Origin of the sequence: Alkalilimnicola ehrlichii MLHE-1 (assembly GCF_000014785.1) — a bacterium.
GTDB lineage: Bacteria > Pseudomonadota > Gammaproteobacteria > Nitrococcales > Halorhodospiraceae > Alkalilimnicola > Alkalilimnicola ehrlichii.
This window is the reverse complement of record NC_008340.1, coordinates 1,651,658-1,765,276: the sequence shown is the minus strand read 5'-3', so window position 1 is coordinate 1,765,276 and position 113,619 is coordinate 1,651,658. Positions and strand designations below refer to the sequence as shown.

97 protein-coding genes, 2 tRNA genes and 1 other RNA gene (2 of these 100 only partly in view) are annotated in these 113,619 nt (G+C 66.0%); 48 read left to right on the top strand and 52 right to left on the bottom strand.

All coding sequences use genetic code 11. The annotated features are described in order from the left end of the window. From MLG_RS07875 to istA, 14 genes are all read right to left on the bottom strand, one after another. On the bottom strand, nucleotides 1–2,779 hold the 5' portion of the coding sequence (locus MLG_RS07875) for a DEAD/DEAH box helicase family protein (RefSeq protein WP_011629285.1). It extends 536 nt beyond the left edge of the window; the window shows 2,779 of its 3,315 coding nt (coding positions 1–2,779); its start codon is at nucleotides 2,777–2,779; its stop codon lies beyond the left edge, outside the window. 2 nt (nucleotides 2,780–2,781) lie between these two features. Continuing rightward, entirely contained in the window at nucleotides 2,782–4,053 is a 1,272-nt protein-coding gene (locus MLG_RS07870; RefSeq protein ID WP_011629284.1) for an ATP-binding protein, read from the bottom strand. A 3-nt stretch (nucleotides 4,054–4,056) separates the two neighbouring features. After that, the gene (locus tag MLG_RS07865) at nucleotides 4,057–6,888 is read right to left on the bottom strand and encodes a TrlF family AAA-like ATPase (protein WP_011629283.1); all 2,832 of its coding nucleotides are present in this window, start codon (nucleotides 6,886–6,888) and stop codon (nucleotides 4,057–4,059) included. Next, nucleotides 6,885–10,118, bottom strand: a complete 3,234-nt coding sequence (locus tag MLG_RS07860) for a site-specific DNA-methyltransferase (protein WP_011629282.1) — start codon at nucleotides 10,116–10,118, stop codon at nucleotides 6,885–6,887. Before MLG_RS07860 ends, MLG_RS07865 begins: the two co-directional genes overlap by 4 nt. A gap of 61 nt (nucleotides 10,119–10,179) precedes the next feature. Continuing rightward, nucleotides 10,180–13,071: an SNF2-related protein gene (locus MLG_RS07855; RefSeq protein ID WP_011629281.1), complete on the bottom strand. Its 2,892-nt coding sequence runs from the start codon at nucleotides 13,069–13,071 to the stop codon at nucleotides 10,180–10,182. Beyond that, nucleotides 13,068–13,262, bottom strand: a complete 195-nt coding sequence (locus MLG_RS07850) for a ribbon-helix-helix protein, CopG family (protein WP_011629280.1) — start codon at nucleotides 13,260–13,262, stop codon at nucleotides 13,068–13,070. Before MLG_RS07850 ends, MLG_RS07855 begins: the two co-directional genes overlap by 4 nt. A gap of 181 nt (nucleotides 13,263–13,443) precedes the next feature. Next, nucleotides 13,444–15,036 carry an IS66-like element ISAeh1 family transposase gene (locus MLG_RS07845; protein WP_011629279.1) on the bottom strand — a complete coding sequence of 531 codons (1,593 nt, stop codon included), beginning with the start codon at nucleotides 15,034–15,036 and terminating at the stop codon, nucleotides 13,444–13,446. 44 nt (nucleotides 15,037–15,080) lie between these two features. Then, nucleotides 15,081–15,437: an IS66 family insertion sequence element accessory protein TnpB gene (gene tnpB / locus MLG_RS07840; RefSeq protein WP_011629278.1), complete on the bottom strand. Its 357-nt coding sequence runs from the start codon at nucleotides 15,435–15,437 to the stop codon at nucleotides 15,081–15,083. Then, entirely contained in the window at nucleotides 15,434–15,640 is a 207-nt protein-coding gene (locus MLG_RS07835; RefSeq protein ID WP_041717971.1) for a hypothetical protein, read from the bottom strand. The genes tnpB and MLG_RS07835 overlap by 4 nt, the downstream gene beginning before the upstream one ends. A gap of 45 nt (nucleotides 15,641–15,685) precedes the next feature. Then, the gene (locus MLG_RS07830) at nucleotides 15,686–16,174 is read right to left on the bottom strand and encodes a transposase (RefSeq protein WP_011629277.1); all 489 of its coding nucleotides are present in this window, start codon (nucleotides 16,172–16,174) and stop codon (nucleotides 15,686–15,688) included. Between the two features lie 127 nt (nucleotides 16,175–16,301). Then, nucleotides 16,302–17,216: a tyrosine-type recombinase/integrase gene (locus tag MLG_RS15125; protein ID WP_011629276.1), complete on the bottom strand. Its 915-nt coding sequence runs from the start codon at nucleotides 17,214–17,216 to the stop codon at nucleotides 16,302–16,304. A gap of 40 nt (nucleotides 17,217–17,256) precedes the next feature. Next, the gene (locus MLG_RS07820; RefSeq protein ID WP_011629273.1) at nucleotides 17,257–18,774 is read right to left on the bottom strand and encodes an IS3 family transposase; all 1,518 of its coding nucleotides are present in this window, start codon (nucleotides 18,772–18,774) and stop codon (nucleotides 17,257–17,259) included. 76 nt (nucleotides 18,775–18,850) lie between these two features. Next, nucleotides 18,851–19,591, bottom strand: coding sequence for an IS21-like element helper ATPase IstB (gene istB / locus MLG_RS07815; RefSeq protein WP_011629275.1), 741 nt, complete (start codon nucleotides 19,589–19,591; stop codon nucleotides 18,851–18,853). Continuing rightward, nucleotides 19,578–21,104: an IS21 family transposase gene (istA, locus tag MLG_RS07810; protein ID WP_083761848.1), complete on the bottom strand. Its 1,527-nt coding sequence runs from the start codon at nucleotides 21,102–21,104 to the stop codon at nucleotides 19,578–19,580. Before istA ends, istB begins: the two co-directional genes overlap by 14 nt. Before the next feature lie 151 nt (nucleotides 21,105–21,255). Here istA and MLG_RS07805 point away from each other — a divergent pair, with 151 nt between their 5' ends. Then, nucleotides 21,256–22,773, top strand: coding sequence for an IS3 family transposase (locus MLG_RS07805; RefSeq protein WP_011629273.1), 1,518 nt, complete (start codon nucleotides 21,256–21,258; stop codon nucleotides 22,771–22,773). 378 nt (nucleotides 22,774–23,151) lie between these two features. Beyond that, nucleotides 23,152–24,039 carry an alpha/beta hydrolase gene (locus MLG_RS07800; RefSeq protein ID WP_011629272.1) on the top strand — a complete coding sequence of 296 codons (888 nt, stop codon included), beginning with the start codon at nucleotides 23,152–23,154 and terminating at the stop codon, nucleotides 24,037–24,039. A 53-nt stretch (nucleotides 24,040–24,092) separates the two neighbouring features. Here MLG_RS07800 and MLG_RS07795 read toward each other — a convergent pair whose 3' ends face one another. The 3 genes from MLG_RS07795 to MLG_RS07785 all read right to left on the bottom strand — a co-directional run bounded on the left by MLG_RS07795 (nucleotide 24,093) and on the right by MLG_RS07785 (nucleotide 25,949). Beyond that, nucleotides 24,093–24,392 (bottom strand): hypothetical protein, encoded by a 300-nt coding sequence (locus MLG_RS07795; protein ID WP_011629271.1) that lies wholly within the window; start codon nucleotides 24,390–24,392, stop codon nucleotides 24,093–24,095. 139 nt (nucleotides 24,393–24,531) lie between these two features. Continuing rightward, nucleotides 24,532–25,137, bottom strand: a complete 606-nt coding sequence (mog, locus tag MLG_RS07790; RefSeq protein WP_011629270.1) for a molybdopterin adenylyltransferase — start codon at nucleotides 25,135–25,137, stop codon at nucleotides 24,532–24,534. Nucleotides 25,138–25,226: 89 nt separating this feature from the next. Next, nucleotides 25,227–25,949: a glycosyltransferase gene (locus MLG_RS07785; RefSeq protein ID WP_011629269.1), complete on the bottom strand. Its 723-nt coding sequence runs from the start codon at nucleotides 25,947–25,949 to the stop codon at nucleotides 25,227–25,229. A gap of 485 nt (nucleotides 25,950–26,434) precedes the next feature. Here MLG_RS07785 and MLG_RS07780 point away from each other — a divergent pair, with 485 nt between their 5' ends. Continuing rightward, entirely contained in the window at nucleotides 26,435–27,247 is an 813-nt protein-coding gene (locus MLG_RS07780) for a hypothetical protein (RefSeq protein ID WP_011629268.1), read from the top strand. A gap of 154 nt (nucleotides 27,248–27,401) precedes the next feature. Further along, nucleotides 27,402–27,791, top strand: coding sequence for a hypothetical protein (locus MLG_RS07775; RefSeq protein WP_011629267.1), 390 nt, complete (start codon nucleotides 27,402–27,404; stop codon nucleotides 27,789–27,791). A gap of 130 nt (nucleotides 27,792–27,921) precedes the next feature. On the opposite strand, the gene katG is transcribed toward MLG_RS07775, so the two are convergent. Next, nucleotides 27,922–30,093, bottom strand: coding sequence for a catalase/peroxidase HPI (gene katG, locus MLG_RS07770; RefSeq protein ID WP_011629266.1), 2,172 nt, complete (start codon nucleotides 30,091–30,093; stop codon nucleotides 27,922–27,924). A 199-nt stretch (nucleotides 30,094–30,292) separates the two neighbouring features. Further along, nucleotides 30,293–31,006, bottom strand: a complete 714-nt coding sequence (locus MLG_RS07765; protein ID WP_011629265.1) for a GGDEF domain-containing protein — start codon at nucleotides 31,004–31,006, stop codon at nucleotides 30,293–30,295. Between the two features lie 59 nt (nucleotides 31,007–31,065). Between MLG_RS07765 and MLG_RS07760 the strand changes: the two genes are divergently transcribed. From MLG_RS07760 to MLG_RS07735, 5 genes are all read left to right on the top strand, one after another. Further along, nucleotides 31,066–31,542, top strand: coding sequence for a cupin domain-containing protein (locus tag MLG_RS07760; RefSeq protein WP_011629264.1), 477 nt, complete (start codon nucleotides 31,066–31,068; stop codon nucleotides 31,540–31,542). Nucleotides 31,543–31,793: 251 nt separating this feature from the next. Then, nucleotides 31,794–32,729 carry a hypothetical protein gene (locus tag MLG_RS07750; RefSeq protein ID WP_011629263.1) on the top strand — a complete coding sequence of 312 codons (936 nt, stop codon included), beginning with the start codon at nucleotides 31,794–31,796 and terminating at the stop codon, nucleotides 32,727–32,729. Nucleotides 32,730–32,745: 16 nt separating this feature from the next. Beyond that, a complete protein-coding gene (locus tag MLG_RS07745; RefSeq protein WP_011629262.1) occupies nucleotides 32,746–33,984 on the top strand; it encodes a toxic anion resistance protein in 1,239 nt (412 codons plus the stop codon). A gap of 143 nt (nucleotides 33,985–34,127) precedes the next feature. Further along, nucleotides 34,128–36,569 (top strand): ATP-binding protein, encoded by a 2,442-nt coding sequence (locus tag MLG_RS07740; RefSeq protein WP_011629261.1) that lies wholly within the window; start codon nucleotides 34,128–34,130, stop codon nucleotides 36,567–36,569. Then, the gene (locus tag MLG_RS07735; protein WP_011629260.1) at nucleotides 36,562–37,458 is read left to right on the top strand and encodes a universal stress protein; all 897 of its coding nucleotides are present in this window, start codon (nucleotides 36,562–36,564) and stop codon (nucleotides 37,456–37,458) included. The genes MLG_RS07740 and MLG_RS07735 overlap by 8 nt, the downstream gene beginning before the upstream one ends. 34 nt (nucleotides 37,459–37,492) lie before the next feature. Here the strand turns inward: MLG_RS07735 and MLG_RS07730 are convergent, their stop codons facing one another. Together MLG_RS07730 and MLG_RS07725 are read right to left on the bottom strand one after the other, a co-directional pair. Continuing rightward, nucleotides 37,493–38,077: a tRNA (mnm(5)s(2)U34)-methyltransferase gene (locus tag MLG_RS07730; protein ID WP_011629259.1), complete on the bottom strand. Its 585-nt coding sequence runs from the start codon at nucleotides 38,075–38,077 to the stop codon at nucleotides 37,493–37,495. Between the two features lie 17 nt (nucleotides 38,078–38,094). Further along, nucleotides 38,095–39,582 (bottom strand): glyceraldehyde-3-phosphate dehydrogenase, encoded by a 1,488-nt coding sequence (locus tag MLG_RS07725; RefSeq protein ID WP_011629258.1) that lies wholly within the window; start codon nucleotides 39,580–39,582, stop codon nucleotides 38,095–38,097. A gap of 274 nt (nucleotides 39,583–39,856) precedes the next feature. Here MLG_RS07725 and MLG_RS07720 point away from each other — a divergent pair, with 274 nt between their 5' ends. After that, the gene (locus MLG_RS07720) at nucleotides 39,857–40,504 is read left to right on the top strand and encodes a PilZ domain-containing protein (protein ID WP_041717966.1); all 648 of its coding nucleotides are present in this window, start codon (nucleotides 39,857–39,859) and stop codon (nucleotides 40,502–40,504) included. Next, nucleotides 40,491–40,826 (top strand): rhodanese-like domain-containing protein, encoded by a 336-nt coding sequence (locus tag MLG_RS07715; protein WP_011629256.1) that lies wholly within the window; start codon nucleotides 40,491–40,493, stop codon nucleotides 40,824–40,826. Before MLG_RS07720 ends, MLG_RS07715 begins: the two co-directional genes overlap by 14 nt. Here the strand turns inward: MLG_RS07715 and yidD are convergent. Then, a complete protein-coding gene (yidD, locus tag MLG_RS07710) occupies nucleotides 40,817–41,188 on the bottom strand; it encodes a membrane protein insertion efficiency factor YidD (RefSeq protein WP_011629255.1) in 372 nt (123 codons plus the stop codon). The genes MLG_RS07715 and yidD overlap by 10 nt on opposite strands. Before the next feature lie 67 nt (nucleotides 41,189–41,255). On the opposite strand from yidD, the gene ffs reads away from it, so the two are divergent. From ffs to MLG_RS07690, 5 genes are all read left to right on the top strand, one after another. Next, an RNA gene (gene ffs, locus MLG_RS14975) (signal recognition particle sRNA small type) lies at nucleotides 41,256–41,352 on the top strand. Nucleotides 41,353–41,455: 103 nt separating this feature from the next. After that, a complete protein-coding gene (gene dnaX / locus MLG_RS07705) occupies nucleotides 41,456–43,402 on the top strand; it encodes a DNA polymerase III subunit gamma/tau (RefSeq protein ID WP_011629254.1) in 1,947 nt (648 codons plus the stop codon). A 30-nt stretch (nucleotides 43,403–43,432) separates the two neighbouring features. Beyond that, nucleotides 43,433–43,756 (top strand): YbaB/EbfC family nucleoid-associated protein, encoded by a 324-nt coding sequence (locus MLG_RS07700; RefSeq protein WP_011629253.1) that lies wholly within the window; start codon nucleotides 43,433–43,435, stop codon nucleotides 43,754–43,756. A 7-nt stretch (nucleotides 43,757–43,763) separates the two neighbouring features. Beyond that, nucleotides 43,764–44,363, top strand: a complete 600-nt coding sequence (recR, locus tag MLG_RS07695) for a recombination mediator RecR (RefSeq protein ID WP_011629252.1) — start codon at nucleotides 43,764–43,766, stop codon at nucleotides 44,361–44,363. Nucleotides 44,364–44,379: 16 nt separating this feature from the next. Further along, nucleotides 44,380–44,724 (top strand): histidine triad nucleotide-binding protein, encoded by a 345-nt coding sequence (locus MLG_RS07690; RefSeq protein ID WP_011629251.1) that lies wholly within the window; start codon nucleotides 44,380–44,382, stop codon nucleotides 44,722–44,724. Nucleotides 44,725–44,729: 5 nt separating this feature from the next. Here MLG_RS07690 and MLG_RS07685 read toward each other — a convergent pair whose 3' ends face one another. After that, nucleotides 44,730–46,175: an HDOD domain-containing protein gene (locus tag MLG_RS07685; RefSeq protein WP_011629250.1), complete on the bottom strand. Its 1,446-nt coding sequence runs from the start codon at nucleotides 46,173–46,175 to the stop codon at nucleotides 44,730–44,732. A gap of 120 nt (nucleotides 46,176–46,295) precedes the next feature. On the opposite strand from MLG_RS07685, the gene motA reads away from it, so the two are divergent. Together motA and motB are read left to right on the top strand one after the other, a co-directional pair. Beyond that, the gene (gene motA / locus MLG_RS07680) at nucleotides 46,296–47,153 is read left to right on the top strand and encodes a flagellar motor stator protein MotA (protein ID WP_011629249.1); all 858 of its coding nucleotides are present in this window, start codon (nucleotides 46,296–46,298) and stop codon (nucleotides 47,151–47,153) included. Nucleotides 47,154–47,157: 4 nt separating this feature from the next. Continuing rightward, nucleotides 47,158–48,015 (top strand): flagellar motor protein MotB, encoded by an 858-nt coding sequence (motB, locus tag MLG_RS07675; RefSeq protein WP_011629248.1) that lies wholly within the window; start codon nucleotides 47,158–47,160, stop codon nucleotides 48,013–48,015. 15 nt (nucleotides 48,016–48,030) lie between these two features. Here motB and rsgA read toward each other — a convergent pair whose 3' ends face one another. Next, entirely contained in the window at nucleotides 48,031–48,924 is an 894-nt protein-coding gene (gene rsgA / locus MLG_RS07670) for a ribosome small subunit-dependent GTPase A (RefSeq protein ID WP_041717964.1), read from the bottom strand. A gap of 149 nt (nucleotides 48,925–49,073) precedes the next feature. Between rsgA and orn the strand changes: the two genes are divergently transcribed. Next, nucleotides 49,074–49,655 (top strand): oligoribonuclease, encoded by a 582-nt coding sequence (gene orn / locus MLG_RS07665; RefSeq protein ID WP_011629246.1) that lies wholly within the window; start codon nucleotides 49,074–49,076, stop codon nucleotides 49,653–49,655. A 23-nt stretch (nucleotides 49,656–49,678) separates the two neighbouring features. On the opposite strand, the gene MLG_RS07660 is transcribed toward orn, so the two are convergent. Next, entirely contained in the window at nucleotides 49,679–50,767 is a 1,089-nt protein-coding gene (locus MLG_RS07660) for an NAD(P)/FAD-dependent oxidoreductase (RefSeq protein WP_011629245.1), read from the bottom strand. A 128-nt stretch (nucleotides 50,768–50,895) separates the two neighbouring features. Between MLG_RS07660 and MLG_RS07655 the strand changes: the two genes are divergently transcribed. Further along, on the top strand, nucleotides 50,896–51,552 hold the full coding sequence (locus MLG_RS07655) for an outer membrane protein (RefSeq protein ID WP_011629244.1): 657 nt from the start codon (nucleotides 50,896–50,898) through the stop codon (nucleotides 51,550–51,552). A gap of 148 nt (nucleotides 51,553–51,700) precedes the next feature. Then, nucleotides 51,701–53,032: a 30S ribosomal protein S12 methylthiotransferase RimO gene (rimO, locus tag MLG_RS07650; protein ID WP_011629243.1), complete on the top strand. Its 1,332-nt coding sequence runs from the start codon at nucleotides 51,701–51,703 to the stop codon at nucleotides 53,030–53,032. Here rimO and MLG_RS07645 read toward each other — a convergent pair. From MLG_RS07645 to rlmM, 9 genes are all read right to left on the bottom strand, one after another. Beyond that, complete coding sequence (locus MLG_RS07645) at nucleotides 53,014–53,988, bottom strand: alpha/beta fold hydrolase (RefSeq protein ID WP_011629242.1); 975 nt, start codon at nucleotides 53,986–53,988, stop codon at nucleotides 53,014–53,016. The two genes, rimO and MLG_RS07645, sit on opposite strands and share 19 nt — an antisense overlap. 104 nt (nucleotides 53,989–54,092) lie before the next feature. After that, nucleotides 54,093–56,162: a sensor domain-containing diguanylate cyclase gene (locus MLG_RS07640; protein ID WP_011629241.1), complete on the bottom strand. Its 2,070-nt coding sequence runs from the start codon at nucleotides 56,160–56,162 to the stop codon at nucleotides 54,093–54,095. After that, a complete protein-coding gene (locus tag MLG_RS15425; RefSeq protein WP_011629240.1) occupies nucleotides 56,140–56,808 on the bottom strand; it encodes a biliverdin-producing heme oxygenase in 669 nt (222 codons plus the stop codon). Before MLG_RS15425 ends, MLG_RS07640 begins: the two co-directional genes overlap by 23 nt. A gap of 170 nt (nucleotides 56,809–56,978) precedes the next feature. Continuing rightward, nucleotides 56,979–57,368, bottom strand: coding sequence for a hypothetical protein (locus tag MLG_RS07630; protein ID WP_011629239.1), 390 nt, complete (start codon nucleotides 57,366–57,368; stop codon nucleotides 56,979–56,981). A gap of 42 nt (nucleotides 57,369–57,410) precedes the next feature. Then, nucleotides 57,411–58,781, bottom strand: a complete 1,371-nt coding sequence (locus tag MLG_RS07625) for an NAD(P)/FAD-dependent oxidoreductase (RefSeq protein ID WP_011629238.1) — start codon at nucleotides 58,779–58,781, stop codon at nucleotides 57,411–57,413. A 269-nt stretch (nucleotides 58,782–59,050) separates the two neighbouring features. Beyond that, nucleotides 59,051–60,055: an alpha/beta fold hydrolase gene (locus MLG_RS07620; RefSeq protein WP_011629237.1), complete on the bottom strand. Its 1,005-nt coding sequence runs from the start codon at nucleotides 60,053–60,055 to the stop codon at nucleotides 59,051–59,053. 35 nt (nucleotides 60,056–60,090) lie between these two features. Beyond that, nucleotides 60,091–60,258, bottom strand: coding sequence for a hypothetical protein (locus tag MLG_RS15565; RefSeq protein ID WP_011629236.1), 168 nt, complete (start codon nucleotides 60,256–60,258; stop codon nucleotides 60,091–60,093). A 30-nt stretch (nucleotides 60,259–60,288) separates the two neighbouring features. Further along, complete coding sequence (locus MLG_RS07615; RefSeq protein ID WP_011629235.1) at nucleotides 60,289–60,708, bottom strand: SufE family protein; 420 nt, start codon at nucleotides 60,706–60,708, stop codon at nucleotides 60,289–60,291. Between the two features lie 81 nt (nucleotides 60,709–60,789). Further along, nucleotides 60,790–61,872: a 23S rRNA (cytidine(2498)-2'-O)-methyltransferase RlmM gene (gene rlmM, locus MLG_RS07610; RefSeq protein ID WP_011629234.1), complete on the bottom strand. Its 1,083-nt coding sequence runs from the start codon at nucleotides 61,870–61,872 to the stop codon at nucleotides 60,790–60,792. Between the two features lie 141 nt (nucleotides 61,873–62,013). On the opposite strand from rlmM, the gene MLG_RS07605 reads away from it, so the two are divergent. From MLG_RS07605 to MLG_RS07595, 3 genes are all read left to right on the top strand, one after another. Then, entirely contained in the window at nucleotides 62,014–62,811 is a 798-nt protein-coding gene (locus MLG_RS07605) for a slipin family protein (protein WP_011629233.1), read from the top strand. Continuing rightward, nucleotides 62,786–63,700 carry a site-specific tyrosine recombinase XerD gene (gene xerD / locus MLG_RS07600; protein WP_011629232.1) on the top strand — a complete coding sequence of 305 codons (915 nt, stop codon included), beginning with the start codon at nucleotides 62,786–62,788 and terminating at the stop codon, nucleotides 63,698–63,700. The genes MLG_RS07605 and xerD overlap by 26 nt, the downstream gene beginning before the upstream one ends. Before the next feature lie 96 nt (nucleotides 63,701–63,796). Beyond that, the gene (locus tag MLG_RS07595; protein ID WP_011629231.1) at nucleotides 63,797–64,534 is read left to right on the top strand and encodes a DsbC family protein; all 738 of its coding nucleotides are present in this window, start codon (nucleotides 63,797–63,799) and stop codon (nucleotides 64,532–64,534) included. 826 nt (nucleotides 64,535–65,360) lie between these two features. Here the strand turns inward: MLG_RS07595 and fdxA are convergent. Together fdxA and mutS are read right to left on the bottom strand one after the other, a co-directional pair. Next, nucleotides 65,361–65,684: a ferredoxin FdxA gene (gene fdxA, locus MLG_RS07590; RefSeq protein ID WP_011629230.1), complete on the bottom strand. Its 324-nt coding sequence runs from the start codon at nucleotides 65,682–65,684 to the stop codon at nucleotides 65,361–65,363. Between the two features lie 107 nt (nucleotides 65,685–65,791). Next, on the bottom strand, nucleotides 65,792–68,428 hold the full coding sequence (mutS, locus tag MLG_RS07585; protein WP_011629229.1) for a DNA mismatch repair protein MutS: 2,637 nt from the start codon (nucleotides 68,426–68,428) through the stop codon (nucleotides 65,792–65,794). A gap of 46 nt (nucleotides 68,429–68,474) precedes the next feature. Between mutS and MLG_RS07580 the strand changes: the two genes are divergently transcribed. The 8 genes from MLG_RS07580 (at nucleotide 68,475) to MLG_RS07545 (ending at nucleotide 75,263) form a co-directional block, all read left to right on the top strand. After that, nucleotides 68,475–68,981, top strand: coding sequence for a CinA family protein (locus MLG_RS07580; protein ID WP_011629228.1), 507 nt, complete (start codon nucleotides 68,475–68,477; stop codon nucleotides 68,979–68,981). Between the two features lie 133 nt (nucleotides 68,982–69,114). Continuing rightward, nucleotides 69,115–70,158 carry a recombinase RecA gene (gene recA, locus MLG_RS07575; RefSeq protein WP_011629227.1) on the top strand — a complete coding sequence of 348 codons (1,044 nt, stop codon included), beginning with the start codon at nucleotides 69,115–69,117 and terminating at the stop codon, nucleotides 70,156–70,158. Between the two features lie 7 nt (nucleotides 70,159–70,165). Further along, a complete protein-coding gene (recX, locus tag MLG_RS07570) occupies nucleotides 70,166–70,624 on the top strand; it encodes a recombination regulator RecX (protein ID WP_011629226.1) in 459 nt (152 codons plus the stop codon). 48 nt (nucleotides 70,625–70,672) lie between these two features. Then, a complete protein-coding gene (alaS, locus tag MLG_RS07565) occupies nucleotides 70,673–73,282 on the top strand; it encodes an alanine--tRNA ligase (RefSeq protein WP_011629225.1) in 2,610 nt (869 codons plus the stop codon). Nucleotides 73,283–73,350: 68 nt separating this feature from the next. Beyond that, nucleotides 73,351–74,601, top strand: a complete 1,251-nt coding sequence (locus MLG_RS07560; protein ID WP_011629224.1) for an aspartate kinase — start codon at nucleotides 73,351–73,353, stop codon at nucleotides 74,599–74,601. 157 nt (nucleotides 74,602–74,758) lie between these two features. Then, entirely contained in the window at nucleotides 74,759–74,959 is a 201-nt protein-coding gene (gene csrA, locus MLG_RS07555; RefSeq protein ID WP_011629223.1) for a carbon storage regulator CsrA, read from the top strand. 89 nt (nucleotides 74,960–75,048) lie between these two features. Next, nucleotides 75,049–75,140 (top strand) — tRNA-Ser (locus MLG_RS07550). A 46-nt stretch (nucleotides 75,141–75,186) separates the two neighbouring features. Beyond that, a tRNA-Arg gene (locus tag MLG_RS07545) sits at nucleotides 75,187–75,263 on the top strand. 105 nt (nucleotides 75,264–75,368) lie between these two features. Here MLG_RS07545 and MLG_RS07540 read toward each other — a convergent pair. Next, complete coding sequence (locus MLG_RS07540) at nucleotides 75,369–75,656, bottom strand: sll1863 family stress response protein (RefSeq protein WP_011629222.1); 288 nt, start codon at nucleotides 75,654–75,656, stop codon at nucleotides 75,369–75,371. Nucleotides 75,657–75,855: 199 nt separating this feature from the next. Here MLG_RS07540 and MLG_RS07535 point away from each other — a divergent pair, with 199 nt between their 5' ends. Next, nucleotides 75,856–76,215, top strand: a complete 360-nt coding sequence (locus MLG_RS07535) for a hypothetical protein (RefSeq protein WP_011629221.1) — start codon at nucleotides 75,856–75,858, stop codon at nucleotides 76,213–76,215. Here the strand turns inward: MLG_RS07535 and MLG_RS07530 are convergent, their stop codons facing one another. Both MLG_RS07530 and MLG_RS07525 read right to left on the bottom strand, forming a co-directional pair. Then, the gene (locus MLG_RS07530; RefSeq protein WP_011629220.1) at nucleotides 76,216–78,240 is read right to left on the bottom strand and encodes a hypothetical protein; all 2,025 of its coding nucleotides are present in this window, start codon (nucleotides 78,238–78,240) and stop codon (nucleotides 76,216–76,218) included. A gap of 41 nt (nucleotides 78,241–78,281) precedes the next feature. Continuing rightward, nucleotides 78,282–79,505, bottom strand: coding sequence for an ATP-grasp domain-containing protein (locus tag MLG_RS07525; RefSeq protein ID WP_011629219.1), 1,224 nt, complete (start codon nucleotides 79,503–79,505; stop codon nucleotides 78,282–78,284). Between the two features lie 274 nt (nucleotides 79,506–79,779). On the opposite strand from MLG_RS07525, the gene MLG_RS07520 reads away from it, so the two are divergent. Then, nucleotides 79,780–80,775: a helix-turn-helix transcriptional regulator gene (locus MLG_RS07520; RefSeq protein WP_011629218.1), complete on the top strand. Its 996-nt coding sequence runs from the start codon at nucleotides 79,780–79,782 to the stop codon at nucleotides 80,773–80,775. Nucleotides 80,776–80,815: 40 nt separating this feature from the next. Here MLG_RS07520 and MLG_RS07515 read toward each other — a convergent pair whose 3' ends face one another. Both MLG_RS07515 and MLG_RS07510 read right to left on the bottom strand, forming a co-directional pair. After that, the gene (locus MLG_RS07515) at nucleotides 80,816–83,170 is read right to left on the bottom strand and encodes a helicase-related protein (RefSeq protein WP_011629217.1); all 2,355 of its coding nucleotides are present in this window, start codon (nucleotides 83,168–83,170) and stop codon (nucleotides 80,816–80,818) included. Next, complete coding sequence (locus MLG_RS07510; protein WP_011629216.1) at nucleotides 83,167–85,515, bottom strand: Tex family protein; 2,349 nt, start codon at nucleotides 85,513–85,515, stop codon at nucleotides 83,167–83,169. Before MLG_RS07510 ends, MLG_RS07515 begins: the two co-directional genes overlap by 4 nt. Before the next feature lie 444 nt (nucleotides 85,516–85,959). On the opposite strand from MLG_RS07510, the gene MLG_RS07505 reads away from it, so the two are divergent. From MLG_RS07505 to MLG_RS14820, 6 genes are read left to right on the top strand one after another with little or no spacing between them, the layout of a single operon-like run. Then, entirely contained in the window at nucleotides 85,960–89,247 is a 3,288-nt protein-coding gene (locus MLG_RS07505; protein ID WP_011629215.1) for an intein-containing adenosylcobalamin-dependent ribonucleoside-diphosphate reductase, read from the top strand. Nucleotides 89,248–89,294: 47 nt separating this feature from the next. Further along, complete coding sequence (locus MLG_RS07500; RefSeq protein ID WP_011629214.1) at nucleotides 89,295–89,984, top strand: TSCPD domain-containing protein; 690 nt, start codon at nucleotides 89,295–89,297, stop codon at nucleotides 89,982–89,984. A gap of 6 nt (nucleotides 89,985–89,990) precedes the next feature. Next, the gene (locus MLG_RS07495; protein ID WP_011629213.1) at nucleotides 89,991–90,962 is read left to right on the top strand and encodes a patatin-like phospholipase family protein; all 972 of its coding nucleotides are present in this window, start codon (nucleotides 89,991–89,993) and stop codon (nucleotides 90,960–90,962) included. A 3-nt stretch (nucleotides 90,963–90,965) separates the two neighbouring features. Then, complete coding sequence (locus MLG_RS07490; RefSeq protein WP_011629212.1) at nucleotides 90,966–91,553, top strand: LemA family protein; 588 nt, start codon at nucleotides 90,966–90,968, stop codon at nucleotides 91,551–91,553. A gap of 37 nt (nucleotides 91,554–91,590) precedes the next feature. Further along, on the top strand, nucleotides 91,591–92,181 hold the full coding sequence (locus MLG_RS07485) for a YajG family lipoprotein (protein WP_011629211.1): 591 nt from the start codon (nucleotides 91,591–91,593) through the stop codon (nucleotides 92,179–92,181). Nucleotides 92,182–92,195: 14 nt separating this feature from the next. After that, entirely contained in the window at nucleotides 92,196–92,690 is a 495-nt protein-coding gene (locus tag MLG_RS14820; RefSeq protein WP_156774650.1) for a hypothetical protein, read from the top strand. Here MLG_RS14820 and MLG_RS07475 read toward each other — a convergent pair. Together MLG_RS07475 and MLG_RS07470 are read right to left on the bottom strand one after the other, a co-directional pair. Continuing rightward, on the bottom strand, nucleotides 92,687–93,889 hold the full coding sequence (locus MLG_RS07475) for a lytic murein transglycosylase (protein WP_011629209.1): 1,203 nt from the start codon (nucleotides 93,887–93,889) through the stop codon (nucleotides 92,687–92,689). The two genes, MLG_RS14820 and MLG_RS07475, sit on opposite strands and share 4 nt — an antisense overlap. A gap of 33 nt (nucleotides 93,890–93,922) precedes the next feature. Then, the gene (locus MLG_RS07470) at nucleotides 93,923–94,696 is read right to left on the bottom strand and encodes a ParA family protein (protein ID WP_011629208.1); all 774 of its coding nucleotides are present in this window, start codon (nucleotides 94,694–94,696) and stop codon (nucleotides 93,923–93,925) included. A 180-nt stretch (nucleotides 94,697–94,876) separates the two neighbouring features. Between MLG_RS07470 and MLG_RS07465 the strand changes: the two genes are divergently transcribed. Both MLG_RS07465 and MLG_RS07460 read left to right on the top strand, forming a co-directional pair. Beyond that, nucleotides 94,877–95,899 carry a quinone-dependent dihydroorotate dehydrogenase gene (locus tag MLG_RS07465; RefSeq protein WP_011629207.1) on the top strand — a complete coding sequence of 341 codons (1,023 nt, stop codon included), beginning with the start codon at nucleotides 94,877–94,879 and terminating at the stop codon, nucleotides 95,897–95,899. A 101-nt stretch (nucleotides 95,900–96,000) separates the two neighbouring features. Next, nucleotides 96,001–96,447 (top strand): hypothetical protein, encoded by a 447-nt coding sequence (locus MLG_RS07460; RefSeq protein ID WP_011629206.1) that lies wholly within the window; start codon nucleotides 96,001–96,003, stop codon nucleotides 96,445–96,447. A gap of 113 nt (nucleotides 96,448–96,560) precedes the next feature. Here the strand turns inward: MLG_RS07460 and ispG are convergent, their stop codons facing one another. Further along, a complete protein-coding gene (ispG, locus tag MLG_RS07455) occupies nucleotides 96,561–97,808 on the bottom strand; it encodes a flavodoxin-dependent (E)-4-hydroxy-3-methylbut-2-enyl-diphosphate synthase (RefSeq protein WP_011629205.1) in 1,248 nt (415 codons plus the stop codon). Between the two features lie 40 nt (nucleotides 97,809–97,848). On the opposite strand from ispG, the gene MLG_RS07450 reads away from it, so the two are divergent. Together MLG_RS07450 and MLG_RS07445 are read left to right on the top strand one after the other, a co-directional pair. Next, entirely contained in the window at nucleotides 97,849–98,256 is a 408-nt protein-coding gene (locus MLG_RS07450) for a TPR repeat-containing protein (protein WP_011629204.1), read from the top strand. 45 nt (nucleotides 98,257–98,301) lie between these two features. Next, on the top strand, nucleotides 98,302–98,988 hold the full coding sequence (locus MLG_RS07445) for a glutathione S-transferase N-terminal domain-containing protein (protein ID WP_011629203.1): 687 nt from the start codon (nucleotides 98,302–98,304) through the stop codon (nucleotides 98,986–98,988). A gap of 35 nt (nucleotides 98,989–99,023) precedes the next feature. On the opposite strand, the gene MLG_RS07440 is transcribed toward MLG_RS07445, so the two are convergent. Further along, nucleotides 99,024–99,653 (bottom strand): TetR/AcrR family transcriptional regulator, encoded by a 630-nt coding sequence (locus tag MLG_RS07440; protein WP_011629202.1) that lies wholly within the window; start codon nucleotides 99,651–99,653, stop codon nucleotides 99,024–99,026. A gap of 88 nt (nucleotides 99,654–99,741) precedes the next feature. Between MLG_RS07440 and mazG the strand changes: the two genes are divergently transcribed. Next, a complete protein-coding gene (gene mazG / locus MLG_RS07435; RefSeq protein ID WP_011629201.1) occupies nucleotides 99,742–100,620 on the top strand; it encodes a nucleoside triphosphate pyrophosphohydrolase in 879 nt (292 codons plus the stop codon). A 21-nt stretch (nucleotides 100,621–100,641) separates the two neighbouring features. Here mazG and MLG_RS07430 read toward each other — a convergent pair whose 3' ends face one another. From MLG_RS07430 to acnA, 3 genes are all read right to left on the bottom strand, one after another. Beyond that, complete coding sequence (locus MLG_RS07430) at nucleotides 100,642–101,067, bottom strand: acyl-CoA thioesterase (RefSeq protein WP_011629200.1); 426 nt, start codon at nucleotides 101,065–101,067, stop codon at nucleotides 100,642–100,644. A 17-nt stretch (nucleotides 101,068–101,084) separates the two neighbouring features. Continuing rightward, the gene (locus MLG_RS15560) at nucleotides 101,085–102,059 is read right to left on the bottom strand and encodes a MotY family protein (RefSeq protein WP_011629199.1); all 975 of its coding nucleotides are present in this window, start codon (nucleotides 102,057–102,059) and stop codon (nucleotides 101,085–101,087) included. 136 nt (nucleotides 102,060–102,195) lie between these two features. Continuing rightward, nucleotides 102,196–104,940 carry an aconitate hydratase AcnA gene (acnA, locus tag MLG_RS07420; protein ID WP_011629198.1) on the bottom strand — a complete coding sequence of 915 codons (2,745 nt, stop codon included), beginning with the start codon at nucleotides 104,938–104,940 and terminating at the stop codon, nucleotides 102,196–102,198. 239 nt (nucleotides 104,941–105,179) lie between these two features. On the opposite strand from acnA, the gene acnB reads away from it, so the two are divergent. Further along, nucleotides 105,180–107,759, top strand: coding sequence for a bifunctional aconitate hydratase 2/2-methylisocitrate dehydratase (gene acnB / locus MLG_RS07415; RefSeq protein ID WP_011629197.1), 2,580 nt, complete (start codon nucleotides 105,180–105,182; stop codon nucleotides 107,757–107,759). 118 nt (nucleotides 107,760–107,877) lie between these two features. Here acnB and hflD read toward each other — a convergent pair whose 3' ends face one another. Genes hflD through MLG_RS07395 form a run of 4 tightly spaced genes read right to left on the bottom strand, consistent with a single transcriptional unit; the run spans nucleotide 107,878 to nucleotide 111,126 of the window. After that, complete coding sequence (hflD, locus tag MLG_RS07410; protein WP_011629196.1) at nucleotides 107,878–108,495, bottom strand: high frequency lysogenization protein HflD; 618 nt, start codon at nucleotides 108,493–108,495, stop codon at nucleotides 107,878–107,880. Between the two features lie 14 nt (nucleotides 108,496–108,509). Beyond that, on the bottom strand, nucleotides 108,510–109,610 hold the full coding sequence (gene mnmA, locus MLG_RS07405; protein WP_011629195.1) for a tRNA 2-thiouridine(34) synthase MnmA: 1,101 nt from the start codon (nucleotides 109,608–109,610) through the stop codon (nucleotides 108,510–108,512). Between the two features lie 35 nt (nucleotides 109,611–109,645). Continuing rightward, nucleotides 109,646–110,116, bottom strand: coding sequence for an NUDIX hydrolase (locus MLG_RS07400; protein WP_011629194.1), 471 nt, complete (start codon nucleotides 110,114–110,116; stop codon nucleotides 109,646–109,648). Then, complete coding sequence (locus MLG_RS07395) at nucleotides 110,116–111,126, bottom strand: LysR family transcriptional regulator (RefSeq protein ID WP_011629193.1); 1,011 nt, start codon at nucleotides 111,124–111,126, stop codon at nucleotides 110,116–110,118. The genes MLG_RS07400 and MLG_RS07395 overlap by 1 nt, the downstream gene beginning before the upstream one ends. A 297-nt stretch (nucleotides 111,127–111,423) precedes the next feature. Between MLG_RS07395 and clpS the strand changes: the two genes are divergently transcribed. Continuing rightward, nucleotides 111,424–111,744 (top strand): ATP-dependent Clp protease adapter ClpS, encoded by a 321-nt coding sequence (gene clpS / locus MLG_RS07390; protein WP_011629192.1) that lies wholly within the window; start codon nucleotides 111,424–111,426, stop codon nucleotides 111,742–111,744. A gap of 150 nt (nucleotides 111,745–111,894) precedes the next feature. Next, nucleotides 111,895–113,619: the 5' portion of an ATP-dependent Clp protease ATP-binding subunit ClpA gene (gene clpA, locus MLG_RS07385; protein ID WP_011629191.1), read on the top strand. It continues 546 nt past the right edge of the window; only the first 1,725 of its 2,271 coding nucleotides appear in the window; its start codon is at nucleotides 111,895–111,897; the stop codon falls past the right edge of the window.

Genomic DNA, 113,619 nt, shown 5'->3' with positions numbered 1-113,619 from the left:
GTGGCTCGTACAGGTGGCGACCAAATGGAATAGCTTGCAGGCCGCCAAACTGCCAGGGTTTCAGCGTGCCCGCATCAATCTGTGCTTTGAGCTCCTTGAGCTTGGCGACAATCTCGGTCTGAGACTCTTCCACCAGGATGCGGTGGTATCCCTCCGGGAAATCCTCATTGACCTGAGGAAAGTTCGGATCGTTGGCATCCAGATAGCGATACTCCAGGTGTGGCAGCTCCCATTCCTTTTTGCGGAACGAGTAGTAGCGCTCACAGTACTTCTTGAGCAGCGCCTCGGCGAGTTCCTGCCACAGGTGAATCTTCTCGAAGGAATCGAAGGCCAGCTCGGACTCCGGGATTAGCAACCGATACCAGCTCTGGTCGGCCAGCAGTTCGGGCAACACATCCCGTGGCAGGTTCAGGTTGTGCCAGGCCCGCTCAGCCTTGAAGCGTTGTAGCTCGAAATACAGCGCGTCCAGGTCGAGAAAGGCGATGTGTCTCTTGCTCAGGGCACCCTGATCCGGCTGACGATCCTCCTCCACGGCACCGACGCCACTGGAGCGCATCGCCTGGATCTTGGGATACCAATTCAGCACAACCGGATTGGTTTGCAGATACCGGGTGGCCGCCTCCTGCGCGGGATCGGGCCGGGCCAGTGTCGGCACTGGCCCGAGCTTTTTGAAGGCGTCACCGAACTGGGTACTTACCCCGTTGATGGTCTTCTTCAAGCGAATGGTCTTGAGCTGCTTCTGACCCAGGTTGCGAATCACGGGCAGCAGGAACTCGATACGCTCCTCGTTAGACGGCAGCCCCTCTTCTTCGAGAAACTCGCGGAACTGGGCCATGTAGTCGGCCTTGATGCCGAAGATATTCAGGGTTTCGAGTGTCGGCAGGTGTCCTGGCCGCGCGACATCCTCCGGGAGGTTCACCCTGGCACTGCGCTTCAGGCTGCCGTCATAACCCTTCAGGCGCACCCCGCGGCCAAAAAGCTGGATGATCTGCGAACCCTCCGTGCTGCCCACATTCATCAGCCCCATGGTACTGACGCGCCAACTGTTCCAGCCTTCGGTGAACTTCTTGGAGCCGATCAGTACATTGACAGACGAATCGGGAGCATTGATGGACTGGAACAGGGAGCCCTTGAAATCCCGATCACCGACCAGCAGCCCGTCTTCGTTCTCACAGAGCGAGCACAGTCTGCTGTCATTGCCGACATTGATCACGCCGAACGGCTCATTGTCGCCAACGCGCAAAGCGATTTCCCCCGGGACACCCTTCAGGTTCTCCACGTGCAGCGCGCCGCCCCCTGCGGCATTGAAGAGGCTGGCCTGTACTTCCTCGAACAGTTGCTCGGCCGAAAGCCCCAATCCGTTCAGGTAGGCAAAACGCCGGGCAAATAGATTGCGCCCATCGGCAGCAATCAAGCCTTCCTCCAGCACCCGCCGGATGCGCGCCGTACTCCCGGCACGATCACCGAGAAAGCGCGCCAAAAAGCGCAGAATCTCAACAATGTCGGAGGCATCCTTGGTCGAAAGAGACGCGGTGACCCGGCCGCCGACGAAGATCCACAACGGCTTCTCAATATTGAACGGCCGGCAAGCCACAGCCTGTTCGCGATACAAGCGCAGCTGCTGGAAGAAAGACAGCAAGCAGGCCACCAGGTAAACCTCCATAGTGTTTTCCTGGGTCTGCGGGTCCAGGTTCAGGATCTGGTAGTCCTTGCCATAGCCGTCGCCATAGAAATACTTGTAGGAATAGTCGAAAAGCACGCAACGCTCGTACTGGGCCGCCAGTTGGGAGCTGCGCTTTACCGCCTGGCCGAAAGTGGCGGAGTATTCGAAGGAAAAACCCTGCTCGCACAATGCATTGCGAAAGCGCATCCAGGTGCCGGTCTCACCGGAACTGGCACCCCGATGCCCTTCATCGATCAGCACGAGGTTGTTGTTCTCGAAGGCATCGACGGCAACCGTCTTATCGCCCATCTCGTCGCGCAGTTTATTGATGTCGATGATCTCGACAGCCTGCCCGGCGAACAGCCCGCGACCGTTCTTGTCGAACAACTCCGCCTCGATCCCGGCAGCCTGGAAATCTCGCAGGTGTTGCTGGCTCAACCCTTCGTTGGGCGTCAACAGGATGATCCGGTTGAGCTCGCGGCGGCGGCGGTGCTTGGTCAGGTAGTGCTGATATTGCAGGATATTGGCGTGCATGATCAGCGTCTTACCGGAGCCGGTGGCGCTCCAGAAGGCCAGCTTGTTCAACTGCCCGGTGACATCGCCTTCCGGATCCAGATTTGGGACCTGGTCCGGTTCCGGCTTGTCCGCGTTGTAGCGCTCAATCTGTTCGTTGATCGAGGCCAGCAAGGCATCCGCATCGGAGAAATAACGGTCCAGATAGATTTCGGTGAACAGCAGCGACAGGTACTGGAAGTACTTCCAGGCGATAGCCTCTTCGCCGCGCGCCAGCCGGCGCTCGTTCAAACGCTGGGTATGACGGACGATATTCTGGTCATACTCGAGCAATAGATCGGCCGGCAGTTCGGGCAGCGGGTCGGTCTGGTTGGTCAGGGCCGTGTGGAAGCGGTGGATGTTGTTCTCGTCCAACCCGCCGGCGCTGTCTTCGCTCAACTGAAACTTCTGCTTGAAGGCTTCCAGTAACGGCAGGCGCTTTCCGTTCCAGGTAAAGAAGCCGTCAGTGGACGCCAGCCCAAACAGGCTGAACAGCCACTGGTTCAGCACCAGCTTGTAGGCGAACGGCACCTGCGGCCGGTTGTTGCGTCTACGAGGCGGCATGCTCAGTCTTCCCCTCCATCCGTTTCCGCTGGTGCGTAAATCACCAGGCGGAGCTCACTATCATCAACCAGGCTGTATTCCGGGACACGACCGGACAGCATTTCACTATTTTGAAGGATGATGGACACGCCTTCGCCCCGCTTATCCATCATGGTGGATCGGCCTGTTCCCAGCCCGCCTTCATCCGGCACCCGACATTTCGCCAGCAAACTGGTAATCGTTTCATTCCGTGCAGCCTGGCGGTACGGTAGGCTATCCACCGTCATGGTGTTAGGGATGGCTCCGGGGGAGTACAGTTCCATGCGGTCTGCGAATACGCGCAACCGGATCTTGGCGTCCTGCATAGCGTAGTCACGATGCGCGACCGCGTTGACGATGGCCTCGAATACGGCTGTCATATCAAACTGAGGAACATCCTCTCGGCCCACGCTTTTGGACGCGGCGACTCGCATATTTTTGCTGACAAAATGGCAGGCAGAAAGCACCTGTTGATCCAAAGGCCCGGTGAGATCTGCTGCATCAAGCTGGTACGCTTGGTCGCCTACCGGTCGAATTTCAGTACCCCGGTAGGCGACCGCCTGAATAAACGCATTGGGCAGCCAATGGCGAGGATCATCGGAAGCCAGAAGGATACCCGCCACCGACGGGCGCAAGACATCGTCATCCATGCGGGCCATGCCGAGCTTTCGCAGCAGGTCATCGCGGTTATCCCGGGTACGTGCGGTTGCGAATCGTTGCCAAAGCGCCTCATTCAAGTCATCCAGGGTGGCATTCGGCACTGGCTGCTCGTCAAAGCGAATGATTCGGGCCTGACTGCGCTGCTGAAACAGTCGGGCGAGGAAGTCCGGCGCCATTTCACGCTTTTCATCACCCACCCGATGCATATAGCCGCCGGGGCTGCGATGCACCCACAAGCTGCGACCGATTTCCACCTTCAATACGGCCACCTCGTCACCGGTGGTCGTAGGCAGAAGTAGCCGCTCAATAACTGGGGTCAACGGTGGTGTCACTGAGTCCAGGCAGGTCTGCCGGACATAGTCAGTCACAAGGTCCAGCTTGTCTCGCGGAATCCCGAGAATTTCTCGCGTTGCATCATCCACACCGAGCACACAGACACCGCCCTTGGCATTCGCAAACGCTGCCAATTCGTCCACCAGTGAGTTGCGATGTGGTGCGGTCACTCGCTTCCCGGCGATCCGAACCTCCTTCAGCTCAAGGAAGGAATCTTCCCCAAGCTGTATCTTCTCCAAGAGCGCAGCCGCGGTATCAAACATGCCCTATACCTCCTTGCCCAAACGACGATAACGCCGCTCGAATGCATCGCGGCCGCCCTCCATGACATGGCAAACCTCATCGCGCATGGCTTCTTCCTGTAGCGAGCCTTTTTCGATCACCCGACACTGGCCGCCGCGAAAATCCAGTGCGTGGAGCATTTCGGCATCCCCATTGACCACAATGTTGGGATTATGCGTTACGGAAATAATCTGCCGCCGCCGCTTGTTTTCACGCAATTGGCGAACCACCAGGTTGTAAATCAGGTGATTATCGAGATCATCTTCTGGCTGATCCAGCACAATCGGTTCAGAGCCGTAGGCCAGCAGAAATGCCAGCATCGCAGCCGCGCGTTGACCTGCCGATGCCTGTTCAATGGATTTGAAATCCCGCCCATCGCCTTTTTGACTGTACCTCACATCCAAGCCATCGTCCGGATACCACATCATTATGTGATCGACATACTCAGGGCGATTACTCGCCTGCTTGGAAAGGAAGTTGTTGAAGTGACCACCGAAAATGCCGTTGCCCCGGCAGGATTCATTCAGGCGCCGTTTGATTTGGCCGACCCTTCGTTCAAGTTCCCCTTTTGCCTGAGTAAGATCATCAGGTAACTGTTTAATCAGTTCAGCGACAATCCCCTTGGCAGGCTGGCTATCTTCTTCAATCAGTATATCCGCTTCGAATTTTGAGCCTTCCGCGCCCAACAATTCTCGCAAGCTTCGTTCCATGGCACGGACATCTTGGCCGTAAGGCTTCAGGTTGATCTGCACATATTCGTTATCGGCCAGACTCTCCTCAAGAAAGGCTTCCCGCCGCTCGCTGAGCGCCCGCCGAGCCGCTACAACCGACTCGAGCTGGGTTTCGGCCTGATCCAGGACTCGGCTGCGCTGCGCGGCTAACGACTCCAATTCCTTCCACTGGTTTTCCAGCCGCTGCCGCTCCTGTACCAACTGGCCATACTCGCTAGGATCCGCGACACCCTGTTCCTTTAGATCCCTGACAAGTTTCTCGTAATCGGTCCGCGCCTTGCTCACTGCCTGCTGCCAGTCAGTATCCGGGAGTTTTTCCCGCTCTTTCCGGACCGTGGCCGCCAAGTCATTGGCCGTGCCCTTCAACGCCTTCGTGGCGGATTCAATCGCCTGATGGAGACCCGACACGAGGGCCAGCGCCTCCTTGTCCTGTTCGTTCTGCTCATCGAACAGTTGCTCCGGGACATCCTCCGCCGCCAATTCTTCTGCGAGTTCACGAACACGGCCCACAATTTCAGCAACCGATTCAAACTGGCGGTTAACTTCCCGTTCCTGTCGGGATCGACGCTGATACGCCTTTAGCACATGGGCGTGATGGGCTTCCTCGAACTTCTTCAATTTCCGCTGCACGTCTTCCAAGCGGACCTTCAGTGCATCACGCCCTTGAAGCCGGCCTTCCAGTTCACGCGCTTTGGCGCGTAGAGACAAATAGGTCTGCCGTGCCTCACGCAGCGCGGTTTGTTCGGCATCCACTCCCGCCGCTTCATCGATCAAATCGAGCAGCGCCTGATGGCTTCCGCCGGCTAGTGCCGCGATCTGGCCCTGGCTGAACAGCCGGATGGGGAAACGCTCGGGAATCACCGCCTGATTATCCGATTCACGCCACTCACCATCTTTTCGTTCTTCGACGATCGAACCCGAGCCATCTTGACGCCAGTACACGCGATAACGTGTGCCGTCCCTAATAAAGGTCAGTGCCACATGGGTATCCAGCGTAAGCGCACCATCGTCGTCTCGCCCACGTGCTACGCGACTGAATTTTTCGAAAGTACGGCGCGGCTCGCTGCCTTGCTCCAGGGCTTGCAACTCATTCTCGCGCCTCAACACCAGCCGCAGTGCGTGCACGATGGTCGATTTTCCTGTCCCCCGCCCGCCTACCAGCGCGTTGAACCACGGGCTGAAGGAAAGGGTTTCCGGCTGACCACGCCCCATATAGCGGGCATCGTCAATTTCTACTGACTCGATAAAATTCTCAGGCAGCGCGTTTGGGTCGAACGGTTCCGGATCATCACTGCGGCGAATGGAGAACCCTTCACCATCAAGCAAGGCAAGGCGCAAGCCTTCCAGCGATGGTTGCGCCATTTTTACCCAGGTCCAATGCGAACCCGGATAGCGCGCACCGTCGGGGCCGGAAGGGTGATGCGCGTCAGACCCCAGCACTTCTGCCCAGCGCAGGTGCTTCTGACCGTATAGTGCAGGCTTTTCCGAGCATTGGTTAACCACCTCCATTGCAAATAGGCCTTCACACTCAAGCAAGGGCGTTAATGTATTGCCGCCTAGCTCCCAGGCGCCGGAAGGGCCGTCTACGTGGGCCAGCACGGGCAACGCACTGGCTTCTACGACTCTCTGAATCACTTCGATTGGGGAAGCGTTCACGGCACGGTTGCTCTCCCCCCGGTTGCCGTGATTGCCGACCGCCCCCAGCAGCGCACTGACATCCGCACCATCCTTGGCTGGATCAAAGATGGCCAGAATATGGATATTTCCATTGGCTGTAATTTCGACACCTGGAAAGAGCCAGAGGGGCCGATAATCCGCGTGCTGCTGCTCGCGGAGATGGTCTAGCGCAGCCTTTAGCCGATCAATCCAATCGCCTGAGTTGTGGTCAGTGACCGCGACGCAGTCAATCTCTGCCCGCATAAACTTGAGCAACCATTCTTCCGGCGTTATCTCTCTCAATTCCGCCTGATCTGGTCCTTTCCCATAGTCACTGGACGCGGGCGTATGCGTGTGAAAGTCGAAGCTCCACCAGCGGGCACCGGGAAAACGCCATTCGTTGTTCACGGGTGTAAGGTTCTGGCTCATGATTCGGCCTCCTCGAACATCAGCCGGTGGAAGTCTTCCTCGATGAGGCGGACTTTCCAGGTGTCGTCGGGCTGGCGCAGGTTCTCCAGGTTGTTGTCGCCGTTGACGTAGATCAGGTCGAACTCGCTGTCCTTGCTGGAATAGCCCTGCTTCTTGAACCATTCGTCCAGTACCAGATTGTCCTGCTCGGGGTCGCCCGTGAGCTTGCGCCAGATCACCAGGGTTTTACGTCCGTCCGGCGTGGTGCCGGTGACGGTGCGGAACCACCAGGGGCCTTCTTCGGCTTCGCGGATGCGGCCGTCGAGCAGCAGGCGGCGCGGGTTTTCCTTGGGCAGATCCGGATCGTCATCGCGCTTGAACTGGGCCGCCACCCTCTGGGGCGCGGCGATGGTTTCCACGGTCAGGCCGATCAGCCAGTTGAAGGTCTCCAGCAGGTCCACATTGACCTCGCGGGTTTCCTCGCTGCCGGGGCGCTTGACCTTGAGCCGGTAAGCGGTGGGGTCGGTAAAGGCGTCGATATTGAGCAGTGATTGTTGGCCCCTAGTCTCCACATCCAGCCAGTAGCGCAGCAGGTACTGCTCGCGCAGGCCGTCGGCACCTTGAGCCTGCTGGCTAGCTAACAGGTCGCTTTGTGTTTCACTGCGGCGCGGCTCCAGGTTGTTAAGGGCGTCCTCGTAGGATTCGAGCCGGATGACCTTTATGATTCGGGGGCTGCATTCCGCCTCTTCTTCTGTTGCGAGGCGTTCAGGCTTCCCGTCTGCCCAATCGGGCGCAAACGTGACTTTCTTCAAGCGTGGAAGAAGCACCGCATCGAAATAATCACCCATCTCCATCAATAAAAATTTACGCCTACTACCATCGGCTCGGTTAAGGTTGACAATTGCATGCCCCGTAGTGCCTGACCCGGCAAAATAATCCGCCACGACGCAATTTGAATTCAAGTGAGAGATTCTAATAAGGTCGCGCATAAGCCCCACAGGCTTTGGGTACGAAAACACTTTGTTGCCGAATAAACTCATTACTTGGCGAGTACCGCCTTGAGTTGTCTCAGCGTCTGGCCAGATAGAAACTGGCGTATTTACATCGCCTTTCTCGGTCCTTTCCTTCAAAAAAAGCTTGCGCTTCGGCGCTCCCGTCCCCCTAATTCCAAATGTAATACGGTTGTCCGAAAGCAACTCGTCATAGCGCGACCGGTTAAACGCCCAACTCCGACCGTTCGGCGGATAATGTTCGTCCCCGGTGTTGGGATTTTCAATAGGGTACTTTGTTTCGCCCCCAGGCTTATTGGCGTCGATCGGCACCGGCTTCCACGGACCACGAGGGTCATTGTCCGGATTGCTATAGTCACCTGGATTCAGAGGAAAACCTCCGAATTTATTAGCCACCAAGTCTTTAGCGTATGCAACATGATAATTGTGGTTCAGTGAAATTTTGTGATCGCTTGATACAGAATCTCGTGACTTCCAAGCTATCGTCCCGATGAAGTTGTCGCCTCCATAAACTGAGTTTAGGATTTCACGAAGTGTCGGATATTCGTTGTCGTCAATACTGCAGATGAAAGTCCCATCTTCTCTAAGAAAGGACGCGCCAGATTGAAGTCGATCCGCCATTAGAGAGGCCCAGGTGGAGCGGGCATAGTTATCCTTGTAGATGAATTTTCCCGATTGCCTATCCAGCTCAGTATTGTATGGAGGGTCAATATACGACACGTGCACTGAACCCCAGTATTTCATGTTGGCAACAGCTAACGCCTGAAAGTTTTCGCTATTGAAAAGAACGCCGTCAGTCTGATCGTCTATATCACCCACCGCCTCCAGCAACCGCTGACTGAAAGCGTCATCAAAGTGCCGCGTATCCACCATCAATGTCGGATGCGCCCTCAAAAACTCCGCAGTCAGCGGCTCACTGTAGGCCACCGTGGTCAAATCCGCTGCAAGCTCATCAATGGCATGTAGCTCAACCCATTCCTGACGCTGGGCCTCGTTGGCGGCAATCTCCGGATGGAACGCCTCTGGAATGCAGCCGATGCGGATGCAATACGAGGTCTCGGTGACAAACTTCTTCTTCAGCCAGAGCTTCTTCTGAAAATTCTCCAGTTGCGCCAGAAGATCAATGATCTTGCCGGCAATCTGACGGATCACTTTAATCTTGGACAGGTACTGCTCCACGCGCGGCGCCGTTTCGCTTTCGATGTCGTCCAGGTGCATGACTTCGTTCTTGATGTAGAAGTCCAGCTCCCGGCGCAGGAAGCCGCCCAGGTCCTTGTGGATGAAGTAGTCAAACGTGTTGCGGGCGGTGTAGCGGTTCAGGTGGGCGGCCAGGCGGCTGTAGTCGGCCTGCTCGCCATCGGCTTTGATATGGTTCTTGGCCAGCTCCGCCAGCCAGGGCTTGAGGCTGTCGTCCTGCATCGCCAGCACCCGACGTACAGCATCCTCGCGCAGGTCTTTCTGGTTGGGCGGTTTCTCCTTCGCTGCGGCGGTGGCGTTGGCCTTGGCATCCTCGCTCCAGTCCTCCATCGTTGCCGGCCGGTACTCGAAGCGGATGATCAGCTCACGGCCAGCTTCGCCATTCTCCTCGGCGATAAAGTCTTCGCCGGCGAGGATAAACACCCGGTTCTTGCCCTCGGCTTCCTTGACGTTGCCGTGCTCGCCCTCGGCGGCGTCGACCAGACGGAAGTGCACGCGCATGGGATCGTCGGCGCCGGGCTTCAGGATAAAGGCGTAGTCGCGCAGGTATTCGCTGGTCTTGATGTAGTACTGGTCCTTGTTGGCCCAGTGCAGTTTGACTTCCTCGCCTTCGTAGGGAATGGCGTAGACGCCGGGCTTGTAGACGCGCTTGGCGAGGAAGTCGCCTTCGTGGTAATGGCGGCGGAAGAATTTGTAGAGGTGGTCGTAGACTTCCTGCTCCAGACCTGTGACATCCACGCCCTGCTCGGCGATCTTCTGGCGTAGCTCCTTCACCTTGGCGGTGGTCTCTGGGTCCACGCCAAGGCCGTTGGCCTGCTCGATGGCTTGTTGCAGCTCTTTCTCCAGCCCGGCCTTGTCGGCCGTCTTGTAGTGGCTGAAAGCGTCCTTTACCTGGGGCAGCAGGTCGCGGTCGAGAAACTGGCTGATCTCGTCGGCGCGGGCGTGCATGATGCGGTAGAGCCCGAAGTCCAGGTCTGGCTGGTCGAGCTGAAAGAGCTCCTTGAGCAGGCGGATCAGTTTGTCGAAGGCTGGATTCTGGCTCATGCTGCGATAGTCCTTGTCGTGTTTTCGTTGATTGCTTGATTCTGGTTGCCGTTGTTGTCCGTCATACGACGGACCAGCGCAGCGTAAACAGGCGCTCACTACGCTGGTCTCGGGCAAGGCGTTTTTCCAGCGCGGCAATGAGGCTGTCGCGCTGTTCTTCGATTTCGTCTTCCACCTTGAAGATGTCCCGGCGCTGCTTGCGCTGGCGCTGCTCGAGTTGTTTCAGACGTTCCTGGATGTCGTGCTGATCTTCCAGGGTTTCGGCCTGTCGGGCCTGACGGCGCAGGGCCTTGATCTGTTCTTTTGTGTCCTTGAGCGTTTTCTCGGTGGCCAGCATCTTGTCTTCCGCCCATTGTTCCAGGCGTTCGCGGGCGGCGTTGAAGTGCTGGTTGTTGGCCTCCAGCGAGCGGTTCGCAGTGGCGCGCTGGTGTTGGGCAAGCTCAGCGGCAAGGCGCTGCTCCACCTCGGCGGGCAAGTCCGCCGGGCCACGATTGTCAGCGGCGACGTTAAACAGCTTGGCGCAGGTTTCATTGTCCAGCGAGCGGCCTTCGTCGTCGATGCCGGAGAACAGCAGGTATTCCTCGGTTTCGAAAGATTCGATGGTCAGCCGAGCCAATGTCAGCCAACCGGACTTACCCTTGAGTGCTTCCACCAGGGCAATGCGCCCCGGATGGACGGTGATGTTGAAGCGCAGATGCGCTGTGGGCGTCGGCTGCTGCTTGGCCGATTCGATGACGTGCTCGCCCAGCGGATGGGAGAGGCGGTACAGGTAGTAGCCGTAGTCCGGCGATTCGCCCTGCTCACCACTGCGCGTCTTGGAGATCAGGTGGTAGCGGCCAGGCCGGATGTCGGCCTTTGGCGGCTCGTGGAGATCGAAGACCAGCCTGGCATCATCAAAGCGTGCGCGGCCATCCAGTATGTGCCCGGTGACTTGCCAGAAACGCTGGCCGATGCGGTCGAGCTGGGCCTGGGCGTCTTCCAGCCGCAAGCGCAGCCGGGCGTGCACGTCTTCGTCGAAATGCTCCAGCAGGGTCTGGCGGGTTTCCTGGATGCGGCTCTTGATCTGCTCCTCCAGTACTTCTTGGAGCTGGCGAAAGGCGGTTTCGATTTCATCCGAGGTGCGGCACTGCTGGTAGATGGCGAGGATGCGCTTCTCGAAATCGACGCCAGACTCAAGCTGGCCCAGCACTTCATCGGATGCACCAAACAGACCGTTGAAGAGACTGAACTTCTCCGTCAACAACTCATGCACGCGCTGGTCTGCCTCGTTGCGCTCGTTGAGGAAGTTGACCACGATCACATCGTGCTGCTGGCCGTAACGGTGACAGCGACCAATGCGCTGTTCGATACGCTGGGGGTTCCAGGGCAGGTCGTAATTGATCACCAGCGAGCAGAACTGCAGGTTGACGCCTTCCGCCGCTGCTTCCGTGGCAATCATGATTTTGGCGTTGTCGCGGAAATGCTCCACCAGCGCCAGCCGGGCATCGATGGCGCGGGAACCGGTGGCGCGGCCGCTTTCCTGGTTTTTGCCGACCCAGTTCTCGTAGATGGCCTTGGCTTCAGGGCCGGCATTGGTGCCGTTGAACAGCAGCACCTCCCCGGCATAACCGTTCTGCTCCAGATAGTCTTTCAGATAGTCCTGGGTTCGGCGGGATTCGGTGAAGATCAACGCCTTTTCCCGCGCCCCCATTCGACCCATCTCCTGGAAACCGACATCGAGCGCGGTGAGCAGTGCGCAGGATTTGGCATCCACACCAATGGCGCGGGCAGCCTTGGCCAGACTGTCGATCTCGCTGATTTCATCGCGCAGCTTCTTCGGTTCCGGACGATTGTCTTCGGTCTTACCATTGGCCTCGCCGTTCTCCTCCGGCGGCAGCCACTCGTCCAGCAGCTCGGTTTCCATTTCCTCGCTTTCGATCAGTTGGCTGCTCCAGTCCAGCTCCAGTTGCTCACTGTCGCGCAGGTCGATCAGCCGGTCGCGAAGGCTCTCGAGAGTGCCGGCGATCGCGTTTGAGCTGGAGGCCAACAGCTTGCGCAGGATCAGCACGATCAGGTGGCGCTGACGGTCGGGAATGGCGTAGGTGTTTTCCCGCTGCAGAAACTCGGAGATGCGGTCGTAGAGTTTCTGCTCGGCATCAGTTGGCCGGAAGGGTTGGGTCAGCGCCCGGCGCTCAGTGTAGCGCACATACTCAAGCACCTCCTGGCGCAAGGTGCGTTTGCAAAAGCCCGCCAGACGCTGGCGCAGCCCGGCCAGATCGCCACCGGCATTGACGTACTGGGAACGGAAGGCGTTGGGATCGCCGAAGATGTGATCATCGATCAGGCTCGCCAGCCCGTACAGCTCCATCAGGCTGTTCTGCAATGGCGTAGCGGTCAAAAGCAGTTTGCGGCGGCCTTCGGTGGCCCAGCGAATGGCTTGGCCCACTTTGTTGCTGGGCCGGTAGGCATTGCGCAGCTTGTGGGCTTCATCAATGACCACCAGCTCCCAGCGCACCATACGCAGGTCGTCCTGCATACGAGCCGCATAGTGGTAGGAGACCAGGATCACGGCCCGCTGCTCGAATGGCCGTGGTTGGCCCTGTTGCTGGAATTGCCGGTAGGCGCGGGAATCCATTACCACAGCGGGCAGGTTGAATTTCTCCTGCAACTCGGTGGCCCACTGCTTGCGTATCGCAGCGGGACAAATCACCAGCAGGCGCCGGCGGCGCTCCGCCCACCGCTGGCACAGCACGATGCCCGCCTCGATGGTCTTGCCCAGGCCCACCTCGTCCGCAAGCACGACTCCCTCGGAGAGCGGGGACTGCAGGGCGAACATCGCTGCCTCGATCTGATGGGGGTTCAGATCGACCGACGCATCGAACAGCGACATGGAGAGCTGGTCCGCCGCGCCGGGAGGGGCCTGACGCGTCAGGTCATAGGCATAGTATTTGGCGTGGTGGGCCGTGATCGTCATGTGTTGTCTTTTCCATGCGGCCGTTCGTTGTTCTCGGGGATTGCAATGCCGTTGCGCCCGCAATAATCCCGGATCAACACCTCCACCATGTTGGCAATGGAGCGGTGCTCCCGGGCGGCAGCGGTACGGAGCCCCTCCTTCACGGCTGGATCAATGCGGAAGGTCACGGTCGCGGTCTTAGTGGTGGCCATCAGGGTCCTTCGCAGGGTGGCTGCAAATGTACTGTAATGTACTGCATCGTCCCGTATAATCCAAGGAGATTCTGGCAGGACGGCTGGGGAGGGAGACATGGCCCGACACTACTCAACCCGAAGCTTCTTCCGACAGGTCCCGAAGTAAGCGGTCCACCCCGCCCACCTACCGAGCTCGGTCTCAGGCCTGTATGGTCTTCCCCCAGTTCCAGGGCAGCAGGGCGTGAATCGCCTGGTCGGTGTCCGCAGCCGGCAGGCGGGTAAGGACATCTTCCAGGTACTCGTAGGGCTCCAGCCCGTTGGCCTTGGCCGTCTCTATCACGCTATAGATCATCGCGCTGGCCGACGCGCCCTGGGTGGTGTGACTGAATAGCCAGTTCTTTCGACCCACTACGAAGGGTCGGATGGCGTTCTCCGCCGGATTGTTATCCAGTGGGATTCGCCCATCATCGAGAAAGCGGGTCAGCCGGGGCCACTGGGTCTGGAGATAGCGTAGGGCCTTGCCGATGGCGGTCTTCGGCGGCACCTGGGTGATGGACTTCTCCAGCCAGCGCTGGAGTTTGTCGATCAGCGGCCGGCTCTGGCGCTGACGCAGCACCAGGCGATCCTCCGGGTCCAGGGTTTTGCCTTCGCGCTCGACGCGGTAAAGCTTGCCGATCAGGCTCAGCGCCCAGTCGGCCTTGCCGGTCTTGCCCTTGGGCTGGACCTTCTGGGCCTCGACAAACTTCCGCCGGGCATGCGCCCAGCAGCCGGCATGGGTGATGCCATTCTCCCGCACCACCTGGGCATAGCCCTCGTAGCCGTCGGTGACCAGCACGCCGGCATAGTCGCCGAGCAGGCGGCGGGGGACCCGGCCGGAGCGGCTGGTGTCGTAGTCGTAGCGCACCACCTGCTCACCGGGCGGGCCACCGCGCTGGACCCACATGTAGGAGGTGCTGGAGGCCGTTCGCCCCGGCTCGGTGTTCACCTGGACCGTGGTCTCATCCATGTGGATGAGCGGCTGGGCCAGTAGATGGTCCTGCAGGGCCTGCCCCAGCGGGGTGAGCAGCTCGCCGATGCCCACCATCCAGCGCGCCAGGGTGTTACGCGGCAGCGGGATGCCCTTGCGCTCGAAGCCCTTGGCCTGGCGGTAGAGCGGCAGCCCGTATTCATACTTGGCGGTGGCGATGTAGGCCAGCAATCCGGGGCTGGCCATGCTCCAGGGCAGCGGTTGCGGCGGCATGCTTGCGGTGTGCACGCCTTCTTCGCAGCATCTGCAGGCGTACTTGCGGCGGATGTGGCGGCGGACCTGCACCCGGGCGGGGATGACATCCAGTTGCTCGGTGACCTCTTCGCCGATACAGGTCAGCTCGCTGCCGCCATGCGGGCAGTAGCGCTGTGCCTCGGGGATATCGTGCACCACCTCGACCCGTGGCAGTTCCGCGGGCAGCCGCACGCGGCCGCCACGGTTCCGGCGCTTGGCCGGCACGCTCGGGGCCGTCTCGCCGGCTTGAGCGGCCTCTGCCTCCGGTTCGGTGACCGGTGCATCGGCATACTGCTCGGCCTCGTCGAACTGCAGTTGCTGCTGATCGACGTGGTAGCGTTCGGTGGAGGGGCCGAAACGGCTGTCGAGCAGCAGCCGGATCTGCTCGAACATGGAGCACTCGCGGGCAGCCCAGTGGGCTTCCTTGGTGGCCAACAGGGCGTCCTTTTCGGCGAGCTTTTTCTCCAGCTCAGCGACCTGACGCTGTAGGCGGGAGACATCCCTATCTGGTTGAATGGCCGCTGATTTCATGGCCCAATTATAGCAGAATCAGGCCCCCTCCAAAAGCAAAAAGATCAACCAACGGCCTGATAATGCAACGCTTTATGGGGGCGCATCAACGCGATATCGTACCCATCCAGCAGCCAGTTCAGTTCCTGCCCGGAAAGGGTCAGGGTGTCGCCCTGCAGCCGATCCGGCCACTTGAACCGCTCCTGCTCCAGGCGCTTGTACCAGAGCACGAAGCCATTGCGCTCCCAGGCGAGGATCTTGACCTTGTCGCGCTGCCGGTTGCAGAAGACGAACACCGCCTGCTCGAACGGATTGAGCGCCATCGCCTCCTGGACGAGCAGGGAAAGGCCATCGATGGATTTGCGCATGTCCACCGGCTCGCGACAGAGATAGACATTGACCTGGGTATCGGGCCGGATCATGGCTGCACCGCCACGGCCACAAACCGGGCCGGCCGGTGGCGCTGCGGCACCGCAATGCCGAGCGCTGCCAGGTGACGCTCCCAGCCCAAAAGCTCGGCGAGGCTCAAATCCTGCGCCTGGGCATAATCGCTCAGCGACAGGCCGCAAGCGTGCGCATGATGCAGATACCCCAACCAACGGGCGCGCGCTGGTGACAACCACATGGAACTGACCTCCTCATCTGGATTCGATGGGAGCAGTTTCCCGAATCAGCTCCGGGCGCAACAGATGGGGTTTGTGGATCGCCTACTTAGCAGCGCCGCCGTCTCCGCCAAGGCCTTGTCCTTGCGCCGGAGCTCGCGCTCGAGTTTCTTCACGCGCTTGAGCTCGGCCTTGCGCTCCTGGCGCGAACGCTTGTCCAGCTCGGCCGAGTTAGCGTTGGCATTCATGCAGCTCTCCCGCCAGGCCTCGACCTGCTCGGGATAGAGCCCCTTCTCACGGCAATAGGCGCTGAACTCCGCCTCGGTCATCGGCGCGGTCTCGAGCACGACGCGGAATTTCTCCTCGCTGCTCCAGCCCTCCGGGGTGGATCCTCGTGATGGCAAAACCTGTCCTCGCTCGCGGGCCTGTTTACGCCAATTGTACAAGGTCGCCGCGGAAATCCCCTCGGCCTCGGCCACCTCAGGGACAGTGAGGTTCATCGGTGGTGCCAGCTTGCGCAGGACAGCTTCCTTACGCTCCGCGGAGTAGTGCTTCATGGTTGTCACCTGCTGGTTGCGTTGAGGCGACAACTACGTTGACTGATAGGGCTGTGGATTTAGTGCTGTTGCGATCAATCACTTGGATCCCTAAGGCTACTGATTCGTAATCACCTGTTGATGGCAATTATTTCCGCACCCCTGAGTGGACAGTGCCAGGCGGTTCTGACAGCGAAGGCGGGAGTGACTTTCTGAACGCATCAATCGCGCTGCTCGCCGCGTCGGGGCAGAGGTGCCCGTAGTGGCGTTCGATCATTTCGGTGGATTTGTGGCCGGCCAGTTGTGCAACGGTTCGCAAAGGCACCCCGGCAGCCACCAAGGTGCTGATAAAATGGTGGCGGAGCGTATAAAAGTCGAGGTCCTCGGGTAGCCCTCCCAGGCGTTTAACATGCCGCCATGATCTCAAGTGTGCCTGCTTGTCCATCCTTCTGTTGGTATCGGGGGAGGGGAATACCAATCCGGTGGTCGGCTTGCCTTGCTGTAGCCACCAAGCCCGTACAATCTCAACGAGTTCGGGCACTAAGTCCATGGTTACACGGGCCGGATTCCTATGGTGTCGCGTTTTCTGTGGAACTAGGTTAAGCCTGCCAAGCCTCGGGTCCAGGTTCGTCCATGTCAGGGCGAGGATGTCGCCGGGCCGCAGGCCGGTATAGAATGCGATGCAGCAAAAGGGTATGAACCAATGAGGGTAGGCCATTGCGTCTGCGTCGGGCAGGTAGGCTTTGCCATGTGCTCGGCTGTTACGGCGCTCGCGGCGCTTATTTTCCTCAAAGGCTTTCAGACCGTCGTGAAGTCCTTTTACTTCCTCGGTCGTGAGCAGACGCCGTACAGCCTGCTCAGCCTCCAGTTGTCTGTCCACCTCGTCGCAATGTGGCGCCTCCAGGCTGACGTCGCGTAACGGGTTGGCATCCAGCACATCGTCATGCGTTGCGGCCCGGTTTAGCAGGGTTTTCAGCGCGCCGTAAGCTCGTTGGAGTGTCGGGTACTTGCGGCCCTCAAGCTCGCGTTTGGCCTGCCAGGCAATAACATCTGCTTTGGGCATGCGGCGGTTTTCTTGGACTGTTTTTGGGAACTCCTCATGCTCATGCGGCCAGTCCTAAGCGCTCTCGATACTCGAGCGGGCTCTGGCCTCCCAAGGACAGCTTAACCCTGTTTCGGTTGTGCCACCGGATATACTCGTCGAGCTCTTCGAAGAATTGCTCAAGTGTTATCCCGTGCCAGTCGCGTGGGTAGAAGAACTCGGTCTTGAGTCGCCCGAAGAAGCCCTCACAGGCGGCATTGTCCGGCGAACAGCCTTTGCGCGACATCGACCGGATAAGGCCGACATCTTGGATGCGGGCAAGCCATCCGGGCCAGCGGTAATGAGCTCCTCTATCGCTGTGGATAATAGGTGTCTCGCCGTCCTCCAGCGTTGCTATGGCGTCATCAAGCATCGTGTTTACCAGGGTGGCATCGGGGCTTGTGCTTATAGTCCAGCTCACCGCCAACCCATCGAAGCAGTCGATCACTGGAGAGAGGTAAACCTTGCCTGCAGGGATTTGGAACTCCGTGATATCCGTCAGCCACTTGCGGTTGGGCGCAGGGGCGCTGAAATCCCGATTGACCAGATTCTCGGGGGCCGGAGTGATTTCTCCGCGGTACGACCTGTACCGTCGACACTTGCGCCTTTGGACGATGAGCTGTTCCTCAGCCATAAGGCGCCGGACTACCTTCTCAGAGATCACGATGCCAAGTCGGTTGAGAGCAACCCGTATGCGCCGGTAACCGTAGCAGCGGTGGTTGGTCTCGAAGAGTTGGGTCGCGCTCACGCGAACGGTTGCATACTTGTCAGGTAGCTGGATCCTTGCCCGATGGTAGAAATAGGAACTGCGCGGCAGGCACAGTTGCGACAAGATTTCCGAGAGCCGATAAGTCTGTCTCAGGGCGTCAACCAGCAGGGTCTTCTCCCTGTTCGTCAGGAGCCGGAGGTCGACGCCAAGATCCTTTTTTATCAGGTCGTTCGCCTTCGCCAGAAGATCGTGCTCGAGCTGGAGTCGATGGACGCGCCTTTGCAGCTCTTTAACTTCCTGCTCCAGCGGCAACACCTCATCATCGCGTCGTTTCATCCGTGGATTGGCCTCATCACCAAGCAACTGGTCTGTCCACTTGTACAGAACCTGCCTGCTAACGCCCAGGTTTTTGGCAACCTTCGTGGCGGGATCTTGGCGGGAACACAGTTCAATGACCGCCTCACGTTTCGCCTCAGGTGAGAGCGGTGGACCTTTTGAGCTGCCGGCTGAGACCTGCCGCCGCCCGGGGTTCTGCTCCATGACCCACTCACGTAGAACGCCCACGCTTGGATAACCCAGGGCCTTTCGGGTCCTTGCGAGACAGCAACCATGGCCCAGGTAGTGCTGCACAGCCTTTTGCTTCTGTTCCGGCGAGTACTTCGGCTTAGGAGCACTGCGCTCCGGCAGGTCCCCGGTTCTCATGTAGGCTTCATGCCAACGGCGCAGGTTTTTCTTCGAGGGGTAGCCGAGCTCTCGGACGGTGGCGGCGGCACTCCTGTGGTACTGGATGTAGAGCTTCACGGCTCTCATCCGGTCTTCATACGAATACATGAACCACCTCCGATGTAGTCCAAGATTTCGTCCGCACCACCCCTGTGGCCAACAGAATTGACCCAGGTGTCGGTGCTCAACCGGTGGTCTTTTGCTTGAGCCGGTAGCTCTCCCCGCCGAGGATGAAGATGTTCGAGTGATGGATCACCCGGTCGATGATCGGTACGGCGACGTTGTCGTTGTGGAAGAACTCGCCCCAATCGGTGAAGTCCTTGTTGGTGGTCAGGATCAGTGACCGGTACTCGTAGAAGCTGTGGACCAACTGGAACAGGTTGTACCGGGCCTGGCGGCTCATCGGCAGGTAGCCGAGCTCGTCGATCACCAGCAGGTCGAACCGGGTCAGTTGAGCGAGTTTTTTCTTCAGCTCGCCCTTCATCTCGGCGATCTCCAGCTCCTCGACCAGTTCCAGGGCGCTGCGAAAGAGCACCTTGTAACCGGCATCCAGGGCCTTGTTGGCGATGCCGATGGCCAGGTGGGTCTTACCCACGCCCGGCGGGCCGATGAAGACCAGGTTCTCCCGGTTGTCGATGAACCCGAAGTCCAGCAGGGCGTTGACCTGGCGCTTGGTGATGGTGGTCTGGTGGCGGTAGTCGAACGCCTCCAGACGCTTGTCCGCGGGTAGCTTGGCCCGTTTCCGGTTCCCGGCCAGGCGCTTGTGGTCACGGCTGTGCTGCTCTTGCTCAGCGAGCAGGTCAGCGAAGGCCAGATAAGACATGGCGTTGTCCTCGGCCCGGGCCAGCAGATCCGGCAGCTCGGCGGCAATGGCACTGCAGCGCAGGCCCCGGTAACGGGTTGCGGTCCGTTCAAGCAGGCTCATGGGTCAGCTCCTCCTGGCCGGCCGACTGGCCAAGATGGGCGTAGGCCGACAGGGCCAGTGCCTGCGCGTCCACGGCGGGCTCGTCGGCATCCGCTTCGAGGTCCCGGCCCCGCTCCTGGGCCCGGTGTGCCGCCTGCAGTTGGGCCTTGAAGCGGGTGGCGGTCATCCCTTCGCGCCCGGCCAGGTCCTCGACCAGTCCGGGTGCCGGGGGCGGCCCGCTCTCCAGCAGGGCGTGTACGGCGGCCACCTGGTCGCGATAGATCCGCGGGTTGCTGGCCCGCAACCGGGCACACAGCCGGGCTCCGGTCTGCTCGCCCACGCGTTCGCCAATGGCGGCCTCCAGGGTCTCGATCTGCTGTCGGCGATCCCGGTAGTGGTCGGTGTTACGCACCGTCTGGCCCTTGCCCGTGGCCAGTGTATGGGTGGCCACGATCTCACCGCTTTCCAGGTCGAGGATGTGAAGCTGGGTCTCGTCGGCCTGCACGCCCACCCGGCCACGCTGGTAGCGCATGGGTACCGAATACTTGTTCGAGTGCCAGGCGATCAGCCCGGTCTTGTCCACCTTGCGGGTCTGGCGCGCCGCAGCCGCCTGGGTCAAGCACGAGGGGGTGAGGTAGGCCCGTAGGTGCGCCCGCTCTTCAGCCTCAAAGTGCCCCCGGGGCTCACGCCCGGTGGTGCCGTGGCGGCGGACATTGGCCACTTGGTCGAGCCACTGCTGGACGTGGGCGCGGACGTCTGCCTCGTCGGCAAAGCGCTCCCCGTACAGGCAATCGCGCTTAACGTACTTCACCCCGGCCTCCACCTTGCCCTTGCTCTCCGGGTCGTACCCCCGGCAGGCATGGATGCGAAAGCCCGCACCGGTGGCGTACTCATGGAAGCGCTCGTTGACCGTCAGCTCCCGGAACTGCTCGGCGATGACCACCATCTTCGTCTGGTCGTAGACGCACTCCTCCGGGGTACCGCCAAAGGCCCGCAGCGCCTCATCATGCATGCGGATGAACAGCGCCGTGTCGATGGGCCGGAAGGCCACCGCAACGTGCATCAGCCGCGAGAACGAGAGCACGAAGACCACGAAGTAGACCGTGCGCTCCACGCCGCTGATGGCCACGCCCCGCAACTCACCGGGGTCCACCTGGCACTGTACGCCCGGCACCACGTCCAGCACCGGCTCGTAGTAGCGCGGCTGGGCCACTTGGACGCTGGCGCGCAGCTCCTGCAGATACCGGCGCAGGCTGCGGTCCGAGACCGCCAGGTCACCGACCTTGTCCCGGAGCTTGCGCGCCACCTTCACGGCGCTGAGCTGCGGGTAGCGGCGCAGCAAATACTCCATGTAAGCCCGGTGCTCATCCAGCAGCCGGCCCCGGCGCCCATCGGCCCGCTCCGCTGCGACCGCTTCGGTGTCCGCCCGCAGGTACTTGCGCACCGTGTTGCGCGAGATGCCCAGCTCCCGGCTGATGGCCCGAACTGAGAGCCCACGGCCTTCGTCGTACAGTGCCTTGATCTTGTGTATCACGACCCACTCCTTCAATACCCCGTCCTCGCCAGCCCGTGTGGCCATGGACGGTACGGTCTACTCGTGGCCAGTGGCCACCCCAAGGGTGGGTCAGTTCTGATGGCCAGTGGGGTGGTGCGGACGAAATCTTGGACTACATCGGAGGTGGTTCATGTATTCGTATGAAGACCGGATGAGAGCCGTGAAGCTCTACATCCAGTACCACAGGAGTGCCGCCGCCACCGTCCGAGAGCTCGGCTACCCCTCGAAGAAAAACCTGCGCCGTTGGCATGAAGCCTACATGAGAACCGGGGACCTGCCGGAGCGCAGTGCTCCTAAGCCGAAGTACTCGCCGGAACAGAAGCAAAAGGCTGTGCAGCACTACCTGGGCCATGGTTGCTGTCTCGCAAGGACCCGAAAGGCCCTGGGTTATCCAAGCGTGGGCGTTCTACGTGAGTGGGTCATGGAGCAGAACCCCGGGCGGCGGCAGGTCTCAGCCGGCAGCTCAAAAGGTCCACCGCTCTCACCTGAGGCGAAACGTGAGGCGGTCATTGAACTGTGTTCCCGCCAAGATCCCGCCACGAAGGTTGCCAAAAACCTGGGCGTTAGCAGGCAGGTTCTGTACAAGTGGACAGACCAGTTGCTTGGTGATGAGGCCAATCCACGGATGAAACGACGCGATGATGAGGTGTTGCCGCTGGAGCAGGAAGTTAAAGAGCTGCAAAGGCGCGTCCATCGACTCCAGCTCGAGCACGATCTTCTGGCGAAGGCGAACGACCTGATAAAAAAGGATCTTGGCGTCGACCTCCGGCTCCTGACGAACAGGGAGAAGACCCTGCTGGTTGACGCCCTGAGACAGACTTATCGGCTCTCGGAAATCTTGTCGCAACTGTGCCTGCCGCGCAGTTCCTATTTCTACCATCGGGCAAGGATCCAGCTACCTGACAAGTATGCAACCGTTCGCGTGAGCGCGACCCAACTCTTCGAGACCAACCACCGCTGCTACGGTTACCGGCGCATACGGGTTGCTCTCAACCGACTTGGCATCGTGATCTCTGAGAAGGTAGTCCGGCGCCTTATGGCTGAGGAACAGCTCATCGTCCAAAGGCGCAAGTGTCGACGGTACAGGTCGTACCGCGGAGAAATCACTCCGGCCCCCGAGAATCTGGTCAATCGGGATTTCAGCGCCCCTGCGCCCAACCGCAAGTGGCTGACGGATATCACGGAGTTCCAAATCCCTGCAGGCAAGGTTTACCTCTCTCCAGTGATCGACTGCTTCGATGGGTTGGCGGTGAGCTGGACTATAAGCACAAGCCCCGATGCCACCCTGGTAAACACGATGCTTGATGACGCCATAGCAACGCTGGAGGACGGCGAGACACCTATTATCCACAGCGATAGAGGAGCTCATTACCGCTGGCCCGGATGGCTTGCCCGCATCCAAGATGTCGGCCTTATCCGGTCGATGTCGCGCAAAGGCTGTTCGCCGGACAATGCCGCCTGTGAGGGCTTCTTCGGGCGACTCAAGACCGAGTTCTTCTACCCACGCGACTGGCACGGGATAACACTTGAGCAATTCTTCGAAGAGCTCGACGAGTATATCCGGTGGCACAACCGAAACAGGGTTAAGCTGTCCTTGGGAGGCCAGAGCCCGCTCGAGTATCGAGAGCGCTTAGGACTGGCCGCATGAGCATGAGGAGTTCCCAAAAACAGTCCAAGAAAACCGCCGCATGCCCAGGGGGGTCAGAATAAATGGCCATTGACAGGCGGGCATGGCGGTAGTCGTTCGTGTGACCAATATGTGACCATGATGGTAACATGAACGTGCACGAACGTGCCCTGCCTTTCAGCGGTCACACGGGGAAGCGGTTGTTTTTGCAGAGCAATGCAAAGTAGTGCATGCAATCATGATGCGTTCACACGGCAGGGGTCGCTGGTTCAATCCCAGCACCGCCCACCATAAAACCGAACGAAAACAGCCGCCTACGGGAGACCGGGGGCGGCTTTTTTCGTTGCCGGACACGACCCGGCCCAGATCGGTAAACGGCCAACAGGCCTTGGGAGCAACATGTCGGGATGGTGGCTAGCGGTGGCGGGTGGCGTGGTTGGCGCAGGGGCGCTGTTGCAGCTCTTTCACCGGCGGCTGCAGGTCAGCCTGACGGCACCACGGGTGCCGCCAACGCAAGGGCTTGCCGACCATGGTGTGGTGGGCGAAACGGTGCGCATCCCCACGTACAGGGCCAGAACGCTGGTGGGTTGGTGGCTGCCCGGCCAAGGGCCTGGCACAGTGGTCATCACCCACGGATGGGGGGCCAATCGCGAGCTGATGCTGCCGCTGGGCAAGCGGTTACAGGCGGCGGGTTGGAACGTGCTGTTGTTCGACGCGCGCAACCACGGGGACAGCGAGGGCGATGCCTTCTCCTCCATGCCCCGGTTCGCCGAGGACACCGAGGCGGCGCTGGCGTGGGTGCGGGCCCGTCCCGGAATGGCCAAGGCGCCGGTGGCACTGCTGGGGCATTCTGTGGGCGCTGCGGCCGTGTTGCTGGCCGCGTCGCGGCGCAGTGACATCTCCGCGGTAGTCAGCCTTTCGGCCTTTGCCAGTCCGGATGACATGATGCGCCGCTGGTTGGCGGACAAGGGGCTGCCGTTTTTCCCGGTGGGCTGGTACGTGTTGCGCTATGTGGAGCGTGTGATCGGCCACCGCTTTGATGCCATTGCCCCGGTCACCACCCTGCCGCGAGTCCGCTGCCCGGTGCTGCTCGTGCACGGACGTGATGATCAGGTGGTTCCGCTGTGCGATGCCGAACGGCTACTTGCCAGCCGCGGTGATACCCCGGCTGTGCTGCACCTGCTACCCGGTGATCATGACCTCAGCCGGCATCTCGATGCCGAATTGCCCGAGCTACTGGCGTTCCTCGATTCCGTCCTCGCCGAGCCGACCCACGCTGTGACTTGAAGCGCCGCGGCCGTCGCTGCCCCCGGGGGCAGCGACGGCATGGGCCCGCATGCTCAGGCGTGACCCGGTGGATGGCTGATGGTGCGCCCGGACAACTCCTCCATGGCCACCTCCGTCGCCAGGCTCTCGGCAACCGGATCGCTCTCACCGCCAAGCGCACGGTGCCGGTAGTACCACCCCATGAGTAAGTTGGCCAGGTTCTCCTCCGGTGGGTCCATAAACTCCTCCGGGGCGATGTCGTTGGCCTCGCAGATCTGCTCGATCACGGTCCAGTCGAAACTCACCGACCCGTCCGACTCCCGGGTCAGGTGCAGATCCGAGAACGTGAGGTCGCCGGGGATTTCAATTCGCATGGTTCGCTGTCCCATAAAGCACTTCGCTTATCGCCTCGTGGTCACCAGCCTCTCGAGAGGGGCTGGTTCTGTAAACTGGCCGTGGTGGTTGTCCTAGTTGGACTGGATATTGCCAGATCGGGTTCCCCCGAGGCGTCCTTCAGCGACGCGCGTCGGGTTTGTCCCGGCGCGCTGACTTGGGCCGAAAGGCCTTGCAGACCGCGGGATCGGTCTCGATGTAGGGGCCACCGATCAGCTCGACACAATAGGGCACCGCCGCGAATATGCCGTGCACCGGCGGGGTATGGTCGGGCAGGCCGCTCAAGGTTTCCGCGATGGCCTTGGGCTGCCCTGGCAGGTTGATGATTAGGGCCTGGCCCCGAATGACGGCCACCTGCCGTGACAGGATGGCGGTGGGCACGAAGGTGAGACTGATCTGGCGCATTTGCTCTCCGAAGCCCGGCATCTCGCGGTCCGAGACCGCCAGGGTCGCCTCCGGCGTGACGTCCCGGGGCGCCGGTCCGGTTCCACCGCTGGTCAGCACCAGATTGCAGCACGATTGGTCGACGAGCTCAGTCAGCGTGTCGCTGATGGTCTGCTGGTCGTCCGGGATGAGCCGAGTCTCCCATTCGACCGGATTGCGTAGCGCCTGCTCCAGCCAATGCCGCAGTGCAGGGATCCCCTTGTCCTCGTAGGCACCGCTGGAGGCCCGGTCACTGACGGACACCAGGCCAATCCGTACTGCCGGTAATGCCGATGAATCCATAATCGCGATGTTCCCTTACCCAAGTGCAGACTGGAGTGTGCCACAGCAGTGCGGCAACCGGGGACCCGGCCGCGGCGCACCGATCCACATTAGTCCGGCCGGCGATACCAGAACCAGCTCAACCGCCGGAACCGTCCCGCCCAAGGAAAGACCACGAAGACCAGTGCCACCAGCGCGTGCTGCCAAGTGGCGTACCAGTCCAGCTTTCGCCCGGAGGTGACCACCGGTTCAGCGTCCAGGATGCCGAAGCGAAGTCCCCGCTGCCGGGCGATGCGTTGCAGTCGCCGGGAGTGCCCCACCTCCTCGCCGGCATACACATGCTCCGGAAACCCGCCCACCGACCGGTGCAACTCTGCCCGTACAAAAAAGAAACAGCCCGCCGCCAGAGAGAACCGGCGCGACAGGGCGTTCCAGAGGGACAGCCCCAGCGCCGGAAAACGGGGCAGGGGACGATCCATGGCGACGGGCACACCTCCGCCGGCCCATTCGCCCGACAGCGCGTCCCGCACGGCAAGGAGGTGAACAGGGGTCACCCGGGTGTCCGCATCCAGGAATAGAAGCCAGGGAGCCGTCGCGAACTCAGCGCCCCGGTTCCGCACCCGGGCAATGCGCCGTTCCGGCTCGTGCACCACCCGGGCGCCTGCCTGGCGGGCGATCGCTGCCGTCTCGTCCTCGGAGTCGTTGTCCACCACGATGACCTCCACGCTGAGGCCTGACCCATTGATGGCCTCCTCCAGCGCGCGCAGGGTGGCCGGTAACTCGCGGGCCTCGTTCCAGGCCGGGATAATGACGGAAAGGGTAGGTGGGGGCATGCTGACAGGGATCCTCCCGGAAGCGACTCAAGTCGTTCGCCCTTAGGCGAACGCGTGCCAGGGCCGGACTCTGAATGGAGGTAGAAATAGCACCATGGAGAATGGCTTTTTGGCAATGCTGGTCTGCGCGATGCGTGCTGGCTGCGGCATGACAGTGGGTGCGTTGGCTATCGGCAGGCGGCCGAACCGGTGGCGATGCCGTCGCGGCATTCGGGTTCGATGACCCGTTTGTCTACGGCGGAGGTGGGCATTTCAACCTGAGCGCCGTTCGACGTGCTCGGCAACGTTGTGGGTACCAGGGAACCAGAGCGGTTCCGGATCATGCTCACTCAGGACAAGTGCCCAGGAAGTCCCACGAGCCGCCCAGGGGTGGGACGGCGGGTAACGAACCTGTTAGGTTTGCACCCTTGGCCGGCCTTGCCCTCGCAATGCCGGGGCAGGCCAACCAGGGCCTTTTCACCTGTAATAAACACCCAGGGGGGGAAATGCAACGATCAGTCACCTTAACCCTTGGCGCGACATTGTCCGCATCCTGGCTGCTGCTCGCCGGCGGCCAGGCTTTGGCCGACAGCCGCGCCGTTTACCAGACGGATGATGGCGAGCTCACCGTGGAGTACCGCGATGCGGACAACCTGCGCATCGGTATTCCGGGCCCGGAGCGTCAGTTCCTGATGATCACGGACGGGCAGGCCTATGTCGTGGCCCGGGACGATGACGGTTGGTATGCCATCGACGCCGACCAGCTGCGGGATCTGTCCGGGCAAACGGGCTCCGCGGCCGAGGATGTCCGGGTGGAGCCGTTGGACGAGCAGGTGCGGGTGGCCGGTTTCACCGGCGCGCGGTACCGCCTGGAGAAGGGCGATAGCTGGGCCGGCGAGTGGGAGGTCGTGGACGAGGTGGTGCTCACGGACGATGCCCGTCTTCGGGACATCGGCGAAGCCTTCCAACGGATTGGCGAGCTCTTCGAGGTCATCGAGCAGGAGGCCGAGGTGGTGGGTATCGGCCGCGTGGACATGTCGGAATACACGCTGCTGCGCTCCAGCGACATGGAGCTGAGCGGCTTCAGCGGTGACAGCCTGCCGGACCACACCTTCTCGCTACCGCCGAACGTTCGCCACCGGGACCTGGTGGCCGAGAGGCAGGAGGGTCGGGACGAGGCCCCGGGCGATGACGAGCCGGGCTGGCTGACGCGCCAGATCCGCGGTACCGGCGAGGACGCGCGCGACGACGCCGCCGGCGAGACCCGCGGTGAGGTGCGTGATCGGGTCCGCGAAGGAGTGCGCAGCCTGTTCGACTGAGCGCACCGGTTGGGTGCCCCGTGCGCTGGTCGCGGGGCGCTTTATAGGGCGTGCGATTCTGCTAATCTGGGGTGGCTGTTGCGGGCACCAATCCGCGTGTGCGGTGCATGGCAGCAGCGTTCTTACATGGATTTATTCTCAGGAGGAGACCCCCATGAAAGCGATTCGGAATACCCTCTCCATTGTGGGCTTCGCGACCCTGGCCTTTGCCGCCACGCCGCCACTGCTGGCGGGTGATGATCAGGGGGTGAGGCTGTCCCCGCTGGCGGAAGAGATTGAGCTGACGGAAAAGGCCGTGGTCATCGACAATGCCTGGATCCTGGACGACCAGCTGCTGGATCTGGAGCAACAGCGTGCCCAGGTCGTACTGGAGCGCAATGAGCACACGGAGGCCATTGAGCCCGGGAGCGTTCTGCTGAGTGAGGGTGATAAGGGGTTGTTTGACGAGGTCTTCGAGGTGGAGGTTCTTGAAGACCGGGTGGAGGTGATCACCGGTCCGGCCGTGCTCACGGAGGCGGTGGAGCGGCTGAAGATCGAGCACTGATCCGTCGGAGCTGTCAGTGCCGGCAAAAAAGAAACGGCGTTTCAATCGCGATTGAAACGCCGTTATTGCAGGTCAGTGGCCGGTGTGCGGGCCCGGCCCCTTGCGGCAGCCGGGCCACTCCGGGGCGCTATCAGGCCAGATCGAAACGATCCGCGTTCATCACCTTGTTCCAGGCGGCAACGAAGTCCTTGACGAACTTCTCCTTGTTGTCGTCCTGGGCGTAGACCTCGGCGTAGGAGCGCAGGATGGAGTTGGAGCCGAACACCAGGTCCACGCGGGTGGCGGTCCAGCGGGTCTCACCGGTCTTGCGGTCCCGGATCTCGTAGAGGTTGTTGCCCACCGGCTCCCAGGCGTAGTTCATGTCGGTGAGGTTCACGAAGAAGTCGTTGGTCAACTGCCCCTCACGATCCGTGAACACGCCATGCTGGGTGCCGCCGTGGTTGGTGCCCAGCACCCGCATGCCGCCGATGAGCACGGTCATCTCCGGTGCGGTCAGGCCCAGAAGCTGGGTCCGGTCGAGCATCATCTCCTCGGGGGCGACCGCGTAGTCCTTCTTGAGCCAGTTGCGGTAGCCGTCGGACAGCGGCTCCAGGTACTCGAAGGACTCCTCATCGGTCATCTCCTGGCTGGCATCGCCACGGCCCGGGGCGAAGGGCACGGTGATGTCGTGGCCGGCCGCCTTGGCCGCCTGCTCGATGCCGACGTTGCCGGCCAGCACGATGGTGTCCGCAACGCTGGCGCCGGTGTCGGCGGCGATGCCCTCGAGCACGCCCAGCACCTTGGACAGGCGCTCCGGCTCGTTGCCCTCCCAGTCCTTCTGCGGGGCCAGGCGGATGCGGGCGCCGTTGGCGCCGCCGCGATAGTCCGAGCCGCGGAAGGTGCGCGCGCTGTCCCAGGCGGTGGCGACCATCTCGCTGATGCTCAGGCCGCTGTCGGCGATCTTCGCCTTCACCGCATCGACGTCGTAGCCGGTGTTGCCGGCCGGCACCGGATCCTGCCAGATCAGGTCCTCGTCCGGCGCCTCCGGGCCGATGTAGCGGGTCTTCGGCCCCATGTCACGGTGGATCAGCTTGAACCAGGCGCGGGCGAAGACCTCGTTGAAGTACTCCGGGTCCTTCTGGAAGCGCTCGGCGTACTTGCGGTACTCCGGGTCCATCTTCATCGCCATGTCGGCGTCGGTCATCATCGGCATGTGTCGGATCGACGGATCCTCCACGTCCACCGGCATGTCCTCTTCCTTGATGTCCACCGGCTGCCACTGCCAGGCGCCCGCGGGGCTCTTGGTCAGCTCCCACTCATGGTTGAGCAGCATGTCGAAGTAGCCGTCGTCCCAGCGGGTGGGGTGGGTGGTCCAGGCGCCTTCCAGACCGCTGGTGACGGTGTCGCGGCCCACGCCGCGGGAGGCCAGATTACGCCAGCCCAGACCTTGTTCCTCCACGTCCGCCGCTTCCGGCTCCGGGCCGATCTTTTCGGCGTCGCCGTTGCCGTGGCACTTGCCGACGGTGTGGCCGCCGGCGGTCAGGGCGACGGTCTCTTCGTCGTTCATCGCCATGCGGGCGAAGGTCACGCGGACGTCCTCGGCGGTCTTCAGGGGGTCCGGGTTGCCGTCGACACCCTCCGGGTTGACGTAGATCAGGCCCATCATCACCGCCGCCAGCGGGTTCTCCAGGGACTCGCGATCACCGGAATAACGGCTCTCGGGGTTGTCGCTGGGGGCCAGCCACTCCTTCTCGGAGCCCCAGTAGGTGTCCTTCTCCGGGTGCCAGATGTCCTCGCGGCCAAAAGAGAAGCCGAAGGTCTTGAAGCCCATGGACTCGTAGGCGACGTTGCCCGCCAGGATGATCAGGTCGGCCCAGCTCAGTTTGTTGCCGTACTTCTTCTTGATCGGCCAGAGCAGGCGGCGGGCCTTGTCCAGATTGGCGTTGTCCGGCCAGCTGTTGATGGGCGCGAAGCGCTGGTTACCAGTGCCGCCACCGCCCCGGCCATCGGCCACGCGATAGGAGCCGGCCGCGTGCCAGGCCATGCGGATCATCAGGCCACCATAGTGCCCCCAGTCCGCCGGCCACCAGTCCTGGCTGTTGGTCATCAGCTCGGTGAGGTCCTTCTTCACGGCGTCGAAGTCCAGCTTCTGGACCTCTTCGCGGTAGTCGAAGTCCTCGCCCATCGGGTTGGTCTTGCGGTCGTGCTGATGGAGGATGTCCAGGTTGAGGTTGTTCGGCCACCAGTCCATGTTCGATTTGCCGGCCGAGGTCATCGCGCCGTGCATGACCGGGCACTTGCCGGCATTCTGCTGATCACCCATGTCTCTCTCCAGTCTTCTCGGTGTGTTAACAATCGGATACCGATTGGGGACGGCTCAGGCGCCGGGCTGTACAGCCCTTCACGCTATTGTCGCCGTCGAGTCTTACCTTACATCAGTTCTAACCATAGAAAAAAGTTATTTGTTCTACCACTCTGATAGGTAGGGCATATCAAGTCGCCAAGCCGGCCGTTGGCCCTGATCAGCCCGATGACGGCGCCTCCGGTGACAGCGCCTCCACCCGGTTGCGACCGGCGTGCTTGGCCAGGTAAAGCGCGTCGTCGGCGCGTTTGATCAGGACATCAAACCGATCCCGGGGGCCCAGGGTGGTCACTCCGAAGCTGGCCGTGACCCGTTCCGGCTGTTTGAACGGATGCTCCGCTATCGCCGCCCGGAGCCGTTCCGCGCTTTTCACCGCAGCGGCCAGGTCGGTCTCGGGTAACAGGAGGATGAACTCCTCGCCGCCCCAGCGGGCGTGGACATCGACGCGCCGTATGGCGTTGTTGACCTGTGCCACCGCGGTCTTCAGCACCTCATCGCCGGCGTCGTGGCCGTAGGTGTCGTTGACTCGCTTGAAATGGTCCAGGTCGTACATCACAACCGCGACCGGGCGGTTGAACCGCGCGGCGCGCTCGATCTCCTTGGTCAGGTGGCGGGTGAATTCGCCCCGGTTCATGATGCCGGTCAGCGCATCCGTGGTGGCCAGATACCGGATCCGTTCCTGATCCCGCTTACGCTCGGTGATGTCACGGCAGTTACAGAAGATCAGCTTGACACCCTTATAGTAGGCAGCGTTGGTGGTGATCTCCACCGTGATGTCACTGCCGTCTTTGCGCCGGTGGCGGGTCTCGAAGTAGTCGCCGGTGGCCTTGGAACAATCCCACGCCCCCGTGCGTCCCTGTATCCGAGCCCGCACGGGGAGCCGGCACGGGCTCGCCGCTACCGAAAACGGGTCGGCTCCAGGAGATCACCACCATGAAACGCGCAACCACACTGTTGACCAGTATGGCGGTTGCCGCCGGCATGGTCGCCGCCACCGCCGCGGCCGATGTCTACCGCGGCGGGCACCACATCATGATTGAGCCGGATGAGCTGGAATGGGGCCCGGTCGGCTCCATGGGCGAGGGTGCCGAGATCGCCTTCATTGAGGGCGATATCTCCCAGGAGGAGCCCTTCACCTTCCGCCTGCGGCTGGAGGATGGCTACCGCATCCTGCCCCACGTCCATCCGGAGTACGAACGGGTCACGGTGCTGTCCGGGACGCTGCACTTTGCCCATGGTGAGGAGTTCGTACCGGACGAGACCCATAAGCTGAAGCCGGGTAGCGTGGCGATCATGGCCCCAGGCGATCCGATGTTCGGCTACGCCGAGGGTGAGACCATCATCCAGTTGCATGGGACCGGGCCGTGGGGGATCGAGTATCTCAACCCCGAGGATGACCCGCGCAACTGATGCCCGCCATGCCATGGGGCGGCGCCGGGGAGGGAGGCCCCGGCCGGCCCGTGGCCTTTGTGTCACGGGGGTGTATCGGTAATACTGCCGGCAGTGATTCGATCCTGCGGCAGGAGGGCATGGACGCACACGACCACACCATTGCGCCCGCGGCGGCCCCGACGGCCATCGGCACCGCACCGTCCGACCGCTTGTGCGGACGGGTCAGGGGCCTGTGCGCCGCCGCCCGACAGGCCGGGGGGCGGTGCTGAATGCTCGCCTTTCTGCAAGGCTTCGCCTACGGCCTGTGGCTCTCCTGCCTGCCTTGGTTCATCGCCGGGATGATCAACCCCCGCCTGGCCCTGCCCACAGACCCACCCCGGCGCTGGCAGGTCTTCCTGCGCTATTGGCTGGCCGCGCCCTTTATCGCCCTGTTGGCCTGGCTCACCTCGCTCTGGGGCGGGTTCGGGCCCAGCTTGGCCGGATGGGGGGCGGGGCTGGTGGCGATCCCGGTGGCGATCTTCGTTGAACGGCGCTGGCGCCGCTGGCGCGCACGGCGCCAGGCGCAGCGTGCGGTGCGCGCCGCCGAGGCGGCCGACCGGCAGACCCGGGAGGCGGCGGAACGCCGCCGGCGCGAGCAGGGGCTGCGCGCCCTGGACCCGGAACGCCCACCCGCCGGCGCCGATGACATCATCACGGCCCTGTGCGCGGTTAAGCGGGCACTGTTGCAGCATGGGCGGGAGGATCTCTCCGTTCAGGTGGACCGGCTCTATTCCCGGTACAGTCACGTGCTCGGGGTGCTGGAGCGCACCTTCGACCCGCAAGAGATGGCCTTCCAACGGGCCCGGGGGCTGGTGACGGAGGTGAGCCGGGCCGCTCTGGACCGGCTCAACCGAGTGGTGGCGTTGGTGGCCGGCGTGGCCAATATCGACGCCGCCTATGTCAGGCGCCGCCTGGCGGAATCGGGATTAGCGGCGGCGGAACGCCGGGCCCTGGAGCGCCGCCTGGCCCTGGTCGAGCGCACCGAGCAACGCATCGGCGAGGCGCTGTCGGCGAACGAGGCGGTGCTCACCGTCCTGGACGATGCCGCCGTCGCGGTCTCGCAGGTGGATACCGGCCAGGCCGCCCCGGCGGGGGCGGCCGACGCGGCCCTCCAGGAGCTCCACCGCTTCGCAGAGCGCGCGACTCGCTACAACCGCAGCCCGTGACACCAGGGAGACCGATATGGCGAAGACCCCCGAGCCGCCCCAGGGCGGCGAGTTTCACCTGGCATTGCCGCCGGTCGATGAGATCGCCGAGTCGGTGAAGCGCGGCGCCGAGGAGGCCGCCGCCGCCGACCGGGAGGACCTGGCGCGGCAGGCCGACACCTTTGTCCGCGACCTGCTCGAGGCGCTGCCCGATGAGGACGCCCCGGCCGGCGCCGCTCGCCAGCGCGAGGTCATCGACTACATGGGGATCGAGGTGCAGCGCCAGGCGGCGCGGCGCAGCGCCATGCTGCAGGAGCCCATCCGTAAACTCGCGCATCAGGGGGAGGAGGGCGGCCCGGTGGCCCGCACCCTGCTGGATCTGCGCCAGCAGATGTCGGCACTGGATCCGCGGGGGCGGGACCTCGCCCCGGGGCTGCTGGACCGCCTGCTGGCGCGGATTCCGGGCGTGGGCACCAAGGTGCAGCGCTACTTCCGTCAGTTCGAGACCGCCCAGCAGGCGCTGGACGCCATTATCCGCGACCTGGAGACGGGGGCCCGGATGCTGCGCCGGGACAACCTCACCCTGTCCGACGATCAGGCCGAGCTGCGGGAGGTGCTGGCCGAGCTGGCGAGCCATATCGAGCTGGGCAAGCTGATCGACGCCCGGCTGGTGGCGGCGGCGGAGGCGCTGCCGGAGACCGCCCCACGCCGGGCCTTTATCGAGGAGGAGCTGCTCTTCCCGCTGCGCCAGCGTATCGTCGACCTGCAGCAGCAACAGGCGGTGAGCCAGCAGGGCGTACTGGCGCTGGAGGTGGTAATCCGCAACAACCGGGAACTGATCCGCGGGGTGGACCGGGCGATCAATGTCACTGTCTCGGCGCTCAATGTGGCGGTGACCGTGGCGCTGGGGTTGGCCAATCAGCGCTTGGTGCTGGACCGGGTGGAGGGCCTGAACCGGACCACCTCGGACATGATTGCCGGCACCGCCCAGGCCCTGCGGCGCCAGGGCGCTGAGATCCAGACGCGCGCCGCGGCCACCATGCTGGACATGGAGCAGCTCGAGGCGGCCTTCGAGGATGTGCTGGGCGCCATTGACGCCCTGTCCCGCTACCGGCAGGAGGCCCTGCCGCGCCTGGATGAACAGATCGACCGCCTGGATACCCTGGCGCGCCGGGGCCAGGGGGCGATCGAGCGGCTGGAGCAGGGCAACCAGGCGTGGTCGGAGGATGAGGCGCCGGACGCCGGCGAGGGGGAGGGCGGCCGTCCCCGCGGTTGACCCGCCCTGCCGCCACGGGACCGGCCGGGCCGGCGCCGGCGGCCGCTGCTGTCAGACCCGTTCGCTTTGATTACACTCGGAGGGAAGCGCCGGCACCGGTGACAATGGAACGGTAAGCCGCCCGTAGCGAACAAGGAGACGACATGACCCCCATTCGGCCATTGTCCGCCGACCAACTCTACCGCCCCTGCCGCGCCGACCAGCTCGGCTTTCGCACCACCGAGGAGCTGGAGCGCCTGGAGCTGCCCTGTGGGCAGACGCGGGCGCTGGAGGCGTTGGACTTTGCCACCGGCATCCGCAACGACGGCTTCAACCTCTTCGTGCTCGGGCCGGCTGGCGCGGGCAAGCGGGAGTGGGTCCAGCGCTTTCTGGAGCGCAAGGCCGAGGCGCAGCAGCGGCCGTCGGACTGGGCCTATATCTACAATTTCGACGCCCCCGATCAGCCCCGGGCCCTGGCGCTGCCCGCCGGGGCCGGCCGGCGCCTGAAGCGGGACGTGGACGAACTCACCGATGAGCTGCGCAACTCCATCCCCGCCACCTTCGAGAGCGACGAGTACCAGTCCCGGATCCAGGAGCTGCAACAGGCGGCGAATCGTCGCCACCGAGAAGCAATCGAACAGATCCAACACGAGGCCGAGGAGCAGGGCATTGCCCTGCTGACCACCCCCTCGGGGTTCACCTTCGCCCCCAAGAAGGAGGGCGAGGTGCTGAGCGCCGAGGAGTTCCAGAAACTGCCCGAGGAGGAGCGCAACGCCATCGAGCAGCGGGTGGAGCAGCTACAGGAGAAGCTCCAGCAGTCCATCCAGCAGTTGCCCCAGATCCAGCGTGAGCTGCGCCAGCAGGTCCGGGAGCTCAATGAGGAGATGGTGCTGGTGGCCGCCGGGACCCCCATCCGCAATCTCAAGGACGCCTACAGCCATATCGAGGGGGTGGTCGCCCACCTGGAGGCAGTGCGCAAGGACATCATCGAGAACGTGGACGCCCTGCAGGGGGACAAGCATGGCCGCCACTCGGCGATGGAGGCGGTGCTGGAGCGCTACCGCATCAACCTCATCGTCGATCAGTCGGCGCAGACCGGCGCCCCGGTGGTGTACGAGGACCTGCCGCTGCACCAGCACCTGGTGGGGCGGATCGAGCACTACGTGCACCAGGGTGCGCTGATGACCGACTTCACCCTGATCCGGGGTGGTGCCCTGCACCGGGCCAACGGTGGTTATCTGATCCTGGATGCCCTGCGGGTGTTGCAACAGCCGATGGCGTGGGAGAGCCTGAAGCGGGCGCTGAGCGCCCACACCGTGCGCATCCAGTCGCTGGAGCGGCTCTACGGCCTGGCCAGCACCGTCAGCCTGGAGCCGGAGCCGATTCCGCTGCAGCTCAAGGTGGCGCTGGTGGGCGACCGGTTCCTGTACTACCTGCTGGCGGCCTACGACCCCGACTTTCTCGATCTCTTCAAGGTGCAGGCCGACTTTGAGGACGACCTGCCCCGGACCGACGAGAACCAGCAGGATTACGCCCGCATGCTGGCCACCATGGCGCACCAGGATAAGCTGCGCCCGCTCACCGCCGAGGCGGTGGCCCTGATCATCGAACAGGGCGGCCGGCTGGCCGATGACCAGGAGAAGCTCACCGCCCAGGCACGGATGCTGCGCGACCTGCTGGTGGAGGCCGACCACTGGGCGGCCCGCGACGAGGCCGGGGCGATCGATGCCGCCCACGTGGAGCGGACTATCGAGCAGCAGCGCTACCGGGCCGGGCGGGTGCGGGACCGGACGCTGGAGCTGATCCAGCGCGGTACGGTCATGATCGCCACTGAGGGCGAGGCCATCGCCCAGGTCAACGGCCTGTCGGTGCTGCAGCTCGGCGACCAGGCCTTCGGCCGACCGACCCGTATCACGGCCACGGCCCGGGCCGGCCGCGGCCAAGTGCTGGATATCGAACGCGAGGCCAAACTGGGCGGCAACATCCACTCCAAGGGCGTGATGATCCTGTCCCGCTACCTGGCAACGCGCTATGCCCGGGAGGGGGCGCTCTCGCTCTCGGCCAGCCTCGCCTTCGAGCAGTCCTACGGCGGGGTGGAGGGCGACAGCGCCTCGGTGGCCGAACTCTGCGCCCTGGTCTCCGCCATCGGCCGGGCGCCGATCAGGCAGTCGCTGGCGGTGACCGGCTCGGTCAACCAGCACGGCGAGGTGCAGGCGGTCGGCGGCGTCAATGAGAAGATCGAGGGCTTTTTCGAGGTCTGCCGCGGGGCCGGGACCTTGGACGGGCAGGGCGTGCTCCTGCCCGAGGCCAATGTGCCCCACCTGATGCTGCGCCGGGAGGTGCGCGAGACGGTGGCCGCCGGGCAGTTCCATGTCTATCCCATCCGCCATGTGGACCAGGCCCTGGAGTTGCTGACCGGGCTGCCGGTGGGCGAGGCGGACGCCGAGGGGGGCTATCCGGAGGGCAGCTTGAACCGCCGGGTGGCGGACCGGTTGGAGGCCTTCGGCCGATCGGTGCGCCGGCAGAGTCAGGACGACAACGGCGAGGGGGGCGGCCCCCGGACGGAGGAGGGTGACACCTCGCCGCGTGGGGGTGACGATGAGTGAGCGGCGCCAGCCCGGCCGGGAGCGCCAGCGGCTCTTTCGTCAGGCGCTGGTGTTGCTGGATGCCTCGCTGTCCAGCAATGAGGCGCTGCAGGCCGCCCTGGGCCTGTTTGCCCGGGGCGAGGTGGCGCTGCGCGGGCTGTACGTGGAGGACCGCGACCTGTTACGCAGCGCGGCCCTGCCGTTCACCCGGGAGGTGGGCGGTTACAGCGGGGTCTGTCGGCCGTTGGCCAGTGACACCCTGGAGGCCCGCCTGCGTGACCGGGCCCAGCTTATCCGCACCGTTCTCAAGCGGGTGGCGAGGGACTACCACCACCATCTGGAGCTGGAGGTCACCCGCGATCGGGTGGTCTCCGCGGCCCTGTCGCTGGTCCGCGACAATGACCTGCTGGTGATTGGCCGTACCGGCTGGGCCAGCGGCCAGGCCCGGGCGTTGGGCTCCAACGCGCGGCAATTGGTCCGGCTGGCCCCCTGCTCATTGCTCATCGGCACCTGGCCGGAGCAGCCAATCACCGCCGTGATCGTGCGTGCCGATGAGCAGGCCGAGGCCGCGCTGCGCGTGGCCCTGAGCGTGGTGGGTAACCGCGCCCGGGCCCTCAACGTGCTGGTCCTGCCCCCGGAAGGGGGGCCGGTCACGGATGCGCGGCTCGGCGAGATCGCCGAGTGGCTGGAGGACCAGGGGGTGTCCGCCCACCTGCGGGTGGTCTACCCGCCGGACGAGAACGGCCTGCTGCGCGCCCTGCTGCAGGAGCAGACCGGCGCGGTGGTGATTACCCGCAACGCCCACGAGACCCAGGCGGATCGGGAGATGGTCTCGCGCCTGTTGGAGCGAGTGGACCTGCCGCTCCTGCTGCTGCGGTGGGATACGGCGGAGGAGGCCGCGGAACGCTAGCGGGGCACCGGACCGGGGAGGACGGCCCAGGGGTTCACGGCCGAGGGGGGCACGGCCGGGGGCGTTGCAGCACCCACCAGATCGGGGCCCTGTCACTGGCCGGTGGCCCGCCGGGGACCTCCGGGGTCACGCCCAGCCCGGAGCACCAGTCCCGCAGCGCCTGATACTCCTGCTCGCCGCCGGGATGGCCACGGTAGATCATCAGGCTGATCACACCACCGGGCGCCAGTGCCCGCCAGGCCGCCGACAACGCCGCCCGGGTGGTCTCCGGGCGGGTGACCAGGGCGCGGTCACCGCCAGGCAGGTAACCGAGGTTGAACATCACCGCCGCAAGGCCGCCCTGGACCTGGGGCGGCAGGTGCTCGGCCAGGGTCTCGTGGCCCGCCGCGACCAGGGTGGCGCGCGACGCCAGGCCCCGGGCCCGCAGGCGCTGGCGTGTGGCGGCCAGCGCCGTGGGCTGGATATCAAAGGCCCAGACATGGCCACTCGCCCCCACCTGGTCGGCCAGGAACACCGTGTCGTGCCCATTGCCGGCGGTGGCGTCCACGGCCCGGTCGCCGGCACGCAGCCGTGCGGCCAACCGGGCGTGGGCCAGTGCCGTCAGGCGCCGGTGTGCCATCGCGCTCCCCCCGCGCCTTAGGACGCGGCGGCGGCCATCCGCTCCGTGGCCGGCTGGGTCTCCCGGGGCAGCTTCAGGAAGTGCACATTGGACATGTGCTGCAGGATGCGCACCACCTGGCAGCTGTAGCCGAACTCGTTGTCGTACCAGACGTAGAGCACGGCGTTGCGGCCACTGGCCAGGGTGGCCTTGGCATCCACGATGCCGGCATGCCGGTTGCCGACGAAGTCGGAGGAGGCGACCTCGGAGGAGTCCACGTAGTCGATCTGCTTCTGCATGTAGGAGTTCAGGGACATGAGCCGCAGGTAGTCGTTGAGCCCGTCGGCGGAGCAGTCCTCCTGCAGACGCAGATTCAGGATGGCCATGGAGACGTTGGGGATGGGCACCCGGATGGCGTTGCCGGTGAGCTTGCCGGCCAGTTCCGGCACCGCCTTGGCCACGGCCTTGGCCGCACCGGTCTCGGTAAGCACCATGTTCAGCGCGGCGCTGCGGCCCCGCCGGTCGCCCTTGTGGTAGTTGTCGATCAGATTCTGATCGTTGGTGTAGGCGTGCACCGTCTCCACGTGGCCGTGCTCCACGCCGTACTTGTCGTTGAGCGCCTTGAGCACCGGGACGATGGCATTGGTGGTGCAGGAGGCGGCGGAGATGATCCGGTCCTCGTCGCCGATATCCCTGTGGTTGATGCCGAAGACGATGTTCTTGATGTCGCCCTTGCCCGGCGCGGTCAGCAGGACCTTGGAGACGCCATTGCAGGCCAGGTGCTGGGACAGGCCCTTCTGGTCACGCCATTTGCCGGTGTTGTCCACCACGATGGCGTTATCGATGCCGTAGGCGGTGTAGTCGACCTCCGCCGGGTTGTCCGCATAGATGAAGCGGACCCGGTTGCCGTTGATAACCAGCGTGTTGTTGCTTTCATCCACGGTGATCGAGCCGGCAAACGGCCCGTGCACGGAGTCGCGGCGCAGCAGGCTGGCGCGCTTTTCAAGATCGCCGCCCTGGCCACGCACCACCACGGCACGCAGGCGCAGCAGGCTGCCGCCGCCCGCCTTTTCCACCAGGATGCGGGCGAGCAGGCGGCCGATGCGGCCGAAGCCATAGAGCACCACATCCTTGGGCTCGCCGGTGCTCCCTTCGGGGTCGTGGCCGTCGACGATATCGGCCAGCTCCCGGCGCAGGAAGGCCTCCACGTCGTTGTCGTTGGAGTTCTTGAAGGCCACCGCCAGTTTGCCCACGTCCACGTGCGCCGGCGCCAGGTCCAGATCGCTCATCTTGCGCACGATAGGCAGCGTGTCGCAGACCGACAGTTCGGTGCCCTCGATCTTCTTCACGAACCGGTGGTCCTTGAGGATGCGGATCACCGACTGGTTAATCAGGGAACGGCCGTAAAGGGAGGTGACGATGTTGTACTTGCGATAGAGGGTGCCGAGCAGCGGGATCATTTCCTCAGCGCGGGCCTCGTTGTCTTGCCATTCCTGAAAGACGGGATCGTGGTTTTGCTGGCTCACGGGTGACCTCTCTTGATTTTGATTGGTCGGGGCTGCCCTCGTCCGCCGGCTCACAAGAGCCATTACGGCCGCGGCGGTAGGCCGCAGTCCAGGTGCGTGTTGCCGGCGTGTCCGGGGCGTCGGGTGACGGTTTTTTAGACGCGCGCATTATCCGTTTTGCGACGCCTGGCTGCAATTCTTTCCTGCGTCCGACCGGGGCATGGCGCACAGGCGGGCACTTTTCGCTGCGAAAGGGGACTAAACTTGAATGAATCAGCCAACGAAGGGCCGTCGTATGGTCAGACCAGATAGCCAGCTAACCCCGGAGGAACGGGCCTTCCTGCAGTCGCTCTGGCAGCAGCCGGTGGCTGAGGACGAGGACCGCGACTACCTGTGCCGGCTCATGCCCGAGGGGGAACTCGCCGCATTCTGGCAATGGTTCGCCCGGGAACGGTTGGAGATCGTGGTGCACCGGGGGCGGTGCCGTTATCAATTCCCGCTGCGGGTGGTCGGTGACGCCCACCAACCGCTGCATTTCCAGGTGGGTATCCCGGAGATCCACGACGAACAGGCCCGTCCCCGGGCGTTGCGCGTCGCTCCGCCGCAGGAGGAGGTCTGTCTGCGCAGCGGGCGGGCGACGCAGCCTGGCTGTACGCCGGTCCTGGACATCTCCGCCAGCGGCATCGCCGTGCCGGCGGGGGCGCTGGGCGGGGAGGGGCGCCGCGGTGGGCCGCGCCATCTGGAGCTGCTGCTGCCCGGCGAGGCGCCCATGCCGCTGCAGGCCCGTACCCTGGCCGGGCGACGCCGGCCCCGGCGGCTGGTGATCAACCTGGACCGGCAGGACCAGCGCCTGCAGACCGCCCTGCGACGGTATATCTTCCGGGCGCACCTGCGCGACGCCTCCCCGGCCGAAGCCTGTGAGGGTGGCGGTGAGTTGGGCTGATTGGTGGCCGTTCGGGGATGTGCCGGAGATCGCCCCAGGCCCGCTGTCCCGGGCGGTGCATATGGGCGAGGTGCAGGTGCTGGATGTGCGCAGCCGTCCGGAATTCCGCCGGGATCACATCCGCGGGGCAGTCCACCTGCCGGTCTGGTCCTGTAGCCCGCGACAGCTGCAACGCCTGGGGCTGGATCGCGATCGTCCGGTGGTGGTGATCTGCCTGAGCGCCCACCGGAGTATCCCGGTGGTGCGCCGGCTGCGGCGGATGGGCTTTGAGGCGATGCAGCTCAAGGGCGGCATGCGCGCCTGGTGGCGGCATCAGTCCTGATCCCCCGGTCGAAGCCGGGTGGGCTTGCCCCGGCCACAGCCGCAGCCGGTGTCTCCCCCGTCCTCGCGGCCGGGCACGGGGTCGACCCCATGCCCGCCCCAGGGGTGGCAGCGCAGGAACCGGCGCAGCGCCATCCAGCCGCCGCGCACCGGCCCGTGCACCTGCAGGGCCTCCACCGCATAGTGGGAGCAGGTGGGCCAGTAGCGGCAGCGCGGGCCGATCAGGGGCGAGATCCCGTACTGATAGACACGGACCAGACCGATCAGCAGCAGGGTCAATGGGTTCTTGCGCATGAGCGGGGTTACCGGGCGATGGTGGATGGGGCATCCGAGGCCAGCCACTTGGCGTGATCGGATTGTCATGGTAACGTCTCCGCGCTGCCTACCCAAGGCAGGGTCCGTACCAAACGGGCCGCCATTATGGCGGCGGTGCCGGTCCCCTCGCGACGATAAACCGTGAATTCCGTCAGGCCCGGAAGGGAGCAGCGGCAGCGGTGGACTCGGGCGCCGGGGTGTGGCTGGTATCCGCCGCCTCCATCTATCCGCAGCGCACTGCTCCCCTGAACCGGTGGCGCACCGCCCCCACCACCCGTACACTTTGTAGCCTCGCTCCGCAGACAGCAGGAAACCATGGCTTACCAGGTACTCGCCCGCAAGTGGCGACCGCGCACCTTCTCCGAGATGGCCGGGCAGGAGCACGTGCTGCGCGCCCTGGTCAACGCCCTGGAGCAGCAGCGCCTGCACCACGCCTACCTGTTCACCGGCACCCGCGGCGTGGGCAAGACCACCGTGGCCCGGATCCTGGCCAAGTGCCTGAACTGCGAGCAGGGCGTGACCGCCGAGCCCTGCGGGACCTGCGATGCGTGCCGGGAGCTGGACGCCGGCCGCTTCGTGGACCTGATCGAAGTGGACGCCGCCTCGCGCACCAAGGTGGAGGACACCCGCGAGCTGCTCGATAACGTGCAGTACGCGCCCACCCGGGGCCGCTACAAGATCTACCTCATCGACGAGGTGCACATGCTCTCCGGGCACAGCTTCAACGCCCTGTTGAAGACCCTGGAGGAGCCGCCGCCGCACGTGAAGTTCCTGCTCGCGACCACCGACCCGCAGAAGCTGCCGGTCACCATTCTGTCGCGCTGCCTGCAGTTCAACCTCAAGAACCTGCCGGGTGGCCTGGTGGCGGACTACCTGCACACGGTGGTCGAGCAGGAGGGGGTGGCGGCCGAGCCACAGGCCCTGGCGCGGCTGGGGCAGGCGGCCAAGGGCAGCATGCGCGATGCGCTCTCCCTGCTGGATCAGGCCATCGCCTTCGGCGCCGGCGCGGTTCGCGAGGACGAGGTCTGTGCCATGCTCGGCACCATTGACCGCGGGTTCGTGCTCGAGGCGCTGGAGGCATTGGCCGCGGGCGACGGGCGGGCGCTGCTGGCGGTGACGGCGCGGATGAGCGAGCGGGCCCCCGACTTCAGCGACGCCCTGGATGAGCTCCTGCACTGCCTGCACCAGCTGGCCCTGCTCCAGGTGGTGCCCGAGGCACTGCCCGCTGGCGACCCCGATGCGGACCGGCTGCGGGATCTGGCCGCAAGGCTGCCGGCGGAGGATGTGCAGCTTTACTACCAAATCGCCCTCAATGGGCGGCGTGACCTGCCGCTGGCGCCCGAGGGCCGCACCGGCTTCGAGATGGTGCTGCTGCGCATGCTGGCCTTCCAGCCGGTGACCGGGACCGCAGTGGCGGCGACCGGCGGGGCGGGGGCAGACGCCCCGCCAGCGGCAGCGGCGGGTTCACCGCGGTCCCAGGCCGCCCCCAAGGCGACGCGGCCCCGGCGGGAGGCCCACCCGTCGCCGACCCCGACAGAACGGGCGGAGCCCGCGGCCGCTCCGGCGGGTGGGTCGCCGCCGCCCGAGCAGGGCGGGGGGCTGGGCGGTTACCGTGAGGCGCTCATGCGGGCGGCGCGGGGCCAGGCGGTCGAGCCGGATGGCCCCGCACCGGCACCGGCCGACCCGTCGGCCGCCGCTGAGCCGGCCCCTGCCGGGGGGCGCGAACCGGCCGCGGGGCTGACGGACCCGCCGGCCTGGGCCGAAGGCCCGCCGGTTAGCGACGAGGAGCCGCCGCCGATCGGCGCTCAGCCCGCGGCCGCCGAGACCGCGCCGGAGACGACGGCGCCGGACGATGCGGGGATCACGCCGGAAACCTGGCCCTGGCGCGCCCGCGACCTGCCGCTGGACGGCGCCCTCCGACAGTTTGCCGCGCACTGTGAGTGGGTCGGTGAGGAGGAGGGCCGTGTTATCCTTCGTCTCGATAGCGGCCACGGGATGCTGCGCACCCCGGCGCTGGAGGCGGAGCTGGCCCAGGTGCTCGGCGACTACCTGGGCCGGGCGGTGCGTCTGGATGTCCGGCTCGAGTCGCCGCACCGGGACACACCGGCCACGGTCGCCCGGAGGGAACGCGCCGAACGGCTGCGGGCCGCCCGCGAATCGCTGGAGAATGACCCGAACGTCGCCCGGCTGCACCAGCGCTTCGGCGCCGAGTTGCTGCCGGACACGGTCAGGCCCCGGAAGGGGGCTGACCCGGCCACGTGATCTGTAACAGCCCAAGATGAGGAACAAGCCATGAGGGGCGGAATCGGTAACATGATGAAGCAGGCCCAGAAGCTCCAGGAGGAGCTGAAGAAGGCCCAGGAAGAGATCGCCAAGATGGAGGTCACCGGGGAGTCCGGTGGCGGGATGGTGGCGGTGACCATCAACGGCAAGCACGAGGCGCGTCGGGTCAGTATCGACCCCAGCCTGTTCGAGGACGACCGCGAGATGGTCGAGGATCTGGTGGCGGCGGCCTTCAACGACGCCGTGCACAAGCTGGAGCAGGAGAGCCAGCAGCGTATGGCAGGCCTGAGCGAGGGTATGAACCTGCCCTCGGGCTTCAAGCTCCCGTTCTGAAGCGCGAATGCGCTACTCCCCGCTGATCGACCAGCTCATTGAGAGCCTGCGCTGCCTGCCCGGGGTCGGCCCCCGGTCGGCGCAGCGCATGGCCTTTCATCTGCTGCAGCGGGACCGCGACGGCGGGCGCCGGCTCGCCACGGCGATCCGCGAGGCCATGGACCAGGTGGGCCACTGTCGCCAGTGCCGCGTGCTCACCGAGGAGCCGGTCTGTGGCCTCTGTGCCAGTGACCGGCGTGACCGCAGCCTGCTCTGCGTGGTGGAGGGGCCGGCGGACGTCTTCGCCCTGGAGCAGGCGACGGATTTCCGCGGGCTCTATTTCGTGTTGATGGGGCGGCTCTCACCCCTGGACGGCGTGGGACCGGAGGCCCTGGGGCTCGACCGGCTGGAGGCGCGCCTGGCGGAGGGCGAGGTGCAGGAGGTGATCCTGGCCACCAGCCCGACGGTGGAGGGTGAGGCTACCTCGCACTATATCGCCGAGCTGGCCCACCAGCGCGGGGTGCGCACCACTCGCATCGCCCACGGTGTGCCCATGGGCGGCGAGCTCGAGTACGTGGACAGCGGCACGCTGTCCCACGCCTTCGCCGGCCGCCGCGACTACGACTGAACCCAGGAGGCGGATCATGAGCGATTGTCTTTTCTGCCGCATGGTGTCCGGGGAACTGCAGCCGGACGTAGTGCACGAGACCGATGACGTGCTCGCCTTCCGCGACATCAATCCGCAGGCACCGCTGCATGTGTTGGTCATCCCCAAGAAGCACATCGCCACGATCAACGACATCGAGGCCGGGGACGAGGCGCTGATCGGCAAGCTCTATCGCGCCGCGGCCGTCATTGCGGCCCAGGAGGGCGTCGCCGAGAGCGGTTACCGCACGGTGATGAACTGCAATGCGGATGCCGGTCAGGAGGTGTTCCACCTGCATCTGCACGTGGTGGGCGGCCGCCGGCTGCGCTGGCCGCCGGGCTGATCGCCTTAGCTCAGGTGGTGGTGCTCGTCCGCAAGACGTTGCAATCGCCGGCCGGCCTGTTCGCAGAAATGCCGGAAGCCCATGGCCGCCGTCCCATCCAGGCCACACCCCGCCAGGTGGCGGTCGGCGTAGAACAGCCCGGCCAACCGGTCGTTGACGCGGAGGCTGGCCAACAGACAGGGCTGGCCGCCGTTGAAGCGCTGTAACGGCTCCGGTAGCCGGTCCCTGCCCTGAGTCGGCTGGCACAGCCGGTAGGCGGGGGCCTGATCGATCACCTCACGCAGCAGGGGGCTGTGGGCCGGGGTTACGGTCATCTCGTGCAGCAGTGGGTCCCCCAGCGCGCCGCGTTGCAAGAACAACTGCAGATGCTCACCGCGGCGTGGCGCCCGCAGGAAGAGTGTCCGGTTCAATCCCAGCCCCTCATGCAGCCCGGTCAGCACCAGGCTGATAAGCACCGCCTCGCGGTTGTCCAGGCGGTGGCGGGTGAGCAGCTCCAGGCGTGCCCGGTCAAAGTCCTCCCGCTCCAATTCCGCTGCCACCCGGGCGCGGATGTCCGCCCGTGGGGCCAGGCAGAAAGGGGCCGGGGTGGATGGCGACGGCCCGCGGTCCCCGTCCAGTGCCAGTGTCGGCGACCAGCCGGTGGGGGGTGGGGTCTGCTCGTGGATGACCTGTGCCGTCTCCAGGGTCACCCGGCGGGCGTGGTCCTCGCTGTCGCCCATGTAGTGCGACAGCGCCTGGATCAGCACCGGCAGCTCCCGGGCCGCCCGCGGGTCCTCCGCCACCCGGGCCAGGCGCAGGGCCAGCAACACCGCCTGGCTGCGCTGGGAGAGGGGGCGGATGCCGCTCAGGTCTTCCAGCGCCAGGTAGGGCAGCCGCCAATGATTACCCAGACTGATGGCCAGGTCCTGCAGGGTGAAGCCGAGCACCGCTGTCTCCGCGTCGGCGTCCAGTCGGGCGTCCGTGGCCAGCGCGTCCACCTCGGCCATCCGCTCCGGGGCATGGGCCCGCAACATCAGCTCGCCCATGTGGCGTATCAGGGTGGCGTCGGCCACTTCGCTGGGCCGCCGGTCGTGGCGTAACCGCACCCACTCCTCCGCTTGGCGGGCCGCGTGAACCGCCCGCGCATGGCAGCGCAGATAGCGGGTCAAGGCCTCACCGTGTAACAGCCGGTCCGCGGGTGGCAGGGCCTCCCAGCAGGCCGCCACGCCGTTGCGCCCGAGCATGATCAGGGCCTCCTCGGTGCCCTCCAGGCGCGTGTCCAGGTGACGGTGGCGCACTGCCGCCGCACGGCGCAACAGGCCCACGACCGCTGCCGGGTCTTGTTGCAGCTGCCAGGTCAAAAGGGCGCTCTCGGCACCGAAGTCCGGTGCCAGCGCAGGGTGGCGGGGCAGGGGGCGCTCGCCCAGCCATTCCACCCAGTCCTGCAGGCGTTTTGGTGTTTTGTTGCTCATTGCGCGCGCCTTTCCCCGCGGGGCTGCTCATGATTGGGCCTCTCTGGTCGCTAGTATATACTGACTAGCCAAATCCGCTCCAAAACGCAGGGAAATGCGGCGCACCCGCCGAATCCATTTATGAAGCTCATTCTTGGCGTCATCATCGTTCTGGTCTCGGTCGCGGTGGGGTATACCGCCCACGGCGGTAATCTCGCCGTGCTTTGGCAGCCTTTCGAGGTGTTGATCATCTTCGGGGCCGCCGGCGGTGCCTTTCTGATCGCCAACCCCATGAAGGTGGTCAAGCAGGTGGCAGGCAATGTCCCCCGGATCATGAAGGGCCCGCCCTACCGCAAGCAGCACTATATGGATTTGCTGGCGCTGCTCTACGAGGTCTTCCAGAAGACGCAGCGCGATGGCCTGCTCTCCATCGAGGCCGACGTGGACAACCCCCACGAGAGCGAACTGTTCCGCAAGTACCCCTCGGTGCTCAACGACCACGAAGCGCTGCATTTCCTCTGCGACTACCTGCGGCTGATGGTCGGCGGGAACATGAACCCCTTCGAGCTGGAAAACCTCATGGATGTGGAGCTGGAGACCCACCACCAGGAGGCGGAACTGCCGGCCCATGCGGTCAACCGAGTGGCCGACGCCCTGCCCGGGTTCGGTATCATCGCCGCGCTGCTCGGCATTGTGATTGCTATGGGCGAGATCGACGGCCCCGTCCAGCAGATCGGCTCCCTGGTCGCCGCTGCGCTGATCGGTACCTTTATCGGCATCCTGGCGGGCTACTCGCTGGTCGGGCCACTGGGGATCGCCATGGAGCACCGGGCCCGGGAGAAGGCCAAGTACCTGGAGGTGATCAAGGTGACCATCATGGCTGTCCTCAATGGCTACAAGCCGGTGGTGGCCGTGGAGTTCGGACGCAAGGCGATGTACGAGGCCGAGCGGCCGAGCTTCGAGGAGCTGGAGAATCACGTGAAGGGGCACAACGCCTGACGCCATGGCCGGTTTCGAGGACAACCGCACGCGGCCCATTGTTGTCAAGCGGGTCAAGAAGGTGGTCGGCGGGCACCACGGCGGGTCGTGGAAGGTCGCCTTCGCCGACTTCATGACCGCGATGTTCGCCATGTTCCTGGTGCTCTGGATCGTGACCGCCATGGACGACCCGCAGCGTGCGGCGGTGGCTGACTACTTTCGCAACCCGACGCTGGTCGATGACAGCGGGGCCGAGTCGGCGCCCTCCATGCTGGATCTGGAAGGGGGCTCGCCCACGCCGCTGGAGCTGGGTGAGACGCCGACACCGATGGACCAGCAGCGGGACGAGGGGGCCTGGATCAGTGAGGGCGCCATGCGCGACCTGCTCAGCGAGTTGGAGCGGGCCCTGGAGGAGAAAGAGGAACTGGCTGAGTTCCGCGATCAGGTGCTGATGGACATGACCCCGGATGGCCTGCGCATCCAGTTGGTGGACGCCGAGAACCGGCCGATGTTTGACCTGGGCAGTGCCCGCCTGCGCAGCTACGCAGCGGAGATCCTCTCCGGCCTCACCGGGGTGTTGGAGCGGGTGCCGAACGCGTTGCGCATCTCGGGGCACACCGACGCCCGGCCCTTTGTCGGCCGGCGTGACTACACCAACTGGGAGCTCTCCACCGACCGGGCCAATGCGGCGCGGCGGACGCTGACCGCCAGCGGCATTGCTCCCTATCGGGTGGCTCAGGTGGTCGGGGTGGCGGAGACGCAGCCGCTGGATCCGGACAATCCCATGGCCCCGGTGAATCGGCGGATCAGCATCATCCTTCTGACCCCCGAGGCCGATCAGGCCATGCGCAGCCCGGAGTCGGTGGCACCCGACGCCCTGTAGCGCCGGTAGCGCCGATCAGGCGGCTTCGTCCAGCAGGTGGTGCAGGGTGGCCAGCCGTCCTGGCTCGATCTCACCCCGCTCGACGGCGGCGCGGACCGCGCAACCGGGCTCGTTGCGGTGCTGACAGTTATGGAACCGGCAGCCGCTGGCCACCCGGGCGATCTCCGGAAAGGCGGGTTGCAACGCCTCGCGCGGGATGTTGGCCAGGCGCAGGGCACGGATACCGGGGGAGTCGATGAGATCGCCCCCCTCGGGCAGGTGGTAGAGGGTGGTCTCGGTGGTGGTGTGGCGGCCCAGACCGCTCCGCGCCGAGAGATCGCCAATGCGCAGGTCACGGTCGGGGAGCAGGGCCTTGATCAGCGACGACTTGCCCACGCCGGATAGGCCGACCAGCACACTGGTGCCCTCCCGCAGCGCCTCCCGCAGCGTCTCCATGCCCTCGCCGGTGTGGGGACTGCCGGCCATTACCGCCACCCCCCGGGCCCGGTGGCCGGCGAAGACCGACGCGAGCAGCCGCTCCGCCTGGTCCGGGTCCAGGTCGGTCTTGTTGAGCCAGAGCAACGGTTCCACCGCCAGGTGGTGGGCCAGCACCAGGTAGCGGTTGATCAGTTCCGGGTCCGGCGGCGGCTCCAACGCGGAAACCACCACCATGCGGTCGACGTTGGCGGCGATGGCCTGCACCCGGCCGTTGTAGGCGGTGCGTGCGATGACGCCGTGGCGCGGATGAATGCGGTCGATCACCCCGGTTTCGTCCGTCTCCGGGTGCCAATCCACGTAGTCGCCGCACAGGGGGCGCCCGACCCGCTTTAGCGACAGACAGCGATACAGGCGGCCCTCCCGGTCTTCGACCAGGCTCTCGCGGCCGTGGTGGCTGACGACCCGGCCCGTTTGTCCGGCTGCTGGGCTCACTGGTGGTTCTCCGTCCCCCGGGTGGTTGTGGTCAGGGCGTGGCTGGTGCCTCCTGCTGCGGGATTGTGCCACGGTGCGTACGGGACTGCAGGCCCACATGGCGGGACTCATCCAGTAAACTGGCCCCAATCTCAGGCTGAGGAGCGGACATGGGTTTTTCCGAGCACAATCTGGTCTGGCTGGACCTGGAAATGACCGGGCTCGATCCGGATACCGACCGCATCATCGAGATCGCCACCCTGGTCACCGACAGCCAGCTGAACATCCTGGCCGAGGGGCCGGTGTTGGCGGTGCGTCAATCCGAGCAGGCGCTGGCCGCCATGGACGAGTGGAACACCCGCACCCACGGCGAATCCGGCCTGATCGAACGGGTACGCGCAAGCCACCTGGACGAGGCCGCTGCAGAGGCGGAGACCCTGGCCTTTTTGCGCCGCTGGGTGCCGGAGCGGGCCTCGCCCATGTGCGGCAACAGCATCTGTCAGGACCGGCGGTTTCTGTACCGCTACATGCCGCGGCTGGAGGCCTGGTTCCACTACCGCAACCTCGATGTCAGCACCCTGAAGCTGCTGGCCAACCGCTGGCACCCGGAGGTGCTCCAGGGCTTCAGCAAGAAGGCGACCCACCAGGCGCTGGAGGACATTCGGGAGTCGGTGGCGGAGCTACGCCACTACCGGGCGCACTTTTTGCGGCTGCCGGCGGCCGGGGCCGAGGGCGGTGGCGCGGCCGACTGAGGGCGCCGGGGCCCCTGCCGCCGTTAGCCCTCGTCGTCAGCCAGCGGCAGGGCGCAGGCCCGGGGCAGGGGGGTGCCCCGGGCGAGGTGGTCGGCCAGCCGCTGCGCGTAATAGGGGGCCTGGAGTGTGCCCTTGGAGCCCAGGCCGTTGAGGATATAGAGCCGGGGCTCCGAGGGGTGGGCGCCGACGAACGGTACATTATGCCGGGAGCCGCAGCGCACGCCGACCCGCCGGTCCAACACCTCCAGCCGATCGTGGCCCAGAAGGCGCGCGGCGGTCTCCAGAAGGGCCGTCTCGTCGCCCGCCCGGAAGCCGGTGTCGCGGTCCGCCCGATGGAAGGTGGCGCCCACGCGCAGGGTGTGCTCATCCAGGGGCAGGACCCCCTTGCCGCCGGCGATGATCCGCCGGGGCAGGGGGTGCGCGGAGCGCAGGGTGAGTACCTCGCCACGGGCGTAGCGGTAGGGCAGGCGGGCGAACCAGGGGTTGTCCAGGGCGCGGTGGCCTTCGCAGAAGACCACCCGGTCCCAGTCCCTGCCGGCCCAGCGCACCCCCGCCCGCCCCGGTTTGAAATCCGCGTGGTCGACGGTTTCCACGCTCAGCAGGCCCTCGGCCTTCAGCCGCTCCCGGACCGCGCTGAGCAGGCCGGGCAGGTCCCACCAGCCCCCCTGGTGCAGGTGGAAGCCGCCCAGCGGGTCCCCGTGTACGCCCGGAAGGCTGCCCGCCTCAAAGCGTGGCCCTAGCAGCTCTGCAAAGCCCGGCTTAACGCGGCGCTCCTGCCAGCGCCGCTGTTCCTGCTCGCTGCCGAACAGGCGCGCGATGGGCCGGGGGTGGAAGAGGCGCCGGCCGAGCTGATGCTCCAGGTCGCGGGTCAGCTCGGGGATCGCGGGCAGCACTTGGTCGGCGAGGGGGATGCGCGCTAGGCGGGGGCCGGTGACCGGGCTGGTAATCCCGGCCGCGGCGAGGCTGGCCGAACCCGGCCGGTCGTCCTCCACCACCCGGGGGCGCAGGCCGTGACGCAGCAGGGCCATGGCGAGCAGGCTGCCGGCCAGGCCCTGGCCGACGATGAGGATCTCCCGGGGCTTCGGGGTTGACGGCTGGGCATTGAAAGGCATCGGCTGTAGGATCCGCGTCTATAGTGGTATCCAGGCCACGGCCGTGGCCTGGGCGTGGCAAACTTGCGACAGTGTGCGAGGTCGCGCCTCAATCAGTGTGCCAAACCATAACGGACAAGGAGCGACGGATGAAACGGGATAACGTCGGGAAGCCTCATCGCGGTGGCCGCGGCGCCGTGGCGAGCGGACTGTGTGCGGCCGCGGTGGCGGCCCTGCTGGCCGGTGGGCCCGCCACCGCGCTGGCCAACAATGCGTTCCACGGGGTTTACCTGGGTGGCCAGATCGGTTGGGCCGGCTACGACACCGATATCGAGACCGATGGCGACTCGATCAAAGGGCTTGCCGCCAGCGGAGTGAGCAGCGGCGTGCTGCTCGGCACCGGGACGGTCAACGACGGCTGGTACTTCGGGTTCCAGGGGAATTTCCTGTTGAACAACGCCGATGCGTCGTTGGGCACGGACGCCGACTTGGACGTGGAGGAGAGCTACGGGATCGATGCGCGCCTCGGCCGGGTGATCAGCGACCGTGTACTGCTCTACGGCCTGGCCGGGTGGCAGCGGACCAACGCCGAGCTGAGCGTGGCCGGGGTGGACAAGGATGACAAGGACTTCGATGGCTTCCGCTTCGGTGCCGGGGTGGAGATGGCCACTCAGGACAATGTCTTTTTCCGTATTGAGTACACCCAGACCGTCTACGGGTCCGAAGACTTCCGTATTGACGGCGACGAGGTGGAGGCGGACCCGCACGCCCAGGACTTCCACCTGGTGATCGGGTACCGGTTCTGATTGGCGTTGGCACCACGCAGACGGGTGGTGACCTAGACGGTTTGCGGCGGCAGCGCGGACCGATTACCATCTCCTGCCGCATCGGGCCGGTCAGCGTGGCCCGGTGCGGCCTCACGATCGTCCCCCTGCCGTTCAGGTGACCACCGCCATGTCTGCAATCGTTGCCGCCAATTCGCCCCGCGTGGGCTTTGTCAGCCTGGGGTGCCCCAAGGCGCTGGTCGACTCCGAGCGCATCCTGACCCAGCTCCGGGTGGAGGGCTATGAGATCGTCGGCGGCTACGAGGAGGCCGATGTGGTGGTGGTCAACACCTGCGCCTTCATTGAGGCGGCTCAGGCGGAATCGCTGGACGCGATCGGTGAGGCCCTGGATGAGAACGGCAAGGTGGTGGTCACCGGGTGTCTGGGCACCAAGGGCGATCTGATCCGAGAGACCCATCCGGGGGTGCTGGCCATCACCGGCCCGCAGGACTACGAGGCGGTGATGGCGGCCGTGCACGCCCAGTGCCCCCCGCCGGCCCGGGATGCCTTCACTGGCCTGCTGCCGGCCAGCGGTGTCAAGCTCACCCCGCGCCACTACGCCTATCTGAAGATCTCCGAGGGCTGTAATCACCACTGCACCTTCTGCATTATCCCCCAGCTCCGGGGCCGGCTGGTGAGCCGGCCGGTGGACCAGGTGCTCGCCGAGGCGGAGCGGCTGGTCGGGGACGGGGTGCGCGAGCTGCTGGTCATCTCCCAGGACACCTCCGCCTACGGGGTGGATACCCGTTATGCGGCGGCGGAATGGCGCGGTGTCCCCCGGCGCACGCGCATGACCGAGCTGGCCGACGCCCTCGCCGAACTGGGCGTTTGGGTGCGGCTGCACTATGTCTATCCCTACCCCCACGTGGACGAACTGATCCCGCTGATGGCGGAGGGGCGCATTGCCCCCTACCTGGATATGCCGTTGCAGCACGCCAGTCCCCGCATCCTCAAGGCCATGCGCCGCCCCGCCGGCGGCGAGGCGGTGCTCGAGAGGATCCGTCGCTGGCGCCAGCGCTGTCCGGACCTGACCCTGCGCTCCACCTTCATTGTCGGCTTCCCTGGCGAGACCGAGGACGATTTCCAGGTGCTGCTCGAATTCCTGGAGGCAGCGGAACTGGACCGGGTCGGGTGCTTCACCTATTCACCGGTGGAGGGTGCGGCCGCCAACGCCCTGGCGGATCCGGTGCCGGAGGCGATCGCCGAGCAGCGCCAGGCCCGGCTGATGGCGTTGCAGGCCGAGATCAGCGCCCGGCGCCTGGCGCGGCGCGTGGGCACGGAGTGCACCGTGCTGCTGGACGCCGTGGACGGGGATGCGGCGGTGGGGCGGTCGCAGTTGGAGGCGCCGGAGGTGGATGGTGTGATCCATCTGCGGGGGGCCGAGGGTTGCGCGCCCGGCCAATGGGTGCCGGCCCGGCTGGAGGACGCGGACGAGCACGACCTCTACGGCCGGGTCCTCTGAGAGGGGCTCGCCTCGGGGTCGGCGGAGGCCGCCTCCAGGGGCTCGCCCGCCTCGATCTCGAGGCCTCGGCAGAAGGCCTCGATCTGGATCCGGACATCGTCCGGTCGCTCGGTGGGCAGCCAGTGGTGGGCGTCGAGTACCCGCACCTCGCACCGGGGCATGGCCTCCAGGTAGCGGCGCGTGACCTGGCAGTCGGACAGATCCGAGCCATTGGAGAGCAGAGCCAGCGTCGGCGCCCCGATCTCCGCCAGACGATCGCCCGGCAGCCCCACCGTGGCCAGCAGGGCCTCCACATAGAGCGCCCAGGGCATGCGTCGCATGTCGTCCAGGGGGCGGCCGTGGCTCTTGCGGATGACATCCGCCCCCCCCTCCTGGGCCATGCGCTCGCGGGCCGCGCGGTCGAGCGCCACCAGGTCCACGCTGCGGTAGCGACGCCGGTGCAGCCCCACGGCGTAGGCGGCATGGGCCGCGGCCAGCAGCGGCCGGAGCAGGCCGCGCCAGCGGTAATAGCGTTGCAGCCGCGCGGGCAGCGCCTCTGGCAACAGGGGCTCCACCAGGACCAAGCCCTGAACCCGGTCCGGGTGGCGGCGCGCAAACTCCGCCGCCACCGCGGCGCCCAGGCAGTGGCCCACCAGCACTGCGCGCTGGTGCCCTTCCGTGTCCAGCAATGAGAGCAGGTCCCGGCACCAGCGCCCCAGGTCCACCGGCCGCCAGTCCAGGGACTGGCCGTGGCCGCGCAGATCGGTGCGGATAATCTCCCAGTTGCGGGTCAGGCGAGTCTGGGCGCTGAACTCAGCCCAGCGACTCATGTTGCTGCTCAGTCCGTGCAGTGCGACCAGTACGCCCCGGCGGCGGCCGCTGGTGGGCCGGATCTGGTAGGCAAGGCGGGTCCCGTCGCTGGCAACCAGCGTACAGCGATGTTCGCCCTGGTTGGCCGGGCTGGTCTCGAACAACATGAATCGCCTGGGCAGGAAGTGTTAGACCCCGGGGATGATCGCTGTTCCCCGCCGGAAGTACAAGGGCGGCGGCCAGCGATCACTGCCCAGAGCCACGATCGAGCTCATTCGGCCTGCTCCACCCGATTACGGCCGCGCTGCTTAGCCCGGTACATCGCCCGGTCTGCGCGGTCGATCAGGCGATCCACCGTATCCCCGCGGCTCAGCGATGCCACCCCCACACTGATGGTGACCGGTCCCACGCCGGGAAACCGCAGCCCGGCGATGCACTGTCGCAGCCGCTCGGCCAGGGTCCATGCCTCCTCCGGGGCACTGTTCGTGGCCAGCACGATGAACTCCTCACCGCCCCAGCGACCGAGAAAATCGGTGGCCCGGAGTTCCCCCACCACCGCGCGGGCCAGGGCGACCAGGACTTGGTCGCCGGCCTCGTGCCCATACTGGTCGTTGACGGCCTTGAAATGATCGATGTCGAAGAGCAGCAACGAACAGGGGGTGCCATACCGCTCGTGGGCGCCGCGCTCCAGCTCGATCTGCTCCTGCATGCGGTAGCGGTTCCAGACGCCGGTGAGTGAATCGGTGGTGGCCTGGCGCTTCAGCCGCCGGTTGGCCTCGGTCAACTGGGCATTGAGCAGGTCGATCTCCTTTCTGGAGAGCAGCACGGCCACTTCGTCGGCCAGGTCCAGGACCGCCTCTCGCTCGATATCACGCCATGGCGCGCTGTGGCCGCGGACCTCCTCGCGCCAGGCCGCGAAGGAATGGCGGGGGGTGAGGGGGGCGGCGACCTTCTCGGCGCCCCAGAGGGCCTCAGGCCGGCCTGCCCAAAGCCGGGTTTGAACGTTCTCGGCCCGAAAGAAGAGCAGAAACGCCGGCTGCTCCGAATCCACCAGCACCGGTGCGGCCAACAGACCGCAGCAGCGCCCGCGCGGGAGTTCGGCCGCCACCGGCCAGTCGTCCGGAGAGTGCCAGCTCCAGGATGCATCCCTGGGCGCCAACCTGACCAGGCCCTGCACCAAGGCTGCCAGCGTCCGGTCGGGTGGTGCCGTGCCGAAGGTGTGATACTGACCGCGATAGGCCAGGGCGATACCACACGCCCGGAAAAGCGTCAGCCAATCCGCCCCATGATCCGCCACCAGTTCCGACAACCGGGTTGCCCGTGGCCGGCGTTCCAGCACGAGGCGGGCGCGACAAGCCCTTACTCTCCGCTGATAGCGGGCATTGCGCTGGGCATTGAGCAGCATCAAACGGGATTGAGCCACTTGCACTAAGGCCAGGACCGCATCGCGCAGGGTGGGAGGCAGGGAGCGCGCCTCCTGTCCATGACACGCAAGCAGCCCCCAAAGACCCTCGGCATCGTCCCGAATGGCCACGGACAGGGCCGACTTCACGCCCATGTTGTGTAGATAGGCCTGGTGGATCGGCGAGACGGCCCGCAACACACCGGCGGAAAGGTCCAGCGGGTGCTGGTCCAGTGGGTCCTCTGTCGGTACTAATGGCACCGGAGCGGCCGGGGCATCGGGGATGCTACGAACCGGATTAACGTCGTAGAGCTGCCGTACCTGTGGCGGGATATCGCTGGCCGGGAAGTGGTGCGATAGATAGCTGTCCATATGCTCGCACCGGCTCTCGGCCACCACGCAGCCATGCCAGTCGGGATCGAACTGGTAGACCATCGCCCGCTCGTGTCCGGTGAGATCCCGCGCCGCCGCGACGAGGGTCTCCAGGAGCGCCCCCGCCGTGCGGGCTCCGGCCAGGTGCGACAACCAGTCCCCCATCGCGGGGAACAGCGTTTGGGTATCGGGACCGGAAAGCGCCTCGAATTCGAGCACCACCCGCTCCCCGCTTCGATAGGCCGTGGTTCGAAAGCGCCGGTTCCTCCCCCGCAGGCGCATACCCGCTACCAGGCTCACTGGCTGGAGCGGAGCCTGCGGCAGCGAGGCGCTGATCCGGCGAAGCAGATGCCGCCCCAGGAGGGCCTTGGGGTCGGAAGCCAGCGCCTGCTCGGGAGTTACACCGAAAAACCGGTGCAGGTTGGCGCTGGCCTGCAGAAGACGTCGCAACCGCTGGTCAAGGCTGACCAGACACCCGGAGGGTTGCACCGCCCCGGGGATATGCACCGGCTCGCGGGCGCAGGCCTCCTGTGCCCGGGCCAGTTCAGAGGGGTCGGTAGGCGCCATGGAGGCTCTCCTTGGGCTGTTCGCTATTAGCTGCAGCGAGGTGCGCCTCAAGGGCATGGAAGGTCGACCGCGCCCCGGCGAGTGCCTGTTCAAGCCCGCCCCGGGGGGCAGCCCCGCCGAGCGACGCCCGGAAGCTGCGCCATTGGCCGGCGTGGTAGAGATGAAAGTAGCGCGCCCCGCGCCGGGCATCGAGTCCGAGCCGCCGCTGCAGGCGGGGCGCGATCACACGGCCGCCCTGGGTGGCCCCTTCCAGCACGTAGAGCACGCCCAGCAGGTGGTTGCGCGAGATCAGCTGGGGAACGGCGCCCGAATGGCCCTCTGGCAGTACGGCACCGATATCCATCAGGTCGCGCCGAATCAGGGGGTGGCGCGGCAGGTAGCGGTAGCCCGCTTGCGGGAAGCGTTCGAGCCAGGGGGGTAACACCGCCTCCAGGGCGGCGAAATAGGCGAGAAAGACCGCTAGCGCCCGGCGATACTGCGCCATGGTGAGCCGATCCGATTGCAGCGGCAGGAGTACGGGGTGGCTTTCTACCCGCTGGTGAGCGGCCCGCGTGCCGTCGCGCAACGCCTGCAGCCAATCCGCCGGATCGCCCCGGGTAAGCGGGTCGGCCGTCCCCACGCGGTAGCCTGGGGAACCCGTTTCCATGTGGCGCCCTCTTCTCGCCGTACCGTGAGAGGCCGGCCCCATTTCACCCGTCCGACTACGGGGTGGCCTCGCTAACAGCGTACCATTTGTTGACCGGAATCATACCTTGTGAAAACGCAAAAGCCCCGGGGCGGGCCCCCGGGGCTTGGTGTCACCGGCGGATGGGCCGGTCAGGACTGGGTGGCAGTGCTCCCGGCGTGGCTCTCGCTGGGGCCCAGGCCAAGGACGTAGAGCAGCGGCGGGAAGGCGAGGACGCCGAAGGCCACGCCAAAGCCGATGCTGCCGCCGATCAGGGAGAGATAGTCCAGCGCGCCGCTCAGGTTGGCGAAGCTGGCACCAGTGAAGCCGGGCAGCATGATGAAGGCCACTACGGCCACCACCACACCAACCCCCACCGACGCCTTCACCGGCAGCGCCAGGTTGACGCTGCGGGAGGACTTGCGGGCAATAAACAGGCCAAGCAGCGCCAGGTCGATGACCACCCAGAGCAGAACGAACGGCAGCAGGCCCCGGAAGACCTCCAGCACGACTGTAATAATACCCATCAACGAAAAGGCCATGATCATTTTCCTCCTTTGGATTCGTCCGATACCGGGGCGGCGTTATACCCGGCCGCGCATCATGGCGTTGTAGGCGCCATGCAGCAGGCGGTCCTTCATCACCCAGGGCACCCAGTGCTCGTCGTAGGGGCTGATGAAGGGGAAGGACGGCACCATGTCCAGGTTGTAATCGAACTCCACCAGGATCGCCTTGCCAATACCGGTGATCAGCGGGCAGGAGGTGTAGCCGTCATAGGACTCGGTCATCTCCCGCCCCTGCATGTGGGACACCATGTTATTCACGGCGACCGGCACCTGCGCCTTGACGCTGGCGGCCGTCTTGCCGATCGGCACGCCGTTGATGTCACCGGCGCCAAAGACATTCTCGTAGCGCTGGTGCTGCATGGTGTAACGGTCCACCTCCAGCCAGCCGGTGAAGTTGCTGTCCTCGCCGGCGGCCAGGGCGCTGTTGCGCAGGCTGTCGGGCGCGCTCATCGGCGGCACCAGGTGGATGAAGTCGTAATCCTCCGTACGCTCACCGTCGGGGGTATCGAAGACCACCTCCTGGGCCGCCGGGTCGATGCCCTTGACCACGTGGTGCCAGTGCAGGTTGATATCGCGCTCCGGGAAGTGCCCCTTGAGGAACTCGTCGATATCCGGCTGGGAGAACATCCCGGTGCCCGGCGCGAAATAGTGCATTTCGGTATTGGCACGGGTGCCGCGGCGGCGCAGACGGTCCTCGGTCAGCATGGTGACCTTCAGCGGCGCGCCGGCGCACTTGATGGCACCGGGCGGGCGGATGAACAGGCCCTTGCCGCCGCTCTGGGTAAAGCGGTCGATCTGGCGCCAGGTGCGGGCGGCATGATCCGCGTTGTCATAGACGCAGCCGATGCCATGGTCGCCGATCAGCTCGCGGCTGTAGCCTTCGTAGGCGTCGTAGTTGACCTGCAGCCCGGTGGCCACCATCAGGTAGTCATACTCGATGGTCTGACCGTCATCGGTGATCACCCGATTGTTGTCGGGGTCGTACTCCTTGACCATGGCCTTGACCCAGTTCACGCCCGAGGGCAGGAAGTTGGCGTTGCGGTCGACGACCTTATCGCGCTCCCAGACGCCGGTGGCCACCAGGGTCAGACCGGGTTGGTATTGGTGGTCTTCCCGGCGGTCGATGACGGTGATATCGGCGCCCCGGAGCTGGCGGTTGAGGCGGTTGGCACAGGAGATACCGGCCGCGCCGGCGCCTACGATGACCACGCGGGCATTGGTGGTGACCGCCTGGGCCTCGCCGCTGTGCAGCAGGGCGCCGGTGCCCATAACGGCGCTGGCGCCGATGGCGCCGACACCGGAGTAGCGCAGGAAATCACGACGGGACAGACCTGCCTCGGTAAGCGCTTTATGGATTGCGCGTTCTGTTTTGATGCTACGGTTGCTCATTATCTCCTCCGCGCCCTCTGGCGCTTCTTGCATCTGGTTGACGCGTGTCCTTTCCAAGGATGGCCGGCCAGTGATCCCTATCCGCCGGAAAATATAGTGCAGTGCTCCGTAAAGAGCGCTCTGACCGGGAAGGTTCGAGTCGCCATCCGGCCACGTCCCTTATATTGATAATGAATAAGCTGAGAACGCTAACTAATATAGCAAAATGAGAATGTACGGGTCAAGTTGTCGCACCCCCCGGAGTTGACCCGCGGCATAACGTCGCAGGATCAGCGCGGGCAGAGGCGGTGCACCGCCTCGTCGGCGGGGCGGAGGGCGTTTGAGGGCAGGGCGGCGCCGGGGTCGTGGATCCAGGCGGCGAGGTCTGTACGCACGCGCTCGCCGCTCAGGTCCCGGGTGAGCATGTGCCAGCCGTCGGGGTACCAGGCGAAGTGCCAATCCAGCGTCGGGGGCAGTTGCCGGATCAGCGCGCAGATGGCCTCAGGGGGGATGATTTCGTCGTGGGCCCCGTAGAGCAGCAGGGTGGGGGTCTGGAGCTGGGCGGCCCGCTCCAGGGCATGGTCCATCAGGTTGGTGGCCCCGTAGAGGGTGGCCACCCGGGTCTCCTTGATGAACAGCGGGTCCCGGCCCAGGGCCCGCAATTCGGCCTCGTTGTCGGTGGGCCGGATACCGAGGGACTCGCCGGTGAAGGTGCGCTCCGGGATCAGGCGGACCGCCAGCCAAAGGGCCAGGCGCTGGTACCATGGCTGGGTGCGCCGGGCCCAGGTGGCCGGGGAGAGCAGGATCAGGCGATCAGCGGCATCGGGGGCGTGGGCGGCGGCCAGGATGGCCACCGCGGCGCCCATGCTCTCGCCGGCCAGGTAGAGGGGGCGATGGGGGTAGCGCTCTCTGAGCGCGGCCAGAATGGCGAGGTTGTCCTCCACCAGGGTGGCTTCACCGGGCCACCGGCCCTGATAGGCGCTGGCGCCGAAGCTGCGTTGGTCGTAGGCGTAGAGCGCAATGTCGTGGTCGGCGAGGGTCTCGCCGAGGCTGACAAAGGCCTCGGCACGGTCGTTCAGCCCGTGCAGTGCCAGGACCACCGCGTCAGGTGCCTGTTCCGGCCCGAAACGGCGCAGCCGCAGCGGCTCGCCGTCGCCCATGCGGACATGGCCGGGCTCGAGGTGCGCACTGCCGGGCCCGGCCGGCGCCCTCGGGTCCGCCCCGTGGACACTGCAGGCCGCCAGCAGGAAGACCAGTATCAGGGCCAGGGCGGTGAAACCTGCGGGACGGCGCATGGGGGCCTGCCTGGCGAAGGGGCGGCCGACGCCGGTCAGGCGTCGCGTCGCCGCATGAACAGTCGCACCTGAGCCTCCATGCTCTCGGCGAAGGCCCGGGTCTCCAGTTCGTCTTCCACCCGCTTGGCCAGGGCCTGGAGTTCTTCGAGGGTGAGCCGCTTGAGGGTGATTTCGCTGATGCGGTCTTCTTTTCCTGTCTTCATTGACCGTTATTTGAGGGTTGAATCGTACGATCAGGCGGATTGGGTCTGGGCACCGGAGAGTTCGTGGATGCGCTCGACCATGGCGTAGAAACCGTCACGGCGGTTGGGGCTCAGGTTCTGCTCCAACCCGAGGCGGGTGAAGATATCGCGGATGTCTGTCCCGCGGATCTCCTCCTGGGTGCGCCCGGAATAGGCCATCAGCACGATGGCGATCAGGCCCTTGACGATAAAGGCATCGCTGTCGGCACGGAAGACATGCCGCGGCGGCTCATCGTCGGTGGTCTCGTGGATCAACCAGACGTTACTGGTGCAGCCCTCCACCCGGTTGTCCTCGGTGCGGGCCTCCTCTGGAAACGCCGGGAGGCTGCGCCCCAGGTCGATCAGTACCCGGTAGCGCTCATCCCATTGATCCAATAGTTCAAAGGTTTCAAGCAGTTCCTGAAGGTTCATAACAATCTACTTTGGCCGGCGGCGGGGCGCCGCTCGTAAGCGGTGAGATATCCCGATGATAACGTGGGGGAGGGCCGGCGTCTAACCCCGTGACCCTGCGGCCGGCCGCCAGGCCAGGACGGTGATTTCCTCGCGGTCGTGGTAGAGCTGGGCCGACCGCCAGCCGAGTTCGCCGGAGCCGCCGGTGACCAGCGCGCGGCACTCGGCCACGCACTGCCATCGCCGCCTCATGGGCAACTTGAGGTTGAACAGGGCGCGGCCGCACCAGCCGGAGACAAGCCAGTGGCGGACCAGGCGTGCAACCCGATGGGGTTGCTCCACCATGTCGCAGACGAGCCAGTCCACCCGGTGGGGCGGCCGATAGCGAAAACCGTCCTCACGCAGGTGGCGGACGGCGCGGTCGGCGCGCAGCGACTCGGCCAGCGGCCCGTTGTCCACGGCGGTCACGTGAAGACCGGCCTGGCGGAGCACCCAGGTCCAGCCGCCCGGCGCGGCACCCAGGTCCACCGCGCTCATCCCGGGCCGCAGTGCAGCCTCACGCTCCACCGGTGTCAGTAACCAACCGACGGCCTCCTCCAGCTTCAGGGCAGAGCGGCTGGGGGCGGCGCGGGGCAGGCGCAGGCGGGGTATGCCCATGGGCCAGGGCCGGCCGCTGCCGGCGGGGGCCAGGCCGGCGACCACCTGGCGGGAATCGGCAAACCAGAGGTGTAAGCGGGGCGCGCCGGCACGCTCCAGGGCCACCCCCCGCTCCCGGAGGGCCCGTTCCAGGTGCGGGCGGAATTTGCGGCAGAACCGCCCCAACGCCTTACCGTCGTTGGTGTCCGGATGCTCCAGCCAGACCCCGGCCAACGCCTCCGGCAGGTGGGGCGCCAGCGCCTCCAGCAGCGCCCCGACGCGGTCCCGTTCCGGCAATTGCGGGCAGTCCGCCACCACCGGCCAGGCCTGGCGGGCGAAGGTGAGTGCCGGTGGGGTTGGCAGCGGCCGGCCATCCGCACTGTGGAAATCCACCCGGCCCTGGTCGTTCTCCACGCGCGGCCAGCCGGCCACCCCGGCATCGCTGCTCCAGGCCGCGAGCTCCGCGGCCAGGTCGGCGCCGAAGCCGGGGCGGCATTGCAGCAGCCAGCGGGTGGCATGCCGCGTTGGTATCGGGTCTCGCTCTGTCATGACGGCATTGTAACCCGTGCCGGTCCCGCGCTTGTGTTCCCGAGTACTGGATGGCAGCGTGACCACGGGTCTATTCTGTAACGAGCAGCGGTTCCAAGGATTCGGTCACTCTCAGCGGGTTAATCTGATAAGGAGCACTTCATGGAGACAACACTGATTGTCGTTCTCGCCCTGATCGTCGCGATCATCGCGTCGGCGATCCGGGTGCTGCGCGAGTATGAGCGCGGCGTGATCTTCCAGCTCGGGCGTTTTTATAAGGTCAAGGGGCCGGGCCTGATCCTGGTCATCCCCATCATCCAACAGATGGTGCGGACCGACCTGCGCACGGTGACCATGGACGTGCCGAGCCAGGACGTCATCACCAAGGACAACGTGTCGGTGAGCGTGAATGCCGTGATCTATTTCCGGGTGGTTGACCCGGAGCGGGCGGTGATCAACGTGGAGGACTACTTCGCCGCCACCAGCCAGCTGGCGCAGACCACGTTGCGCTCAGTGCTCGGCCAGCACGAGTTGGATGAATTGCTGGCGGAACGTGACAAGCTCAACGAGGATATCCAGAACATTCTCGACTCCCAGACCGATGCCTGGGGCATCAAGGTCTCCAACGTGGAGATCAAGCACGTGGACATCGATGAGAGCATGATCCGCGCCATTGCCCAGCAGGCGGAGGCCGAGCGTAGCCGGCGCGCCAAGATCATTCACGCCGAGGGTGAGCGCCAGGCATCGGAGCAGCTCACCGCGGCGGCCAACATCCTGTCCCGTAACCCGCAGGCGTTGCAGTTGCGCTATCTGCAGACGCTGAGCAATATCGCCGGAGAGCAGAATTCCACCATCATCTTCCCGCTGCCGCTGGAGATGATGAATGCGTTCAACCGTATGGCCGCGGCCTTCGACGATTCGGACGACCGAAGCGGTGACAGCAGCGACGAACAGCGCTGAGACGCCATTAGCGGAACTGGAGGCCTTCCTCGATGCCTTGTGGATGGAGCAGGGCCTGGGTGAGCGCACCCTGTCCGCCTATCGCAGCGACCTGTTGGGCTTCCAGCGCTGGCTGGGCGGGCAGGGCGGCAGCCTGTTGAGTGCCCGGCGCGATCAGGTGCTGGCCTATCTGGGCGGGCGGTTGGGTCAGGGCGCAAAACCGCGCAGTGTCGCCCGCCTGCTCACCAGCCTCCGCCGGTTTTACCGCTATCAGCTTCGCGAGGGCCGGGTGGCCGAGGATCCGACACGGGACGTAGAGAGCCCGCGGCTGGGGCGGCCGTTGCCGGGGGGGTTGAGTGAATCAGAGGTCGAGCGCCTGCTCGCCGCCCCGGACCCGGAGACCCCTTTGGGCCAGCGCGACCGCTGCATGCTGGAGGTGCTCTACGCCAGCGGCCTGCGGGTGTCGGAGTTGGTCGGCCTGAGCCTGTCGGAGCTGTCCCTGTCCCAGGGGCTGGTCCGGGTGGTGGGCAAGGGGGGGCGCGAGCGGCTGGTGCCGCTGGGCGAAACGGCGTTGGAGCAGGTGCAACAGTGGTTGCGGGAAGGCCGGCCGGCCCTGTTGGGGCGACGGGTGAGCGACGCGGTCTTTGTCACCGGCCGGGGTGAGGGGCTGACCCGGCAGGCGTTCTGGTACCGGGTGAAGAAGCACGCCCGGTCGGTGGGTATCACGCGCCCCATCTCGCCGCACACGCTGCGGCATGCCTTCGCCACCCATCTGCTGAACCATGGCGCCGACCTGCGGGTAGTACAGCTTCTGCTCGGCCACAGCGATCTCTCCACCACCCAGATCTATACCCATGTGGCGCGACAGCGGCTGCAGACCCTGCATGCCGAGCACCACCCCCGGGGCTAGCCGGGTACAACCGATCAGCAACCGGACACGGTCCGGGAACCTGGACCCAATACCCTGATCAAACAGGCATCACACACCCAAAGGAGTCAGAAGACGATGAGCAAAACCCTTCCCGTTCTATTGGTGCTCTGGAGTCTGCCCATGCTGGCCTGGGCCGACAACGTGCACGAGCGCATCGATGAGGCGCTTCATGGATTGAGCCCGGAACTGAGTGCCGATGCGGTCAACGAGACACCGGTGGACGGGCTCTATGAGGTCATCGTTTCGGGTGACGTGGTGTACATGACCGGTGACGGCCGGTTCCTCTTCCAGGGCGAACTGGTGGACCTGGAGAGCCGGCAATCACTCACCGAGCTGCGCCGCGGAGAGCAGCGGGCTGCCCGGATCGCGGAGCTGGGCAGTGATCAGTTGCTGATCTATCCCGCCAATGGTGAGACGCGCTATGTGGTGAATGTCTTTACGGACATCGAATGCCCCTACTGCCAGCGGATGCACCAGGAGATCGACGACTACACCGACAAGGGCATCGAGATCCGCTACCTGTTCATGCCGCGGGCCGGCGAGGGCAGTGAGTCCTATCGGCAGTCGGAAGCGGTATGGTGCGCCGAGGACCGGCATGCCGCCATGACCAAGGCGAAACGGGGCGAACCGGTGGAGAGCGGGGCGGAGTGCGAGACCCCGATCGCCGATCACTTGGCCCTGGCCCGGGAGCTGCAGGTGCGCGGCACCCCCACCATGATCAGCAGCGAGGGGGTGATGCAGCAGGGCTACGCCTCGCCGGAGAACCTGCTGCAGGTACTGGAAGCGGCGGCTAACAGCAGCAAGCAGCCCTGAACCACCCGGTCACTGCGAGGAGGCGCCGCGCCCCCACCGTCACTGCGAGGAGGCGAAGCCGACGTGGCAGTTTACCGCCCTGGATCGCCGCGGGCCTTCGGCCCTCTTGATGAACATGGCCAGACGCTGCGGGCGCCCCCTACCCTCACTGTGAACGCGGACCCACCCCCACCGTCACTGCGAGGAGGCGAAGCCGACGTGGCAGTCTACCCCTCTGGATCGCCACGGGCCTTCGGCCCTCGCGATGACGGGGGGAAAGCCTTCGGCCCTGGCAATGACAGGGGTGCCCCGTTCCTCGTTGATTCGGGCCCGCGCAGCGGGGCGGGGGGCTCGCGATGACGAGGAAAGCCTTCGGCCCTCTTGATGAACATGGCCAGACGCTGCGGGCGCCCCCTACCCTCACTGCGAGCGCGGACCCCCCCCACCGTCACTGCGAGGAGGCGAAGCCGACGTGGCAGTCTACCGCCCTGGATCGCCGCGGGCCTTCGGCCCTCGCGATGACGGGGGAAAGGCCTTCGGCCCTCGCGATGACGGGTGGGGCGCCCCCCTCGCGATGACGACCGAAAACCCGCGGCCCTCGCCATGGCAGCCCCGCCGTTCTTCCCTGATTCGGGCCCGCGCAGCGGGGGGCGGGCTCGCGATGACCGGGGGTGCCCCGTTCCTCGTTGATTCGGGCCCGCGCAGCGGGGAGGGGGGCTCGCGATGACGGGGAGAAACCCGCTGGCCCTCGCGGTGACGGGGAGAAATATCCGTTAACCTATTGAAAAAGGGCGGCCATATGGCCGCCCTTTTGGCGTGAGGATCGATGGTCTGCCGCCGCGCCGGGTCAGCGCTCGAGCAGCTCCAGCTTGTTGGGCTTGCCGTCCCACTCGTCGGCATCCTCCGGCGGGTCCTTCTGCTCGGTGATCACCGGCCACTCTTGGGCCAGTTCCGCGTTCAGTGCCAGGAACTCCTCCTGACCGGCGGGCAGGTCATCCTCCGAGTAGATCGCCTCGGCGGGGCACTCCGGCTCGCAGAGGGTGCAGTCGATGCATTCATCGGGATCGATCACGAGGAAGTTCGGGCCTTCGTGGAAGCAGTCCACCGGGCACACTTCCACGCAATCCGTGTACTTGCACTTAATGCAGTTCTCAGTGACGACGTAGGTCATTGCGTCGCTCCCTAATCGCAAGGTCGATACGCAGCGGGCCGAGGGCCCGCCGCGCGGGTGTCTGATCCGTTTTGGCAGGGTCTCACGCCTGCCGGGTCGGCGCTATTCTAGCGACTCCGGGCATCGACTGCATCGCCCCGCGCCTTTTTGTCCGCCCCTTCCTCGCCACTGGTCAACGCCTTCAGACGGTAGAGCAGGTCCAGGGCCTGGCGGGGTGAGAGTTCGTCCGGGTCCACCTCCGACAGCGCCTGCTCGGCGGCACTGGGCAGGGGTGGGGGCGGCGCCGGTTCCGCGAAGAGTGAGAGCTGATCCGGCTCGGCCCTCTGGCGGGAACTCTCCTCTTCGAGCGCCCGCAGCTTCTCGCGGGCGGCCTCCAGCACCGGCCCGGGGACGCCCGCCAACGCGGCCACCTGGAGGCCGTAGCTCTGGCTCGCCGGGCCGGGTTTGACCGCATGCAGAAAGACGATGCGCTCGCCGTGCTCCACGGCATCCAGGTGGACGTTGCTGGCACCGGGACATTGCTCGGGCAGCGCTGTCATCTCGAAATAGTGGGTGGCGAAAAGGGTGTAGGCGCGCTGGTCGCGGGCCAGCCGTTCGGCGGTCGCCCAGGCCAGGGCCAGGCCGTCGAAGGTGCTGGTGCCTCGCCCGATTTCGTCCATTAACACCAGGCTTTGCGCGGTGGCGTTGTGCAGGATGTTCGCCGTCTCGGTCATCTCCACCATGAAGGTGGAGCGGCCACCGGCCAGGTCGTCGGAGGCGCCGATCCGGGTGAAGATCCGATCCACCGGGCCCAGGCTGGCGGCGCGCGCCGGTACAAAACTGCCGATATGCGCCATCAGGGTGATCAGCGCCACCTGGCGCATATAGGTGGACTTGCCCCCCATGTTGGGCCCGGTGATGATCAGCATCCGCCTGCGGTCGTCCAGTGTCAGGTCGTTGGGGACGAAGGGGCCGTCGAGGCTGTATTCCACCACCGGGTGCCGGCCGGCCTCAATGCGCAGTCCCGCCCCATCGCGCAGTTCCGGGCGAGAGTAGTCCAGCGCCTGCGCGCGTTCCGCGAAGGCGGCCAGGGTGTCCAGCTCCGCCAGTGCCGCGGCGGTGTCCTGAAGCGGCGCCAGGTCGCTGGCCAGGCTGGCGAGCAATTGCTCATAGAGGACCTTCTCGCGGGCCAGGGCCTTTTCACGTGCCGACAGCACTTTGTCCTCGAAGGCCTTGAGTTCAGGGAGGATATAGCGCTCCACCCCTTTGAGGGTCTGGCGTCGGACATACTCGGCGGGCACCGCATCAGCCTGGGCGCGGGTGACCTCGATGTAGTAGCCGTGTACCCGGTTATAACCCACCTTCAGGGTGCTGATCCCCGTGCGTTCCCGCTCGCGTTGTTCGAGTTCCAACAAGTAGTTATCGGCGTTTTCTGAAAGCGTCCGCAACTCATCCAGGGTCGCATCATAGCCTTCGGCGATGACCCCGCCGTCGCGGATCACCACCGGTGGCTGGTCCACCAGGGCGCGGCGCAAGTGGTCCAGGGTCTGCGGGTGTTCCCCGCACTGCGCCGCCAGGTCCACCAGCCGAGGAGCGCCGGCACCGGTGAGGGTGGCCTGGATGTCCGGGAGCCGGGCGAGCGTCTCCCGCAGGCCAGTGAGATCCCGGGGCCGGGCGCTGCCCAATGCCACCCGGGCAAGGATGCGCTCCACGTCGCTGATTCCCCGGAGCTGGCGGCGAAGCGCCTCGGTCAGGGACTCGGCCATCAGGATCTCCACGGCCTGGTGGCGGGCCTGCAGGGTGGTGCGGTCGCGCAGCGGGCGGTTGAGCCAGCGGCGCAGCAGGCGGCTGCCCATTGCGTTGACGGTACTGTCCAGCACCGAGGCAAGGGTGTGTTCGGTGCCCCCGGAGAGGTTGCGTTCCAGCTCAAGGTTCCGGCGGCTGGCGGCGTCGATGACGATGGCCTGATCGCCGTGTTCCACCTGCAGCCTGCGGATATGGGGCAGGGCGGAGCGCTGGGTCTCACGGACGTACTGGAGCAGGGCGCCGGCGGCGGCGAGCCCTGCGCTGTGGTCCTGGGCGCCGAAGCCGGCCAGATCGCGGGTGCCGAACTGCTCTGTGAGTAGGTCGGTTGCGGTATCGAGCTCGAAGTGCCAGGGTGGCCGGCGGGTGAGCCCCGGCCCCACGGCCAGGCCCGTGGGCAGGGTGAGCGCCTCGTCCACCAGCAACTCGGCGGGGTTCAGCCGCTCCAGGTCGGCGGCAAGGGCCTGCTCGTCGGCAGGTTCGGTGAGGCTGAACCGGCCGCTGGAGAGCTCCAGGCTGGCCAGCCCCCAGCGCGATTGATGGCAGCTCAGGGCCGCCAGGATGTTGCTTTGACGTTCCTCGAGCAGGGCCTCGTCAGTCAGGGTGCCGGGGGTGACGATACGCACCACCTGCCGCTCCACCGGGCCCTTGCTGTTGTCCGGGTCGCCGATCTGTTCGCAGATGGCCACCGATTCGCCCTGGCGCACCAGCCGCGCCAGATAGCTCTCCACCGCGTGCACCGGCACGCCGGCCATGGGGATGGGTTCGCCGGCGGACTGCCCGCGGGTGGTCAGGGTGATGTCCAGCAGCTTCGCGGCCCGTTCGGCATCCTCGTAGAATAGTTCGTAGAAATCGCCCATCCGGTAGAAGAGCAGGATGTCCGGGTGTTCGGCCTTGATGCGCAGGAACTGGCGCATCATGGGCGTATGCCGCGACGATGCCTTGGGACTGGACTGGGCCATTGTGCTGGTTATGCTCCATCGACTGCCGTAAAGGGGAAGGGGGCTCATGCTAAACGATGATGCGGCCCTGGCGGAACGGGCCGGGCGCCTGGCCGAGCTGCTCACGCGCCGGCAATGGCGGTTGGCGGTGGCCGAGTCCTGCACCGGGGGCTGGATCGGCAAGGTGATCACCGATCTGGCCGGGAGCTCCGACTGGTTCGAGCGCGGTTGGATTGTCTACTCCAATGCCGCCAAGGTGGCCGATCTCGGTGTGCCGGAGGCGCTGCTGGCACGCCACGGGGCGGTCAGCGCACCGGTGGTCGAGGCCTTGGCGGCCGGCGCCCGCGAACGCTCCGGCGCCAATGCGGCGTTGTCGGTCAGCGGTGTGGCGGGTCCGACGGGTGGCACGGCGGAGAAACCGGTGGGCCTGGTCTGGTTCGGCTGGGCCCTGCCGAGCGGGCGCGTCTGTTGCGAGCGCCGCCTGTTCGCCGGTGATCGCGAGGCCGTGCGCCGGGAGGCCGTGGCCCTGGCCTTGGATGGTCTCCGGGAGCGCCTCGGCGGCGACGCCGGCTAGGGTTGGCGCCGCCGGCGCCGTCTCCCACGCAAGGGTGCGAGACCCAGGCCTAGTATGGAATAATGTCCCCCCTTTACGCCCGGCGCCGGGAGTGGCGGGCACCCGTTTGTGAACCGGTTCACGAGGGCCGCACATGGACGAAAATCGCAAGAAAGCACTGGGCGCTGCCCTGGGACAGATCGAACGGCAGTTTGGCAAGGGCGCGGTCATGCGCATGGGTGATGCCCGCGCCGTGCGCGGCGACGTGGAGGTCATCTCCACCGGCTCGCTGCAGCTCGATATCGCCCTGGGCGTGGGCGGCCTGCCCAAGGGGCGGGTGGTGGAGATCTACGGCCCGGAGTCCTCCGGCAAGACCACCCTGACCCTGCACGCGATCGCCGAGGCGCAGAAGGCGGGCGGCACCGCCGCCTTCGTCGACGCCGAGCACGCACTGGACCCCGACTACGCAGAGAAGCTGGGGGTCAACCTGGACGACCTGCTGGTCTCCCAGCCGGACACCGGCGAGCAGGCGCTGGAGATCACCGACATGCTGGTCCGTTCCGGCGCCGTGGACGTGGTGGTGGTGGACTCGGTCGCCGCGCTCACGCCCAAGGCCGAGATCGAGGGCGAGATGGGCGACTCTCACGTGGGCCTGCAGGCGCGGCTGATGTCCCAAGCCCTGCGCAAGCTCACCGCCAACATCAAACGCTCCAACACCCTGGTTATCTTCATCAATCAGATCCGCATGAAGATTGGGGTAATGTTCGGCAGCCCCGAGACCACCACCGGGGGTAACGCGCTGAAATTCTACAGCTCGGTGCGCATGGATATCCGTCGCCTGGGTGCCATCAAGAAGGGCGACGAGGTCCTGGGCAACGAGACCCGGGTCAAGGTGGTCAAGAACAAGATGGCGCCGCCGTTCAAGCAGGCGGAGTTCGAGATCCTCTACGGCCAGGGTATCTCCCACGAGGGGGAGTTGATCGACCTGGGTGTCAAGGAGGGCCTGATCGAGAAGGCCGGGGCCTGGTACAGCCACAACGGCGACCGCATTGGCCAGGGCAAAGACAACGTCCGCAACTACCTCAAAGAGCACCCGGAACTGGCCGCGGAACTGGAAAAGCAGATCCGCGACAAGCTGCTGCCCGGGCGGGCCCCATCCAGCGAGGCCCAGGGCACCGAAAGCGGTCAGGAGGCCTGAGGCCGCCTTGGAGCGCGAAGCCGAGGTGCGCGAGCAGGCCATCCGCCTGCTCGCGCGGCGTGAGCATTCCGTCCGCGAACTCGCCTTCAAGCTGACCCGGCGAGGGGTTCCCGAGGAACTGGCCGACGCCGTCATCGCCCGCTTGGCGCAGGAGGGGCTGCAGAGCGACGCCCGCTATGCCGAGAGCTGGGTCCGCCACCGTGTGGAGCAGGGGTACGGGCCGCTGCGGATCCGTGCCGAGTTGCGCGAGCGGGGCGTGGCCGATGCCGTGGCCGGCCCGGCATTGGCAGAGGTGGAGCGGCAGATCGACTGGGCAGACCTGGCCCGTCAGGTGTGGGCCCGCCGTTTTGGGACGGCCCCGGCGGACCTGCGGGAGCGGGCCCGGCAGCAGCGCTATCTGGAACGAAGGGGGTTTGCCGCCGGGCATATCCGGCAGGTGATGTCGGCGGCGGCACAGCCCGATTAACGGCAACCACCGGCCAAACCGGCCGGGCTAACGGACAACGGCAAGTACATGAAGAGCAGCGCAGAGATTCGCAACGCCTTTCTGGAGTTCTTCGAGCACCGGGGGCACACCGTGGTGCCCAGCAGCCCCCTCGTGCCCGCCAACGACCCGACGCTGCTATTCACCAACGCCGGCATGGTGCCGTTTAAGGACGTGTTCCTGGGCAAGGAGCAGCGTGGCTATACGCGGGCCTGCAGCAGCCAGCGCTGTGTGCGGGCCGGCGGCAAGCACAATGACCTGGATAACGTCGGTTACACCGCCCGCCACCACACCTTCTTCGAGATGCTGGGCAACTTCAGCTTCGGTGACTACTTCAAGCGTGAAGCCATTGAATACGCCTGGGAATTCCTGACCCGGACCATTGGCCTGCCCGCCGAGCGTTTGTGGGTCACCGTCTATGAGGAGGACGATGAGGCGGCCGATATCTGGTTGAACGAGATCGGCGTGGACCCGGAGCGTTTCGGCCGCATCGGCGCGGCGGACAACTTTTGGTCCATGGGCGATACCGGTCCCTGCGGCCCCTGCTCCGAGATCTTCTACGATCACGGCCCGGAGGTGCCCGGCGGGCCCCCGGGCAGCCCCGAGGAGGACGGCGACCGTTACGTGGAGATCTGGAACCTGGTCTTCATGCAATACGACCGGGACGCCGAGGGCCGACTGGCCCCGCTGCCCATGCCCTGTGTGGACACCGGCATGGGGCTGGAGCGCCTGGCGGCCGTGGTCCAGGGGGTGCATTCCAATTTCGAGATCGACCTGTTCCGCCGTTTGATCGGTGCTGCCGCCGCACTGGCGGGGTTGCCGGAGGATTCGGACAACGCCTCGCTGAAGGTCATTGCCGATCACATCCGCGCCTGCGCGTTCCTCATTACCGACGGGGTGGTTCCGGCCAATGACGGCCGCGGCTATGTTCTGCGCCGGATCATCCGCCGGGCGGTGCGGCACGGCTACAAGCTGGGGATCGACGAACCCTTCTTCCACCGCCTGGTGCAGCCGCTGGCCGATGAGATGGGTGGGGCCTTCCCGGAACTGCCCGAGCGCCAGGCGTTGGTGGAGCGCCTGCTGCTGCAAGAGGAGCAGCGCTTCCGCGAGACCCTGGAGCAGGGCCTGAAGCTGCTGGAGGAGGACCTCCGGCAGCTCACGGGCGCCGAGATCCCGGGCGAGACGGTCTTCAAACTGGCGGACACCTACGGCTTCCCGGTGGATCTGACCGCCGACATCGCCCGCGAGCGCGACCTCACCCTGGACATGGCCGGCTTTGAGGCCTGCATGGCGGCCCAGCGCGAGCGGGCCCGCGCCCACAGCCAGTTCAAGGTCCAGCACGGCGAGGGGGAACAGTTCGAAGGAGAGTCGCATTTTATAGGCTACGATCAACTGGAAGGGCACGGCGAGGTGCTGGCCCTTTTCAGGGATGGGCGTAGCGTGCAGACACTGTCGGCCGGCGAAGAAGGCATGGTCATCCTTGATCAGACCCCGTTCTATGCGGAGTCCGGCGGCCAAGTGGGTGACCAGGGTGTGCTGGAGACCGCGGGGGGTGAGGTCTTCGAGGTGCGCGATACCCTCAAGCAGGGCGAGGGCCACGGCCATCTGGGCCGGCTCCGCGAGGGCCGGATCCACGTGGGGGATCGGCTCCGGGCGCAAGTGGACGCGGAGACCCGCTGGGCCACCGCGCTCAACCACTCCGCCACCCACCTGCTGCACGCGGCGCTGCGCGGCGTGCTGGGCACCCATGTTCAGCAGAAAGGGTCGCTGGTGGCCCCCGACCGGCTGCGCTTCGATTTCGCCCACTACGAGGCCCCTTCAACCGAGCAACTGGAGCAGATCGAGCGGATCGTCAATGACGAGATTCGCGCCAACCGGGCGGCCGACATTGAGCACATGGCCTATGACGATGCCATCGAGACCGGCGCCATGGCCCTGTTCGGCGAGAAGTACGGGGACCAGGTGCGGGTGCTGCGCTTCGGGGAGTTCTCCATCGAGCTTTGTGGTGGCACCCACGTCGAGCGCACCGGGGATATCGGCCTGTGCAAGCTGATCAGCGAGGGCGGCGTGGCCGGCGGCGTCCGGCGGATCGAGGCTGTTACCGGCGACCGCGCGGTGATGTGGGTCCAGCGGACGGAGCAGCGCCTGGTCCAGGTGGCGGAGACGGTCAAGGCCAGTCCTGATAACGCGGCGGTCCGGGTGGCCCAACTGGTGGACCGGCTCAAGGGCCAGGAGAAGGAGCTGGAGCGGCTGAAGCAGAAGCTGGCCAGCCAGGCGGGCAGCGATCTCGCCGGCCAGGCGGTGGACATCGGTGGCGTCAAGGTGGTGGCGGCGCGGGTCGATGCCGACAACAAGGCGCTGCGGGACACCGTGGACCAGCTTCGCAACAAGCTGGGGACGGCCGTCATCGTCCTGGGTGCCGTGGCCGGAGACAAAGTGCGGTTGGTGGCCGGGGTCAGCAAGGACTGCACCGACCGCATCAAGGCCGGCGATCTGGTCCGCCAGGTGGCGGAGCAGGTCGGCGGCAAGGGTGGCGGACGCCCCGACTTCGCACAAGCCGGTGGCGAGCAGCCCGAGCACCTGGAGACGGCGCTGGCAAGCGTTGAATCGCTGGTGCGCGACGCCCTGGGTTTGGAATAAGGCTTGTGGTCAGGTTTTCAAACCAGGTAGATTTGTAGTTTAATTACCCTTTTGCGAATTCAGAGAATATGGCACTGATCGTACAGAAATACGGTGGGACCTCTGTGGGCACCACCGAAAGAATCAAGAATGTGGCCCGGCGGGTCCAGGCCAGTCGCGAGCGCGGGGACGATGTCGTCGTGGTGGTCTCCGCCATGAGCGGCGAGACCAACCGCCTGCTGGCGCTGGCCGAGGAAATCGGGCCCAATCCGCCCGCTCGCGAGGTGGATGTGCTGGTCTCCACGGGGGAACAGGTCACCATCGCGCTGCTTACAATGGCCTTGGAGAGCATCGGCACGCCGGCCCGCTGCTACACCGGCCCGCAGGTGCGCATCCTCACCGACAGCGCCCACAGCCGCGCCCGGATCCTGGACATCGACGCCAAGCAGATCAACGACGACCTGCGTCTTGGTCGCGTGGTGGTCGTGGCGGGTTTCCAGGGTGTGGACGAGTCGGGCGCTATCACCACCCTCGGCCGGGGCGGGTCCGATACCACTGCGGTGGCCATCGCGGCGGCGCTGAAGGCCGACGAGTGCCAGATCTACACTGACGTGGACGGGGTCTACACCACCGACCCCCGGGTGGTGCCCAAGGCACGCCGGCTGGAGCGGATCACCGTGGAGGAGATGCTGGAACTGGCCAGCCTGGGCTCCAAGGTCCTGCAGATCCGGTCGGTCGAGTTTGCGGGGAAATACAAGGTGCCGCTGCGCGTGCTTTCCAGTTTCAAGGAAGGCCCTGGCACGCTGATCACCTATGAGGAAAATCCAATGGAAGAACCACTGATCTCCGGCATTGCCTTCAATCGTGACGAGGCGAAGCTCACCGTGCTCGGCGCGCCGGACGTCCCCGGGATCGCCGCCAGCATCCTGGGCCCGATCTCCGACGCGGGGATCGAGGTGGACATGATCATTCAGAACGTCAGCACCTCCGGGGCGACGGACTTTACCTTTACCGTCCACAAGCGGGATTACGAGCAGGCGCTGAAGATCCTGCAGGACAACAAGGACAAGCTGGGTGCCCGGGAGATCTACGGCGATCCGAAGATCGTCAAGCTCTCACTGGTGGGTGTGGGCATGCGGTCCCACGCCGGGGTGGCCAGCACCATGTTCAAGGCACTGTCGGCCGAGGGCATCAACATCCAGATGATCTCCACATCCGAGATCAAGATCTCGGTGGTGGTGGACGAGAAGTATCTCGAGCTGGGCGTGCGCACGCTGCACACCGCCTTCGGCCTCGACGATGAGAACGCCCAGGTGGAAGTGGAAGGCGACAACGCCTGAACTTTAAGGATTCCACGGACTCACAGGGTGTGAGTGCCCGGACAATTGACCCTGGGTCGTGTCCGGGCATGACAGCAGAAGGGGTGGGGCGCGGCGGTGACCGGGCAGCCCCGCCCAACCACCCAAGAATGGGTTGAATGGCTACGAGGGTAAGCACATGTTGATTCTCACTCGGCGCGTTGGTGAGACGCTGATGATCGGAGACGACGTCAGCGTGACCGTGCTCGGTGTCAAGGGCAACCAGGTGCGTATTGGCGTGAATGCGCCGCGTGATGTGTCCGTGCATCGTGAAGAGATTTACGACCGTATCCGCCACGAAAAAGAGGGTGGTCCGGAAGACAAGGGCAATTCCGAGTAGCACCCGGTATTGGCCTTTACCTGTAACGCGCTTTCGCGTATCGTATGCACCCGTTGCGGCGGCTAAGCGGCCGCCCAACGTTGAATACCGGAGAGATGGCCGAGTGGCTGAAGGCGCTCCCCTGCTAAGGGAGTATGGGCTTAAACGCCCATCGAGGGTTCGAATCCCTCTCTCTCCGCCAGGCATTGACGAGGCCTGCGGCGCTAGGCATAATAAGCGCTCTTTCGGCGCCCGTAGCTCAACTGGATAGAGCACCTGACTACGGATCAGGAGGTTGGGAGTTCGAATCTTCCCGGGCGCGCCAATCTGATTCAAAAAAGCCAGGTCCTATGACCTGGCTTTTTTTTGTCTTTCGACGGCCGCCTTCAGCCCTGGCGGGAAGGGGTGCGGGTTGATCCGCCAGCGGCGCTCACTTGAACCGATCGACGGCCTTGCGGAAGGCCTTAGAGATGTCATCCCAGGCCCCTTCCAAGCGCGTGCGCATCTCGCGGAACGCCTCCTCGCTGGCCCCCCGCGCCTCCTTGAGGTTTTCCTCGGCGCGATTGCGCTGGCGTCGCAGTTCTTCGATCTGGTCGCGGTAGCGGATCCGTGCCTCGGCCTCCGCCTGGCGGGCCTTGGCCTGCAGCTTTTCGATGTCCGCGTTCCATTCGTCGATCTTTGCCTTGATCTTCTCGAGATACTCGTTGCGCTCGCTCATGGGGTACTCCGCTGCGGGTGGGGGTACACAATCTATGCTGGCAGTTTTTCGGGGGCTTGCAAGTGGATGGGCAGTGGCCGGCTCCGTGCCGGGGCGTGCGGACCACGCCGAACGGCATAGTGGCTTATTGGTAATGGTATCGGGCGGTCCAGTACGGTAATGTCTGCTGCCATTGTCGACCAACGACCGGAGTGCACCAATGTGGAGAGATAACCCGCACAGCTATACCGTCGGGGCGGGACAGGACGCAGTGACACTGGCGTTTCGGAGTGTGAATGCACGGGACTGGAAGTACGAGGAGCGGATGTACCACCGGGTGTACGAGGCCCGGCTGGACACCCCCTGGGGGCCCCGTTATTTCTGGTATTGCTTCTCCGAGCAGGACTTCCCCTTCGGCCACCAGTGCGAGGCCTATCTGCTAAAGCGGGACGCTCCGTTCGAGCCCCTGCGTCCCTACCTCGAGGCGGGTGCGGAGCAGCCGCTGCCCTTTGGCGGTATCCTGCAGTCCAGCCAGTCCGGCGTGCTGGTCTTCGCCCGCCCCAATGGGGAGGGGGGCTGACTACCGCTGCTGGGTCCAGGCGCCGTCGCCGATCTCCGGCAGGCGGTCCGCCCCCCAGCTGCGCTGGATGTGGCCGACGACCTCGTCCAATTCCGCCTGGCTGATTCGTGCCAGCTCGCCGCGCTCGAGCGGATCGTAGTGAAAGATGTAGAGCCGTGAGGCAAATTGCGGAAAGGGCAGGGAGGCCTCGCCGTAGTACTCCCCGTTACCGGCGGTGCTCACCGTCACCCCATCCCCCCAGTCCTGGCCGCTGTCGTTGTTGGGATTGTAGAAATAGACCCGCATGACGTTGGAAGGGTCGAGGGCCACGCGGAGCAGGGTGATGGCGTGCCAGCCGATGAACCGGGCGGCACTGTCGGTGACCGCCACGCCCGCGGGCTGCGGATGAATAATGGGCTGATTGCCGTTGTAATAGGGGTGGTAGCAGGCGTAGAAGTGGCGGAGAAAGTCCTCCAGGCCGGTAAGCCGGCCGCTGTCCACGTCGACGTTGATGCGGAAACCCCGTCCTGCCCACCAGCCGTGGAACTCCGGGTTGACCCAGCGGTGGGGATCGCCCTGGCGGTTGGCACAGCGGCGTCCCATTTCGGCGTAGATTCGGTCTAGGTGGGGGACCACCAGCAACGAGACCGGGTCCAGGTCCATGGGCAGTTCATCGGCCACACCGGAAACGCTCTCCCGCGATGATATGGGCTGGCCCTCGAAGTGCATGATGATCTCGTCATCGCGCGCCGCCCAGGCCACCATCTGCAGCAGGTAGTCCGGGTCGTTGTAGGCCCACATGGAGAGGGCCCGCGCCGACTGGCAGGTGGGGTTGTTGCCCTGACCCACCCCCAGCGGTTGCCCGAGCAGGCAGAGGACCCCCTCCAGCAACCGCGCCTCCGGATGGACCGTCGCGCCGGTGGCCGCGTGCAGCCGCTCTCGCGCCCATTCGGACAGCGGCAGCGCCAGCTGACGCCACAGGGCGGGGGCCACCGGCGGCTGGTACAGGCTGCCTCGCTCCAGCAGCAGGGCGAGGCCGTATATCGCCTGAGCGGTGTCTGGGTGGACCGCTTCATTGATCAGTGCCCGGACCAGGTCGGAGTAGCAGAGCAAACAGTCGCGCCCGGTGGCGGACAGCCCCATGGCCTCGGCCACCAAGTGATCACCGTGGCCGAGCAGGAAGCGGAGCAGTACCGGGTGGTAGGGGGAGACCAGGCCGGTGTCGTGCATGGCGCGGGCGAAACCGATCGCCTCCGATTGCAGGGCGCCGCCGTCCATACTCGCCAGCCGCTGCTCATAGACCGCCACGCCGGGGTCCTCCCGGCACCCCTGGGTAGGGCCGAACAGGCTGCTGACCAGCCGCTCCGCGCCGTGGCCGCTGGCCCCCAGGTCGATCGCCGGATTGGCGCGGCAGATGGCGATCTGGGTGACCATCCGCTTGACCGCCTCGGTCTGGATCGGACGCTGCTGAAGGATGCGCCAGATCTCATCGATCAGCCGGTCGATCACGTGCTCGTAGCCGATGCGCTCTGCCAGGTGCATGAACAGCGCCCTTGGCAGTTGCGCCAGGCGCCCCTGGGCGGTCCGCTCCGCCTCGCTGGGGGCCAGGAAGAGGTAGTTGAGGTTCAGGGCCAGGACCTGGGTCAGAAAGTGGTGGGCCTGCTCTGACGACAGGGTTGGGTGGGTGTAGCCGCCGGTGGCCACGGCGAGCATCCGCAACTGGCTGAGGGCCTCCACCACGACCGTGTTGGCATCGGGGCTGCCCAAGGCGTGGGTGGACAGGGTCGGCACCAGGATCTCCGGGGTGGCCCAGTCCGAGCCGGCGAAGACCCCGGCCTCTTCCAACGCCGCGGCCCGCTCCTCGACGGCCGTGCAGCCCCCGGGCTGGAGCATCACCCGGCGGGCGATGTCCAGCACCCGGGGCAGCCGGGTGGCCTTGGTGAAGGTGGGGGACTGCGCCAAGGCATGGATGGCCGCGTCCAGTTGCTTCAGCAATGGACGGAGCCTGTCCTCCGGTGGCACCCCGGGATGATCCTGATCGCTCACGCTGACTCCCTGACCGCGTCGTTTGGCTCCATAATGCAACGCTAGACGTAGAAGTCCAGATCCTCCTGGTGTTTCAGCAGATCCCGAAGCACGTGGGGGTCCTCGCCGCGGAAGTAAATCAGGCCCCAGTGGGTACCGAAGGCGGTGCGCTTGGTCACCGTCTCCTCCAGTGGCGGGGTTAGCTCGTGGGACTCAAAGTAGGGGTGATTCTCGGTCTCCTCCGGGATCTCCAGGCGGCTGACCACACGGCGCCGCGGATAGACGCCGAAACAGCCGGCATGCCCATCCGCATCCACCACCTCGCGCGGGAAGAAGGCCGTGATCTCCTCCTCGGTGGTCTTGGGGTCGAAGCAGAGGATCAGCCCCTGGTAGGCGTTGAAGCCGTAGACCCGCTCCAGCAGCTCGAAGACCTTGAAGCCCGGCGGCCGGTAGGCCACTTCGCCAAAATACATCTCGTTGTCGTTGGTGACGAAGTACTCCGGGTGGACGAAGCCAAATTCGATGTCGAAGGCCTTGATGAGCTTTTCCAGCTCCCTTCGGATGGCGGGCCGGTGGGCCTCGAGTTCCGGCGAGGCGGGCACGAACACCGAGTAGCCCAGGGTGACGTACTCGGAGATATTCATGAAGCGGATTTTGCCGTTCTGGACCCACGCCTCCACGGCGAACTCCCAGCCGTCCAGATGGGACTCCATCAGCGCCGGAAACTCCTCCTCGGGGATGGTATCGACGTCATCCGGGGTGCGGATGACCCGATGGCCGAGGCAGCCGGCCTTGTCGAACGCCTTGAAGTGGATGGGGTCGTTGGGATCGCCGTCCAGCTTTAGCAGCGTCTGGTTGACCCGCTTGAGAAAACGGATGACGTCATCCTTGTCATGGGCCTCCTCGAAGATGCCCACCCGGATACCGCCGAGCTGCGCGCGGCGTTTCATCAGCGACTTGTCGCGCAGCAGCATCGATTGACCCAGCAGCTTGGGGCTGTCCAACAACACCGCATTGATGGCCCCCGCCCACTCCACGGTCTCTTCGAACAGCGGGATGGCGACATCCACGCCCATGTCCTTGAGGGTTTGGGCGATCTCCATTGAGCGGTCGTTGAGGCGCTCGAAGTTCCAGGGCACATAGGGGATATTGTGCTGTTGACAGTAATCCTCGGCCCAGTCCGGGGCCACCACCACGTAGCGCCGGTCGAAGTTCTCAGCGGCTTCAACGGCGTTCAGGCTCCAGCCCAGCAGGGCTACAAAACCTTTGTCGGGGTTCTTTTCCATGGGGCCTCCTTCGGGACACCTTCGCGGATGGCTGGTGCATGGGCTGAGTGCGTGCGCCATGACACCGACGACTGACTATACCTTAGCTGAATGCCACTGCCGCGCATTTTCCCCGTGCCTCGCGCGCCCGACGGCGGGGCTCGGTGCGAACCGACACCATTTGTCGCATGTAGGCGTTTTTATGGGGGTGTGGCATTTTATAAGAAAGGCATGGCGTCACGTATGGAAATAAGTGGAACCGGCAGCGCCTGCGTAGCGCGATGGAGGACGATGGATGTCGGAAACCAGCATTCGCCACCTGCAGACCCTCCGGCTGATCCCCCGGGAGCCCCGCAAGGTCTCCAGCACCCAGATCCGGAATCGGCTGGCAGAGCTGGGCTTCTCGGTCACCCACCGGACGGTGCAGCGGGATCTGCAGCGGCTCTCGGCGATGTTCCCGCTGATCTGCGATGAGCGGGAACTACCCCATGGATGGTCCTGGAAAGGCGATGGGGCCCTGATTGAACTGCCACACATGGACCCACCGACCGCGCTGACCTTCTGTCTGGTCGAGGAGCACCTGGGCGACATGCTGCCGAAAGGGGTGGTCAAGCATCTGGAGCCCCACTTCCTCCAGGCAAGGCGGGCGTTGAGCACGGCGGGGGGGCGATTGGCGCAGTGGCGTGAGCGCATCCGCATCCTGCCGCGGTATCAGCCCCTGCACCCGCCGGAGGTTCAGCCCGCCGTGGTGGAGGTGCTCTATCACGGGCTGCTCGAGGGCCGGTGCTTGGAGGCCACCTATGTGCCCCGCAGCGGCGGTCCGCGCCAGTACCGGGTCAACCCGCTGGGGCTGGCCTTCCGCGATGCGGTGGCCTACCTGGTGGCGTCGCTGTGGGATTACCCGGACGTCCTGCCGCTGGCCCTGCACCGCTTTCAGGCGGCCAGGCTCCTGGATGCGCCGGCGCGAACGCCGGAGGGGTTCGACCTGGATGACTGGATCCGCAAGGGTGGGTTCGACTATCGCGCCGGCGCGTGCGCCATCGAATTGGAGGCCCGCTTCGCCCCGGATGCCGGCTACCACCTGCAGGAGACGCCCCTGGCTCCGGACCAGCAGTTGGAGCGGGAGCAGGGCGATTCCGGCTGGGTACGGGTGCGTGCCGAGGTGGAGGACACCCACCAGTTGCGCTGGTGGTTGCTCGGTTTCGGGGACAAGGTGGAGGTCCTGCGCCCGCAACGGCTGCGACAGGAGATCGCCACGGTGGCCCGCGGCCTGATCGGCCTATACCGCTGAGCGGGTGGCTCGGGTCGCGGGTTTGCGGGCAATGTCGGGCTCACCGCACCTCCACCACCCGGCTGGCGCGTTGGTACTTGATCCGCCACCCCGGCCAGGCCGGCAGCTCCCAGCGCTGCGGGTCCCGTTTGCGGCTGCCGCGGACCTTCTCCACAGTGATGACTCGGCGCCGCACGTCGTAGTGCACCTGGAGCAGCAGGTCCGGTAGCTGGATCCGGCGCGGGTAGTGCTCATCGAAGCGCGCCCGCTCCCATTCCGGCACGCCCTCGAACGCGAGGTCCTCAGGCTCGATCAGTTGCAGATCCTCCTGGTTCTCCACCCCTAGCTCGGTCAGCTGCTCCACCAGCCACGGCCGGGGGGAGGGCACCGTGCCCTGACCCTGGCCCAGCGCCACGTACAGCGCCCAGGCGGCGAGGTCGTCACGTAGTCGTGCGCCGGCTGGTCGCAACAGCCGGTCGGCCAGGATCAGTTCGGCCATGGCCTCCCGTGCCGGGGCGCCCTCCGGCACCACGTCCTCGCTGTGGAGGGTGCGGCCGGCGTACCGCCAACTGCGCCGGGCCAGCAGCCGGCCCTCCTCCAGCCGGGGGGCCTGCAGGGTGGCCTCCGCCAGCCCGGCGTCGAGGAGGGCCTGCAGCGGGACCGGTGCGAGACAGGTTCCCAGGGTCACCGTCTGGCGGGTGCCCCGGCCCGGAACGCTGTGCTCATCCAGGCAGAGGGCCGCCTCGGCCTCGGGGTCCAGTCGCGATTGGTCGCTGATCAACAATTCATCACCGCCGTTGCCCATGGCCTGGCGGCGCCGCTCCCGCCGGACGTAGGTGCGCCGGGGCAGGGCCCGGACGGCTGCGGCAAAGGCCGCGGTCGGGTCCCCCTCCAGGGCTACCGGCCGCGCGGGCAGGTTCATCAGCCCCCGGAGTTGGTCGGCCAGACGCCGGGCCTCCTTGCGGCTGGCGCGGTCCACCCGCACCCCCGGCAGTTTGTCGAGGCGCAACGCCGCGACCAGCAGGGTGGCGTCACAGCGCCGGGGCAGGGCACGGGCCAGCGCGTCCTCGTCCGCCGGGTCGGCTGGCGGCTGAACCCAGCGGCGCCCGGTGCTGAGCGCGGCGGCCAGATCGGCCATGAAACCGGCGCTCTCCGTATCCGGCATGGCCACCGCCAGGTGCGCCAGTTCGGTGTCCACCGGGAGCTGAAAGAGCCGATGCCCCCGCTCGGTGGCCCGGCCCTGCGGGTCCAGGGCGCCCAGCGCCCTCAGGCCGGCCACGGCCTGCTCCAACGCCGGTGCGGGCAGGGGCTCGGGGAAGGGCAGGGCCTCGGCCCGGGCCCCGGCGCAGGCGGCCGCAAGGACCAGATCGCTGAGGTCCTCGCGTTGGATCTCGGGCGGGGTGACCGCGGCCAGCGGTGCCTGATGGCCCCAGAGGCGCAGGCAGCGGCCCGGTTGCAGGCGCCCGGCGCGGCCGGCCCGTTGATCGGCGCTGGCGCGGGCGATGGGCTGCAGGCTGAGCACGGTGCGTCCGTTACGACGGTGGGTGCGCCGCTCCAGCCCGCTGTCGATCACCGCGGTGATCCCGGGGACGGTCAGCGAGGTCTCCGCCACGTTGGTGGAGAGGATGACCCGGGGCGGGGCATCGGGCGCCGGCGCTGCCAGCGCGGCCGCCTGATCCGCCGCCGGTGCGCTGGCGTGCAGCCGCAGCACCGTGGCCCCGATCCCCTTTAGGGCCTGGTAACAGGCCTGGATCTCGCCCTTGCCGGGCAAGAACACCAGGCAATCGCCGGATTGGGCCTGCAGGGTGCTCTGCACGGCCCCGGCGACCCGCCGCGCCAGGTCCCGGGTCTCCGGCATGGCGCGGGGCTGCGGGGCCCGGTATTCGATGTCCACCGGATGGCTGCGGCCCTCGGAGCTGAGGTGCCGTGCGCTTAGATGTTGCGCCAGCCGGGCGCCGGCGATGGTGGCCGAGGTGACCACCAGGCGGTGGCTCGCCCCGGCCTGGAGCAGCGCCAGCAGCAGGTCGGTATCCCAGCGCCGCTCGTGAAACTCATCCAGCACCACCGTGGTAAAGCCGCGCAGCCGGTCTTCGCCATACCAGCGCAAGGCAATCCCCGGGGTTGCAAACACCACCTCGGTATCGGGACCGTGGCGGGCATCCAGGCGGATGGCGTAGCCGACGCCGCCGCCGAGACGGGTGTCCAGGGTGCGGGCGACAAAGCGGGCCAGGCTGGTGGCGGCGAGCCGCCGCGGCTCGACCACCAGTACCCGGCCATGCTCCCGGGCCCAGACCGGCAGCCGGGTCGATTTCCCCGACCCGGTGGCGGCCGTAACCACCACGTGGCCCGCGGCCAGGGCCTGCGCGAAATCCGCGCGCAGGGCGTCGATGGGCAGTGGCGTACCGGCGTCGCTCATTGCCCCTTTTTCAGGGCCGCCAGTGCCTCGGCCATGGCACCCATGGGCTTCTCCTCGCGACGGGCGCCGCGCCCCCCCTGGGGCCGGTTGTCCTTGCCGCCCTTACCCCGCCGGGCCGCGGCGCCATCGGCCGGCTTGCTGCCGCGGCGCGACCGGCCCTCTCCGGGTTCGTCATCCAGGCGCATGGACAGGCCGATGCGCTTGCGCTCGAGGTCCACCTCCATGACCTTCACCTTGACGATGTCGCCGGCCTTGACCACCTCGTGCGGGTCGCGCACGAAGCGCTCGGCCAGCGCCGAGATGTGCACCAGACCGTCCTGGTGGACACCGATATCGACGAAGGCGCCGAAGTTGGTCACGTTGGTGACCGTTCCCTCCAGCACCATGCCCGGCGCCAGGTCCTGCAGGGTGTTCACCCCCTCGCGGAAGCGGGCGGTGCGAAACTCCGGGCGCGGGTCACGACCGGGTTTGTCCAACTCGGCGAGGATGTCGCGCACCGTCGGCTCGCCGAACTGGTCATCGGTGTAGCGGGCCGGTTCGAGCCGCTGCAGGAATGGGCTGTCGCCGATGAGCTGGTCAATGGACTTGCCGCTGTCCTTGAGGATCCGCTCGACCACCGGATAGGCCTCCGGGTGGACGGCGCTGGCATCCAGGGGATTGCGGCCACCGCGGATCCGAAGGAAACCGGCGCACTGCTCGTAGGCCTTGGGGCCCAGGCGCTGCACCTCGAGCAGGGTCTTCCGGTCGGGAAAGGGCCCGTGCCGGTCGCGGTGGCTGACCACGTTCTCGGCCAGCGCGGGGGTGAGGCCGGCGACCCGGGCGAGCAGCGGGGCGGAGGCGGTGTTCACGTCCACGCCCACGGCGTTCACGCAGTCCTCCACCACGTTGTCCAGGGTGCGCGCCAGCTTCACCTGGCTGACATCGTGCTGGTACTGGCCGACGCCGATGGCCTTGGGCTCGATCTTCACCAGCTCGGCCAGCGGGTCCTGCAGGCGCCGGGCGATGGAGACCGCCCCGCGCAGGGCCACGTCCAGTTCCGGCAGTTCACGGCTGGCGTACTCAGACGCCGAGTAGACCGAGGCCCCGGCCTCGGAGACGGTGACCCGGGTGAGTGGGAGTTCCGGCATGGCCTGCATCAGTTCCGCCACCAGGGCATCGGTCTCGCGCGAATGGGTGCCATTGCCAATGGCCACCAGGCGGACGGCGTGCCGCTTGGCCAGCCCGGCGAGGGTGGCCAGGGCACCGTTGCGGTCATTGCGCGGGGGGAAGGGGTGCACCGTCGCGGTGTCTACCACCTTGCCGGTGCCGTCGACCACGGCCACCTTGACCCCGGTGCGGATGCCCGGGTCCAGCCCCATGGTGGCGACCGCACCGGCCGGGGCGGCCAGCAGCAGGTCGTTGAGGTTACGCCCGAAGACGCGGATGGCCTCCTCCTCGGCGGCCTCGCGCAGCCGGCGCTTCAGGGCCAGTTCCAGCTGCAGCGACAGCTTGACGCGCCAGCTCATGCGCACGGTGCGGGCCAGCCAGTCGTCGGCGGGACGGTCCCCATGACGGATACCGAAGCGGCGCGCGATCATGCCCTCCGCGGTGGGGCTCTCGCCGTCCTCCCCTTCCCAGATCAGGCTCAATTGCAGGATATCCTCGCTCTGGCCGCGGAACAGGGCCAGCGCACGGTGGGAGGGGATGCGGGCCAGCGGCTCCTCGTGCTCGAAGTAGTCACGGAACTTGGCGCCCTCCCGCTCCTTGCCCTCGATAACCCGGCTGCGCAGCCGGGCGTTGCCCCAGGCCCACTCGCGCAGCCGGCCGACCAGCTCGGCATCCTCGGCGAAGCGCTCCATCAGGATCTGACGGGCGCCGTCCAGTGCCGCCTGGGCATCGGGGACGCCGCCTTTGCCGTCCGGGCCCGCGGGCACCAGATAGTCCGCGGCCAGCGCCTCCGGCGCCTGCGAGGGGTCCTCCAGCAGGCTGTCGGCCAGCGGCTCCAGGCCGAGCTCCCGGGCGATCTGGGCCTTGGTGCGACGCTTGGGCTGATAGGGGCGGTAGAGGTCCTCCAGCCGGGTCTTGCTGTCGGCGGCGCGGATGTCCGTCTCCAGTTGCGGGGTAAGCTTGCCCTGGTCCCGGATGGTCTTGAGGACGGTCTCCCGCCGGCTCGCCAGCTCGCGCAGGTAGGTCAACCGCTCCTCCAGGCGGCGCAACTGGCTGTCGTCCAGGCCGCCGGTGGCCTCCTTGCGGTAGCGGGCGATGAACGGGACCGTGGCGCCGCCATCCAGGAGCGCCACACTGGCCTCCACCTGGCGCGGCTGGACGCCGAGTTCTTCGGCAATCTGATGGGGGATATCGGTCATGGGTGCTTGCGGTTCCCTCTTGCGCTGAGCCTGATTCAGGCCCGGCATGATACCTGAGCGATCGGTCGTTGCCAGCCGACCGCGCCCCGGTCCCGGCGCGGCGAAACGGCCCGGGCGGGCGGCGATGGCGCGCTGTGCCGCCCCTACATGTTGCGGTTGGGCGACCTGCGGGGCACAGGTCGGTTGGCCCGTCAAGCCTTGCGACACCCCAACCAGTAGTCTACGATGCTCCCCATCAACCACAACATCTGGTGTCTGCGGTGGATTAGCGGTGGAGATGTTGTGGATAACTGGGGCAACCCGTTGACGGCACTACAGATTCGTTTTCGACAGGCGGCCATCCCGACCTGGCAGGTCCGGGGCGTCCGGGCGAGGTGATGGCGTACCCTCGCGCGCCCGACTGTCGAATATAAGGTAAAGAGACCAAGCAGGAGGACTCGGTACATGACCACAGCAGCCAAGGTGCGCGCCCTGCCGAATGCCACGGCCGACATTCCGTTACAGAGCGCGTCCGCGGACATCTGGGATAAGAAATACCGCCTCAAGTCCAAGGACGGCCAGGTGATCGACGAGACCGTCGATCACACCTGGCAGCGCGTGGCGCGTGCCCTGGCCGAGGTGGAAAAGACCAAGAAGCTGCGTGAGCACTGGTACGAGCGCTTCCTCTGGGCCCTGCGCCGCGGCGCCATTCCCGCCGGGCGCATTACCTCCAACGCCGGTGCCTGGGCGCACAAGCCCGCCACCTCCACCATCAACTGCACGGTCTCCGGCACCATCCAGGACTCCATGGACGACATCTTGCAGAAGGTGCACGAGGCGGGCCTGACCCTGAAGGCCGGCTGCGGTATCGGCTACGAGTTCTCCACCCTGCGCCCGCGCGGCGCCTATGTCTCCGGGGCCGGCGCCTACACCTCCGGATCGCTGTCCTTCATGGACATCTACGACCGCATGTGCTTCACCGTCTCCTCCGCCGGCGGCCGCCGCGGGGCGCAGATGGCCACCTTCGATGTGGGCCACCCGGACGTGCTCGACTTCATCCGCGCCAAGCGCGAGGACGGCCGGCTGCGCCAGTTCAACCTCAGCCTGCTGATCACCGAGGAGTTCATGCAGGCGGTGGAGGATGATGCCCAGTGGCCGCTGGCCTTCCCCCTCACCAAGCACGAGGCGGAGACGGACAACATCGACCTCACCGACAGCGAGCAGGTCATCTGGCGCGAGTGGCCGACCACCGAGCCCTATATCAGCGACGAGCAGGGGCTGGTGGCCTGCCGCATCTACCGCACCGTCAAGGCCCGGCGGCTGTGGGACATGATCATGACCTCCACCTACGACTTCGCGGAGCCGGGGTTCATCCTGATCGACCGGGTCAACGAGATGAACAACAACTGGTTCTGCGAGGACATCCGCGCCACCAACCCGTGCGTCACCGCCGACACCTGGGTGCAGACCGCCGACGGGCCGCGGCGGGTGGCCGCGCTGGTCGGTCGGCGCTTTTCTGCCCGGGTCGACGGCACGGACCACCCCAGTGGTGACGAAGGGTTCTTCCGGACGGCGACCAAAGAGGTAGTCGAGCTGCGTACGGCCGAGGGCTATCGGCTCAAGCTCACCGCCGACCACCGTGTACGCCGGGTCAGTGCCTTTACCCGTTACCGCACTGAGACCGAATGGTGCGAAGCGGGGCAGCTCCAGGCCGGTGATCGCGTCCTGCTCAACGACCACCGCACCAACGCCGAGTGGGCCGGCCGCCATGGCCGGAATGAAGGCTACCTGATGGGGCTGCTGCTGGGTGACGGCACCCTCAAATCGGATAAGGCCGTGCTGTCGGTCTGGCGCACCGCGGCTGCGGCCAACGGGGTGCCGGCCGGACTGCCGGGCGGCGTCGAGGAGGTGATGGCCGAGGGCCTCGAGGCCGCCCGCTCGCTGCCGCACCGGGCCGATTTCACCGGCTGGTGTGAGGTCCCGGGCCGTGGCGAGTACCGCCTGGCCACCTCCGCGATCCGCGATCTCGCCCTTGAGCTGGGCATACGGCCAGGCAGCAAGCGGATCACCGATGGTGTGGAGCAGGGTTCCAGCGACTTCTACAAGGGTTTCCTGCGCGGCCTGTACGACGCCGACGGCTCCGTCCAGGGCAGCCAGCGCAAGGGCGTGTCGGTGCGCCTGGCCCAGTCCGACAGCGACAATCTGGAGGCGGCGCAGCGCATGCTGCTGCGCCTGGGTATCGCCTCCACCCTCTACCGTGATCGTCGTCCGGCCGGCAACACCGTGTTGCCCGACGGCAACGGCGGGAGCGCTGAGTACGCCACCCGTGCTCAGCACGAGCTGGTGATCAGTGGTGAGAACCTTGCGCGGTTCCGCGACCTCATCGGCTTTGCCAATAGTGACAAGCAGGCACGCCTCGAGGCGCTGCTGGACCGTTACCAGCGCACCCTCAATCGCGAGCGGTTTGTGGCCCGCGTGGTGGCGGTGGAGGCCGCCGGCACCGAGGAGGTCTACGACGTCCAGGTACCCGGTATCAACACCTTCGATGCCAATGGCCTTCATGCCCACAACTGCGGGGAGCAACCTTTACCCCCCTACGGCGCCTGCCTTTTGGGCTCGGTTAACCTGACCAAGTTCGTGCGCGATCCCTTCACCGAGAAAGCGCGCTTCGACTGGCAGGAGTATGCCGAGGTGGTCTCGGTCTTCACCCGCATGCTGGACAACGTGGTAGAGATCAACGGCCTGCCGTTGGATGAGCAGCGCCGGGAGATCGAGCGCAAGCGCCGCCATGGCATGGGCTTTCTCGGGTTGGGCTCCACCCTGACCATGCTGCGCATGAAGTATGGTGAGGCCGAATCGCTGGCCTTCACCGAGAAGGTCTCCCGCGAGATGGCCCTGGCCGGCTGGCGCACCGGTGTGGAACTGGCCGAGGAAAAGGGCCCGGCGCCGATCATGGACGAGACCTACACCGTGGACGAGGCCATGCTGGCCAAGCGCCCGGAGATGGCCGTGGACGGCTACAAGGTGGGCGACAAGGTGAAGGGCCGGGTGCTGCTGGCCAGGTACAGCCACTACATGCAGCGGGTGGCCGAGGTGGACGCCGAGCTGGTGGAGGCCATCGCCGAGAAGGGCGCGCGCTTCTCCCACCACACCTCGATCGCGCCCACCGGCACGATCTCACTGTCGCTGGCCAACAACGCCAGCAACGGCATTGAGCCGAGCTTTGCGCATCATTACTTTCGCAACGTGATCCGCGAGGGGCGCAAGTCCAAGGAGAAGGTCGATGTCTTCTCCTTCGAGCTGCTGGCCTACCGCCACTTCATTGACCCGGAGGCGGTCCCGTCCACCGACCCGGAGACGCGCAACCTCCCGGACTACTTCATCACCGCCGACTCGGTGACCCCGAAGCAGCACGTGGACATCCAGGCGGCGGCCCAGAAGTGGGTGGACTCCTCCATCTCCAAGACCGCCAACGTGCCCACGGACTACCCCTATGAGGACTTCAAGGACATCTACCGCTATGCCTATCAGCAGGGGCTGAAGGGCTGCACCACCTTCCGCTTCAACCCCGAGGCGTTCCAAGGGGTGCTGGTCACCGAGAAGGACCTGACCAATACCTTCTACAAGTTCAAGCTGGCAGACGGCACCGAGGTGGAGTTGCGGGGCGACGAGGAGGTGGAGTACGACGGCGAGACCCACACCGCCGCCAACCTCTATGACGCCCTCAAGGAAGGCTACTACGGTAAGTTCTGAACAACCCCGACGGGCAGACAACAGCCCCGCCGGGGCGGGAGAGACCCATGGTGAAGAAGATCCAATCCAAGATCGTCGACTACGGCGTGGTCAAGCCGGAGGACGAAAAGCCGGCCGAGAGCGGGAACAAGGTCGACATCGAGCACATGCACGAACGCATCCAGCGCCCGGAGGCGCTGGAGGGGCAGACCTATAAGATCAAGACCCCGCTCTCGGAGCACGCGCTCTATGTCACCATCAACGACGTGGTCCTCAACCCGGGCACCGAGCACGAGGTGCGCCGGCCCTTCGAGATCTTCATCAACTCGAAGAACATGGACCACTTCCAGTGGATCGTGGCGCTGACCCGTATTATCTCCGCGGTGTTCCGCAAGGGGGGCGACTGCACCTTCCTGGCCGAGGAGCTGCGTTCGGTGTTTGATCCGCGCGGCGGTTACTTCAAACGCGGGGGCCGGTTCATGCCTTCGCTGGTGGCGGAGATCGGGGACGTCATCGAGACCCACCTCAAGTCCATCGGCATGCTCGAGAGCGAGGAGCTGGACGAGCACCAGAAGCGCTTTATCGAGCAGAAGCGTGCCGAAGTGGAGGGCGGTGGCGCCCCGGCCAACGATGGTGACGGCGAGCGCGGCGGCTTTCCGGAGAACGCTGAGTTGTGCATCAAGTGCAACACCAAGGCGATGGTGCAGATGGACGGCTGCCTCACCTGCCTGAACTGCGGCGAGTCCAAGTGCGGGTGAGCGGCGGTGAGCGGGCGGCGGCATGAACCCACGGTGGGCCTGGCCCTGGGCAGCGGTGCGGCCCGGGGGTGGGCGCATATCGGGGTGATCCGCGCCCTGGAGGAGCTGGGGATCCGGCCGCAGGTGGTGGCCGGCACCTCCATTGGCGCCATTGTCGGGGCCTTCTATGCCGGGGGGCGCCTTGCCCCCTTCCACGACTGGGTCCAGCAGCTCGGCCGGCGCGAGATCATGAGCCTGGTGGACATCACCGTTGGCAGTGGGCTGGTGGAGGGGCGCAAGCTCGAGGCCTTCTATGCCGACTGGTTGCAGGAGGCCCGCATCGAGGACCTGGACATCCCCTTTGCGGCGCTTGCCACCGAGGTGGACAACGGCACCGAAGTCTGGCTCCAGGAAGGGCCGGTGGCCCCCGCCCTTCGCGCCTCTTCAGCCGTACCCGGCCTGCTGGCGCCGGTGCTCATGGGTGATCGCTGGCTGGTCGACGGTGGCCTGGTCAATCCGGTGCCGGTCTCCGTTTGCCGGGCGCTGGGCGCCGACCGCATTATCGCTGTCAACCTCAACGGCGACTTGCTGAGCCGCCACGGCCGTCACACCGGCGACAGTCTCCATACCGGGACGCCCTCCAAGGGACCCCGCCAGCGTGGGCCCTCCGGTTGGATCAAGTACCTCCCTGACGGTGTCGCCGAAAAGGCCACGGCGCTGCTTAAGCAGTGGCTGCCGGCGCGCGCGGTGCCGCAGAAGGATCCGGATCCGGAACGGCCGGGCATGCTGGACGTAGCCGCCTCCGCGATCAACGTCATGCAGGACCGCATCACCCGAAGCCGAATGGCCGGCGATCCCCCCGACGTGATCATCAGCCCCCGGCTCGGCCACCTGGGCCTGCTGGAGTTCGATCGGGGGGCAGAGGCCATCGAGCAGGGTTATCAGGCTACAATGGACTTCCGGGCCGCCTTGCAAGGCCTGTTGCCAACAAGGGGATAACGCATGGAAGTGATCATTATTCTGGTGGTTCTGTTGCTGCTGGTGGCCGGCGTGGTGGTGATCTACAACCGCCTGGTCAAGCTGCGCAACCGGTTCAAGAACGCCTTCGCCCAAATCGACGTCCAGCTCACCCGACGCCACGATCTGATCCCGAATCTGGTGGAGACGGCGCGCGCCTACATGAGCCACGAGCGCGACACCCTGGAGGCCGTGGTGCAAGCGCGCAACCAGGCGGAACAGGGCCTGCGCAACGCCGCAGGGGACCCCACCGACCCGTCGCGGATGCAACAGTTGTCCCAGGCCGAGTCCGGGCTCAGCGGCGCATTGGGCCGGCTGTTCGCGGTGGCGGAGAACTACCCGGATCTGAAGGCCAATCAGAACATGATGCAGCTCTCCGAGGAGCTCACCTCCACCGAGAACCGGGTGGCCTTCGCACGCCAGGCCTACAACGACGCGGTCATGGCCTACAACACCGCGCGCGAGGTCTTTCCCAACAGTCTGATTGCCAACACCTTCAACTTCCGTCCGGCGGCCCTGCTGGAGATCGAGGACCCCGCCAAGCGAGAGGTCCCGCAGGTCTCCTTCCAATAGACCGTGCCGCCAACAGCGACCTGGAGTGACCCAACCCATGGCACCGCGAGCCGTTATCGCAGTTCTGATGCTGGCCCTGCTGGTGGCCGGCTGCGCCCCGGGATCCCAAACGGTGCGGCTGGAGCCGCGGCCGGACGTGGCCCGGAGCGATGAAGGGCAGGGCATTACCGTCGCCCTGACGGTCGAGGACCGGCGCGATGACCCGGTGATCGGCTTCCGCGACGGCGAGCGCGGCGGTGAGGCGCGCATCGAGCCCTACGAGGACCCGGCGCTGGGCATTCGTCGCGGCGTGACCCGCGCGCTGGAGCGGCGCGGGTTTGAGGTGGTGGCGGCCGGCGTTCCCGCCGACCGGCGCCTGCACATCGCCCTGGAGGCGTTGCAATACGAACGCCAGGCCGGGGTGGTCACCCGGGGGATCCACTTGGAGGGCCGGATGTCGGCCCGCGTGGAGCGGGGGGATGGGGACCGGTACACCGGCAAGGCCCGCGCCCGCTCGGAACGACGGCTGGTGCACTCGCCAAGTCAGACTGAGAACGAACAGATGATCAATGAAGTGGTCACCCGGATGCTGGAGCGCCTGCTGGACGAGGCGCCGCTGCGGGAGATGCTGGCCGGGGACCGCCGGTGACGGAGGGAGGACGCGTGACAAGGAATAACCGGGATATCCGGGATCGGCTGATGTGGCGCCTGGTGGCGCTGATGTTGATCGTATTGGTGGGGTGGCTGACGGTGCTGTTGTTCCAGCAGGTGGGCGAGCGCGAGGCGGCGGAGGAGGAACTGGCCCGCATGCAGGCGGAACGGGAGGCCGCGCCGGAGGCACCTGCACCCGCTGCCCGCCCCCGCGCCCTGGGCCTGAGCACCTTCGGTATCCGGCAGCTGGAGCAGGCGGGCCTTGGTGATGACCCGGAACAGGGCCTGCTGGACGACCTCCAGGGGCGGCCGGACTTGATCCCGGAGGAGCCGGTACTGGGCGGCACCCATTACTTCGTGGCCGAGGAGATGGCGGTCCTGAACGATCATTGGGTCTATGCCGTGTTCGAGGACGGGCATATTCGCGGCGCTGCGATCTTCGCCTTCGAGGTGGATGGCGATGGCGCCATCCGCTGGGAGGCTGTGCTCAGCCGGGTGGAGGGCTAATCGCCGGTCCGCGCCTCGGCCGCTTGCAGCACCCGGGGTGAGGGGTGACCGTCCGCAGGCAGCCCCGCATCCTGCTGGAAGGCGCGGACCGCCTTCCGGGTCTGCCGGCCAGGCTGGCCGTCCACCGGGCCCGCCTCATAGCCCAGGGCGTTCAGCGTCTCCTGTAGCCGCTTCACCGCCTCGATGCGCATCGCCTCCGGCGGCTCGGCGGGGCGGGTCTTGAGGTCCCCCGTCCCGGCGATCCGGTCGGCCAGAATGCCCACCGCCAGGGCGTAGGAGGTGGAGGCGTTCCAGCGCATGATCTTACGGAAGTTGTCATAGACCAGGAAGGCTGGGCCGCGGTACCCGCCGGGAAGCAGCAATTCCGCCTCGATCTCGCTGTCGGGCACAAGCCGGCCGTCGGTCCGTTGCACCCCCAATTCCCGCCAGGCGGCGACGCTGCGCCGTGCCTCCGGCGCCGCCAGGGCATAATCGAAGCCCTCCGGCAGGATCACCTCCCGGCCCCAGCGGTGGCCGTCCCGCCAACCCAGGGCCCGCAGGTAATTGGCCGAGGAGGCAAAGGCGTCCGGCAGGCTGTTCCACAGGTCGATGCGCCCGCTGCCGTCGTAATCCACCGCGTAGGCGGTGAAGGTCGAGGGCATGAACTGGGTGTGGCCCATGGCTCCGGCCCAGGAGCCCACCATGCCGTCGCGATCCATATGCCCTTCGTCGATAATTCGGATTGCTTCCACCACCTGGGTGCGGAAGAACGCACTGCGCCGGGTGTCGCAGGCCAGGGTGGCGAGGGCGTCGATGACGGGCACATCACCGAAATAACCGCCGAAATTGGTCTCCATGCCCCAGAGGGCCAGCAGATACTGGGGCCGGACCCCGTAATCCGCGTGGATGCGCCACAGCAGGTCCTGGTGCTCGTCCAGCAATGCCCGCCCACGCTCAACCCGTCGGTCGGTCACCCGCTGGTCCAGGTAGGTCCAGAAGGTCTGCACGAATTCCGGCTGGCGGCGGTCGCTGCTGATCACCCGCTCCAGTGGGGTGATGTCCGCCAGGGCCGCCTCGATCGCCGACTCGGACAGCCCTGCCTCCCGGGCCTGATCGCCCAGGGTGGCCACGCAGCGCTGGAAGTCGTCACCGGCATGGAGCAGGGCGGGGACCGCCAGCAGCAGGGGCAGGGTGGTGCGCAGGACCAGACGGGGCAGCATTATGGCGCGGTCTCCGGAGGTTACGGCCCGGCGTCAGCCGGGCCGGTGCAACAGATCGAAGAGGGCTTCGAATTCCCCCGTCAGTTTGTGCCGAGGGGCCAGATGGACCAGCGGTCGGGCCTGCTGGTGGGACTCCCGGACCTTCACCGATGCGGACAGGTAGGCGTCCAGCACTGGCAGCTCCTCGGCCACCAGCTCGTCGACCACCTGCCGCGGTAGGCTGGCCCGGGCCTGGAACTGGTTGACGATTATCCCTTCGACATCGAGATCCGCATTGTGATCCTCCTGGATCTCGCGGACGTTGAACAGCAGCTCATACAACGCCCGGCGCGAGAAATCGTCGCAGTCGAAGGGGATGAGGCAGCGATCGGCGGCGATGAGCGCGGACCGGGTATAGAAGTTGAGGGCCGGCGGGGTATCGATCCAGATGCTGTCGTAATGCGCGCCCAGCTTGGCCAGCGCCTCGCGCAGCTTGTAGATCTTGTAGCGGCTCTCCAGCTTGCCCATCAGCTCACCCAACTCGCGATGGGCCGGCATGACAGCCAGATTCTCATAGGGCGTTTCATGGATAAATTCAGTGCTGTCGCGGGGGTAGAGCCGGAAGCTGAGCATCTGGTCGAAGAACCCGGCCAGGGTGTCCTCCATGGCCTCCGTGTCCTCGCCCAGCAGGTACTGGCTGGTGTTGCCCTGCGGGTCCAGGTCCACCACCAGGGTGTTCTGCCCGCGGGCCGCCGCAATGGCCGCCAGGTTGCAGGTGATGGTGGACTTGCCGACTCCGCCCTTCTGGTTGAATACCACTCGACGCATGCGCTGCCCTCATCCGACCGGTTCCATTGCACAGGCTCTGGAGTGTAATGCAGCGCGGTGGGTGGGTCGAGGCGTACACCAGGGCCTCCGGCCGCCCCATCACGGGCCGGTCGCGTTACAATCTGCGCCTTGCGATGCCGGTCACCACACCGGCCCATGAGCCGATCGGGGGGATCGACCTTGTATTCACTGATTCGACCGCTGTTGATGCGCATGGATGCCGAGCGCAGCCATGAGTTTTCCCTGGCCTGGATGGACCGGCTGGCCCGGCTGGGGTTGGGGCGTCTGCTGTGCGGCCACCGCCTGCCGGACATGCCGCGCCGGGTCATGGGCCTGACGTTCGCCAATCCGGTGGGTCTGGCCGCGGGGCTGGACAAAAACGGTGAGCACCTGGAGGCCCTGGGGCACGTGGGCTTTGGGTTTATTGAGGTGGGCACGGTGACCCCCAGGCCGCAGCCCGGCAACCCGGAGCCCCGGCTCTTTCGCCTGCCCGCCCACGAGGCCATCATCAACCGCATGGGCTTCAACAACCAGGGCGTGGACGCCCTGGTCCAGCGCCTGCGGGTGACCCGCTACCAGGGGGTCTTGGGCGTCAATATCGGTAAGAACAAGGACACGCCCACCGAACGGGCCACCGACGACTACCTGAGCTGTTTACAGAAGGTCTACCCCTACGCCGATTACGTGGCGGTGAACGTCTCCTCGCCAAACACCCCCGGGCTGCGCGACCTGCAGGGGGGCGAGTTGCTGGAAGCGTTGCTGGGCCGACTCACTCACCTGCGGGGTGTGCTGGCCCGGGAGTACGGCCGTTACGTGCCCCTGGTGGTCAAGATCGCGCCGGATATGGATGAGGCCCAGCGGGCCCACTTCTGCCAACAGGTGCTGCGTTACGGCATCGACGGCGTCGCGGCCACCAATACCACCCTGTCCCGCGACGGGGTGGAGGATGACCCGCTGGCCCGGGAGCAGGGCGGGCTCTCCGGCGCCCCCTTGCGGCCGCGCGCCCAGGCGGTGCTCGAGGAGCTGGGACAGCGGCTCGGTCACCGGGTGCCATTGATCGGTGTCGGCGGCATCATGAGCGGTGCCGATGCCCAGGCCCGCATGGCGGCAGGCGCCGACCTGCTTCAGATCTACTCGGGGTTCATCTACCGCGGGCCGCTCCTGCTGGAGGAGCTGCTCAAGGCGGTGGCGCCCGAGCACTGAGGACCGGCGGCAGACAACCGGGCTTCGGATTTATTCCCGAATCGTGATAGGTTGACCGGGTCTCGAACTTTCTTCAGCTGCAACTCCAAAGGAGTCATGCCATGCAACACATCAAACGTCTGTTGATTGCCGCCACCTTCGCCCTGGCCCTGGCCCCACTGGCGCTGCCGGCCGCCTCCCACGGGGACGAGAAGGCCGACCGGGTGCTGGTGACCGTGAACACCGATCGCCCGCAGGCCCAGGCCATGACCATGATCCTGACCCGGCAGCTGGTGGAGCAGGGTACCGAGGTCCGCATCCTGCTCTGCTGTGACGGCGGCGTGATGGGCACCAACGCTTTCGATGGCCCGACCCTGGCCGGTCCCGACGCCACCGCCCAGCAGATCATGCAGGGCCTGATGCAGGCCGGTGTCCAGGTGGACGTCTGTGCCATCTTCCTGCCCAACACCGACTTCACCGAAGAGGACCTGATCGACGGCGTGGGCGTGGCCACCCCCGACGATGTGGGCGCCTTCATGGAGGGGGACACCCGCTTCTTCAGCTACTGATCGGCCCTTCCCGCTGGCCCGGCGCCCCAATGCCGGACCAGCGCGGGCCATCAGCCAGGGAACGCCCGGCGACCGGCCCGGTCCCGGGCGTTCTGCCGTGGTAGGGGCGGCGTTCAGCGGTCGCCGGCCCGCTGCTGCCCGAAGCGGTCCTCGATATAGTCTTCGACGATGGCCTGGAACTCTTCGGCGATACGCTCGCCCTTCAGGGTCACTGTTTTCTCGCCATCCACGTAGACCGGGGCCACGGGCCGTTCTCCGGTACCGGGCAGGCTGATGCCGATATCGGCGTTCCGGCTCTCGCCCGGACCGTTGACCACGCAACCCATCACCGCCAGGGTCAGGTTCTCGACCCCCGGATAGGTACGACGCCACTCCGGCATACGCCGCTGGACGTGAGCCTGGATGTCGCGGGCCAGCGCCTGGAAGTAGGTGCTGGTGGTCCGGCCACAGCCGGGGCAGGCGGTGACCATGGGGGTGAAGGCGCGCAGGCCCATGGTCTGCAGGATCTGCTGGGCAACCACCACCTCGTCGGTGCGGGGCTGGTCCGGCTCCGGGGTGAGGGAGACCCGGATGGTGTCGCCGATCCCCTCCTGCAGCAGGACCGCCAGCGCGGCAGTGGAGGCGACAATGCCCTTGGAGCCCATACCGGCCTCGGTGAGGCCCAGGTGCAGAGCGTAGTCGCAGCGGGCCGCGAGATCGCGGTAGACCTCGATCAAGTCCTGGACGCCGGACATCTTGCAGGAGAGCACGATCCGCTCCCGTGGCAGGCCGAGGGCCTCGGCCTTCTCCGCGCTCTGCAGTGCGGAGGCGATCACCGCCTGCTTCATCACCTGCTCCGGTGGGAGCGGGCGGGGGAGAGCCGCATTCTCATCCATCATCGCGGCCAGCAGATCCTGGTCCAGGCTGCCCCAGTTGACGCCGATGCGTACCGGCTTGTCGTAGCGACAGGCGAACTCGATCATCTCGGCAAACTGCGGGTCCCGGCGACGGCCCTTGCCGACATTGCCGGGGTTGATGCGGAACTTGGCCAATGCCTCGGCACAGGCGGGGTGTTTCGCCAGCAGCTTGTGGCCGTTAAAGTGGAAGTCACCGACCAGGGGCACCTCCAGGCCCATGGCATCCAGCCGCTCGCGGATGTGCGGAACCGCCGCCGCCGCTTCGTCGTTGTTGACGGTGAGCCGGACAATTTCCGAGCCCGCCCGTGCCAGCTCGGCCACCTGCACCACCGTGCGGATGTCATCGGCGGTATCGGTGTTGGTCATCGACTGGACCACGATGGGGTGGTTGCCGCCAATGGTGACCGGGCCTACGGGCACGGGCACGCTGCGGCGTCTCGGGTGCTGGCTGCTGGTCTCAGGCATAGTGTTCTGGTTGCGGTCTGCAAAAATAGCGGGGATCCCGATGATAAAGCATCAGCGCCGTGCGCGCAGCGTGCTCTGCCTGTTGTCCCTGGGCTGGTTGCTGGCCGGGTGCACGACAATGGCCCCGGCGCCGGCACCACTGGACGGACCAGCGGGCGCCGTTCCAGAGGCCGCCGACGAGGCGCCGTTCTGGTATCGGCTGGGTAATCATCGGGTCAACCGGGGGGACTGGCCCGGTGCGGCGGCCGCCTACCGGCAGGCGCTGGTGGCTGATCCGGGGCACTATCGTGCCCGCCACAACCTCGGGTTGGTCCACGCCCGGCTCTCGGCGGAAGCGCTCAGTGAAGCGGCCGCGGCCGACCCCCGGGCCCCGGACCCGGCGCCACTGCTCCGGGCCCTCTATCGGCCCTGGCTGAACGACGGGGCGGAGCGCCCGGCAACCCCCTGAGCCCGTCGCTGCCGCGCAAGACGAAACAAGACGAAAGGTGTCCCCATGATCGATCTCTATACCTGGCCCACCCCGAACGGGCAGAAGGTGCATATCGCCCTGGAGGAATTGGGTCTGCCGTACCGCGTGATCCCCGTGGATATCACCGCCGGGGCGCAGTTCGAGAAGGCGTTCCTCCAGGTCAGCCCCAACAATAAGATCCCCGCCATCGAGGACCCCGACGGCCCCGACGGCGAGCCGCTGCGCCTGTTCGAGTCCGGCGCCATCCTCCTCTACCTGGCCGAGAAGGCGGGGGCGCTGATCCCCGCCGCGCCACGGGCACGTTGGGAGACCCTGCAGTGGTTGATGTTCCAGATGGGCAGCCTGGGCCCCATGCTGGGCCAGGCCCACCACTTCCGGCAGTATGCCCCGGAGCGGATCGACTACGCGGTGCAGCGCTATACCCGGGAGGCGCAGCGGCTCTACCGGGTGCTGGACCGTCACCTGGCCGGGCGCGACTGGATGAGTGCTGAGTACAGCGTTGCGGATATCGCCATCTACCCCTGGGTCTGCAGCCACGCCTCCCAGGGGCTGGCGGTGGCGGACTACCCGGCCCTGTCAGCCTGGAAGGCACGTCTGGATGGGCGTCTGGCGGTGCAACGGGGCATGGCTGTGCTGCAGGACAGGCGCCGGGCCCCGGAGGAGCTGGATGACGAGGCGCGTTATCATCTCTTCAAGCGCGACGCCCCCTGAGCCTGGCCCGGCCTGGGCCGGCTCAGGGGCCGTTGTCACCCCGGCGGCCGCTCCTCCGCGGAGGGGGCCGCGGGGTCGGGGCGCAGGGCGGCGGTGATGAAATCCTCCAGGGTGTCCATGACCTCATCGGGTGGCTCGCGCTCCTCCCAGACCGGAAAGCGCAATCCCATGAAGTAGGCGATGCCGATGAGCGCCCAGGCCTGCGTGCCCGGATCTCCCTCCCGAATCTCGCCGTTGGCCTGGGCCTTCGCCAGGTGCCTGGCATAACGCTCGGCCAACGTCTGGTAATAATCGCGGTGGATGCGCGGGTCGACGAACTGGGACTCCATCACCACCCGGTAGAGCGAACGGTGGCGCAGGGCAAACCGCATGAAGTGGCGGAAGCCCTGGATCTCCGCGCTGATTCGGTCGCTGGCGTCTTGCACCGCCTCACTCTGGGTGCGGCGCATGCTGCGGTTCATGTGCTCGACCAGGGCGCGGAGGATCTCTTCCTTGGAGCGGTAATAGAGATAAAAGGTGCCTTGGGCCACCCCGGCCCGGCGGGTGATGCTGCTGATGGAGGCGTTGTAGAATCCCTTGGTGCCGAACTCCTCGCAGGCGGCATCCAACAGTGCCTGGCGGGTCTTCTGCCCACGGGCGGTGACAGGGCCTATACGTTGATTCATTATCGGATCTCCTGGCGGCGGCCTGACACGTGAGTCACCTGTAAATTGTTCTTTACTTGGAAGCTAGGGGGGGCGCAGCAGCCTGTCAATGCTGCAGCACGGAAAGGGGGCGCGTCCCTTGGCCATGTCGCAGCAGTCCCGCGCCACCCTCACGGGAGGTAACACGTTGGAACCGATGAACCGTCTGCTGGCCATCATGGCCGCGTTACGCGATCCGGAGCGCGGCTGTCCCTGGGATCTGGCCCAGGACTTTGCCTCCATCGCCCCCTACACGCTGGAGGAGGCCTATGAAGTGGCGGAGGCCATCCGCCGCGGGGACATGGCCGATCTGCAGGATGAACTGGGCGACCTGTTGCTGCAGGTGGTGTTTCACGCCCGCATGGCGGAGGAAGAGGGCTTTTTCACCTTCGAGGATGTGGCCCGCAGCATCAGCGACAAGCTGGTGCGCCGCCACCCCCACGTCTTCGGGGAAGATCGGGCGGACGATCCGGAGGCGGTGCGCCGGTCCTGGGAGGCGATCAAGGCCGAGGAGCGGGCCGAAAAGGGGGAGCCGGAGCACCAGAGCGTAATGGACGGCATCACCTCCGGCCTGCCCGGGCTGGTACGGGCCCGCAAGCTGCAGTCGCGCGCCGCGCGTTTGGGCTTTGACTGGGACGACCCGGCCGGGCCGTTGGCCAAAGTGCGGGAGGAGGCCGACGAACTGGCAGAGGAGATGGCGCAGGGCGCGGGGCCCGAGCGCTTTGAGGAGGAACTGGGTGATCTGCTGTTCGCGACCGTCAACCTGGCCCGCCACCTGAAGGTGGACCCGGAGACGGCGGTGCAGAAGGCCGGTGATAAGTTCGAGCGCCGGTTTCGCAGCCTGGAGGAGGCCCTGGGACACGATACCGAGGACCCGGCTAGCGTCGGGCTGGATCGCCTGGAGGCCCACTGGCAGGCGGTTAAGGCGGACGAGTCCAAGCCCGATTGACTGCCCCCGGGCGGCGGCGGATCAGGCCTCGAAAAGCGCCCGGAACTCGGGCGGTGCCCCGCGGACCTTGCGCTTTCCGTAGTCGAAGAAGACGATGCCGGTTTTGGCGCGGGCCACCTCCCGGCCGCCCTCCACGTTGCTGACCCGGTAGACCAGGTCGCCGCCCACCCGGGAGAAGTCCTGCCCGCCGATCTCCACCCGCAGGCGGTCGCCAAAAAAGGCCTCCGCCTGGTAGACCACGGCGGCATCCGCCACGATGATCCCCGCGCCGCCTACCGACAGCTCGCTGAATCCGTGCTGCTGGAGAAACCGGGCCCGTGCCTCATGCAGCAGCGAGACCAGACTGTCGTTACCCAGGTGACCGCCGTAGTTGATGTCGGTGATCCGCACCGAGATCTCGGTCGAGTAGACGAAGGTATCGGGCAAGTCGATGTGGATGCGCGGCATGGCGGCTCCTTGCAGATTCAGTACTCGGCTCTGACCTCCACCCGTCGGTTGGCGGCCCGGCCGTAGCCATCGTCCTCGGCCATGGCCGGCTGGCGCTCACCCAGACTGCGCAACCGGATGCGCTCATCCGCTATCCCCCGGCGCATCAGCTCCGCTCGGACCGCCTCCGCCCGGCGGGCACCCAGGCGCTCATTGTAATCGGCTGGGCCGGCGCTGTCCGTATGGCCCACGGCCACGATGACCTGCAGGTGCGGATCATCGCCGGCCTGGTTGGCGAACCGCGCCAGGGCGTCCTTCGCGGTGCGGGTCAGGCCGGCGTGATCGAAACCGAAGTAGACGGTGGCCCCTGGTGCGGCAGGCAGTGGCACGGTGTCGTCGTCCGGGGCGCCGGTGCCGGCGGTCTCATGGCCCTGGCGGGCCCAGTCCGGCAGGGGCCCCGCGGCGTCTCCGGTTGCCATGGCGGCGTCCCCGTCCCGGTGCGCGGTACAGGCCAGGAAATCCTCATAGGCGTTCCGGAAGGCCACCGGGGAGAGGCCGACGCGCACCGGGTCTTCGGAGTACCAGCCGACCAGGGTCAGCGCCGGCTGCCGGCCCTGCTCCAATCGGGTCAACAGGTGCTGGGTGTCGTAATGCCCCAAGGTGATGGCCCGCCGCCCCGGTTGCAGTTCCACCGTGGCCAGGGTCTCCTCGTAGTCATCCCGCCAGGCGGGGTTGCGGACGGCCAGTTCAGCGGTGCGGGACTCGGTCAGGGGGCGCTCCAAGTAGAGACTGAGCACCAGCCGCTGTTCCGCTGACTGGCTGACCAGCACGGTGGCGAAACGCGGGATCCGGTGGACCAGATGGCAGCCATGGGTCGCGGAGACCGCATTCCAGCGGGATTGGTGGGGGGTCGCCAGGTAGTCGCTCCCCGCCCGGGCCGTGGCCGGCACGGCGAGGGGTGCCACCAGCAGTGCAGCGCAAACCAGGGAACGGATCGGAGAACGGGTATTCATACCCCCACTATCGGCCGGCAGGCCGCCGGGTTGAGGGGAGCGTGGAAAAAAGGGGCCCCGAAGGGCCCCTGTGTTGACACACCTTATGGGCGGTCAGGCGGGACGGGCCGGAGAGGGCCCGCCATGCAGGGGGCGGTCAAGCCGCCTTGGCGGCCAGCTGCCGCAGAACGTAATGCAGGATGCCGCCGTTGCGGAAGTAGTCCCACTCCTTCGGGGTGTCGATGCGAACCAACGCCTCGAAGGTGGTGGTTCCGTTCGCCCCCTCGGCCTTCACCTCCACAGTCTCCGGGTCGCCCTCCAGGGAGCTGATGGAGAAGGCCTCCTGGCCGGTCAGACCCAGGCCCTCGGCGCTGTCGCCCTCCTTGAACTGTAGCGGCAGGACGCCGAAGCCCACCAGGTTGGAGCGGTGGATACGCTCGAAGCTTTCCGCGATAACCGCGCGGATACCCAGCAGATTGGTGCCCTTGGCCGCCCAGTCACGGGAGGAGCCGGTGCCGTATTCCTTGCCGGCCAGGACCACCAGCGGGGTCCCCTCCTGCCTGTACTTCATGGCGGCATCGTAGATGAACATCTGCTCGCCGCTGGGCACATGGGTGGTCCACCCTCCTTCGGTCCCGGGGGCCATCTTGTTGCGCAGGCGCACGTTGGCGAAGGTGCCACGCATCATGATCTCGTGATTGCCCCGGCGGGAGCCATAGGAGTTGAAGTCCTTCGGCTCCACGCCCTGCTCTCGCAGGTAGTGGCCCGCGGGGCTCTCCGGGTGGATGGCGCCGGCGGGTGAGATGTGGTCAGTGGTGATGGAATCGCCCACGTAGACCAGGCAGCGGGCATCCTCGATCGCCGCCGAACCCTGGGCCTCGGCGGCCATGCCCTCGAAGTAGGGCGGGTTCTTGACGTAGGTGGAGGGCTGCCAGTCGTACAGCTCACCACCGGTCACCTTGATGGCCTGCCAGGTTTCATCACCCTTGAAGACATCGGCGTACTTGTCGCGGTATATCTGCGAGGTGATGTGCTTCTGGGCCAGTTCGGCCACTTCCTGCTGGGACGGCCAGACGTCCTTGAGATAGACGGGGTTGCCGTCCTGGTCATGGCCCAGCGGCTCCTTGTAAAGATCCACCGCCATGTTGCCGGCCAGGGCATAGGCCACCACCAGCGGCGGCGAGGCCAGGTAGTTGGTGCGCACATCGCCGTGGATGCGACCCTCGAAGTTACGGTTGCCGGAGAGCACCGAGGAGACGCACAGGTCACCCTCGCGGACGGCGTTCTGGATCGGCTCGGGCAGCGGACCGGCGTTGCCGATACAGGTGGTGCAGCCAAAGCCGACCACATGGAAGCCCAGGGCCTCCAGCGGCTTGAGCAGACCGGCCCGCTCCAGGTAGGCGGGCACCACCTGGGAGCCGGGCGCCAGACTGGTCTTCACCCAGGGCTTGGGCTTCAGGCCTTTTTCGGCGGCCTTCTTGGCCACCAGCCCCGCCGCCAGCAGTACCGCCGGGTTGGAGGTGTTGGTGCAGGAGGTGATAGCGGCAATGACCACCGAGCCGTGCTTCAGGAGGTGCTTCTCGCCATCCATCTCGTACTCGACCGCGCCCTTCTCGTGGGCGTCGTCCACCCCCGGTGCAGCGTGGCCGCCTTCACCCTCGAAGCGCTCCTCGTCCTTGTTGGCAGGCGCCGAGTGGTGCTGCTCCAGGTACTGGTCGAGGGTGTCGAGGAAGGCCACCTTGGCCCGGTCCAGCGGGATGCGGTCCTGCGGGCGCTTGGGGCCGGCGATGCTGGGTACGACGGAGCTGAGATCCAGATCCAGCACCGCGGAGTACTCCGCCTCGCGGGCTCCGGTCTCACGCCACAGGCCCACCCGCTTGGCGTAGGCCTCCACCAGCTCGATCTGTTCGGCGTCCCGGCCGGAGAGCTCCAGGTAGTTGAGGGTCTCCCGGTCGATGGGGAAGATGCCGCAGGTGGCCCCGTACTCGGGCGCCATGTTGCCGATAGTGGCCCGGTCGGCCAGCGGCAGGTGGTCCAAGCCGTCGCCGAAGAATTCCACGAACTTGCCCACAACCCCGTGCTTACGCAGCATCTCGGTGACGGTAAGCACCAGGTCGGTGGCAGTGGCCCCCTCGGCCAGCTTGCCGGTCAGGCGCACGCCCACCACCTCGGGGATGAGCATGGAGATGGGCTGCCCGAGCATGGCCGCCTCGGCCTCGATGCCGCCCACGCCCCAGCCCAGTACGCCCAGGCCATTGATCATGGTGGTGTGGGAATCGGTGCCGACCAGGGTGTCCGGATAGGCGCGCAGGACGCCGTCCTCCTCGCGGGTGAAGACCACCTGGCCCAGGTACTCCAAGTTGACCTGGTGAACGATGCCGGTACCCGGGGGCACCACCCGGAAGTTGGAAAAGGCCTTCTGGCCCCAGCGCAGAAACTCGTAGCGCTCGCCGTTGCGCTGAAACTCGATCTTGGTGTTGAGCCCCAGCGCTTCGGGGCTGCCGAAGTGGTCCACCATCACGGAGTGATCAATGACCAGGTCCACCGGGGACAGCGGATTGATCAGGTTGGGATCGCGCCCCATGGACTTCATGGCATCGCGCATAGCGGCCAAGTCCACCACCGCCGGCACGCCGGTGAAGTCCTGAAGGACGACGCGGGCCGGGGTGAAGCCGATCTGGTCCTTGGGTTTGCTCTTCGGGTCCCAGTTGGCCAGGGCCTCGATGTGTTCTCGGGTGACGTTGACTCCATCTTCCTTGCGCAACAGGTTCTCCATCAGAACCTTCAAGGAATAGGGGAGGCGATCAATATCAAAGTGCTTTCTCAGGCCGTCGAAGTGGAAGATCTCGTAGGATCTCCCTCCGACTTCCAGAGTGCCGCGGGCGTTGAATGAATCGCTCATCGTACCTCCCTGCCTTCTTTTTGGGATGGTCATGTCTGACCAGAGGAGTATGGCATGAGTGCCTTGTTTTTTCAGTCAATCCGGCCGCCATGGGGCTTTTGCCCCATGCAGCCCGCTTAACTTTTTCCCTTCCTTACCCTAGAATAGCGCCGCCTCAAAAAGATGAAACAACCCGACAAGTTCCCGTGAGGGTCGTCGCCCGGCGGCCCGGCGGAACATCAACAGCGAGGGTGAACCTAGTGCTTGAAGCCTACCGTAAGCATGTAGAGGAGCGGGCCGCCGAGGGCGTGCCGCCCAAGCCCCTGGATGCGGAGATGACCGCGCAACTGGTCGAGCTGCTGAAAAACCCGCCGGCCGGCGAGGAGCAGACCCTGCTCGATCTCATCACCTACCGTGTCCCCCCCGGCGTGGACGAGGCCGCCTACGTCAAGGCCGCGTTCCTGTCCGACGTGGCAAAGGGCGAGACCGAGTGCCCGCTGATCGACCGCAAGCGCGCGGTGGAGCTGTTGGGCACCATGCAGGGCGGTTACAACATCGCCACCCTGGTGGAGCTGCTGGACGACGCCGAGCTGGCCCCGGTCGCCGCCGAGCAGCTGAAGCACACCCTGCTGATGTTCGACGCCTTCCACGACGTGGAGGAGAAGGCCAAGGCCGGCAACGAACACGCCAAGGCCGTGGTGCAGAGCTGGGCCGATGCCGAGTGGTTCCTGGCCAAGCCGGAAGTGCCGGAGAAGTTGACCGTCACCGTCTACAAGGTACCCGGCGAGACCAACACCGACGATCTCTCCCCGGCCCCCGACGCCTGGAGCCGCCCGGACATCCCCCTGCACGCCAAGGCCATGTACAAGATGCCCCGGGAGGGCGTTACCAACGCCGAGGAGCAGATCAACGAGCTGAAAGAGAAGGGCCACCCGGTCGCCTTGGTGGGTGACGTGGTGGGTACCGGCTCCTCGCGCAAGTCCGCCACCAACTCCGTGCTCTGGTACATCGGCGACGACATTCCCTACGTCCCCAACAAGCGCGCCGGCGGCGTTTGCATCGGCGGTAAGATCGCGCCCATCTTCTTCAACACCATGGAAGACTCCGGCGCTCTGCCCATCGAGATGGACGTGGATGCCTTCGAGACAGGCGATGTCATCGACATCTATCCCTACGAGGGCAAGGTCTGCAGGCACGGCACCGACGAGGTGCTGACTACCTTCGAGCTGCGCTCCCCGGTGCTGCTGGACGAGGTGCGCGCCGGTGGCCGCATCCCGCTGATCGTGGGTCGTGGGCTCACCGACAAGGCCCGCGAGAGCCTGGGCCTGGCCGCCTCCGACATTTTCCGCCGCCCGCAGGCCCCGGCCGACTCCGGCAAGGGCTTCACCCTGGCGCAGAAGATGGTGGGCAAGGCTTGCGGCGTCGAGGGCGTGCGCCCCGGCACCTACTGCGAGCCCAGGATGACCACCGTGGGCTCCCAGGACACCACCGGCCCGATGACCCGGGACGAGCTGAAGGACCTGGCCTGCCTGGGCTTCCAGGCCGACCTGGTGATGCAGTCCTTCTGTCACACCGCCGCCTACCCGAAGCCGGTGGACGTGAACACCCACCACACCCTGCCGGACTTCATCATGACCCGTGGCGGCGTCTCCCTGCGCCCCGGTGACGGCATCATCCACTCCTGGCTGAACCGCATGCTGCTGCCCGACACCGTGGGCACCGGTGGCGACAGCCACACCCGCTTCCCCATGGGCATCTCCTTCCCGGCCGGCTCCGGTCTGGTGGCCTTTGCCGCCGCCACCGGCGTGATGCCCCTGGACATGCCCGAGTCGGTGCTGGTGCGCTTCAAAGGCACCCGCCAGCCCGGCGTCACCCTGCGCGATCTGGTGCACGCCATTCCGTACCAGGCCATCCAGGACGGGCTGCTCACCGTGGAGAAGAAGGGCAAGAAGAACTGCTTTTCCGGCCGCATCCTCGAGATCGAGGGCCTGGAGGACCTGACCGTGGAGCAGGCCTTCGAGCTCTCCGACGCCTCCGCCGAGCGCTCCGCCGCCGGCTGCACCATCACCCTGTCCGAGGACTCGGTGGCCGAGTACCTGCGCTCCAACATCACCATGCTGCGCTGGATGATCGAGAACGGCTACGGCGATCCGCGCACCCTGGAGCGTCGCGCCCGGGCGATGGAGGACTGGCTGGAGAACCCGAGCCTCATGCGGGCCGACAAGGATGCGGAGTATGCCCACGTGATCGAGATCGACCTGGATCAGATCAAGGAGCCCATCCTCTGCGCCCCGAACGACCCCGACGATGCCCGCCTGCTCTCCGACGTGGCCGGCCAGGACATCGACGAGGTCTTCATCGGCTCCTGCATGACCAACATCGGTCACTTCCGGGCCGCCGGCAAGCTGCTGGAGAAGTACCAGGGCAGCCTGCCCACTCGCCTGTGGCTGTCGCCGCCCACCCGCATGGACCAGGCGCAGCTTACCGAGGAGGGCTACTACAGCATCTACGGCAAGGCTGGCGCCCGCACCGAGATGCCGGGGTGCTCGCTGTGCATGGGGAACCAGGCCCGGGTGGCACCCAACAGCACGGTGGTCTCCACCTCCACCCGGAACTTCCCCAACCGTCTGGGTGACGGGGCGAACGTCTTCCTGGCGTCGGCGGAACTGGCAGCGGTGGCCGCCATCAAGGGCAAGCTGCCGACCCCGGAGGAGTACCTGGATTACGCCGGTGAGTTGAACACCATGGCCGGTGAGATCTATCGGTACATGAACTTTGATCGCATCGAGGAGTACCGTGCCGCCGCCGCCAAGGCCGCGGAGCGGCTCTCCGCCGCCTGATAGGGGCGCGCGGTGAGTAGTGACGGCCCACCCCCGGGGTGGGCCCGAAAAAACCCCCGGTGGCTGGCTGGCCATCGGGGGTTTTTTACGGCGGCTGTCGCCTCACCGCGGGCGCGGCTCAGTCCACGCGTTCCAGAAGGGCATGGGCCGCCTGTACCAGCCGCTGGCGGCGCAGGATGAGGGTCAGTTTGCCGCCGCCACACTCCCGCCAGAGGCTGGCGGCGCGAATGGCGGCCAGCAGCATGGTGCGGATGCCGGCGGCGATGCGCTCGTCCTGGAGATGGCCGGGATCACCGCGCACCATGATGCGCGGCCCCAACTGGCTGATGGTCTCGCCATAGAGCGCGCCCAGGTTGCGCAGGACGTTCTCATGCAGGGGATGGAAATAATCGGCCTGCCGGCGTGCCGCCTCCAGGCCCTCGCCCAGTTGCCCCAGCATGGCCCGGTTCTTGGAGAGCTTTTTCTCCAGGTGCATGACACCGGCCAGATAGCGGGTGGACTCCATACTCTGCGGATTGGTCAGTTGGGTGACCAGCCGGCGCAGGCCGGGCGCCAGGGCAGTGGGGCCGCCATAGAGCCGATCCAGGTCGCCCTCGTAGGGCTTGACCAAGCTGCTCATCAGCGGCTCGGCCTGGGCGTCGTCCAGGCGCCCGGCGGTGGCGAGTTCGCGCACCAGACCCAGGGCCTGCATCGCGGCCCCCAGCGCCAGCGCCTGTTCCTCGAAACGGTCTCGCATGGGTGATGAGGTCCTTATTCCACAGGGGTTCGGGTCTGGATGATGCCGCCGCCCAGGCAGACCCGGCCTTGGTAGAAGACCACCGACTGGCCCGGGGTGACGGCCCGCTGCGGGGTATCGAAGCGGACCACCACGCTGGTTGGCGACGGGCCTGCCTCGAGGGCGCAGGGCTGATCCTGTTGACGATAGCGTGACTTGACCGTGCAGCGCAGGGGCAGGGTGGGGGGAGCACCCGCCACCCAGGAGAGCTCATCCGCCACCAGCGCGGTGGACAGCAGGCGCGGGTGGGCGTGGCCCTGCACGACGATCAAGGCGTTGCGCGCCATGTCTTTGTCGGCGACGTACCAGGCCCCTTCGTCGTGATCGGGCAGGCCGCCCAGGCCCAGACCGCGGCGTTGGCCGAGGGTGTAAAAGGCCAACCCCTGATGCTCACCCACCACCTGCCCCTCGGGGGTCTCCATGGGCCCCGGGCTGCGCTGAATGTAGCGGCTCAGAAACGCGCGAAAGTCGCGCTCGCCGATAAAGCAGATGCCGGTGCTGTCCCGGCGGGCGTGGTTGGGCAGCCCCGCTGCAGCGGCCTGCCGGCGCACCTCGGGCTTGGGCAGCTCACTGAGCGGGAACAGGCTGTGGCGGAGCTGCGCCTGGCCCAGGGTGTAGAGAAAGTAGCTCTGGTCCTTGTGCGGATCCTCGCCCCGGAGCAGGGTGAATCGCCCCCCCTGCTCGCCAACCCCGGCATAGTGGCCGGTAGCCACCTTCGATGCCCCCAGGCTCAGGGCGTGGTCCAGGAAGGCGCGGAACTTGATCCGCTGGTTGCAGAGGATGTCGGGATTGGGCGTGCGCCCGGCCCGGTACTCGCGCAGGCACACCTCGAAGACCTGCTCCCGGTAGCGGGCGGCGAAGTTGGCCCGGTGCAGGCGGATACCCAGGTGATCGGCCACGGCCTGGGCTTCGGCCAGGTCCTCTTCGGCGGCGCAGTGGGTGAGGGTGTCGTCATCCTCCCAGTTCTTCATGAACAAGCCCTCGACGTGATGCCCTGCCTCGAGCAGGCGCATCGCCGCCACGGCGGAATCCACCCCGCCGGAGAGGCCCACCACGACCTTGTCCGTTTTGCCCATAGGTCAACCGAGGATGCCCAAAACCCGGTAGTTTATCATGGGCAGCCGGGCGGGAGCAGATGCCCCAATAGCGCCAGCGGGTAGCGATGGCCGGCCTGGTAATCGCGGATGCAGCGCATGACCAGCGGGCTGCGCAGCCCCACCGCGTGGGCCTCCAGCTCTTCAGGACGCTTCCAGCAAGTGCGTATAATCTCTTGATCCAGCGCCTGATTTGGGTCGTGCTCGGTCAGCGACCCGGTGAAGGCGATGCGCAGAAAGCTGCGCTCGGTGTCCGCCGGGTCCGGTTGCCAGAGGTAGACCCCCACCAGCGCTTCCGGCTGAAAGCCCCAGGCAGTCTCCTCCCGGGTCTCGCGGATGACCGCGTGGGTCAGGCTCTCGCCGGGGTCCAGATGGCCGGCGGGCTGGTTGTAGACCACGGCGTCCCCCTCGGGCCGCTCCTCGACCATCAGAAAGCGGCCCTCCCACTCGACCACGGCCGCCACCGTGACATGGGGTTTCCAGACCATCAGCGCTCCTTGTCCGGGGCATGCTCGCTGGCCCGGGGGATGAAGACCGATTCGCTGGCGACATCCTTGCGGCGTTCGCCGTCCAGGTCCGCCTCGCCGGAGAAGATATCCGGCGCCATCACCTCCAGGAAACGCTTGGCCTGGGGCGAAAGATAGCGGCCCCTGCGCAGCATGACCCCGTAGGTGCGCTGCGGGAAGACCTCGGGCAGGGACCTGACGTGCAGGCGTTCCGAGCCACTGAGACAGATACTGCTGGCAATGCCGATGCCAAACCCCAACTCCACGTAGCGCTTGATGATCTCCCAGCCACCCACCTCCAGGCGCACCCGGTAGGGAATGTTGTGCTGTTGGAAGACCAGGTTCACCAGCCGCCAGGTGGTCAGGTGGCGGGGAGGCAGGATCAGTTCGCCGGAGGCGAGATCGGCCAGGGTGAGCTCGGATTTCTCCGCCAGCGGGTGCCCCAGCGGGAGGATCAGGCGCAGGTCATACGTATAGATGGCGCGGTAGCTCAGGTCCTCGGGCAGATCCAGGGTGGAGCCCACGGCCAGGTCCACCTCGTCGTGCTGCAGGGCGGAGATCATGTCGCGACCGATCAGGTTGTGCAGCTTGACATGGACCCCGGGGTAGCGGGCCATGAACTGTTTGAGCAGATCGGGCAGGATGTAGAGCGTGGTTGACTCGCCGGCGGCGATGTCCAGCCGTCCCGTCTGCAGCCGCTGGTGGCGGGCGGCGAACCGCTCGGGCAAGGCGTCCACGCCCTCCACCAAAGGCTGGGCCAGTTCGTACAGGGTCTCGCCATCCGGGGTCAGCCGGATGCGCGGGCCCCGGCGCTCGAACAGCGCGATGCCCAGTTCCCGCTCCAGGGCCTGGATCTGGAGCGACACCGAGGGTTGGCTCAACTCCAGTCGCTGCGCCGCCCGGGAGATGCTGCCCTCCTGGGCGGCATGACAAAACGCCCGCAACTGCTTGAGTCGGTTGTGTTTATAGTAGAGCCTGCCACTGCCCGCCACGATTGTTTCCGGTCCCTCTCGGCCAGTATTGATAAGGCCAATGGTCTTATCGACCATTATTGATTGTCAATTGCTGCAATGCCCCACTTATATTTGCATCCTCGGTCACGGCATTGACCGGTTCCACCGAAGCGGAGCAGTTCTGAGATTTTAACGAGGTTTCAATGGGTTCCAGTAAGGGGGCCGGGCCGCTTCATGGTGGCCCAGGCCCTTTTTCACCATTGGCCGGGCCCCACCTTCGGCCTAAAATAGGGGGAAACCCTTCGTTGACCGCAAGCGAGCAGGACATCATCAACCATGACGGACAAGGCAGGAGACTGGCAGGAGCATGGCCCACAGGTGGAGGAGGCGCCGCCCCAGGTCAAGCGGCCGCCCCTGTTCAAGGTCATCATCCTGAACGACGACTACACCCCGATGGATTTTGTGGTGGAGGTCCTGCAGAAGTTCTTTCACATGGACCGCGCCCGGGCCACCCAGGTGATGCTGCATGTCCACACCCGGGGAGAGGGCGTCTGCGGGGTCTTCAGTCGTGACGTGGCGGAAACCAAGGTAAACCAGGTCAACGACTGGTCCCGCCAGCACGAGCACCCGCTGATGTGTACCCTGAAGGAGGCCTGAGCGGCGGCGGTGCCTTGAAAGCGCCACCCGTCGTACCCAGTTACGCTACTATAGAGCGAAAGGGGGCCGCCCAGTCGGGAACCCGACCCGCCCCCACCCGGTCTGATTCATCAGACGTAACCGGGGCGTCAGATCACTGAGGACCAGGGCATGCTGAGTAAAGAGCTGGAGTTCACGCTGAACATGGCATTCAAGGATGCCAGGGAGAAACGGCATGAGTTTCTCACCGTGGAGCACCTGCTGCTGGCCCTCACCGACAATCCGGCAGCCGTGGCCGTGCTGAAAGGCTGCGGCGTCAAGCTGGACAAGCTTCGCCGCGATCTGGAGGGCTTCCTGGCCGAGACCACGCCGCTGCTGCCCGCCAATGACACCCGCGAGACCCAGCCGACGCTGGGCTTCCAGCGGGTCCTGCAGCGCGCCATCCTGCACGTGCAATCCTCCGGCAAACGCGAGGTGACCGGCGCCAACGTCCTGGTGGCCATCTTCAGTGAGCAGGAGTCGCAGGCGGTTTACTTCCTGCATCGGCAGAACGTCTCCCGTCTCGACGTGGTCAACTACCTCTCCCACGGCACCTCCAGCGTCGCCAACGACCCGGAGGAGGGCGAGGACGCCGGCGGAACCGGCAACGTGGAGGAGGAGGCGGAGCCGGCTCAGGGTAACTCGCCGCTGGATCAGTACGCCACCAACCTCAACGCCAAGGCGCGTAAGGGCCAGATCGACCCCCTGATCGGCCGCGAGCACGAGGTCGAGCGGACCATCCAGGTCCTCTGCCGCCGGCGCAAGAACAATCCGCTCTACGTGGGCGAGGCCGGCGTCGGCAAGACGGCGATCGCCGAGGGCCTGGCCAAGATGATCGAGGACAGCCAGGTGCCGGAGGTCCTCGCCGATGCCACCATCTATTCGCTGGACTTGGGCGCGCTGGTGGCGGGCACCAAATACCGCGGTGATTTCGAGAAGCGGCTCAAGGCCTTGCTGCAACAACTGCGCAACGACCAGCATGCGGTGCTGTTCATTGATGAGATTCACACCATCATCGGGGCCGGCTCGGCCTCGGGCGGGGTGATGGATGCCTCCAACCTCATCAAGCCCATGCTCGCCAGCGGCGAGTTGAAGTGCATCGGTTCCACCACCTACCAGGAGTACCGCGGCATCTTCGAAAAGGATCGCGCCCTGGCGCGGCGGTTCCAGAAGATCGACGTGGGTGAACCCAGCGTCAGCGAGACGGTGCAGATCCTCAAGGGGCTGAAGAGCCGTTTCGAGGCGCACCACGGGGTGCGCTTCACCGAGCCGGCGCTGAACGCCGCCGCGGAGCTGTCGGCCCGCTACATCAACGACCGGCGGCTGCCCGACAAGGCCATCGACGTGATCGACGAGGCCGGCGCCCGGCTGCGGCTGCGGCCAAAGTCCCGCCGGCGCAAGACGGTGGGGGTGCAGGACATCGAGGGCATTGTGGCCAAGATCGCCCGCATCCCGCCGAAGCGGGTCTCGGCCACCGACATGCAGGTGCTGGAGAATCTCGAAAAGGACCTCAAGGGGCTGATTTTCGGCCAGGACGAGGCCATCGACACCCTCGCCTCCACCATCAAGCTCTCCCGCGCCGGGCTGGGCCAGCCGGAGAAGCCGGTGGGCAGCTTCCTCTTCTCCGGCCCCACCGGTGTGGGCAAGACCGAGGTCTCCCGCCGGCTGGCCGAGCTGATGGGCGTGAAGCTGATCCGCTTCGATATGTCGGAGTACATGGAGCGGCACACGGTCTCGCGGCTCATCGGTGCGCCCCCGGGGTACGTGGGCTACGACCAGGGCGGCCTGCTCACCGAGGAGGTCATCAAGCACCCGCACTCGGTGGTCCTGCTTGACGAGCTGGAGAAGGCCCACCCG

Bases quoted from the DNA above. Each gene is read 5' to 3' on its own strand.
- MLG_RS07870 (WP_011629284.1), bottom strand. From the start codon at position 4,053: ATGTTTGATACCGCGGCTGCGCTCTTGGAGAAGATACAGCTTGGGGAA.
- MLG_RS07865 (WP_011629283.1), bottom strand. From the start codon at position 6,888: ATGAGCCAGAACCTTACACCCGTGAACAACGAATGGCGTTTTCCCGGT.
- MLG_RS07860 (WP_011629282.1), bottom strand. From the start codon at position 10,118: ATGAGCCAGAATCCAGCCTTCGACAAACTGATCCGCCTGCTCAAGGAG.
- MLG_RS07855 (WP_011629281.1), bottom strand. From the start codon at position 13,071: ATGACGATCACGGCCCACCACGCCAAATACTATGCCTATGACCTGACG.
- MLG_RS07850 (WP_011629280.1), bottom strand. From the start codon at position 13,262: ATGGCCACCACTAAGACCGCGACCGTGACCTTCCGCATTGATCCAGCC.
- MLG_RS07845 (WP_011629279.1), bottom strand. From the start codon at position 15,036: ATGAAATCAGCGGCCATTCAACCAGATAGGGATGTCTCCCGCCTACAG.
- tnpB (WP_011629278.1), bottom strand. From the start codon at position 15,437: ATGATCCGGCCCGATACCCAGGTCAATGTCTATCTCTGTCGCGAGCCG.
- MLG_RS07835 (WP_041717971.1), bottom strand. From the start codon at position 15,640: ATGTGGTTGTCACCAGCGCGCGCCCGTTGGTTGGGGTATCTGCATCAT.
- MLG_RS07830 (WP_011629277.1), bottom strand. From the start codon at position 16,174: ATGAAGCACTACTCCGCGGAGCGTAAGGAAGCTGTCCTGCGCAAGCTG.
- MLG_RS15125 (WP_011629276.1), bottom strand. From the start codon at position 17,216: ATGCCCAAAGCAGATGTTATTGCCTGGCAGGCCAAACGCGAGCTTGAG.
- MLG_RS07820 (WP_011629273.1), bottom strand. From the start codon at position 18,774: ATGTATTCGTATGAAGACCGGATGAGAGCCGTGAAGCTCTACATCCAG.
- istB (WP_011629275.1), bottom strand. From the start codon at position 19,591: ATGAGCCTGCTTGAACGGACCGCAACCCGTTACCGGGGCCTGCGCTGC.
- MLG_RS07805 (WP_011629273.1), top strand. From the start codon at position 21,256: ATGTATTCGTATGAAGACCGGATGAGAGCCGTGAAGCTCTACATCCAG.
- MLG_RS07800 (WP_011629272.1), top strand. From the start codon at position 23,152: ATGTCGGGATGGTGGCTAGCGGTGGCGGGTGGCGTGGTTGGCGCAGGG.
- MLG_RS07795 (WP_011629271.1), bottom strand. From the start codon at position 24,392: ATGCGAATTGAAATCCCCGGCGACCTCACGTTCTCGGATCTGCACCTG.
- mog (WP_011629270.1), bottom strand. From the start codon at position 25,137: ATGGATTCATCGGCATTACCGGCAGTACGGATTGGCCTGGTGTCCGTC.
- MLG_RS07785 (WP_011629269.1), bottom strand. From the start codon at position 25,949: ATGCCCCCACCTACCCTTTCCGTCATTATCCCGGCCTGGAACGAGGCC.
- MLG_RS07780 (WP_011629268.1), top strand. From the start codon at position 26,435: ATGCAACGATCAGTCACCTTAACCCTTGGCGCGACATTGTCCGCATCC.
- MLG_RS07775 (WP_011629267.1), top strand. From the start codon at position 27,402: ATGAAAGCGATTCGGAATACCCTCTCCATTGTGGGCTTCGCGACCCTG.
- katG (WP_011629266.1), bottom strand. From the start codon at position 30,093: ATGGGTGATCAGCAGAATGCCGGCAAGTGCCCGGTCATGCACGGCGCG.
- MLG_RS07760 (WP_011629264.1), top strand. From the start codon at position 31,066: ATGAAACGCGCAACCACACTGTTGACCAGTATGGCGGTTGCCGCCGGC.
- MLG_RS07750 (WP_011629263.1), top strand. From the start codon at position 31,794: ATGCTCGCCTTTCTGCAAGGCTTCGCCTACGGCCTGTGGCTCTCCTGC.
- MLG_RS07745 (WP_011629262.1), top strand. From the start codon at position 32,746: ATGGCGAAGACCCCCGAGCCGCCCCAGGGCGGCGAGTTTCACCTGGCA.
- MLG_RS07740 (WP_011629261.1), top strand. From the start codon at position 34,128: ATGACCCCCATTCGGCCATTGTCCGCCGACCAACTCTACCGCCCCTGC.
- MLG_RS07735 (WP_011629260.1), top strand. From the start codon at position 36,562: ATGAGTGAGCGGCGCCAGCCCGGCCGGGAGCGCCAGCGGCTCTTTCGT.
- MLG_RS07730 (WP_011629259.1), bottom strand. From the start codon at position 38,077: ATGGCACACCGGCGCCTGACGGCACTGGCCCACGCCCGGTTGGCCGCA.
- MLG_RS07720 (WP_041717966.1), top strand. From the start codon at position 39,857: ATGGTCAGACCAGATAGCCAGCTAACCCCGGAGGAACGGGCCTTCCTG.
- yidD (WP_011629255.1), bottom strand. From the start codon at position 41,188: ATGACAATCCGATCACGCCAAGTGGCTGGCCTCGGATGCCCCATCCAC.
- dnaX (WP_011629254.1), top strand. From the start codon at position 41,456: ATGGCTTACCAGGTACTCGCCCGCAAGTGGCGACCGCGCACCTTCTCC.
- MLG_RS07700 (WP_011629253.1), top strand. From the start codon at position 43,433: ATGAGGGGCGGAATCGGTAACATGATGAAGCAGGCCCAGAAGCTCCAG.
- recR (WP_011629252.1), top strand. From the start codon at position 43,764: ATGCGCTACTCCCCGCTGATCGACCAGCTCATTGAGAGCCTGCGCTGC.
- MLG_RS07690 (WP_011629251.1), top strand. From the start codon at position 44,380: ATGAGCGATTGTCTTTTCTGCCGCATGGTGTCCGGGGAACTGCAGCCG.
- MLG_RS07685 (WP_011629250.1), bottom strand. From the start codon at position 46,175: ATGAGCAACAAAACACCAAAACGCCTGCAGGACTGGGTGGAATGGCTG.
- motA (WP_011629249.1), top strand. From the start codon at position 46,296: ATGAAGCTCATTCTTGGCGTCATCATCGTTCTGGTCTCGGTCGCGGTG.
- motB (WP_011629248.1), top strand. From the start codon at position 47,158: ATGGCCGGTTTCGAGGACAACCGCACGCGGCCCATTGTTGTCAAGCGG.
- orn (WP_011629246.1), top strand. From the start codon at position 49,074: ATGGGTTTTTCCGAGCACAATCTGGTCTGGCTGGACCTGGAAATGACC.
- MLG_RS07660 (WP_011629245.1), bottom strand. From the start codon at position 50,767: ATGCCTTTCAATGCCCAGCCGTCAACCCCGAAGCCCCGGGAGATCCTC.
- MLG_RS07655 (WP_011629244.1), top strand. From the start codon at position 50,896: ATGAAACGGGATAACGTCGGGAAGCCTCATCGCGGTGGCCGCGGCGCC.
- rimO (WP_011629243.1), top strand. From the start codon at position 51,701: ATGTCTGCAATCGTTGCCGCCAATTCGCCCCGCGTGGGCTTTGTCAGC.
- MLG_RS07645 (WP_011629242.1), bottom strand. From the start codon at position 53,988: ATGTTGTTCGAGACCAGCCCGGCCAACCAGGGCGAACATCGCTGTACG.
- MLG_RS07640 (WP_011629241.1), bottom strand. From the start codon at position 56,162: ATGGCGCCTACCGACCCCTCTGAACTGGCCCGGGCACAGGAGGCCTGC.
- MLG_RS15425 (WP_011629240.1), bottom strand. From the start codon at position 56,808: ATGGAAACGGGTTCCCCAGGCTACCGCGTGGGGACGGCCGACCCGCTT.
- MLG_RS07630 (WP_011629239.1), bottom strand. From the start codon at position 57,368: ATGGCCTTTTCGTTGATGGGTATTATTACAGTCGTGCTGGAGGTCTTC.
- MLG_RS07625 (WP_011629238.1), bottom strand. From the start codon at position 58,781: ATGAGCAACCGTAGCATCAAAACAGAACGCGCAATCCATAAAGCGCTT.
- MLG_RS07620 (WP_011629237.1), bottom strand. From the start codon at position 60,055: ATGCGCCGTCCCGCAGGTTTCACCGCCCTGGCCCTGATACTGGTCTTC.
- MLG_RS15565 (WP_011629236.1), bottom strand. From the start codon at position 60,258: ATGAAGACAGGAAAAGAAGACCGCATCAGCGAAATCACCCTCAAGCGG.
- MLG_RS07615 (WP_011629235.1), bottom strand. From the start codon at position 60,708: ATGAACCTTCAGGAACTGCTTGAAACCTTTGAACTATTGGATCAATGG.
- rlmM (WP_011629234.1), bottom strand. From the start codon at position 61,872: ATGACAGAGCGAGACCCGATACCAACGCGGCATGCCACCCGCTGGCTG.
- MLG_RS07605 (WP_011629233.1), top strand. From the start codon at position 62,014: ATGGAGACAACACTGATTGTCGTTCTCGCCCTGATCGTCGCGATCATC.
- MLG_RS07595 (WP_011629231.1), top strand. From the start codon at position 63,797: ATGAGCAAAACCCTTCCCGTTCTATTGGTGCTCTGGAGTCTGCCCATG.
- fdxA (WP_011629230.1), bottom strand. From the start codon at position 65,684: ATGACCTACGTCGTCACTGAGAACTGCATTAAGTGCAAGTACACGGAT.
- mutS (WP_011629229.1), bottom strand. From the start codon at position 68,428: ATGGCCCAGTCCAGTCCCAAGGCATCGTCGCGGCATACGCCCATGATG.
- MLG_RS07580 (WP_011629228.1), top strand. From the start codon at position 68,475: ATGCTAAACGATGATGCGGCCCTGGCGGAACGGGCCGGGCGCCTGGCC.
- recA (WP_011629227.1), top strand. From the start codon at position 69,115: ATGGACGAAAATCGCAAGAAAGCACTGGGCGCTGCCCTGGGACAGATC.
- alaS (WP_011629225.1), top strand. From the start codon at position 70,673: ATGAAGAGCAGCGCAGAGATTCGCAACGCCTTTCTGGAGTTCTTCGAG.
- MLG_RS07560 (WP_011629224.1), top strand. From the start codon at position 73,351: ATGGCACTGATCGTACAGAAATACGGTGGGACCTCTGTGGGCACCACC.
- csrA (WP_011629223.1), top strand. From the start codon at position 74,759: ATGTTGATTCTCACTCGGCGCGTTGGTGAGACGCTGATGATCGGAGAC.
- MLG_RS07540 (WP_011629222.1), bottom strand. From the start codon at position 75,656: ATGAGCGAGCGCAACGAGTATCTCGAGAAGATCAAGGCAAAGATCGAC.
- MLG_RS07535 (WP_011629221.1), top strand. From the start codon at position 75,856: ATGTGGAGAGATAACCCGCACAGCTATACCGTCGGGGCGGGACAGGAC.
- MLG_RS07525 (WP_011629219.1), bottom strand. From the start codon at position 79,505: ATGGAAAAGAACCCCGACAAAGGTTTTGTAGCCCTGCTGGGCTGGAGC.
- MLG_RS07520 (WP_011629218.1), top strand. From the start codon at position 79,780: ATGTCGGAAACCAGCATTCGCCACCTGCAGACCCTCCGGCTGATCCCC.
- MLG_RS07515 (WP_011629217.1), bottom strand. From the start codon at position 83,170: ATGAGCGACGCCGGTACGCCACTGCCCATCGACGCCCTGCGCGCGGAT.
- MLG_RS07510 (WP_011629216.1), bottom strand. From the start codon at position 85,515: ATGACCGATATCCCCCATCAGATTGCCGAAGAACTCGGCGTCCAGCCG.
- MLG_RS07505 (WP_011629215.1), top strand. From the start codon at position 85,960: ATGACCACAGCAGCCAAGGTGCGCGCCCTGCCGAATGCCACGGCCGAC.
- MLG_RS07500 (WP_011629214.1), top strand. From the start codon at position 89,295: ATGGTGAAGAAGATCCAATCCAAGATCGTCGACTACGGCGTGGTCAAG.
- MLG_RS07490 (WP_011629212.1), top strand. From the start codon at position 90,966: ATGGAAGTGATCATTATTCTGGTGGTTCTGTTGCTGCTGGTGGCCGGC.
- MLG_RS07485 (WP_011629211.1), top strand. From the start codon at position 91,591: ATGGCACCGCGAGCCGTTATCGCAGTTCTGATGCTGGCCCTGCTGGTG.
- MLG_RS07475 (WP_011629209.1), bottom strand. From the start codon at position 93,889: ATGCTGCCCCGTCTGGTCCTGCGCACCACCCTGCCCCTGCTGCTGGCG.
- MLG_RS07470 (WP_011629208.1), bottom strand. From the start codon at position 94,696: ATGCGTCGAGTGGTATTCAACCAGAAGGGCGGAGTCGGCAAGTCCACC.
- MLG_RS07460 (WP_011629206.1), top strand. From the start codon at position 96,001: ATGCAACACATCAAACGTCTGTTGATTGCCGCCACCTTCGCCCTGGCC.
- ispG (WP_011629205.1), bottom strand. From the start codon at position 97,808: ATGCCTGAGACCAGCAGCCAGCACCCGAGACGCCGCAGCGTGCCCGTG.
- MLG_RS07450 (WP_011629204.1), top strand. From the start codon at position 97,849: ATGATAAAGCATCAGCGCCGTGCGCGCAGCGTGCTCTGCCTGTTGTCC.
- MLG_RS07445 (WP_011629203.1), top strand. From the start codon at position 98,302: ATGATCGATCTCTATACCTGGCCCACCCCGAACGGGCAGAAGGTGCAT.
- MLG_RS07440 (WP_011629202.1), bottom strand. From the start codon at position 99,653: ATGAATCAACGTATAGGCCCTGTCACCGCCCGTGGGCAGAAGACCCGC.
- mazG (WP_011629201.1), top strand. From the start codon at position 99,742: ATGCTGCAGCACGGAAAGGGGGCGCGTCCCTTGGCCATGTCGCAGCAG.
- MLG_RS07430 (WP_011629200.1), bottom strand. From the start codon at position 101,067: ATGCCGCGCATCCACATCGACTTGCCCGATACCTTCGTCTACTCGACC.
- MLG_RS15560 (WP_011629199.1), bottom strand. From the start codon at position 102,059: ATGAATACCCGTTCTCCGATCCGTTCCCTGGTTTGCGCTGCACTGCTG.
- acnA (WP_011629198.1), bottom strand. From the start codon at position 104,940: ATGAGCGATTCATTCAACGCCCGCGGCACTCTGGAAGTCGGAGGGAGA.
- hflD (WP_011629196.1), bottom strand. From the start codon at position 108,495: ATGCGAGACCGTTTCGAGGAACAGGCGCTGGCGCTGGGGGCCGCGATG.
- mnmA (WP_011629195.1), bottom strand. From the start codon at position 109,610: ATGGGCAAAACGGACAAGGTCGTGGTGGGCCTCTCCGGCGGGGTGGAT.
- MLG_RS07400 (WP_011629194.1), bottom strand. From the start codon at position 110,116: ATGGTCTGGAAACCCCATGTCACGGTGGCGGCCGTGGTCGAGTGGGAG.
- clpS (WP_011629192.1), top strand. From the start codon at position 111,424: ATGACGGACAAGGCAGGAGACTGGCAGGAGCATGGCCCACAGGTGGAG.